Source organism: Streptococcus sanguinis, from assembly GCF_050225395.1.
GTDB lineage: Bacteria > Bacillota > Bacilli > Lactobacillales > Streptococcaceae > Streptococcus.
Map to the genome: position 1 here is coordinate 519044 of NZ_CP071431.1, position 113860 is coordinate 632903.

The following is a 113860-nucleotide window of genomic DNA, read 5'->3' on the forward strand; positions in this document are numbered from 1 at the left end:
AGAAGATAGTCGATGATGAGGTGCATTACCAAGCTATCAGCAATAAGTTTATCTATGCTACTGACGCGGTTAAGGCGGCTTATCTAGAGGCTTATGCACAGGCTAAGGCAGTCTTGGCGGATCCAGGTGCCAGCCAGGAAGATGTCAAAGAAGCTATCGCCAATCTCAGAGCAGCCAAGAGAAAACTTGATGGCAGAAAGCCAAGAGTAGTAAAACCGAAAAAACCTAAACAAGTCTAATTGGTTTTCAAGTCAGTTAAAATCCCTTAAGTTGAAACTTGAGGGATTTTTCGATAAGTATTTTACATTGGCTCTATTTTCTGCTATAATCTTTTTTAGAAAGAATTCTCATTGTCTACTTTTTAGCGAGTTCGGGATAGTGTGAGCCGGATAGGGAAGCAGTGCAGATGGCGCTTTCGGATATAATTTCAAAAGTAATGAAGTAATAAATTAGGGTGGAACCGCGTCTTGACGCCCCTAGGTTGAAGAGCCTAGGAGTGTCGGATGTGGTTCTTTTGCGTACTGAATCTATTGTTCGAAAGAAAGGAGATTCGTGGAGAACCTTTATCTTGTAAAAGACGAGACCCAATTAGCAGCTTTTCGAGATTTCGTCGCAAAGAATTCCGCAAAGTTGCAGGATTATCTAACATTTTTAAAAGACGAGTTTGCGGTTTATGACTTGCCGCAAGCCATCATTTGGTCCGATTTTGATTCTGCTACGCAGTTCATTCGGGAAATTCCTGTACCAGCCTATACAAATGATAGGCGGATGGTTATGACTCCCGAATTGACGGTTTGGAAAGATTTATATCTTCTTCAGTTGGAGAATTACGAGACCTCTCACCAAACTCGAGCAATAGAAAGCCACTATAAGTCTTTGTCAGGAAATTCCCTCTTGCAGATTGTCGGCCATGAGTTGGCTCATTGGTCAGAGCATTTTTTAGATGACTTTGATGGATACGGTGCCTATATCTGGTTTGAAGAAGGTATGGCTGAGTATATTAGTCGCAAGTATTTCTTCACAGATGAGGAATTTCGAGTGGAAAAAGCTTGTAATCAGTCTCTCGTAAAGCTCTTTCAGAAAAAGCACGGTTGGCACTCATTGAATGATTTCGGCACTTCGACTTATCAAGGGAATTATGCTAGTATTTTTTACGAATACTGGCGTAGTTTTTTGACAGTTGACAAGTTAGTAGAAAATCTAGGCAGCGTTCAAGCGGTTTTTAATTCTTATCATCGTTGGGCAAATACAGATAAAACACTTCCCTTGTTGGATTGGTTCATAGAACAGAAAATAATAGACAAAGAGATATAAACAAACTAAAGGAGTAACAAATGTCTAAGAAGTTAACATTTCACCTCGCTAAAGTCAATTGCGAACCTAAAGGTTCGATTGGCTAACGACAACCGTTATGAGGCGGTTTGTCTAGGCGATGTACTAGCTTTTCAAAAGAGAAATAATCGTTCCCTTTTGAACGCTTCGCAAGAATCTCAAGAAACTAAAGGAGTAAAAAATGCCTAAAAAATTAACATTTCAAGAAATAATTTTGACTTTACAGCAGTTCTGGAATGATCAGGGTTGTATGCTCATGCAGGCTTATGATAATGAGAAGGGGGCGGGAACGATGAGTCCCTATACCTTCCTGCGAGCTATTGGGCCAGAGCCTTGGAACGCGGCCTATGTCGAGCCGTCTCGCCGGCCAGCAGATGGCCGTTATGGGGAAAATCCTAATCGTCTTTATCAGCACCACCAATTTCAAGTGGTTATGAAGCCTTCTCCAAGCAATATCCAAGAACTGTACTTGCAGTCTTTGGAGCTCTTGGGTATCAATCCGCTGGAGCACGATATCCGCTTTGTCGAGGATAACTGGGAAAATCCGTCAACTGGCTCGGCTGGTCTGGGCTGGGAAGTTTGGCTGGATGGTATGGAAATCACTCAGTTCACTTACTTCCAGCAGGTCGGAGGTCTACCAACTCATCCGGTGACTGCTGAGGTGACTTATGGTCTGGAGCGTCTGGCTTCTTATATCCAAGAAGTGGACTCTGTCTATGACATTGAGTGGGCTGATGGCGTTAAGTACGGCGAAATTTTCACTCATCCTGAGTATGAACATTCCAAGTACAGCTTTGAGGTCAGCAATCAAGACTTGCTCTTGGGGAATTTTGAGAAGTTTGAAGCGGAAGCTAAGCGCTGTCTGGACGAGCATCTGGTACACCCGGCCTATGACTATGTTCTCAAATGCTCGCATACCTTTAACCTCTTGGATGCGCGTGGAGCCGTATCTGTGACAGAGCGGGCTGGTTATATCGCCCGTATTCGGAATTTAGCACGTGTTGTGGCCAAGACCTTTGTTGCTGAGCGCAAGCGTCTAGGCTACCCACTTTTGGATGCAGAGACTCGCGAGAAACTCTTGGCAGAGGAGGGAGAATAATCATGGTAAAAAATTTATTAGTTGAACTAGGCTTGGAGGAAATGCCAGCCTATGTCGTGACACCGAGCATGAAGCAGCTGCGCGACAAGATGGGAGCCTTCCTGACAGACCATCGTTTGACCTTTGAGAAAATTGAAATGTTCTCAACGCCTCGCCGTCTGGCGGTGCGCGTGGTTGGCTTGGCGGACAAGCAGTCTGATCTGACAGAAGATTTCAAAGGCCCTTCTAAGAAAATTGCTCTGGACGCAGATGGGAACTTCACCAAGGCTGCCGAAGGCTTTGTCCGTGGCAAGGGCTTGACGGTTGAGGACATTACTTTCCGTGAAATCAAGGGGGAGGAATACGTCTATGTGACCAAGGAAGAAATCGGTCGCCCTGTAGAGGAAATCATCCCAGCAGTGACGGAAGTTCTGCAAGCTTTGACCTTCCCTGTCAGCATGCACTGGGCCAACAACACCTTTGAATACATCCGTCCGGTCCACACCTTAACTGTACTCTTAGACGAACAAGCCTTTGACTTGGATTTCTTGGACATCAAGAGCGGCCGTACTAGCCGTGGACATCGCTTCTTGGGCAAAGAGACGGAGATTTCTTCAGCGGATTCCTATGAAGATGACCTACGGGCTCAGTTTGTCATTGCCAGTCCTCTTGAGCGGGGAGATATGATTGTCGAGCAGATTCGAGCACTGGAAGAGGAGCACGGGGTTTCTATCGAGATCGACGAAGACCTGCTTAATGAAGTGTTGAATCTGGTAGAATATCCAACTGCTTTCCTAGGTAATTTTGATGCCAAATATTTAGAGGTGCCTGAGGAAGTGCTGGTAACTTCCATGAAAGAGCACCAACGTTACTTTATTGTGCGCGATGCTGAAGGCAAGCTTTTGCCACACTTTATCTCTGTCCGCAACGGAAATGCAGAGCACTTAGAAAATGTCATCAAAGGAAATGAGAAAGTCTTGGTGGCTCGTCTGGAAGATGGGGAATTCTTCTGGCGGGAAGACCAAAAACTGGCTATTGCTGACTTGGTTGAAAAACTGAGCAATGTGACCTTCCACGAAAAGATTGGCTCTCTGGCAGAGCACATGGAGCGGACTGGCAAGATTGCTGCTCTCTTGGCGCAAGAAGCAGGATTGGATGCTGATGAGACAGCTGACTTGGCTCGTGCAGCGGCTATTTATAAGTTTGATTTGCTGACTGGCATGGTTGGTGAGTTTGATGAGCTGCAAGGTATCATGGGCGAGAAGTATGCTCTTCTGGCTGGTGAGAATGCTGCGGTGGCAGCTGCTATTCGGGAGCACTATATGCCGACATCAGCCGATGGCGAATTACCTGACACCAAGGTCGGAGCGGTCTTGGCTCTGGCTGATAAGCTGGACACCATTCTGTCCTTCTTCTCTGTTGGCTTGATTCCGAGCGGTTCCAATGACCCGTATGCACTACGCCGTGCGACTCAGGGTGTTGTGCGTATCTTGGACAAGTTTGGCTGGAACATTGACTTGGCTCATCTTCTTGGTCGACTTTACGAACTCAAGTTTGATAGCTTAAGCTATGACAATCAAGAGGCAGTGCTGGACTTCTTCCGTGCCCGCGTTGAGAAGATGATGGATCGCAGCATTCCGAAAGACATCGTGACGGCTGTTCTTCAAGACACTAATTTCGTCGTACGCGATTTGGTAGAAACAGCTGCGCTTCTAGCAGAAAAAGCTCAGGAAGACAACTTTAAGTCGGCAGTGGAAAGCCTGTCGCGGGTCTTCAATCTTGCTGAGAAAGCCCAAGGGCAGACAGCTATCAATTCAGCACTCTTTGAAAATCAAGAGGAAAAAGACTTGGCAGCTGCCATTGAAGCAGTGGAGCTGACATCTGACTTGGCTGCCAATCTGGACCAACTCTTTGCCCTCAGTCCAGTTATCGATGCTTTCTTTGACCATACCATGGTTATGGCAGAAGATGAGGCTGTGCGTAACAACCGCCTAGCTCTCCTAGCTTCTTTGACGGCCAAGGCTGGACAGCTGGCGCAGTTTAATCAGATTAATACCAAATAAAAGGTAAGAGAGGTAGAATCATGGATCCTAAAAAAATTGAACGTATCAATGAACTGGCTAAGAAGAAAAAAACAGAAGGTCTAACTGCTGAGGAAAAAGTGGAACAAGCCAAGCTTCGTGAAGAGTATATCGAAGGCTACCGTCGCTCTGTTCGCCATCACATCGAAGGCATCAAGATTGTTGATGAGGATGGCAATGATGTGACACCTGAGAAGTTGCGTCAAGTTCAGCGCGAGAAAGGCCTTCACGGCCGTAGTCTGGATGACCCAGAGTCTTAAAGTAATATAAAAAAATCCCTCGCTAGGAAGCTAGAAAGTTCCTGTCGAGGGATTCTTTTATTCTTGTTTATGTTTTTTCAAAATGCGGAGAGCTACATAGATGCAGCTAGCGATGATTGCTACATCCAGCCAGAAAATCCAAGGCTCCGTGATACGGAAAAAGAAATAAGCAGCGATGGCAATAATGAGGGATAGAATCCCTAAATCCATTTTTTCTTTGAGATTGAGTCTCATAGGTCTTCTTCCTCCTTTTTTTGTGCTTGGCGAATCTTTCCTTTGGCAATGAAATGCATGATCAGTCCAAATCCAAGGCCTGCGGCTAATCCAGTTACAATAAGTTTAGGTTGAAGCAAAACTTGTAGGATATCTTTCTTTTCCATGACAGCTATCATGATGCTAAAGAGAGGGTAAAAGAGCAGCCAATAGGAGAAGCCTGCTTTGAGGCCAGCATGCTTCATGGCTTTTTCTTCTTTTTCATCCTGAAGTCCTAGCTCTAGGCCATCAATTCCTTTGCGCCGTGCTTGAATGACTATATAGACACAGAAGCCGAGGATAAGGATTTCCAGCAGGATTGGATAGGCAAGAGCGATAATTTGGGGCCAGCGAAAGGCTAGGGGAAAGGCGATGGCATTGCCAAAAATCAGAATAAAGAAAAGCCAAATGAAGCCTATATTTCCTAAGTGCTCAGCCTGTTGGCGTTTTTGCTCGTCCAGAGGTCCAGTAATACCGTAAAATCGTTTGATCATCTTGTCTGAGAATGTTTCTTTTTTCATGTTTGAGTCCTTTCTAGCTTGAGTCAAGGGATTATTCGCTCTGTTCAGTATGACGTTTGCGTGATTTGAAGTAAAAGCTGATAAAAACACCTAAAATGCTAGCGACCAAGGCTGTTTTCAGGATTCGATCAGCTTGTAAAAAGAGAGTGAAAAAGTCTTGCTTGAGAGTGACTGCTTCTATAAGGCTAAAGATAGGATGGAAAGTCAATCCAACGAAGAGAGCAATCTTAAGACCAGGATATTGAAGCTTGCGCTTTTCTTTTTCACTCATGAGTTCCAAATCCAAATCTGCCAGGTGCTTTTTCTCAGACCTGAAGTAAATGACACTAGCTATTATAAAGGTAAGAAGCTCTATTATAATAGGATAAATTCGTGCATCTAAGCCTGGATAGATATCGGCTAGCATGAAAGCTAGGAAATTACCAACTTGCAAAATCAAGAAAAGCCAGATAAAGCCTATATTTCCTAAATGCTCAGCCTGTTGGCGCTTCTGCTCATCCAAAGGTCCAGTAATACCGTAAAATCGTTTGATCATCTTGTCTGAGAATGTTTCTTTTTTCATGTTTGAGTCCTTTCTTTAGGTATGAAATTTGCTACAGGGAAGAATTCTTAGTCCTCTGAATCTTCATCTGTCAGCTGGGGATCCCAAAAGAGGGCGTTGAGGTCAGTATCCAGCGCTCTAGCCAGATTGATACAGAGCTCGAGGGTGGGGTTGTATTTGTTATTTTCAATCATATTGATAGTTTGCCGCGATACCCCGATAGACTTGGCCAACTCTAGCTGAGACATCTTTTTTTCTTTTCGAAATTCTTTGACACGATTCATTACACCCTTCCTTTCTAATACTATAACTGATAACTTTCAACAAGTTTGTCAGTTATATTTGACTTTTATTTTATGCTAGTATAATACTTTTTGGAAAAAGTGTCAAGTATATCTGACAAAAAATTTTAAAAAGGATTTCATCCGCTTACTTTTTCTTTTAAATTTTTTTTTGCTTTTGAATGTGATATAATAAGTAAGATATGACAAACGAATTTCATCACATTACGGTTCTTCTTCATGAAACGGTTGACCAGCTGGCGGTTAAGCCTGACGGCATCTATGTTGATGCGACCCTTGGGGGTGCTGGTCACAGCGAATATCTTTTGAGCCAGCTCGGAGATGAGGGGCATCTTTATGCTTTTGATCAGGACCAGACGGCTATTGACAATGCTAAAAAGCGTTTGGCTCCTTATGTAGAGCGGGGGATGGTGACCTTTATCAAGGACAATTTCCGCCACCTCAAGAGCCGTTTGCAAGAAGCCGGTGTGGAAGAAATTGATGGGATTTGTTATGACTTAGGCGTTTCCAGTCCTCAGCTGGATCAGCGTGAGCGTGGTTTTTCCTATAAACAGGATGCGCCTTTAGATATGCGCATGAACCGCGAGGCAGCCTTGACAGCTTTTGAGGTTGTCAATCATTATAGTTATCAGGATTTAGTACGAATCTTTTTTAAATACGGCGAAGACAAGTTTTCTAAGCAGATTGCTCGCAAGATTGAGCAGGCTAGAAGTGTCAAGCCTATTGAAACAACGACAGAACTGGCTGAAATTATCAAGTCAGCCAAGCCAGCTAAGGAGCTGAAGAAGAAAGGGCACCCAGCCAAGCAGATTTTTCAGGCCATTCGGATTGAGGTCAATGATGAATTGGGCGCAGCGGATGAGTCTATTCAGCGGGCCATTGATCTGCTGGCGGTAGACGGCCGGATTGCAGTCATTACCTTTCATTCGCTGGAAGACCGCCTGACCAAGCAGCTTTTCAAGGAGGCATCAACAGTGGATGTTCCTAAAGGCTTGCCCTTTATCCCTGATGAACTGCAGCCTAAGCTGGAGCTGGTCAGCCGCAAACCAATTTTACCAAGCAAAGAAGAATTAGAAAGCAATAATCGGGCTCATTCCGCCAAGCTGCGCGTGGCCCGTAAGATACACAAGTGAGGAAGAAATGTCAGAAAAAAGACCAAACCCGCTTCAAGATCAGATGAGAAAATTTTCCCGAGTTGAGAAGGCTTTTTACGGCTCTATCGTTTTGACTGCCATTATTTTAGCGGTCAGCATCGTCTTTATGCAGACCAAGCTATTGCAGGTGGACCGGGATTTGACGGAAGTTAATACACAGATTGAAGCGGAGCAGACAGAGCTAGCCGACATCAAGCAGGAAGTCAATGAACTGACCCGCTATGAAAGGCTGTCCCAGCTAGCCAGCTCTCAGGATATGAAACTCCAGAAGGGAAATCGTAAAACAGTGAGTTCAACGGATGAAGAATAGAATTTTTGAAAAAATTAAAAAATACGCCCTGAAAAATAGGCAAACCCCTGAATACAATCGGCGGCAAGTGGGAAAGAGCATGAGTATCTTAGCTATCTTTCTCTTTTTCGTTTTCTTGATTAATTTTGCCATCATTATCGGGACAGACCAGAAGTTCGGTGTTAATCTGTCAAAGGGAGCAGAAGTAGTCCATCAAAAGACGGTCACAGTCGCTGCCCGGCGTGGAACGATTTATGACCGAAATGGTGTTCCCATTGCAGAGGATGCTACGACTTATAATGTCTATGCCATTATTGACAAGAGCTACAAGTCAGCTACCGGCAAGATTCTCTATGTAGAAGAATCCCAGTACGATAAGGTGGCAGAGATTTTCAATCAATATCTAGAGCTGGATAAGGACTACGTCAAAACCCAGCTGTCGCAGAAAAATCTCAAGCAAGTTTCTTTTGGGGCACAGGGCAATGGCATTACCTACAGTAATATGAACGCCATGCGGGAAGCCTTTGAAGCTGCTGGTATTGAAGGGATTGACTTTACTACCAGTCCTAACCGCAGTTATAGTAACGGTGTGTTTGCCTCCCAGTTTATCGGTCTGGCCCAGCTGCAGGAGGATAAGGAAGGCAATAAGACGCTGAAAGGGACTTCTGGCATGGAGCAGGCTCTGGATAGGATTCTTGCTGGTCAGAATGGGATTGTGACCTACGAAAAAGACCGGAATGGCAATGTTGTGCCTGGGTCAGAAAAGGTCTCTGTACAGGCAGAGGACGGCAAGGACGTCTATACAACGCTGTCGGCTGATTTGCAAACATACCTAGAAACGCGGATGAACGCCTTTCAGGAAAAAGTCAAAGGTAAGTTTGTCAATGCGACCTTGGTCAGTGCTAAGACAGGCGAAATCCTAGCCACATCTCAACGGCCTACCTATAATGCAGATACCAAGGAAGGCTTGAATGAGAAAAATCTAGGCAACTGGAACACCATGCTCTATCAAGGCCAGTATGAGCCTGGATCTACTATGAAGGTTATGACCCTGGCTTCAGCGATTGATAATGGCAGCTTTAATCCTAACGATACCTATGACAGCAGAGAGTACAAGGTCATGGATGCGACCATTCGGGACTGGAACGTCAACATGGGGATTTCAGAAGGGGAAACCCTGACCTTTGCCCAAGGATTTACCTATTCCAGTAACGTTGGTATGACCATTCTGGAGCAGAAGATGGGCAATGACAAGTGGCTGGACTACTTGAGTAAGTTTAAGTTTGGTCTGCCGACCCGCTTTGGGATGGGCAATGAAACCTATGGCTCCCTGCCAGGTGATAACTATGTTACGATTGCCATGAGTTCTTTCGGTCAAGGGATTGGTGTGACCCAGGTGCAGATGTTGCGTGCTTTCTCATCTGTAGCCAATGACGGTGTCATGGTTGAGCCTAAGTTTATCAATGCTATCCATGATCCTAAAACCAATACAGCTCGTAAGACTACGACGGAAATTATCGGAAATCCTGTCTCAGAAAAAGCAGCTCAAACCACTCGGGATTATATGGTTCAGGTCGGAACAGACGCCTACCACGGAACCCTGAATGTCGGTGGAGAACCCGTCATTCAAGTGGCTGGTCAGAATGTCGCTGTCAAATCGGGGACCGCTCAGATCGCTTCTGAAAACGGTTATCTAGAGGGTGAGAACGACTATATCTATTCAGTTGTTGCCATGACGCCGGCAGAAAATCCGGAATTTATCATGTATGTGACAGTTCAGCAGCCTGAGGAAAAATTCCAGCCTATATTCTGGCAGGAAGTGGTCAATCCGGTCTTGGAAGAAGCAGTCGCTCTTAAAGACAGTCTTAATCTGACGACAGAGACGACTCCAGCTCTTGAAACAGTCACTGAAGAAACCAGCTATAAAATGCCATCACTGGAAGATTTGACCAAGCAACTAGGTCTGAAACATCAAATCAGTCCTGGCGGTCTGGCAGATGAATTGCGCCGCAACCTCGTCCAACCAATTGTACTGGGAACAGGTGGCAAGATTAAAAAAGTATCTGTCAAAGAGGGCAAAAATCTCAAGGCCAATCAGCAGATTTTGATCTTGTCAGATGATTTAGACAGTCTGCCCGATATGTACGGCTGGACCAAGGCCAATGTTGAACGTTTTGCGAAGTGGCAGGGCATTGAAGTCACTTTCAAAGGAGAGGGCTCCAAGGTCGTCAAGCTGAGCGAGAAGACCAATACTTCGCTGAAAAATCTCAAGAAAATAACAATTACAATGGGAGACTAATATGCTTATTGCTCTTATTGCAGGAATCGTAACTTTTATCCTAACTATCATCGGCATTCCTGCCTTTATTCGTTTTTACCATAAGGCTCGTATCACAGGCCAACAGATGCACGAAGATGTTAAGCAGCATCAGGCCAAGGCCGGAACACCAACCATGGGGGGTACTGTCTTTCTCTTGACATCTGTTCTGGCCAGCTTTGTTATCGGTCTGTTTTCGCATCAGCTGTCCAACGGCCTCATCATGATTCTTTTTATCTTGGTCCTGTATGGCGTTGTCGGCTTTTTGGATGATTTCCTTAAGGTGTTTCGTAAGATCAACGAAGGTCTAAATCCCAAGCAGAAATTGTTTCTGCAGCTGGTTGGTGGAGTTGTCTTTTACTTCTTCTATAATCAGCACGGTGCAGGTGACCAGCTGAATATCTTCACCGTTCCTGTCCAGATAGGCTTCCTCTATGTCTTTTTCGTCCTTTTTTGGCTGATTGGCTTCTCCAATGCTGTCAATCTGACGGATGGAATTGATGGTTTGGCTAGCATTTCTGTGGTCATTAGCTTGGTGGCCTATGCTGTAATTGCTGTTGAGCAGAAGCGTTTTGATATTTTGATTGTCATCATTAGCATGATTGGTGGCTTGCTAGGCTTCTTTGTCTTCAATCACAAGCCCGCTAAAATCTTCATGGGAGATGTGGGAAGCTTGGCTTTGGGAGGTATGTTGGCTGCTATCTCCATTTCCCTTCACCAAGAGTGGACCCTGCTCTTGATTGGTATCGTCTATGTATTTGAAACAACCTCTGTCATGATGCAGGTGACCTACTTCAAGCTGACCGGCGGCAAGCGGATTTTCCGGATGACCCCGGTTCATCACCACTTTGAGCTTGGTGGCCTAACTGGCCACGGCAAGGAGTGGAGCGAGTGGAAAGTCGATTTCTTCTTCTGGGGAATCGGTATCGTGGGCAGTCTTTTGACCCTAGCTATCCTATATCTATAGCAAAAAGCGAGTCTCTGACTCGCTTTTCTGCTTCTTAGATTTGAGGGTAAGCAGGATGGGCAATTTTTTGGTATAATAGTTAGGATAATAGAATAGAGGACAAGATGAAATTTACAGAATTTAAGTTTAAAGATTATATTCAGGAAGCGCTCAGGGATTTGAACTTCGTTGAAGCGACTCCGGTCCAAGAGAAGCTGATTCCAGTGGTATTGTCAGGTCGAGATTTGGTTGGCGAGTCTAAGACAGGCTCTGGTAAGACCCACACGTTTTTGCTGCCGATTTTTCAAATGCTGGATGAGGAAGCAGACAGCGTGCAGGCTGTTATTACAGCCCCAAGTCGGGAGCTGGCAGCGCAGATTTATCAAGCCGCTCGTCAGTTGGCTAGTTTTTCTGAAAGAGAGATTCGGGTGGCCAACTATGTCGGTGGGACAGACAAGGCTCGTCAGATTGGAAAGTTAGAGTCCAGTCAGCCTCATATCGTCATCGGAACGCCTGGTCGGATTTATGACTTGGTAGAGTCAGGCGATTTGGCTATTCACAAGGCCAAGACCTTTGTCGTTGACGAGGCAGATATGACACTGGACATGGGCTTTTTGGCGACGGTTGATAAGATTGCAGGCCGGTTGCCTAAAGACCTGCAGTTTCTCGTTTTCTCAGCGACCATTCCGCAGAAGCTCCAGCCTTTTTTGAAAAAATACCTGTCTAATCCAGTCATTGAGCAGATTAAGACCAAGACGGTCATTGCGGACACCATTGAAAACTGGCTCTTGTCAACCAAGGGACGAGACAAGAATGCTCAGATTTATCAAATCAGTCAGCTTCTGCAGCCTTATCTGGCTATGATTTTCGTCAATACCAAGACGAGGGCAGATGAACTGCACAGCTATCTGACAGCTCAGGGGCTTAAAGTTGCTAAAATTCATGGAGATATTGCTCCGAGGGAGCGCAAGCGTATCATGAATCAGGTCAAGAATCTGGATTTTGAGTACATTGTCGCTACTGACTTGGCAGCGCGGGGGATTGATATCGAAGGTGTCAGCCATGTTATCAACGATGCCATTCCTCAGGACTTGTCTTTCTTTGTCCATCGGGTAGGCCGGACCGGCCGTAATGGTCTTCTCGGCACAGCCATTACTCTCTACCAGCCGAGTGACGACTCAGATATTCGGGAGTTGGAAAAGATGGGGATTAAGTTCATTCCCAAGATGATAAAGGATGACGAGTTCCAGGATACCTACGACCGAGACCGTCGGGCCAATCGGGAAAAGAGCCGGGAGAAGCTGGATACGGAAATGCTGGGGTTGGTCAAGAAGAAAAAGAAAAAAATCAAACCAGGCTACAAGAAAAAAATCCAGTGGGCTGTTAACGAAAAGCGCCGCAAGACCAAGCGAGCAGAGAATCGTGCACGTGGCCGGGCAGAGCGTAAGGCTAAGCGCCAAACCTTTTAGTGATATACTTTTCTTATCGCTGTGATAAGAAAAATATATTAGTCTTTGTGAGATAGATATGATAGACTAGTGAAACTAGTCTATTTTTATATTGGGCTTAGTGTGGCTTATTTGATATTTAGGAACACGAGATTTGCACTAGCTACTCATGTTTTGACTGCTAAAAGACATTAAAAGCGGAGCAAATTCTTTGTTTTGTTCTAGAATTGTGTTAAAATATTTCATTATCAAGAAAAGGAAGTAATGATGGTAGTTACAACTTATCTTCTGACAACTGGTTGGTATGAGGAGTTCCTCAAGATTATTCCAGATGGTAAATTATTTAGTTTAAGGGCTGTTTTTGAGGCTATTCCCGGCATTTTGCAAAATCTGCCAATCACCCTTCTCTTGACAGCGGGTGGTGCAGTCTTTGGTATTCTGCTTGCCATGGTTTTTGCTATCGTCAAGATTAATCGAGTCAAAGTCCTGTATCCGATTCAGGCTTTCTTTGTCAGTTTTCTGAGAGGAACGCCGCTGCTTGTCCAGCTCATGCTGACCTATTTTGGGATTCCTTTATTGCTCAAGGCCATCAATCAGAAGTATGGCACAAGTTTTAATATCAACGAGATTCCAGCGTCTGTCTTTGCGATTGTTGCCTTTGCTTTCAACGAAGCGGCTTATGCCAGTGAGACCATCCGGGCAGCAATTTTGTCCGTAGATCCGGGAGAAATTGAGGCTGCACGCAGCTTAGGAATGACCAACAAGCAGGTTTATATGCGTGTCATTATCCCCAATGCAGCAGTAGTGGCGACACCTAGTCTGATTAATTCCCTGATTGGCTTAACCAAGGGAACTTCTCTGGCCTTTAGTGCCGGTGTAGTGGAAATTTTTGCCAAGGCGCAGGCTATCGCGGGGGCGGACTACCGTTACTTTGAGCGTTTTATTTCGGTTTCGCTGATTTATTGGGCAGTCAATATTCTCATTGAGCAACTTGGCCGCTGGATCGAAAAGATGATGGATATCAAACAGCCGGATAAATTTGAATCGCTTCAGCAAGCAGAAGGAGAAGGAATCTGATGATTAATATTTCACATTTAAGTAAGACTTTTTCAGGTCAAAAGGTTCTGGATGATCTCAGTTTGGACATTCAAAAAGGCGAAGTGGTAGCTTTAATTGGCTCTTCAGGTGCTGGGAAGTCAACCTTCCTCCGCAGCCTCAACTATCTGGAACAGCCTGATAGCGGAAAGATTACTATTGACGGCTTCAAAGTGGATTTTTCAAGAATTTCCAAAGATGAGATTTTGCTACTGCGCCGCAAGCTAGCCATGGTCTTTCAGCAGTTTAACCTCTTTTCCCGCCGGACGGCTCTGGAAAATGTCAAGGAAGGTTTGCTGGTAGTTAAGAAACTATCAGACCAAGAAGCGACTAAGATAGCCAAGGAAGAATTAGCAAAAGTTGGCTTGTCAGACCGAGAAAATCACTATCCTAGACATTTGTCAGGCGGTCAGAAGCAGCGGGTTGCCTTAGCAAGGGCTTTGGCTATGAATCCAGATGTTCTTTTGCTAGACGAGCCGACCTCAGCCTTGGATCCCGAGTTGGTCGGAGAAGTAGAGAAATCAATCGCTGATGCAGCCAAGTCTGGCCAAACCATGATTCTGGTCAGTCATGATATGTCCTTTGTCGCTCAGGTTGCGGATAGAGTACTCTTTTTGGACAAGGGGAAAATCATAGAGTCTGGGACACCGGATGAGATTATCCATCATCCAAAGGAAGAAAGAACCAAGGAATTTTTTGCTAGTTACAAACGGACCTATATTTGATATAATAGAGACAGTGAAGGCTCAGTTGGCTAGACCAGCTGAGTTTGTTTTCAGTGTCAGCATGCAGTGGAGCAGGCTTTCTTGTCTAGTGGGTGTTTTTGCTGACAGCTAGATTTGGAGTTGTTCCCTTTCTTTGCACTATGAGGCTGATTGACCTTTGAGGAGTTGACATGTTAGATCAAATATTTGCACTTTATATCGAGAGCCTGCTTTATACAGCAGTCGGTGTAGGGATCATTGCGGGTTTATGGATTGGGCTGCGGATGATTCGCCGCAAGGACAAGACAGCCAAGGAGCGGCAGAGTCATCTGTATGATGTCCTTCTGATTGTCATTATGACGATTCCAGTCCTGTCTTTTGCGACGTTGGGCCTGCTCATTGTCCTAAAAGCTTAAATGCTTGTAAAACTGTAGAAAAGTTGTTAGAATAATTCTAGTTACAACAAGGAGAAAGAAGAGTTATGTACGATACAATTATTATTGGAGCTGGACCTGCCGGCATGACAGCTGCCCTCTATGCAGCCCGCAGCAACCTAAAAGTTGCCCTGCTGGAGCGTGGTATTCCTGGTGGTCAGATGAATAATACTGCTGACATTGAAAACTATCCAGGCTATGCCAATATCAGCGGTCCTGAGCTAGCAGAGAAAATGTTTGAACCTCTGGAGAACCTGGGTGTTGAACATTTATTTGGCCTAGTAGAAAAAATTGAAGACCGAGGTGATTTTAAGGAAATCATCACAGAAGATGAGCGTTTTGAAACTAAAACAGTCATCATTGCTTCTGGTGCCAATCATCGTCATCTGGGGGTTCCTGGTGAGGAAGACTACAACAGCCGCGGCGTTTCCTACTGTGCGGTCTGTGATGGTGCCTTCTTCCGCGATGAAGACCTGCTGGTTGTCGGTGGAGGCGACTCAGCGGTAGAGGAAGCTATTTTCCTGACGCGCTTTGCAAAAAGTGTGACCATTGTTCACCGTCGCGATGAGCTGCGTGCACAAAAAGTGCTGCAGGATCGCGCCTTTACCAACGAAAAGATTCGCTTTGTCTGGGATTCTGTAGTGGAAAGTATCCATGGTGATGAACGTAAGGTGACTGGTGTAACTTTCAAGAATGTCAAGACAGGTGAGGTTAGTCAGGCAGAGTTTGGCGGTATCTTTATCTATGTTGGCTTAGATCCAGTTAGCGAATTTGCTGCGGACTTGGGCATCACTGGTGAGGCTGGCTGGATTCTGACGGATCATCAAATGAAAACGTCAGTAGCAGGCATTTACGCTGTTGGTGATGTTCGCCAGAAAGACCTGCGCCAGATTACGACGGCTGTTGGCGATGGTGCCATTGCCAGTCAGGAAGCCTACAAATATCTTACAGAGCAAGCATAAAAATATAAGCTAAGCAAGTGTGTCTATTCAAGTGAGTTGACTGGATTTGCTTAGCTTTTTTGGAATTATGATATAATAAAAGGTATCTAGCATAAAGGAGCAAGAAGATGTACCCAGATGATAGTTTAACTCTGCACACTGATTTGTACCAAATCAACATGATGCAGGTTTATTTCAAGCAAAATATTCACAACAAGCGTGCAGTTTTTGAAGTTTTTTTCCGTAAGAATCCTTTTAAAAACGGCTACGCAGTCTTTGCTGGCTTGGAAAGAATTATTTCCTATCTCAATAATCTGACATTCAGCCAGAGCGATTTAGATTATTTGCAAACCTTGGGCTATCACGGAGAGTTTCTGGATTATTTGCGGAATCTCAAGATGAGCCTGACCGTAAGGTCTGTTCAGGAAGGCGATTTGGTTTTTGCCAATGAACCAATCGTGCAGGTGGAAGGTCCACTAGCTCAGTGTCAGCTGGTTGAGACGGCTCTGCTCAATATCGTTAATTTTCAGACGCTTATTGCCACCAAGGCAGCCCGTATACGTTCTGTCATCGAGGATGAGCCCCTGATGGAGTTCGGTACGCGCCGGGCTCAGGAAATGGACGCTGCTATTTGGGGGACCAGGGCTGCGGTGATTGGCGGAGCCAACGGGACCAGTAATGTCCGGGCTGGCAAGCTCTTTGATATTCCAGTCTTGGGAACGCATGCTCATGCTCTCGTTCAAGTCTATGGTAATGATTATGAAGCCTTTAAAGCTTACGCTGAGACTCATCATAACTGTGTTTTCTTAGTAGATACCTATGATACATTGCGTCTAGGTGTTCCGGCAGCCATTCGGGTGGCTCGTGAGCTAGGAGACAAGATTAAGTTTCTGGGTGTCCGTATTGATTCGGGAGACCTTGCCTATATTTCTAAGAAAGTTCGGCAGCAATTAGATGAAGCTGGCTTTCTTGATGCTAAGATTTATGCTTCCAATGATCTGGATGAAAATACCATTCTCAACTTGAAAATGCAAAAGGCCAAGATAGATGTCTGGGGCGTGGGAACTAAGCTCATTACAGCCTACGACCAGCCGGCTTTAGGAGCAGTTTATAAGATTGTTGCTATTGCAGATGAGAATGGAGAATTGCGCAATACCATCAAGCTGTCCAATAATGCTGAAAAAGTTTCTACTCCAGGTAAGAAGCAGGTGTGGCGCATTACCAGTCGCGAAAAAGGGAAGTCCGAGGGAGACTACATTACCTATGATGGCCTTGATGTCAATGGTTTGGAAGAGCTGGAAATGTTCCATCCGACCTATACCTACATCAATAAAAAAGTCAAAAATTTTGATGCTGTACCGCTTTTGGTCTATATTTTCCAAGAAGGAAATTTAGTCTATAATCAGCCGACCTTAACTGAGATTCAAGCCTATGCCCGTGAGGAATTTGATAAACTTTGGGACGAGTACAAACGAGTTCTCAATCCACAGGATTATCCAGTTGACCTGGCTAGAGATATTTGGCAGGATAAGATGGACTTGATTGACCAGATGCGCAAGAAAGCCTACCAGACAGGAGCAGAAAAATGAGTCTACAAGAGGAAATCATCGCTCAACTGGGCGTCAAACCAATCATTGACCCGGAGGAAGAAATCCGCAAGTCGGTGGACTTTCTCAAGGCCTATTTGAGAAAGCACCCTTTTTTGAAAAGTTATGTCCTGGGTATTTCTGGTGGTCAGGATTCAACCTTGGCTGGCCGCTTGGCTCAGCTGGCTGTAGAGGAAATGCGGGCTGAGACTGGCGATGATGGCTATCGCTTTATCGCTGTTCGTTTGCCTTACGGTGTTCAAGCGGATGAAGATGATGCGCAAAAGGCTCTGGCTTTTATCCAGCCTGATGTCAGTCTAACAGTCAATATCAAGGAATCTGCTGATGCTATGACAAGGGCTGTAGAGGCAACGGGTGCCAAAGTCTCTGATTTTAACAAGGGCAATATCAAGGCCCGCAGCCGTATGATTGCCCAGTATGCTTTGGCTGGTTCATACAGTGGGGCTGTCATTGGGACGGATCATGCGGCAGAAAATGTCACCGCCTTTTTCACCAAGTTTGGGGATGGCGGAGCAGATATCTTACCACTTTACCGTCTCAATAAGCGTCAAGGTAAGCGGCTTTTAGCTGTCTTAGGAGCAGATCCGGTCCTCTATGAAAAGGTACCGACAGCTGACTTGGAAGAAGAAAAACCTGGGATTGCGGATGAAGTCGCTCTGGGCGTGACCTATAATGAAATTGACGACTACCTCGAAGGCAAGTCCGTTTCAGCCCAAGCCCAAGAAACTATCGAGTCTTGGTGGCATAAAGGCCAGCACAAACGCCATTTGCCGATTACAGTTTTTGATGAATTTTGGAAGTGAAAATCTCTATCGAATCTTTTTAGTCCGAGCTAAGAAACGAGGCAGCTATGAAAAAGATAGGTACACAGTCCATTGAAACCAAACGTCTTTTACTAAGACCTTTTCTGGAATCGGATGCTCAAGCTATGTATGACAACTGGGCTTCTCGTCCAGATAATTTGTTGCACGTGACCTGGGATGCTCACGAGAGTCCTGAAATCACCAAACGATCCATTGCTCGCTGGGTTGAGAATTATCAAAACATGGATTTTTACAAGTGGGCCATCTGCCTGAAGGAAAATCCTGAACAAGTGCTTGGTGATATCAGTGTGGTTTATAGAGATGATACGGTCAATGCTTGCGAGGTCGGTTATATTTTAAGTAAAGACTACTGGGGGCAGGGGCTGATGACAGAAGCTTTGAAAGCTGTTTTGAACTACCTCTTGCAAGACGCAGGATTCAATCGTGTCACAGCAAGATTTGTAACAGCCAATCCAGCTTCGGGGCGTGTTATGGCCAAAGCTGGAATGAGCTACGAAGGCACTTTCCGTCAGGCTGTATTTCATAAAGGACAAGTCAAAGATTTTTCCGTCTATGGAATCCTAAGATCCGATTTATAAAAAGGCTAGGACTCTTTTGTCTAGCCTTTTTGCTTGCACTCCTTTTTTAAAGTTCTATAATAGATGTATAATGACAAGGAGGATTCTATGAATTCGTTAGAACATGATTTTACAGATAAGTTGTATGCTGCTTATGAGGCCAATCCCAAGTTTGCAGCGATGGAAAATGCTATCAGTCACAATGGTCTTTTGGCTTCCTTAGAGAAGCGAAGCGCTGCTGTGGAAAATACACCTATCTTTTCACTGGATCTCACTAAGGACAAGGTCAGTGACCAGAAAGCTTCAGGACGCTGTTGGATGTTTGCAGCTCTTAATACCTTCCGCCACAAGATGATTGCTGGTTTCCAACTGGAGGATTTTGAGCTATCTCAAGCCCATACCTTCTTTTGGGATAAATATGAAAAATCCAACTGGTTCTTGGAGCAGGTGATTGCGACAGCTGACCAAGGATTGACCAGCCGCAAGGTTAAGTTTCTCTTAGACACGCCTCAACAGGATGGCGGTCAATGGGATATGGTTGTTTCTCTTTTTGAGAAATACGGCGTCGTGCCTAAGTCTGTTTATCCAGAGTCAATTTCTTCTAGCAACAGCCGTGAGCTCAATCAGATTCTCAATAAGCTCCTGCGTCAGGATGCGCAGATTTTGCGAGAATTAGCAGCGAAAGGGGCAGAATCAGCTGAACTTCAGGCTAAGAAAGAAGAACTTCTCCAGGAAGTCTTTAACTTCCTAGCTATGAATTTAGGCTTGCCGCCTCGCCAGTTTGACTTTTCTTATCGAGATAAGGACAATCATTTCCACAGTGAGAGCGGATTGACACCTCTGACTTTCTATCAAAAATATGTCGATCTTAAGCTAGATGACTATGTCTCTATCATCAATGCACCGACTGCAGACAAGCCTTATGGTCGGTCCTATACGGTTGAGATGTTGGGCAATGTCGTTGGCAGCAAGCCAGTCCGTTATTTGAATGTTGAAATGGATCGACTAAAAGAGCTGGCAATTGCGCAAATGAAGGCTGGCGAGACCGTTTGGTTTGGCTCAGATGTTGCTCAGTCTAGCAATCGTAAGGCCGGTGTTATGGCTGAGGGGATGCACGATTTCACTGCTAGCATGGATATTCGACTAACTCAGGATAAGGCTGGCCGCTTGGACTATAGCGAAAGCCTCATGACCCACGCCATGGTCTTGACAGGAGTGGACTTGGATGAAAATGGCAAGGCTAAGAAATGGAAGGTCGAAAACTCCTGGGGCGAAAAGGTTGGTAACAAGGGCTATTTCGTAGCCTCTGACGCTTGGATGGACGAGTATACCTATCAAATCGTGGTACGAAAGGAGTTTCTGACAGCAGCAGAATTAGCTGCTTATAAAGCAGAGCCTCTTGTCCTAGCTCCGTGGGATCCCATGGGTGCTTTGGCAAAGTAAGCTTTGATGAGAGAATAAGAAAAGAGTAAGAATTTTTCATTCTTACTCTTTTAGTTTGTATTTTAATCTTCGTCACTCTAGTCATCTCCACCGTTACCGGAAGAGGAGTCATTGTGGCTAGAAGAGTTATTGTTTGAATCACCAGAATGCTCACTGGAAGCTGATGTGTCAGAGCTAGCTTCTGTACTGTAACTGCTATAGCTAGAATAGTTATAGTACTGCTGGTTATTGTAGTAACGGTTATAGCCAGTACCACTGTTGAGGTAGACATAGGAGCCACTGCGGTAGAGACCATCTGGCATTTCCCAATCTTCTGAGGCAGAGCCATCTTGAGCTAGATAAAGCATCATTTCGCGGTAGACATCTGTCGCAACCTTAACTCCATCATCAAGGATTGGTGTCAGACGGTTTGAGTAGCCGGTCCAAACAGCCATTGAATACTTAGGCGTGTAACCAACGAAGAGCTCGTCTGGTGTGACAATGCTAGAGTAGTAATAAGGCTTGGTCAGCTTAGCTAATTCATCGTCAGCATAGTTGGAGGTTCCAGTCTTACCAGCCTGATAAACCCCAGAAATAGCAGCGTTTGTACCTGTACCAGACTGCAAGACTGTTTTCATCATATCGGTCATCATGTAGGCTGTCGTTTCCTTCATAGCCTTGGAACCATTGTTGGAGAAGGTCTTCTCCGTTCCGTCACTGAAGACGACGCGATTGACATACTGAGGTTTGTAGTAAGTACCGCCATTGGCAAAAGCAGCATAGGCAGCAGCCATTTTTTCACTGCTGGCTCCGTACTCGTTGCCGGATTTGCTGGTGTTACTTGAAAAGGCATTAACATAAAACATTTCAGGATAGTTAATCCCAATACGATTTAGGAACTTGAGAGACTCATCCAGACCAACGGCTTCCAGCGTTTTCACGGCAGGAACGTTCCGGGATTCCTGAATAGCGTATTGAATCGTCATCCCGCCGTAGTATTTCTTATCCCAGTTATAGACTGGTGTGCTGGAATACGGGAAGTTATATGGAGCATCCGTGATAGGAGCAGCAGTTGAAGTATAGACTTCATTTTCAAGAGCTGGAGCATAATCGGTGATTGGCTTCATTGTTGAACCGAAGTCGCGGTTGGTTTCAACAGCTTGGTTGGTACCAAAGGATACGTTGGTAGATTGGTTACGAGAACCGAGCTGGGCAATGACTTTACCAGTTTGCACATCCATAACAGTGGACGCAACCTGCATTTCGTCATCTGGATAAGCTACATAGTCTCCTGTGTTGTAAATATCCCAGAGTTTCTTTTGGGCATCAGTGTTGACATTTGTATAGACTTCCATACCAGTTGTCAGGACATTGTAGCCAGTTTCTTCTTCTACTTGCTCAATTACTTCCTTAAGATAATTGTCCATGTAAGCAGGATAGCTAGTGGAAGCTTTCAAGCTTTGAAGTCCGTCGGTTACAGGGGTATTCTTGGCTTGCTCATACTGCTCATCTGTGATGTACTTGAGATCATGCATCTCACGAAGTACCAGATTACGACGGTTGGTCGCAGCCTCTGGGTGAGTGTAAGGGTCATATTGGTTAGGTGCCTGAGGCATACCTGCCAGTAGAGCTGTTTGGTGTAAGCTCAAGTCTTTTAGGTCCTTGCCATAGTAGCTTCGGGCTGCTGTCTGCATACCGTAGTTACTGTTAGACATGTAGACTTTGTTGACATAATAGGTCAAGATTTGCTGCTTGGTTGCTTTACGCTCAAGCTGAGCGGCCAGCCAAGCTTCTTGGATTTTACGTGAAAGGGTCGCGTCCGAAGAAGAGGTTGAGAAATAGGAAAGCTTAATCAATTGCTGGGTCAGAGTTGATCCCCCTTGGCGACCTCCGCGGATGTTGCTAACAAGGGCACCTGCAATCCGAATAAAGTCTACCCCACGGTGGTTGAAGAAGCGATGGTCTTCGATGGCGACAATGGCGTTAACCAAATCCGTAGGTATTTCACTTGTTTCAGCATTGACCCGCTTTTCAGCGCCTAGGTCCGCAATCAAATTGTTATTGCTGTCAAAAATTTTACTGGATGTGGTCGCGATCAGGTCTTTTTCAGAAAGCTTAGGAGCCTTGACCGCATAGTAGGTAAATACCAAACAGCCAATCACGAATCCAATCATAAGCAGGGTTATAAGTGCACTTGCAAGATATTTCAAAGCCTGCATAAGAGTTTGTTTATTCATTTATAATACCACCTAGTAGTTTTTGTTCGATAATTTCAAGATAAGGGATGCTGGGAAGCTGCTGCATTTCAATCGGATAACCATGCTCTTGAATGTAGGTCAAAGGCATGGACTTCCCTCCCTTGTCAATCTTGTAAAACTCAATTAAATAAGAAGCTGGAAGCAGGTAAGTCTCCCTTAAGCTGGAAAAATGCAGTAAGACAAAGCAGATGCCCTTTTGCTCAAGGACAGCCTCCATGTGCTCAATCTGATGCGAATGAAAATTTTTCATGGGCATCGATTTTTTCTGTCGGGTTTCCTTGGCTTCAAAGTCAATATAATGGCCCTTATAGACGCCAGAATAGTCTGTTGTGGAAGCTTGCCGAAAGTAAGCCTCAACAATCTTGGCTCGGCTACGGTGCGGATAATCAACCTTGACAATCTGAATGGGGGTAGGCTTTTTATGGATGACAGCGAGTCCTCTACTTAGATAGTAGCTGTTGGATTCGTTGATCATCTTTTCAAAAGACATCCCACGATTGGCAAAGTTAATCATGCCGGGAACAGGCCTGTTGATACTGCTTTTTGCCTTTAGCTTATGCGGATAGTTGACCATAAAACTCCTTATTGGTACAATAGCATCACTCTATTATACCACAAAAAACTTTTTTAAGGGAGAATAAATGACTAGTCTACTAATAACAGGCTACAAAGCCTTTGAAATCGGCATTTCGACGGAAAAAGATATGAGAATAAATATCATAAAAGAAGCCGCTAAGAGGGACTTAATCCGTTTTTTGGAAGATGGAGTAGATTGGCTGGTTTTTATGGGCAATCTGGGCTTCGAGTCTTGGGTTTTGGATTTAGCTAATGAATTGAAAAAAGACTATGAATTTCAGACGGCAACCATCTTTCTCTTTGAGAATCAAGGTGAAAATTGGAACGAAGCCGCAAAATTAGCTGCTTTTAAGCAGACCGATTTCGTCAAGTATGCTTATCCGACCTACCAAAATCCTAGTCAGTTTCGTGATTACAATCAATTCGTCATTCAAAATACAGACGGAGCCTACCTCTTTTATGATGAAGAACAGGAGACAAAACTGAAATATCTTTACCAAGAAATGAAAAAACAAGAACAATATTTTATCAAAAAATTAACATTTGATGACTTGAATGAAGTGGCCGAAAATTTTTCGGGAAATTAGATGATAAATCTTGATTTTTATTAGGCATTTTGTTTATAATTGAATATGATAAACTAGATTGGAGAGAGAAGATGGCAAGTATTATTTTTACAGCAAAAGATATTTTTGATCAGGATTTTAAGCGCGAAGTACGCGGCTATAGTAAGTCCGAAGTGGATGAGTTTTTGGATGATATTATCAAGGATTATGAGACTTACGCAGCCTTGGTAAAGGAGCTGCGTGAGGAAAATCGCCGTCTCAAGGAAGAGTTAGCTGCGAAGCCGGTTGAAAAAGCACCGGTTCAGCCGACTCAGCCTGTCCAATCAACACAAGCGACTCAGTCAACTGCAGAAAGCTTCCCTCAGATGACTTCTGCGACTAATTTTGATATCTTGAAGCGCTTGAACCGTCTTGAAAAGGAAGTATTCGGAAAACAAATTCTGGATCGTGAATAATGGTTCTTATAGAACAGTGCAATTTTTGGATAATCGCGTGGAAATTTTAGATTTTCATGAGGAAAGTCCATGCTAGCACTGGCTGTGATGCCGGTAGTGTTTGTGCTAGGCGAAGAAATAAGCCTAGGGACGGATTTTTCCGTTACGGCGACTGAAAGGGCTAAGTCTTTGGATATGTCTGATTAGGTCTGAAAGTGCCACAGTGACGTAGTTCTTCTGGAAACAGAAGAAGTGGAACGCGGTAAACCCCTCAAGCTAGCAACCCAAACTTTGGTCGGGGCATGGAGTGCGTGGAAGCGAACATAGCACTCTGACTGGAAACAGTAGACAGATGATTATCGAAGGAAATGGTACCTAGTCATTTCCGGAACAAAACATGGCTTACAGAAAATTGCATATAGGCTGAGGCTGGGACGTCAAGTCCTGTCCTCTTTAAATTTTATAATAGAATAGCAAGAGAGTGGCTGAGCGCTCTATTCTCTGCCAAGTTCAACTAGCTGTTGCTTCATTTGTCTGATGGACATTTCAAGTGCTGAGCTGGCTGATAAATGGCAGCGAAACCTTCTCAGCCCAAAATTTAAAAAGGGAGAGTGAGGAAAATCGATGTGACGAAATCACGATTTTTGTCTCACTCCCTTTGTTTGTATAGATTGGAATCCATTTAAAAAGCCAAGATGAAAGAAAAATTTAATTTAATTGCGACCGCAGCGGCAGGGCTAGAAGCTGTCGTCGGCCGTGAAATCAGAGAGCTGGGACTTGATTGTCAGGTCGAAAATGGCCGGGTTCGCTTCGAGGGTGATGTCAGTACCATTATTCAAACCAATCTCTGGCTGCGCGCGGCCGATCGGATTAAGATTGTAGTTGGCAGTTTTCCAGCTAAGACTTTTGAAGAGCTCTTTCAGGGAGTTTTTGCTCTGGATTGGGAGAATTATATACCGCTAGGAGCTAAATTTCCTATTGCCAAGGCTAAATGCGTCAAGTCAAAACTTCACAATGAGCCTAGTGTTCAGGCTATTTCTAAAAAGGCAGTTGTCAAGAAGCTGCAGAAGCATTATGCACGTCCAGAAGGGGTGCCCCTGCAGGAAAATGGAGCTGAGTTTAGGATAGAGGTTTCTATCTTAAAAGATGTTGTGACAGTCATGATTGATACGACAGGATCTAGCCTCTTCAAACGTGGCTATCGGGCAGATAAGGGCGGTGCACCGATCAAGGAAAATATGGCAGCAGCCATTTTACTCCTGTCCAATTGGTATCCAGATAAGCCTTTGATTGATCCGACTTGCGGCTCTGGTACTTTTTGTATCGAGGCAGCCATGATAGGGATGAAGATGGCACCAGGACTTCATCGTTCCTTTGCCTTTGAAGACTGGAATTGGGTGGATAAAGACCTGGTAGCTCAGGCTCGCTCGACTGCACTCAGTCAGATTGATCAGACCATCCAGCTGGATATTTCTGGATCGGATATCGATGGCCGTATGATAGAGCTAGCTCGAAAAAACGCTGAGCAAGCAGGAGTAGCAGAGCAGATTCACTTTAAGCAGATGCGACTGCAGGATTTGCATACAGATAAGATTAATGGTGTGATTATCTCTAATCCGCCGTACGGGGAGCGCCTCCTAGATGATGAGGCTGTGACTCGTCTTTATCAGGAGATGGGAGAAACCTTTGCTCCGCTCAAAACCTGGAGCAAGTTTATCCTGACTAGCGATGAAGCTTTTGAAAGCAAATATGGCTGCCAGGCCGATAAAAAACGCAAACTTTATAATGGTACTTTAAAAGTTGATTTATATCAGTATTTTGGCCAACGGGTCAAACGTCAGTTAGATTAGAAAGGATTTGCCGTGACGAAAGAAGAAAACTACTCACCGGAAGAAGAAAAGAAAGAGTCGGTCCTTGATTTTGAAGAGGCTAAGGAAATGACAGTCGGTCAAGCTACTCGTAAAAAAGAGGAGCTGGAAGCCGGTGTGAATGAAAGCGACAATGTGCTGGATAAGTACATCAAGCAGCACCGTCAGGAAATCGAAGCTGGAAAATTTGAAACCCAGAAAATCAGAAAGCTGCAGGAGCAGGAAGCGGCTCAAGCTGAGCAAGCCACTTCTGATTTGACCGATTTCATCAAAGAAAGACGGCAAGAGGTTGAAAGTGAGCAGGAGATTCCAGCAGCTCAGTTGACAGCCACTGAGACAGCAAGTGAGCCAGAAGCAGCTCCAAACCCCTTAGGTTCTCGCAGTCAACGCTCAGAGCAGGAAGATGCGGTTCCTGCCGCTCCCGTTCAAAAGACATCTTACGGTCCTATTCCAGAACCGCTTGATGAGAAGGAATTACAGGTTTCTAAGACGCCTTTCTACAAGAAAAAAGCTTTCCTTTATCCAGTCTTAGGACTTTTAGGGATTGCTGTAGCGGGCACAGGGCTTTACTTTGCTCTGGGGCATAATTGGGGACACAAGACCGTTACAAGCTCCAGTTCTTCAACATCGCAGTCCAGTAAAAAGAGCTCGTCTTCCTCTAGCTCTGATAATATTGCCAAGGATTTGAAGTCCTTTAATGATGAGTATGCTGCATTTTTCACAGATAGCAATCAGACAGCTGTCAAAAACAGTAAATTCGGCGACTTGGAAAAATTAAAAACCTTACTTGAAAAGCTAAAAGGCAGCAAAGACTATGATGCAGCCAAGAGCAAGTATGATTCCCTAGTGAAACAAATTTCAGCTATTCAAAGTGTCAATTCGCAGTTTGACGGCGGAGCGATCACTGACGGCGTCTTGAACAAGGAAGCCAAGGCCAATACAAATGCGACCTTCTCAGATGTATCAAGTGGCAATGCTAAGCTCGATGAAGTTCTAAAGGCAGCAATTGCCCAAGGACGTAGCCAACAGGTACCAACACCAGCTCCTGCTACTGAACAGGGAGGCACTGGTGCGGGTACAAGCGGCGGTTCAAGCTCGTCTGCTTCTGGTTCAGGGGCTCCCAGCTCATACTCTGGCTATGGTCTTCCTAGCAACGGAGTAAATCTGCAGAGAGATCTCAGTCGTGTCCCTTATAACCAAGCAGCTATTGATGACGTCAACAATCCAGCTTGGACATTCAACCCTGGCGTTCTGGAGAAAATTTTGCAAACTTCTCGTGAGCGTGGCTATATTTCTGGTGATAACTATATCCTGGAACGCGTCAATATTATTAAAGGAAACGGCTACTATAACCTCTTCAAGCCAGACGGTACCTACCTCTTCAGTATCAACTGTAAGACTGGCTACTTCGTCGGAAATGGTCCGGGTCATGCTGACTCGCTTGATTTCTAGTCATCTGAGAATATTTCTTCAGAAGCTGACTTTCTAGTTTGTTAATGAATTTCATTATACATGCACAAAAAAAGTTCTCGATTTCGAGAACTTTTTATTGTATTAAATCACATGGCGTTCAAAGGCATCATCTGAGATTCCTTGGCTAAGAATAAGTTTGGCCCATTCTTTGGCTGAGAAGAGGCTGTGATCCTTGTAGTTTCCACAGGATTCAATGGTTGTTCCAGGGACATCTTCCCAACTAGTTGACTCAGCGATTTCTTCCAGACAGGATTTGATGACCTGAGCAATCTGGCTGGAGCTGTGTTGGCCCCACATAATCATATGAAAACCGGTGCGACAGCCAAAAGGTGAGCAATCAATCATACCATCAATGCGCTTGCGAATCAGCATGGCCAGCAAATGCTCGATGGTATGCAGGCCGGCAGTTGGAATGGAATCTTCATTAGGCTGAACCAGACGGATATCAAAATTGGAAATGATGTCTCCTTTGGGACCAGTTTCCTCTCCGATGAGGCGGACATAAGGCGCTTTGACAATGGTATGATCCAGCTCAAAGCTTTCAACGACAACTTCTTTAGACATGGTTTCTCCTTTACAATGTAGCGAGTGCGAGAAGGTTTTTCTAGTGATATCAAGCCATAGGTTTGTCTTGTTAGTGAAGAAAAAGCCTGTCTCATATGCATCTTTTCTTCTCTGATTATAGCATAAAAATTTTTTATTTGGGAATAAAGTTTAGGTCTTAGGGGAATGAAAAGTTTGAATAATCTTGTTTATGGTTTGAAAAAGTTTTGGTGCTCAGCCTTCTACAAACTTTGATGATTTTGTCTCTAAAAAATGGACAAAAGCTTTCTTGAATTTCAAAAAATAGGTTTGTGAATTTTTTAGATTTGTGATAGAATAGTATGGAATTTTGAATTCAACAATTAAATAGATTTGGAGTAAAAACATGGACCTATTTCCTATAATTATGTCTGTTTTTGCTGCCATCATTGGTTTAGTGATTGGATATGTAAGTGTCTCGGCTAAGATGAAATCATCTAAAGAAGCTGCAGAGCTTACTCTTTTAAATGCTGAACAAGAAGCAACCAATTTACGCGGACAAGCTGAACGCGAAGCTGATTTGATTGTCAAAGAAGCCAAGCGAGAAACAAGTTCGCTTAAAAAAGAAGCACTTTTGGAGGCAAAAGAAGAAGCCAGAAAATATCGTGAACAAGTTGATGCAGAATTTAAGTCTGAACGTCAAGAGTTAAAACAAATCGAAAGCCGCTTGACAGAGCGTGCTTCTACCCTTGACCGCAAAGACGATAATTTAAGCAACAAAGAAAAGGCTTTGGAGCAAAAAGAACAAAGTCTCTCAGATAAATCTAAACACATTGATGCGCGTGAAGAACAAGTAGCGGAACTTGAAAAGCAGAAGGCAGCAGAGCTGGAGCGAGTTGCTTCGTTATCGCAGACAGAAGCGCGTGATATTATTTTGACGCAGACCGAGGACAAGCTTTCTAAAGAGATTGCGACTAGGATTCGGGATGCGGAGCAAGATATCAAAGAGCGGTCTGACAAGGTTGCGAAGAATATCTTGGTCCAAGCTATGCAGCGTATTGCCGGTGATTATGTCGCTGAGCAAACCAACTCAACGGTGCATCTGCCAGATGACAGTATGAAGGGCCGGATTATTGGCCGTGAAGGTCGCAATATTCGGACTTTTGAAAGTCTGACTGGTATTGATGTCATCATTGATGATACGCCTGAAGTGGTTACTCTCTCAGGTTTTGATCCGATTCGCCGCGAGATTGCTCGTATGACTATGGAAGCACTCTTGAAAGATGGTCGCATTCATCCAGCCCGCATTGAGGAGTTGGTTGAGAAGAACCGTCTGGAAATTGACAATCGCATCCGTGAGTACGGAGAAGCCGCAGCTTATGAAATCGGAGCACCTAACCTGCATCCTGATCTGATGAAAATCATGGGTCGTTTGCAGTTCCGTACTTCTTATGGCCAGAACGTCCTGCGTCACTCTATTGAAGTTGCCAAGCTTTCCGGCATCATTGCTGCTGAGTTGGGTGAAAATGCCAATTTAGCCCGCCGTGCTGGATTTCTCCATGATATTGGTAAGTCTATTGACCGTGAGGTTGAAGGCAGCCACGTGGAAATCGGAACAGAACTGGCTCGTAAGTACAAGGAGCATCCAGTTGTTGTTAATACGATTGCCAGCCACCACGGAGATGTGGAAGCAGAAAGTGTCATTGCTGTTATCGTAGCTGCAGCAGACGCTCTCAGTGCTGCTCGTCCAGGTGCTCGCAGTGAATCTCTGGAAAGCTATATCAAGCGTCTCCAAGATTTGGAAGAAATCGCTAATAGCTTCAAGGGTGTCAAGAACAGCTTTGCTTTACAAGCCGGTCGTGAAATCCGGATTATGGTTCAGCCGGACAAGATTAAGGATGACAAGATTACGATTTTGGCTCACGATGTTCGTGAAAAGATCGAAAATAACTTAGAATATCCAGGCAATATCAAGGTAACAGTTATCCGTGAGATGCGAGCCGTTGACTACGCAAAATAAAGAAGAAATGCAGTCTGGTAACAGATTGCTTTTTTCTTGAATGTTCTGCTGGCCTATTTGGTTTTCCGTATGATTGCTTGCTTATTTTTTCTATTTTCTCAAAACTCTAGACACATACATTTCTTCCTATCCTCTTGAAATATCAGCCTAATTTTGTTACACTAGATAGAAAGACTGTGAAGGAGACATGATGACGGAACGAGGCTTACTAATCGTCTTTTCTGGTCCCTCTGGTGTAGGAAAAGGGACTGTTAGACGAGAAATTTTTGAAAGCACTGATAACCAATTCCAGTACTCGGTATCCATGACGACTCGTCCTCAGCGTCCAGGTGAAGTGGATGGAGTTGACTATTTCTTCCGCACTCGCGAGGAGTTTGAAGAGCTGATTCGTCAGGGACAGATGCTGGAGTACGCAGAGTATGTAGGAAACTACTACGGGACGCCTCTGACTTATGTCAATGAAACGTTGGATAAAGGTATTGATGTCTTCTTAGAGATTGAGGTTCAGGGAGCTTTGCAAGTCAAGAAAAAAGTTCCAGATGCCGTCTTTATTTTTTTGACTCCTCCAGACTTAGAAGAACTCAAAGACCGCTTGGTCGGCCGTGGGACAGACAGTGCTGAGATTATCGCCCAGCGCATTGAAAAGGCCAAAGAAGAAATTGCCCTCATGCGCGAGTATGATTATGCCATTGTCAATGATCAGGTTCCGCTGGCTGCCGACCGAGTCAAGCGCGTGATTGAAGCAGAGCATTTCCGAGTAGACCGTGTTATCGGCCGTTATCAGGACATGCTTCCAAAAAATGAAACGATTATTCGATAGAAAGTTAGAAATTAGGTAGAAAATTATGATGTTAAAACCGTCTATTGACACTTTGCTGGACAAGGTTCCGTCAAAATATTCCTTGGTTATTTTAGAAGCTAAGCGTGCGCATGAGCTTGAAGCTGGAGCTCCCGCTACGCAGGAATTCAAGTCTGTCAAATCCACTCTTCGTGCTTTGGAAGAAATTGAATCCGGCAATGTCGTTATCCATCCAGATCCAGAAGGCAAGCGCGAGGCAGTTCGCCGTCGGGCAGAAGAAGAGCGCCTTCGTAAAGAAGAAGAAGAACGCAAGATTAAAGAGCAAATCGCTAAAGAAAAAGAAGAAGGTGAGAAGATTTAAGGTTGGGGATGCTCAATCTTATTTTTTCTGTAATGATGTTTAGGAAAGTGGGGTGAGAATGTGAAGCTAGCAAAGATTATTGTGGATGTTCCTCTGATGCAGACGGACAAGCCCTATAGTTATGCTATTCCAGAAGAGTTTGCAGGAATGCTGACAGCTGGCATGCGAGTCCATGTCCCTTTTGGGCAGGGAAATCGCCTGATTCAGGGGATAGTGGTCGGCTTTGATGAGACGGGAGGCCAAGAAGAGCTGAAGGAAATTGCGGAAGTCCTTGATTTCAGTCCCGTGCTGAATCAGGAACAGCTCTGGCTGGCGGATGAGCTGCGTAAGTCAGTCTTTTCCTATAAGATTACCCTTTTAAAAGCCATGCTGCCTAGTCTTCTCAACTCCAGCTATGATAAACTACTCTATCCGACGGAGCTGCTGAATGATGAGGAACGTTCAGCTATCTTTGGTCAGGAGGACAGCCTTCGCTTTTCTGATTTGGACAAGAAAAGCCAGGCCAAGCTGATGCGACTGACCCAAACTGGCCGCATTCGGCTGGAGTATCAGGCGACGGACAAGAAGCATATTAAGACTGAGAAATGGTATCAGGTCAATCATACCGCTCTGCAAAATCATGACCTTCCCCGACAAGCTAAGAAAAAACAAGCATTAAAAGAAGTCTTGCTGGAGCAGCAGGACAGCCAGCTTTTGGCTGATTTGCGAGAAAACTTTTCGCGCGATATTATTAATTACTTTATCAAAGAAAACCTAATTAGCATTGAGGATAGAGAAATCAGCCGTTCTGCTGCTTATTTCCAAAAGGAGCGGCAGCAGCAAAGCCTGACCTTAAATGATGAACAAGCTGCAGCGGTTGCGGCAATCACTCAGAAAATTGGTCAGAGTCATTCTCAGCCAGTCCTCTTAGAAGGGGTCACGGGCAGTGGGAAGACCGAAGTTTACCTACAGGTCATCGCAGAGGCACTGGCCCAAGGCAAGACCGCTATCATGCTGGTTCCAGAGATCTCTCTGACTCCGCAGGTTACTGACCGCTTTATTTCTAGATTTGGCGACCAAGTTGCTATTTTGCATTCAGGCCTGTCTGACGGTGAGAAATATGATGAATGGCGCAAGGTGGAGCGAGGAGCTGCCCAGGTTGTTGTCGGCGCGCGTTCAGCTATTTTTGCTCCGCTGACAAATATTGGAGCCATTATCATTGATGAAGAGCATGAATCCTCTTATAAGCAGGATTCCAATCCTCGCTATCATGCCAGAGAGGTGGCTCTCCTGCGAGCTCAGTACAATCAAGCTGTTTTAGTGCTGGGTTCGGCAACTCCGAGCTTGGAGAGCCGTGCCCGAGCAAGCCGTGGAGTCTATGATTTTCAGCTGCTCAGCAAGCGCGCAAATCCGCTGGCGCAGATTCCTCAAGTGGAAGTGGTGGATTTTCGGGATTACATCGGGCAGCATGAAGCCAGTAATTTCACCCCGGTTCTGCTAAAGGCTATTCAAGATCGTCTGGATAAGGGAGAGCAGACGGTTCTTATGCTCAACAGGCGGGGGTATTCCAGCTTTGTTATGTGTCGGGAATGCGGGACCGTTGATAGCTGTCCTAACTGTGATATTTCTCTGACCCTGCATATGGACACCAAGACCATGAACTGCCACTACTGTGGTTTTACTAAGAATATTCCTCAGAGTTGTCCTAACTGTGCCAGCCGCAGCATTCGCTATTATGGGACTGGGACGCAGAAAGCTTATGATGAGTTGGTTCAGCTCTTTCCTCAGGCTCGCATTTTGAGGATGGATGTAGATACAACCCGTAAGAAGGGCAGTCATGAAGCTATTTTAGAAAGCTTTGGTCAAGGGGAGGCAGATATTCTCTTAGGCACCCAGATGATTGCTAAGGGGCTGGATTTTCCAAACGTGACGCTGGTTGGTGTACTCAATGCGGATACTGCTCTCAATCTGCCGGACTTTCGCTCTTCAGAACGAACCTTCCAGCTGCTGACTCAGGTGGCAGGCCGTGCTGGTCGGGCTGAAAAGGCTGGTCAGGTCTTTATCCAGTCCTATAATCCTCATCATTATGCCATTGAGTTTGCCAAGCAGCAGGATTACGAGGGCTTTTATGCTTATGAAATGGGAATCCGCCGGCAGCTAGGTTATCCGCCATATTACTTTACGGTCGGCCTGACTCTGTCACACAAGGATGAAGAGACAGCAGTGCGAAAAGCTTATGAAGTTATGGATATTCTGCGGAGCGGTCTGTCAGAAAAAGTGCAAATCCTGGGTCCAACGCCGAAGCCGATTGCCCGCACCCACAATCTCTATCATTATCAGATTCTACTCAAATATCGCTTTGAGGACAAGCTGCAGGCGACGCTAAATCAAGTCTTGGACTGGACGCAGAATCGGGACAATAAAGATTTACGCCTGACAATTGATAATGAGCCACAAAATTTTATGTGAAGCATTTTAGCCGAGATTAAGGTTGTTGTAGACGACTTCTGATATAATAAGGGAAGGAACAAAGAAGGAATCAATAGTTGAAAATGATGAAAATAATATTTATGGGAACACCGGACTTCTCAGCGACTGTCCTAAAAGGGCTGCTGGACAGCGGTCAATATGAAGTGTTAGCAGTGGTAACGCAGCCGGATCGTGCCGTCGGTCGAAAAAGAGAGATTCGCATGACTCCAGTAAAAGAGTTAGCCTTGGAATACAAGCTTCCGGTTTATCAACCGGAAAAGCTAGCTCAAAGCTCAGATTTAGAGGAGTTGATGAACTTAGAAGCAGATGGTATTGTCACAGCTGCTTTTGGGCAGTTTTTGCCTAGCCGCTTGCTGGACAGTGTTGACTTTGCGGTGAATGTTCATGCCTCTTTGCTGCCTAAATACCGAGGTGGTGCACCCATTCACTATGCTCTGATCAATGGCGATGAGCAAGCGGGTGTTACGATTATGGAAATGGTCAAGGAGATGGATGCTGGAGATATGATAGCCAGTAAGGCGACGCCGATTGAAGAGACTGACAATGTCGGAACTCTCTTTGAAAAATTGGCGCTTATCGGTCGAGATCTGTTATTGGATGTTCTGCCAGCTTATAGGGCTGGGCAGATTATCCCTCAGCCGCAGGATCCTAGTCAGGTCACTTTCTCTCCGAATATCAGCCCAGAAGAAGAGAGGATAGACTGGAGCAAAACAAACCGCCAAATTTTCAATCAAATTCGTGGCATGTATCCTTGGCCAGTAGCTCATACCTTGCTGCAGGGGCAACGCTTTAAGATTTACGAAGCAGATATGATGGCTGGTAGCGGTCAGCCGGGACAGATATTGTCTATTAGTAAAAAAGAACTGGTGGTTGCAGCTGGTAAGGGAGCCCTCTCGCTGAAGACGGTTCAGCCTGCTGGTAAGCCCAAGATGGCTATCGTTGATTTTTTGAATGGACTGGGCCGCAGCCTGTCCCTAGGAGATACTTTTGGAAAGTAAGCAAAAAACGGCCCGTTGGCAGGCCTTGGAAATTTTGGAAGAAGTTTTTGAAGAAGGAGCCTATTCCAATATCGCCTTAAACCGGGCTTTGAGTCAAAGTCCGCTGAGTCAAGCAGATAAAGGTCTGGTAACAGAGCTGGTTTACGGCACAGTTGCTCGGAAAATCACTCTGGAATGGTATCTTTCCCATCTGATTGAGGATAGGGATAAATTAGATAACTGGCTCTACATTCTGCTTATGCTCAGTCTGTACCAGATGCTCTATCTGGACAAAATCCCTCAGCATGCAGCTGTTCATGAGGCTATTGAGATTGCGAAAATACGTAAACGAGGCAGCGAAAAATTTGCCAATGCCTTGTTACGTAGGATTGAGCGTGAGGGTGTGGCTGATTTTGAAACAATCAAGCGCAAAAACAAGCGCTATTCGATCCAGTATTCTTTGCCGGTCTGGCTGGTCAAAGACCTGATAGAAGAGTTTGGCGAAGAAAGAGCTCTAGCTATCTTTGCCAGTCTCTTTGTTCGCAGCAAGGCCAGCATTCGCGTGACGGATATGTCGCGCAAGGCAGAGCTTCGCCAGCTTTTAGGGGCTGAGGACTCGCTCTTATCTCCGTCAGCCTTGGTTAAAAGACAGGGGCATTTTGCTGGGCATCAGCTCTTTGAAAGCGGAGCGATTACGATTCAGGATGAGTCTAGCCAGCTTGTGGCTCCAACTCTGGACATCGAAGGAGAGGAGGAGATTTTGGATGCTTGCAGTGCACCGGGCGGCAAGACTGTCCACATGGCTTCCTATCTGACGAACGGTCACATTACAGCCTTAGATCTCTACGATCATAAGTTAGAGCTCGTAGAAGAAAATGCAGAAAGACTGGGCTTGGCTGATAAAATCACTACGAAAAAGCTAGACGCGACCAAGGTGTTTGAGACATTTGGCCCAGATGCTTTCGATAAAATCCTGGTGGACGCTCCTTGCTCAGGTATTGGCTTAATTCGCCGCAAACCAGATATAAAATATAATAAAGAAAATGCAGATTTTGAGAATTTACAAAAAATTCAGCTGGATATACTAGACAGCGTTTGTCAAAGTCTACGTAAAGGTGGTATAATAGCTTATAGTACTTGCACGATTATGGCCAAAGAGAATTTTGAGGTTGTTGAGAAATTTCTGGCCAGTCATCCGAATTTTGAGCAAGTCTTATTAGACCATGAAAGAAAAGATATCGTCAAAGACGGCTGTATCTTGATTACGCCGGAATTATATGAAAGCGACGGATTTTTTATCAGTCAATTTAGGAAGATATCGGAATAAGAGGAGGAAACTGACAGTATGGAAATTTCATTATTAACAGATGTTGGTCAAAAGCGTACAAATAACCAAGATTATGCCAATCTTTTTGTGAATCGGGCGGGCAAGACCCTTATCATCTTGGCAGATGGTATGGGCGGTCACAGAGCTGGAAACATTGCCAGCGAAATGGCTGTGACAGACTTAGGAGCTGCCTGGGTTGATACACAGATTGATTCGGTGAATCAGGTGCGTGAATGGTTTGCGGAGAACTTGGAAGAGGAAAATCAGCGCATTCATCAATTTGGTCAAGATGAAGAATACAAGGGCATGGGAACGACTTTGGAAGCCTTGGCTATTATTGATAATCAAGCCATCTATGCCCATATCGGTGATTCTCGCATCGGCCTGATTCGTGGTGATGAATACCGCCAGCTGACTAATGATCACTCGCTTGTTAATGCTTTGTTGAAAGCTGGGCAGATTACTCCAGAAGAAGCAGAGCGTCATCCGCAGAAGAATATCATTACCCAGTCTATTGGTCAAAAAGACGAAGTGCAGCCTGACTATGGCATGATTACCTTGGAAGATGGTGACTATCTTCTGCTCAACAGTGACGGTCTGACCAATATGATTTCAGACAGTGAAATTTGTGACATTGTCACCAGCGACATCAGCCTGTCTGAAAAAACAGAAACCTTAATTCGCTTTGCCAACAATGCTGGAGGACTGGATAACATCACAGTTGCTCTGGTTCGCTTTGACAAGGAGGATAAGGCATGATTCAAATCGGCAAAATCTTTGCCGGGCGATATAAAATCATCAAGCAGATTGGCCGCGGAGGCATGGCAGATGTCTATTTGGCCAAGGACTTGATTTTGGATGGTGAGGAAGTTGCGGTAAAGGTTCTTAGGACCAATTACCAGACAGATCCTATCGCTGTCGCGCGTTTCCAGCGGGAAGCCAAGGCGATGGCTGACTTGGACCATCCGCACATCGTTCGGATTACTGATATTGGGGAAGAAGATGGCCAGCAGTATCTGGCTATGGAATACGTGGCAGGTCTTGACCTCAAGCGCTATATCAAAGAGAATTCTCCGATTTCAAATGAAGAAGCAGTCAGAATCATGGGACAAATCTTGCTGGCAATGCGCTTAGCGCATACACGCGGCATTGTCCATCGTGACCTGAAACCACAAAATGTCCTCTTAACCCCGGATGGCAATGCCAAGGTAACAGACTTTGGGATTGCGGTGGCCTTTGCAGAGACAAGTCTGACTCAGACTAACTCAATGCTAGGCTCGGTTCATTATCTATCACCTGAGCAGGCACGTGGTTCTAAAGCAACTGTTCAGAGTGACATTTATGCGATGGGGATTATTTTTTATGAGATGCTGACAGGTCATATCCCTTATGATGGGGATAGTGCCGTTACGATTGCTCTGCAGCATTTTCAAAAGCCGTTGCCATCCATCATTTCTGAAAATCCTAATGTGCCTCAGGCCTTGGAAAATGTTGTCATTAAGGCAACAGCCAAAAAACTGACGGATCGTTATCAGTCAGTTGCTGAGATGTATGTTGACTTGTCCAGCAGCTTATCCTATGAGCGCCGCAATGAAAAGAAATTGATCTTTGATGATGTTGCGAAAGCAGACACCAAGACCTTGCCAAAAATCTCACCTGTACCGCAGCCAGCAGTTCCACCTGTTAAGCCAACTCCAGCTAAAACGGAAGCGGATGAAGTTAAGGAAGAGACAGCTGATGCGGTTAAGAAAGTTCCAAAGAAACGTCGTTTGAGAACGCGTTACAAGGTACTTTTCTTTGCAGTCCTATTGGTTTTGGCGGCTTTTGTTGTCCTTCTTTATAATAGCCCGTCTAATACTAGCGTGCCAGATGTTTCTGGTCAGACTGTGGCAGAGGCTCGCTCCGCTATCGAAGCTAAGAAGCTGGTTGTCGGAGACGAAAAGGAAGAATACAGCGACAATGTCGAATCTGGCAAAGTCATTAAAACTGATCCACAGGCCAATAGTCAGCGCCGCGAAGGCAGCAAGATTGACCTGATTATTTCCAAGGGACCCAAGACCTTTGTAATGGAAGATTATGTCGGTCAAGCAAAATCAGCCGTGGTTGAAAATCTGAAAACAAACTATAATGTTTCTGAGAAATTGATTGAGATTGTTGAGGAAGAATCGGACGAGTACGAGCCAGGTCAGGTGATTCGTCAGTCTCCGGCAGCTGGTTCGACCTATGATTTGACTTCTAATCATAAGATTAAGCTGACAGTGGCGAAAGAAGTGACTAGTGTGTCCATGCCTGACTTTGGCAGCATGCAGTACACCTACGCCAATGCACGGTCTTACTTGATCCAAATGGGAATTTCTTCTTCCCGAATTGAGCGAGTTGTTGACCGTTCGGTCACTTCGACTCAGGCAGACTTGGTAACTTCCCAGTCACCAGCAGCAGGTCAGACAATCGATCTCAAGTCTAATGAAAAAATCACTCTTTACGTGACAGAAGCAACAACACCATCGTCATCTAGTTCGTCATCATCATCGTCTAGCAGTAGCTCAAAGAGCAGCTCATCGTCTGAAGATAGTGGACATGGAACAAGTTCTAGCTCATCTGATAGTTGATTAATAAACCGTCCATTTTAAGTTTTTTAGCTTAAAACGGATGGTTTTTCTTTTTTGCTGGACAAATTTCCCTATTTCATGCCTTGGACGGAGGTTTTTTGGTTTAATTTTGTTAAAATAGGAAGGTAGAGAAAGGAAACGGCTATGTGGAAGGTTCAATTATTTGTCTTTGTTGAAACAGTCTTATTATCCATGGCATTGGTGACCATGTTGGCAGCTGATTTTTCACGAGTTGTCATTATCTTGGTCCTTTTTTTGCTGCTGCTCTATTATTACTTCGGCAAGCAAAAAGGGAATTTTCTGCTGGTTGCTTCCATGATTATGCTGTTTTTCATTATCATGCTCAATCCCTACGTCATTGCTGCCCTTTTATTCGCGCTGGTTTATGGAATGATTGTGGCCTACCCATACATTTATAAGGAAAATCAAGAAACCCATCTCGTTTACGAAGAAGATGTGGAAATTCAGAGTGAGAAGAATCGCTGGTTGGGGGACCTGCAGCATTTTTCTAAGGATAGCTGTCAATTCCACGACATCAATCTCTTGCGCATTGTTGGGAAAGACACCATTCATTTGGAAGACGTGATTTTGGTCAACCATGATAATGTCATTGTCATTCGAAAGGGGTTTGGTGATACCAAGATTATTGTGCCGCTGGATGTGGAAATTCAGCTGCAAATCAATACTCTTTACGGGGAACTGAACTTTCTGCATCATCCATCCCGCAAGCTGCGCAATGAAACCATTTCGCTGACGACACCAGACTATAAACGGGCCAATAAGACAGTGAAGATTGTCCTCGTCAGCTTCTTAGGAAATGTGGAGGTTGTCAGAAAGTGAAGAAATCAAATTATTTTCTCATTCTCCTCTATACTTTCTTTGTCTTATTTATCATCTTTCACTATATTTTCAATATTTTTGATTTTACTTGGCAGGAGCTCTTTGATGATTTGGAGTTGTTGCAGTCATTTGTTTTCTTTGTTGTGATTATTGGTTTATCACTGACCATTCTGATTGTGATAGCAGCCCGCTTGATACAATATCTGTCGGTAGCCCATGTGCAAAAAAATCTTCGGCGTTTGCTGGATGGACGGAGGCTGGAGCCGACAGATCAGCCTGAACTGGATAGCTCTCTGCATCAGCTTGAGAGAAGGCTGCACCGTCTGACAGAAAATCTCCAAAAGTCTGAGAACCAAACCCTGCAGACGGAAGAGAAAATTATCGAAAAAGAACGGCGGCGGATTGCGCGCGATTTGCACGATACTGTCAGTCAGGAATTATTTGCAGCCAATATGATTCTTTCAGGAGTGGCTGGAAATGTAGAACGGCTTGATGGAGAAAAGCTGCAAAAACAGCTCAAGGGGATTGCCGATATTCTTGACACAGCCCAGAAGGATTTGCGGATTCTTCTGCTCCATCTACGGCCTACAGAGTTGGAAAATAAGACTCTGGTAGAAGGCATGGATGTGATTATCAAGGAGCTGACTGATAAAAGCGACATTGATGTTCACTTCAATCATCAGGTTGGGCATCTACCCAAACAGATGGAGGAGCATGTTTTCAGAATCATGCAGGAAATTATTAACAACACATTGCGCCATGCCCAGGCCAGTCGGCTGGATATTTACCTCTATCAGGCACCTAATGAACTTAAAATCAAGGTGTCTGATAATGGCGTCGGTTTTGATCCGTTGGCTCAGGATGAACTCAGCTACGGCTTGAAAAATATGGAAGACCGTGTACGGGATATGGCGGGTACCTTTAAGCTTTTGACAGCCCCCAGAAAAGGTCTTTCTATTGAAATAACGATACCTTTACTAGAAGGAGAAAATCATGAAGATATTGTTAGTGGATGATCACCAAATGGTCAGATTGGGATTGAAAAGTTACCTGGAACTGCAAGAGGATATAGCAGAGGTATCCGAAGCAGTCAATGGCAAAGAAGGTGTGGAGAAGGCTTTGGCAAGTCGTCCGGATGTGATTATCATGGATATTGTCATGCCTGAGATGAATGGGATTGAAGCGACACTGGCCATTTTAAAAGAGTGGCCAGAAGCAAAAATTCTGATTTTGACTTCTTATCTGGATAATGAAAAAATCTATCCAGTTCTGGATGCAGGGGCCCACGGATATATGCTTAAGACTTCCAGCGCTGAAGAAATTCTGCGTGCCGTTAAAAAAGTGGCCAAGGGAGAATTTGCCATTGAAACAGAGGTCAGCAAGAAGGTGGAATATCATCGCAACCATATCGAGCTTCACGAGGATTTGACAGCTCGCGAGCGTGATATTTTGGGGCTTTTAGCCAAGGGTTATGAAAATCAACGGATTGCGGATGAGCTTTTCATTTCCCTCAAAACGGTTAAGACTCATGTCTCCAATATCCTGTCCAAATTGGAGGTGAGCGACCGCACGCAAGCAGTTGTTTATGCTTTTCAGCACCATCTTGTCCCACAAGAAGACTTTTAATGGTATAATAGAAAAGATTAAGATTGGACAAGGGGAGATATGGACGCGAAATTAAAGTATAAGGCAAAAAAGATAAAAATTGTCTTTTTCGATATAGATGATACCCTGCGAGTCAAGGATACAGGTTTTATCCCAGATTCTATCCAGACAGTTTTCAAGCAGTTGAAAGACAAAGGGATTTTGACGGGTATTGCGTCTGGTCGAGGAATGTTTGGTGTCGTGCCGGAGCTGAGAGCTTTGCAACCAGACTTTTTCGTTACGCTGAATGGAGCTTATGTCGAAGACAGCAAAGGGAAGGTGATTTCTCAGACGGTTATCCCGTCCGATAGAGTGACATCCTATATTGCTTGGGCTCAGGAGGAAGGAATTGATTATGGTCTGGTTGGTAGCCATGGAGCAGCCTTGTCCAATCGAAATTCTCTGATTTCAGAGGCTATTGATGTGGTTTATCCAGATTTGCCTGTTGATCCAGACTTTCATTTAGACAAGGATATTTATCAGCTTTGGACCTTTGAAGATAGAGGAGATAGCCTGCAGCTGCCAGAGGCGTTAGCGGAGCATCTGCGTTTGGTTCGCTGGCATCCTCATTCGTCAGATGTCGTGCCGACAGAAGGTTCCAAGGCAGCCGGAGTTTCCAAGGTTGTCGAGCATCTGGGCTTGAAACCTGAAAATGTCATGGTTTTTGGCGACGGGCTCAATGATCTGGAATTGTTTGACTATGCCGGAATTGGCATTGCCATGGGTGTTTCCCATGAAGAACTGCGAAAAAGAGCAGATTATATTACAAAAACAGTAGAAGAAGACGGTATTTTTGCCGCTTTAGAGGAGTTAGGTATGGTAGAAAAAGAATTACATTTTCCACAAGTAGAACTTGCAGCAGCAGAAGGTCCAAAAGCGACTATCAGGACTAATCATGGTGACATGAAAGTTCAGCTTTTTCCGGAACAGGCACCAAAAACAGTAGCCAACTTTATTGCTCTTGCTAAAGACGGATACTATGACGGTGTGATTTTCCATCGTATTATTCAGGACTTTATGATTCAGGGTGGTGATCCTACTGGTACCGGTATGGGCGGTCAGTCTATCTATGGTGAGAAATTTGAAGATGAGTTTTCACCTGAGCTTTACAATATTCGTGGGGCTCTTTCCATGGCAAATGCTGGGCCAAATACTAACGGCAGTCAATTTTTCATTGTTCAAAATAAAAATCTTCCTTATTCAGCTAAGGAATTGAGCCGCGGCGGCTGGCCTGAAGCTATCGCTGAAGTCTATGCCAGTCAGGGAGGAACACCGCATTTGGATCGGCGCCACACTGTCTTTGGTCAGCTGGCTGATGAAGCGTCCTACCAAGTTTTGGACAAGATTGCAGCTGTTGAGACGGGGGCTATGGATAAGCCGGTGGAAGATGTTGTGATTGAGACAATTGAGGTAGAAGACTGATGAAAATCGGTGATAAATTAAAAGGCAAAATCACAGGGATTCAGCCTTATGGAGCTTTTGTTGAGCTGGAAAATGGTACGATTGGTCTGATTCATATCTCAGAAATTCGTCCGGGTTATATTGAAAATATCCATGATAGTGTAAAGATTGGCCAGCAGGTATTAGTACAGGTTGTGGACTATGATGAATTTTCTGGGAAGTCCAGTCTGTCCATGCGGACCCTGGAAGAAGAAAAGCACCGCCTCCCTAGACGCCACCGCTTTTCAAACGACCGCTGTAAAATTGGTTTTGAGCCTTTAGGAAGACAGCTGCCTATCTGGATCAAAGAGGCAAAAAAATTCTTAAAAGAAGAAAAAGTTTAAAAAATATCCTGTTCGATAAGAGAACAGGATATTTTGCTTGGATAGAATTGCTATTCAATTCATAGTTGAGTACTAAGTTGAAATGGACATGTTTTCAAAAAATACTAAGCATCAAATTCGTAGAGAGCGGTAGACAGGTAACGTTCGCCGTTATCAGGAGCCAGAGCAAGGACTTTCTTGCCAGCTCCTAGTTTTTTCGCTACTTCAATAGCTGCGAAAATAGCAGCAGCAGATGAAATCCCCACTAAGAAGCCTTCCTGACCGCCAATATAGCGTCCGAATTCCAGTGCTTGATCAGAAGTTACGCGGACAATACCGTTGTAGGCTTCTGTATCTAAGGTCTCTGGAATGAATCCAGCTGAAAGTCCTTGGATTTTGTGAGGGCCTGGCTTCTCACCAGAAAGGATAGCAGATTCGTCTGCTTCGACTGCGTAGATTTGGATGTCCGGATTAACTTTTTTGAGAGCGTGAGATACACCGGAAATAGTTCCGCCAGTTCCGACACCGCCTACAAAGGCATCCAGTCCGGTTTCACCGAAAGCAGCGATAATTTCTGCTCCTGTAGTTCGTTCGTGAACCTCTGGATTGGCCGGGTTGTTAAACTGCAGTGGCAGCCAGCCATTTCGTTCTTGTGCGATTTCTTGTGCTTTTGCAATAGCGCCTTTCATTCCTTCGCTACCTGGAGTCAAGACTAACTCAGCACCATAAGCTTGGATAATTTTGCGGCGCTCCACACTCATGGTCTCTGGCATAACAATGACAACCTTGTAGCCTTTGGCTGCTCCGACCCATGAAAGACCAATACCAGTATTTCCGCTGGTTGCTTCAACGATAGTATCGCCAGGCTTGATAAGGCCATCGCGTTCAGCCGCCTCAATCATGCTGAGAGCAATACGGTCTTTGACAGAAGAACCAGGATTGAAAGCCTCTAACTTCACATACACCTCTGCAGCTCCTTCTGGAACCAAGTTGTTCAATTTGACAATGGGGGTTTGCCCAATTAGTTCTGTAATGTTTTGATAAATACGTGACATAGAATACATACCTCAATATAATTTAATAGAATTAGTATAAAATGAAACAAGCGCTTTGTAAAATATAAAAAAGCTATGAGAGCCATAGCTTTTCTTTATGTCAAAACATCAAGGGGACTTCTACTTGGCGCAGTCCTTGATCCATCATCTCCAATTTGCCCTTAAAAAACTCAGTCAGTTTGTCTTTAAGCAGTTCTCTTTCACCTTTGTCAACGAAAAGAAGAGTGGAGACAGTATCTGTAAATTCAGTATCGTATTCAGCAAGATTTTCCGCCTTGAGAAAATTTGCAAAATCCTGATACTGGCTGTAAGACAGTTTTAGGCGTAGGCCAGCCTGTTCTTTTATTTCAACCAGCCCAATCTCCTTAATAGCAAAAGCAACACTGCCGGCATAAGCTCGAATCAGACCGCCGGCTCCTAGTTTAATACCGCCAAAATAGCGAGTAACCACCACGCAAAGATTGGTCAATTCATGCTTTTCTAAGACTCCCAGCATGGGAACTCCGGCTGTTCCGCTGGGTTCTCCATCATCGCTGGTCCGCTTAATATCGCTCTTTTCTCCAATGATAAAAGCAGAGCAGTTATGAGTAGCCTTGTAATGTTCTTTTTTTATAGCAGCGATAAAAGCGCGAGCCTCTTCCTCAGAGTAAACTCGTTTTACATGGCAGATAAAGCGGGATTTTTTAATTTCCTCTTGAACCATACCATCTTCTTTAATTGTCTTAAATTCCATAACTATATTTTACAAAAAAAGACGAATTTTGCCAAAAAATTACGAATAAATAAGTATGTTAGAGTTACAAGATTGTTTAGGACGGATATTTGCAGAAAATCAGTTAGAGCCTAGCTTGCGAGCACAAGCAAAAGAAATTCCCAGTATCCGAGAAGAAAAAGGCAAGCTCCACTGTGGACGCTGCAACAGCTTGATTGAACGAGAAAATCAGCTACCTGTTGGAGCTTATTATTGTAGAGAATGCTTAATATTGGGCCGGGTACGGAGTGACCAAAAACTTTACTATTTTCCTCAAGAGGATTTTCCTAAAAAACAGGTGCTTAAATGGCAGGGGCAACTGACAGAGTTTCAGGGGAAGGTCTCCAAAGGCTTACTGGATGCGCTAGAGAAAAGACAGAATACGTTAGTGCATGCTGTTACTGGCGCTGGAAAAACAGAAATGATTTACCAAGTGCTTGCAAGAGTTATTGATAGAGGAGGGTCTGTTTGCTTGGCCAGTCCGCGGATTGATGTTTGTTTAGAACTTTATCGGCGCCTAAAAGAAGACTTTTCTTGTGAAATAGCCCTTCTGCATGGGGAGTCAGAAGCTTATTTTCGCAGCTCCTTGGTAATTGCGACCACCCACCAGCTCTTAAAATTTTATCGGGCTTTTGATTTGTTGATTGTGGACGAGGTAGACGCTTTTCCTTATGTGGATAATCCCATGCTGTATCACGCTGTAGAGCGTTCTGTGAAAGAGGATGCTACAACTATTTTTCTGACAGCCACTTCCACAGATGAACTGGATAAAAGAGTTCAAAAAGATGAGCTGAAACGCCTGAGTCTTCCCAGAAGATTTCATGGTAATCCCTTGACTATCCCTCAGAAAGTTTGGTTATCTGATTTTCAAAAATATCTTCAGAAGAAGAAAATAACACCTAAGCTTTTAAAATATATAGAAAAACAGAGGCAGACTCAATTTCCTCTCTTGATATTTGCTGCAGAAATTCAAAGAGGAGAGGATGTTGCACAGGCTTTGCAGATTGCTCTGCCAGATGAAAAGTTGGCTTTTGTCGCCTCCACAACAGAAAATCGTCTAGAGATTGTCGAGCAGTTTCGTCGCAAGGAGATTACTATTTTGGTGACAACGACTATCTTAGAGCGTGGAGTAACCTTTCCTGGTGTAGATGTTTTTGTCTTGGAAGCCAATCATCGCTTGTTCAGCCGTAGTGCTCTGGTTCAGATTTCAGGCCGAGTTGGCCGTAGTATGAATAGACCGACTGGACAGTTGCTATTTTTTCATGATGGGACTACCCTTGCTATGGAAAAGGCAATTCGAGAAATGAGGGATATGAATAAGGAGGCGGGATTATGACAGAGTGTCTTTTATGTAAGGAGCAAATTAAGGAGAAAGGTAGTTTTTTACGGCTTTTTCTATTAAAAAAAGAAGGACCAAGCTGCTGCTCTACTTGTTATCAAAATTTTGAACACATATCTGAAGAGCATTGCCCATGCTGTTTTCGCAACGGGCAATCAGATTTATGTACAGATTGCCAAAAATGGGAGGAAGAGGGGAATCTAGTCCAGCACCAGTCAATATTTACCTATAATGAAGCAATGAAGAATTATTTCAGTCAATACAAGTTTCAGGGAGACTATGCATTGCGTTTTGTATTTGCAAAAGCAACTAAAAAAGCAATCAAATTGTTTAGGGAGCATGCTATTGTTCCGATTCCAGTCAGCAACGAAAAATTTCAAGTTCGAGGATTCAATCAAGTGCAGGGGATTTTAGATGCTGCAAACTTGTCATATAGAAATATCTTAGAGAAAAAAGACACCCTAGCACAGTCGAGTAAGACACGTGAGGAGCGTCTGCAGACGCAGCAGGTTTTTAAAATTAAGAAAGGAGTTGATTTGCCAGATAAAATTTTGCTGGTTGATGATATCTATACGACTGGAAAAACCTTGCAATTAGCCAAGCAAATCTTGCTGGAAGCAGGAGTGAAAGAAATTTTGACATTTTCAATAGCAAGATAAGAAAAAATTTGCAAAAAAGGAATGAAAGCGTTATAATGATATTATAAATAAAACATTTATGTTTAGAAAGAAGGTACTTATATGCTTAAATATAGTATCCGTGGTGAAAACCTAGAAGTAACAGATGCTCTCCGTGACTACGTAGTTTCTAAACTTGAGAAGATTGAGAAGTATTTCCAAGCAGAGCAAGAACTTGATGCGCGTGTGAACCTCAAGGTTTACCGTGAAAAGACTGCGAAAGTGGAAGTGACAATTCCGCTAGGCTCCATCACTCTTCGTGCAGAAGATATCTCTCAGGACATGTATGGATCAATTGATTTGGTCACAGATAAGATTGAGCGCCAAATCCGCAAAAATAAGACCAAGATTGAAAGAAAGAATCGCAATAAGGTTGCTACAAGCCAGCTTTTCACAGATTCCTTTGCTGAGGAAGCAGAAGAAGTTCCGTCAAAGGTTGTTCGTTCAAAACACATAGATTTGAAGCCAATGGACTTGGAAGAAGCGATTCTGCAGATGGATTTATTGGGCCATGATTTCTTTATCTATTCCGATGCAGAGGACAGTAGCACAAATGTTATATATCGTCGTGAGGATGGAGATATTGGCCTGTTAGAAGTCAAATAAATGAGAACAGAAGGTTGAGAGCATGTTTCTCAACCTTTTTAGCTTATAGAAAGTCATACATTCAGGTGACATAAACCAGGTTCCTGCTCACAAAGAAATTAACTTTATACTTAGAACTGAAAAATAAACTTTTAAAAAAACAAAAAAAGATTAAAAAAGGTATTGACAGGATGGAGGTATAGGTGATATACTAATATAGTTGTCGCGAAAGACAAAGCCCTTTGAAAACTGAACAAGACGAACCAAGTGCAGGGTGACATAGAGATATGTAACCTGTCAAAAAACGAAAATAAATCTGTCAGTGGACAGTAATGAGTGCGAACTCAAACTTTTTAATGAGAGTTTGATCCTGGCTCAGGACGAACGCTGGCGGCGTGCCTAATACATGCAAGTAGAACGCTGAAGAGAGGAGCTTGCTCTTCTTGGATGAGTTGCGAACGGGTGAGTAACGCGTAGGTAACCTGCCTGGTAGCGGGGGATAACTATTGGAAACGATAGCTAATACCGCATGAAATTCATTGTCGCATGATAATTAATTGAAAGATGCAACTGCATCACTACCAGATGGACCTGCGTTGTATTAGCTAGTTGGTGAGGTAACGGCTCACCAAGGCGACGATACATAGCCGACCTGAGAGGGTGATCGGCCACACTGGGACTGAGACACGGCCCAGACTCCTACGGGAGGCAGCAGTAGGGAATCTTCGGCAATGGGGGGAACCCTGACCGAGCAACGCCGCGTGAGTGAAGAAGGTTTTCGGATCGTAAAGCTCTGTTGTAAGAGAAGAACGGGTGTGAGAGTGGAAAGTTCACACTGTGACGGTATCTTACCAGAAAGGGACGGCTAACTACGTGCCAGCAGCCGCGGTAATACGTAGGTCCCGAGCGTTGTCCGGATTTATTGGGCGTAAAGCGAGCGCAGGCGGTTAGATAAGTCTGAAGTTAAAGGCTGTGGCTTAACCATAGTATGCTTTGGAAACTGTTTAACTTGAGTGCAGAAGGGGAGAGTGGAATTCCATGTGTAGCGGTGAAATGCGTAGATATATGGAGGAACACCGGTGGCGAAAGCGGCTCTCTGGTCTGTAACTGACGCTGAGGCTCGAAAGCGTGGGGAGCAAACAGGATTAGATACCCTGGTAGTCCACGCCGTAAACGATGAGTGCTAGGTGTTAGGCCCTTTCCGGGGCTTAGTGCCGCAGCTAACGCATTAAGCACTCCGCCTGGGGAGTACGACCGCAAGGTTGAAACTCAAAGGAATTGACGGGGGCCCGCACAAGCGGTGGAGCATGTGGTTTAATTCGAAGCAACGCGAAGAACCTTACCAGGTCTTGACATCCCGATGCCCGCTCTAGAGATAGAGTTTTACTTCGGTACATCGGTGACAGGTGGTGCATGGTTGTCGTCAGCTCGTGTCGTGAGATGTTGGGTTAAGTCCCGCAACGAGCGCAACCCCTATTGTTAGTTGCCATCATTCAGTTGGGCACTCTAGCGAGACTGCCGGTAATAAACCGGAGGAAGGTGGGGATGACGTCAAATCATCATGCCCCTTATGACCTGGGCTACACACGTGCTACAATGGCTGGTACAACGAGTCGCAAGCCGGTGACGGCAAGCTAATCTCTGAAAGCCAGTCTCAGTTCGGATTGTAGGCTGCAACTCGCCTACATGAAGTCGGAATCGCTAGTAATCGCGGATCAGCACGCCGCGGTGAATACGTTCCCGGGCCTTGTACACACCGCCCGTCACACCACGAGAGTTTGTAACACCCGAAGTCGGTGAGGTAACCGTAAGGAGCCAGCCGCCTAAGGTGGGATAGATGATTGGGGTGAAGTCGTAACAAGGTAGCCGTATCGGAAGGTGCGGCTGGATCACCTCCTTTCTAAGGAGTCCGTAAGGACACACGGAATGCACTTGAGTCTTGTTTAGTTTTGAGAGGGCTATGTGGGGCCTTAGCTCAGCTGGGAGAGCGCCTGCTTTGCACGCAGGAGGTCAGCGGTTCGATCCCGCTAGGCTCCATTATCTAGTTTGACTAGATAAAGAACTTGTCCATTGAAAATTGAATACCGATATCAAATAGTAACAAGAAAATAAACCGAAAACGCTGTGAATATTAATGAGTTTAAGACTGAAAGGTCAAAAATAAGGTTAAGTTAGTAAGGGCGCACGGTGGATGCCTTGGCACTAGGAGCCGATGAAGGACGTGACAAACGACGAAATGCCTCGGGGAGCTGTAAGTAAGCACTTGATCCGGGGATGTCCGAATGGGGGAACCCAACAGGTTGATGCCTGTTACCCATTTCTGTTAAGGGAATGAGGAGGAAGACGCAGTGAACTGAAACATCTAAGTAGCTGCAGGAAGAGAAAGCAAAAGCGATTGCCTTAGTAGCGGCGAGCGAAGAGGCAGGAGGGCAAACCGAAGAGTTTACTCTTCGGGGTTGTAGGACTGCAATGTGGACTCAGAATTTATAGAAGAATGACTTGGGAAAGTCAGCCAAAGAGAGTAAGAGCCTCGTATTTTAAATAGATTCTGTACCTAGCAGTATCCTGAGTACGGCGGGACACGTGAAATCCCGTCGGAATCTGGGAGGACCATCTCCCAACCCTAAATACTCCCTAGTGACCGATAGTGAACCAGTACCGTGAGGGAAAGGTGAAAAGCACCCCGGGAGGGGAGTGAAATAGAACCTGAAACCGTGTGCCTACAACAAGTTCGAGCCCGTTAATGGGTGAGAGCGTGCCTTTTGTAGAATGAACCGGCGAGTTACGTTATGATGCGAGGTTAAGTTGAAGAGACGGAGCCGTAGGGAAACCGAGTCTGAATAGGGCGCTTTAGTATCATGATGTAGACCCGAAACCATGTGACCTACCCATGAGCAGGTTGAAGGTGCGGTAAAACGCACTGGAGGACCGAACCAGGGCACGTTGAAAAGTGCTTGGATGACTTGTGGGTAGCGGAGAAATTCCAAACGAACTTGGAGATAGCTGGTTCTCTCCGAAATAGCTTTAGGGCTAGCGTCGACATGAAGATTCTTGGAGGTAGAGCACTGTTTGGGTGAGGGGTCCATCCCGGATTACCAATCTCAGATAAACTCCGAATGCCAATGAATTATGGTCGGCAGTCAGACTGCGAGTGCTAAGATCCGTAGTCGAAAGGGAAACAGCCCAGACCACCAGCTAAGGTCCCAAAATAATTGTTAAGTGGAAAAGGATGTGGGGTTGCACAGACAACTAGGATGTTAGCTTAGAAGCAGCTATTCATTCAAAGAGTGCGTAATAGCTCACTAGTCGAGTGACCCTGCGCCGAAAATGTACCGGGGCTAAAACAATTTACCGAAGCTGTGGATACCTTTTATAGGTATGGTAGGAGAGCGTTCTATGTGTGGAGAAGGTGTACCGTGAGGAGCGCTGGAACGCATAGAAGTGAGAATGCCGGTATGAGTAGCGCAAGACAGGTGAGAATCCTGTCCACCGTAAGACTAAGGTTTCCAGGGGAAGGCTCGTCCGCCCTGGGTTAGTCGGGACCTAAGGAGAGACCGAAAGGTGTATCCGATGGCCAACAGGTTGAGATTCCTGTACTAGAGTATGAAGTGATGGAGGGACGCAGTAGGCTAACTCGTGCGTACGAATGGATGTACGTCTAAGCAGTGAGGCGTGGTATGAGTCAAATGCTTATACCTGTAACGTTGAGCTGTGATGGGGAGCGAAGTTTAGTAGCGAGTGAGTGATGTCACACTGCCAAGAAAAGCTTCTAGCGTTGTATCATACTCTACCCGTACCGCAAACCGACACAGGTAGTCGAGGCGAGTAGCCTCAGGTGAGCGAGAGAACTCTCGTTAAGGAACTCGGCAAAATGACCCCGTAACTTCGGGAGAAGGGGTGCTGACTTTTGTCAGCCGCAGTGAATAGGCCCAAGCAACTGTTTATCAAAAACACAGCTCTCTGCTAAATCGTAAGATGATGTATAGGGGGTGACGCCTGCCCGGTGCTGGAAGGTTAAGAGGAGTGCTTAGCGGTAACGCGAAGGTATGAATTGAAGCCCCAGTAAACGGCGGCCGTAACTATAACGGTCCTAAGGTAGCGAAATTCCTTGTCGGGTAAGTTCCGACCCGCACGAAAGGCGTAATGATTTGGGCACTGTCTCAACGAGAGACTCGGTGAAATTTTAGTACCTGTGAAGATGCAGGTTACCCGCGACAGGACGGAAAGACCCCATGGAGCTTTACTGCAGTTTGATATTGAGTGTCTGTGCCACATGTACAGGATAGGTAGGAGCCTATGAAATCGGGACGCCAGTTTCGATGGAGGCGTTGTTGGGATACTACCCTTGTGTTATGGCCACTCTAACCCGGTAGGTTTATCATCTACGGAGACAGTGTCTGACGGGCAGTTTGACTGGGGCGGTCGCCTCCTAAAAGGTAACGGAGGCGCCCAAAGGTTCCCTCAGACTGGTTGGAAATCAGTCGCAGAGTGTAAAGGTATAAGGGAGCTTGACTGCGAGAGCTACAACTCGAGCAGGGACGAAAGTCGGGCTTAGTGATCCGGTGGTTCCGCATGGAAGGGCCATCGCTCAACGGATAAAAGCTACCCTGGGGATAACAGGCTTATCTCCCCCAAGAGTTCACATCGACGGGGAGGTTTGGCACCTCGATGTCGGCTCGTCGCATCCTGGGGCTGTAGTCGGTCCCAAGGGTTGGGCTGTTCGCCCATTAAAGCGGCACGCGAGCTGGGTTCAGAACGTCGTGAGACAGTTCGGTCCCTATCCGTCGCGGGCGTAGGAAATTTGAGAGGATCTGCTCCTAGTACGAGAGGACCAGAGTGGACTTACCGCTGGTGTACCAGTTGTTCTGCCAAGAGCATCGCTGGGTAGCTATGTAGGGAAGGGATAAACGCTGAAAGCATCTAAGTGTGAAACCCACCTCAAGATGAGATTTCCCATAACGCAAGTTAGTAAGAGCCCTGAGAGAAGATCAGGTTGATAGGTTAGAAGTGGAAGTGTGGTGACACATGGAGCGGACTAATACTAATCGCTCGAGGACTTATCCTAGAATAAGAAATTCATCAGAGTGCAGCGAATGGTTTAGAGAAATGTTAGATTTGATATTGTATTCAATTTTGAGTTGACAAGGCTTGTCTGAGAGGACAGAGCAGTTAATTCAATAGTTAAGTGACGATAGCCTAGGAGATACACCTGTACCCATGCCGAACACAGCAGTTAAGCCCTAGAACGCCGGAAGTAGTTGGGGGTTGCCCCCTGTGAGATATGGTAGTCGCTTAGCGAAGGGAGTTTAGCTCAGCTGGGAGAGCATCTGCCTTACAAGCAGAGGGTCAGCGGTTCGATCCCGTTAACTCCCATATTCTGAAAAGAATAGGTCCCGTAGTGTAGCGGTTATCACGTCGCCCTGTCACGGCGAAGATCGCGGGTTCGATTCCCGTCGGGACCGTTGAAGTCGAGAAGATTTCAATAAAAGTAAGAGACTCGTTAGCTCAGTTGGTAGAGCATTTGACTTTTAATCAAAGGGTCACTGGTTCGAGCCCAGTACGGGTCATAAGAGCGGGTTTGGCGGAATTGGCAGACGCACCAGATTTAGGATCTGGCGCTTTAGGGCGTGGGGGTTCAAGTCCCTTAACCCGCATATAAGATAATAATGAGCCGGCTTAGCTCAGTTGGTAGAGCATCTGATTTGTAATCAGAGGGTCGCGTGTTCAAGTCATGTAGCCGGCATTTTTAAATAGGATGCGAACGTAGTTCAGTGGTAGAACATCACCTTGCCAAGGTGGGGGTCGCGGGTTCGAATCCCGTCGTTCGCTTGAGGCGGCCGGGGTGGCGGAACTGGCAGACGCACAGGACTTAAAATCCTGCGATTGGTAACGATCGTACCGGTTCGATTCCGGTCCTCGGCATAGACTTGTAAGAGGTAGTAGAAGAAGATGAGCACCCTTAGCTCAACTGGATAGAGTACCTGACTACGAATCAGGCGGTTAGAGGTTCGACTCCTCTAGGGTGCATTAAATTGTTTGATTTTTTCTTAAGTTTTGCTATAATGAATATAATATGAATAGTGAGCACCCTTAGCTCAACTGGATAGAGTACCTGACTACGAATCAGGCGGTTAGAGGTTCGACTCCTCTAGGGTGCATTTGGAAGCGAAGTCTTAGGGCTCCGTTTTTAGATTGTTTAAGCACCGGGAAGTAGCTCAGCTTGGTAGAGTACTTGGTTTGGGACCAAGGTGTCGCAGGTTCGAATCCTGTCTTCCCGACTAGATAACATAGAAGATAGATGTACTAATCTATCTTTTTGTTTTTAAGAAAACTGTATTTACAGTATTTATGACTTAGCTTACATAGGATTTAATTAGCGATAGAATCTTTTAGAACTTCTGGTCTTGTCTTCTTTATATAATCCTATTTGAAAGCAAGGGATTTGATTACTTAACCAGGTTTAGTTTGATTTTAAAGTCTAGTGTTCCAGAAGTTTAGTTTGTATCAAGCTGCTCAAATGTACTTTCCACTTGAGATGAGTAATATTAAAGATAAAAACCTCTGATAGCGGTGAATAGTTGCCTTCAGAGGTTTTTTATATGTGTTGAGTATGATTTACTACATCAAAGAGTATTCGTCAGATAGCATAATGGTTTCTTTGCCCTTGTTATCAACGATGTAGACTTTTCTAGGAAAGAAAGGGTCAAATTGATAGTTTAAGTCAAATGAAATAATGGTGTTGAAATTTTTTTGTGAGAATCGTAGGGATACTTTTCCTTGTCGGTTGATGATTTCGAACTTGAGGACTGGGCGAAGTTCAAAGACACCTTTGAGATTGTTATCAATGATGTACCAGAATGAATCGACAATTTCTTCAGGGAGGCTCGTCATGATGCCAAAGCTGGCATATCGGCCGAGAGTATTTGTAAATGCCATGGGAGACTCCTTTCTTACAGTCTGGATTTTCTTATATGATACCCGAAAATGCTTGAGATTGCAAGAATTTGACCTCTGGTGAGACCGAATTAGACAAAAGAAAAAGAGCTTACGCTCTTTGACAACTTTATCGATTCTTTAGTTCAACATAACGTTTGTACCAAATATTGACATAAGCATCTGAAAATGGACCTCTTCCGTTGTTAATCCAATCAACTAGGATTTTGACATTTTCTTTGAGAATGAAATCCAAATCATCAGAATAGTGCATCTGTTTTTTGTGGCGTTCATATTCTTCTACATCCAACAGGCGTTTTTCACCATCAGCAAAGACTTTGACGTCTAAATCATAGTCAATGTATTTTAGAGCTTCATTATCCAGATAGTAAGGGCTGGCTAGGTTGCAGTAGTATGAAGTTCCATTGTCTCGAATCATGGCAATGATATTAAACCAATATTTTTTATGAAAATAGACAATGGCAGGTTCACGTGTTACCCAACGTCGGCCATCACTTTCTGTTACCAGTGTGTGGTCATTAACGCCAATAATAGCGTTTTCTGTTGTCTTTAGTACCATGGTATCTCGCCAGGTGCGGTGAAGATTCCCATCATGCTTATAACTTTGAATTGTAATAAAGTCGCCTTCTTTTGGAAGTTTCATAACTTACCAACTTTCTACAATTTATAAGTTTATCTTCTTTATTGTAACATATTTTCATAGAAATGCATAAGTTTTCATAGAAAATCTTAAAGATATTCTCTCATGGCGCTGGCGATGTCGGAGAAATCATAGCCTTTGCGAGCTAGAGCTTGGGTCAGACGCTGTTTTAAGTCATAGCCGTCGTACTTTTTTGAGTACTTGCGGTATTGCTTGTCTAGCTCTTTATAGAGCAACTCTTGCTGGTTTTCTTGGTCTTCTTCGATTTCCAAATGCTGGTAGGCAGTTTTGGCTTGGTTATAGGAAAAACCTTTGTTTATCAAGGATTGAAGGATTTTATCTTGCAAGGCCTTGCTGGGCAGTTTTCCTTGGTGTTTTTTGAGCAGTTTTTGGGCAACCTTGTCTGTTAGTTCAGTGAAATCAAACCGGCCCAATTCTTCTTCTATGATAGTACTTGAGATCCCTTTTTGACTGAGTTTTTGTTTGAGAACAAAAGCGCCTTTGTCACCGGTGAGAAGGTTGGATTGGATAAAAGAATTAGCATATTTTCTATCATTAATCCAATTATCCTTTTTTAGATTGTCCAAGACCTGGCTGATGATTTCAGCTTGGATGTCGTGCTGCGTTAAGTAGTCTTTGACTTCCTTGGCAGTTCTTTGCTTGAAAGAAAGATGATAGAGGGCTAGATTTTTTCCGTAAGAAAATTGGGCATAGTCTTGAATTTCTGATAGTTCCTGCTCTGTGATTTCCATTCCTTTGGACAGCATGAAGCGAACAATGGTGTCTTCTGTAATATAGAGTTTTTCACTGTCGTCCAGCTCCAAGAGGAAGAGTCTTTTTTTCTTTTCGATTTTTGTGATTTTCATAGGGGATTTTGGTAAAGTCCTTTCTTTATCCAAATGCTTCAAAGGCAGCAATCAAGCGTAGTTTGTCTGTATCAACATCCTTCCTGCCATAGTAGTCAAGAAAGAGCTCTGCATATTGAGGGTCAGATAAATTATAAGTAAGAGACCAGATGGCCCAGTAAAGATCAATGTGGCGATCGCTAAGGCCGGCGAGGCCAACGTCAATAAAGCAGGAGAAAGTTGCTGCGTCTTTCAGAATGAAATTAGGCAAGCAGGCATCTCCGTGGATCAAGGCGTCCGCCGTCAGTAGCTGTCCCTGTTCTTGGATAAGCTGGTAAGCTTCCTCTCGGTTTTGGATATGAAATTGAGGCAGTAAGGCTTTTTGATAAAAGCAGCCTTTCCGAAAATTTTCCTCTGCTTGCTCTTTATAGTGCTGGAGACGATGTTTGATTGGGAAATGCTGGGGTTGGATGCTGTGAAGTTTTTTGAGCGCGGCAGCCATCGTTTGGCAAAGTTCTTCTGGCTGTTGGAGAAAGGCTAGGGCGTCCTTACCCTTGGCTTCTTTAGTCAGCAGGTAGTCTTTATCTGCCGCTAGGTAGTGGATGACAGGTACACCGAGTCCTTGCTTTTCAAACCATTTGGCAAGTGTGGCTTCTTGGGCTAACTGGTCTTTTTGGTCGATTTTCAAATAATAGCCCGTATCGGTATAGAAAACACTGGCTGCAGAATGTGAGGAGCTGTCGTAAAAGTTGGCTCCCTCTAGATAAGTTCGTATTTGCTCAGGGAATTGGGCTAGTGAAAGGGATATTTTTTCTGCTTTCATACTTTTATTGTAACATATTCTCAACTAATGCGAGGCAGCGTGGTATAATAGAAGCATGAATGTGAAAGTGAAGCAAAGAATCCCTTTGAAAATTAAGAAAATGGGGATTAATGGGGAAGGGATTGGATTTTATAAGAAAACGCTGGTCTTTGTGCCAGGGGCTTTGAAGGGTGAGGAAGTCTACTGTCAGGTGACCAGGGTTCAGCGTAATTTTATCGAGGCCAAGCTCTTGACCATCAACAAGCGGTCAAAATTTCGGGTGGAAGCACCTTGTGAGATTTATGATAGCTGTGGGGGCTGTCAAATCATGCACCTCCATTATGACAAGCAGTTGGAGTTTAAGGAAGATTTGCTGCGTCAGGCCTTGAAAAAATTTGCGCCAGCTGGCTATGAGAACTATGAGATTCGTCCGACCATTGGTATGCAGGAGCCGCTCTATTATCGGGCCAAGTTGCAGTTTCAGACTCGGAAATTTAAGGATGAGGTTAAGGCGGGGCTCTATGCCCAGAATTCCCACTATCTGGTCTCGCTGAAAAACTGTCTGGTTCAGGATAAGGTAACGCAAAAGATTATCAATAAGGTGGCTCGGCTTTTAGGCAAGTACAGGCTGCCTATCTATGATGAACGCAAGAACTCTGGGGTACGCACGGTCATGATTCGCAGAGCCAGAAAGACGGGTCAGGTGCAGATGATTTTTGTGACGGGGCGTAAGTTGGACTTTTCTCCAGTCGTTCGAGACCTAGTGGCGGAATTTCCAGAGCTGGAGACAGTGGCGGTCAATTATCATACGAGCAAGTCCAGTGAGATTTATGGGGATAAGACAGAGATTATCTGGGGTGAGGAGGCTATCCAAGAAGGAGTGCTGGACTATGAGTTCTCCCTGTCGCCTCGGGCTTTCTATCAGCTCAATCCTGAGCAGACAGAGGTGCTCTACGGGGAGGCGGTTAAGGCGCTGGATGTAACGGAAGAAGACCATTTGATTGATGCCTATTGCGGGGTTGGGACCATCGGCTTTGCCTTTGCTAAAAGGGTCAAGTCTTTGCGGGGCATGGACATCATCCCTGAGGCCATTGAAGACGCCAAGCGCAATGCCAAGCGGATGGGCTTTACCAATACGCTCTACGAGGCTGGAACGGCAGAGGAGATTATTCCTCGCTGGTATGCTGAGGGCTATCGGGCGAATGCCTTGATTGTCGATCCGCCACGAATAGGTCTGGACGATAAGCTGCTGGAGACAATTGTCCGCTATGCACCTGAGAAGATGGTCTACGTTTCCTGCAATGTCTCAACTCTGGCTCGCGATTTGGTCAAGCTCTGTCAGGTCTACGATGTTCACTATATCCAGTCAGTTGATATGTTTCCGCATACCGCTCGGACCGAGGCAGTGGTGAAATTGTCTAAGAAAGATAGCACTCGTATGGGTTCAGAAAGGACTCACAAAGGTTGACAAAATAGCTTTAAAAAAGGACTTAGTTTTCTGTGATACGGAGCTAAGTCTTTTCTTTTGGCAAAATTGCAATAATCGGAAGCGTAAGCTAGGAAGATTAGTCTCCACCTAATCAATTAGTCACAAAAAGAGAACACTCGTCAAGTGTTCTCTAATGATAATCAGTTATATTAGAATAAGCCAAAGACTAGGACTGCAAGGACGGCACCAATGATTGGTCCGACAACAGGAATCCAAGCATAGCTCCAATCGCCATTTCCTTTGTTTGGAATCGGAAGGAGACTGTGCATAATGCGAGGTCCTAAGTCACGAGCAGGGTTGAGGGCATAGCCAGTTGTTCCACCAAGTGAGAGACCAATTCCGACAATCAGTGTTCCAACTGCAAAAGTGCCAATGCCTGCTTGCAGTTTATAAAGTCCAAGAGCGAAGATAGTCAGTACAAGAACAAAGGTTCCAAGGATCTCGCTAATCAGGTTAGAGAAGGTATCTTTGATAGCCGGGCCTGTGCTGAATGTACCCAGGACGTTAGCCGGATTTTCTTCAGCCAAATAGTGAGGTTTGAACTGTAGGAAGACGAGGAACTGTCCGACCATAGCACCTGCAAACTGAGCGAGGATATACGGAAGAACAGATGCCCAAGGCAAATCACCTTTCATAGCTACTCCGATAGTTAGGGCAGGATTCAGATGGGCTGGGCCAAGGTTGCCAGATACAAAAGCAGCGATGGCAACGGCAATCCCCCATCCCATGGTAATCACAATCCAGCCTGAATTGTGGCTCTTAGTTTTGGGAAGAACTACACCTGCAACTACACCATTTCCCAAAAGGAGCAAGAGCAGTGTTCCTAAAAATTCGCCAAATATTTCTTTCATCATTTATGTTACTCCATTTAAAAGAAGGGGTGGCAGATAGTTCTTGGTCTACCGCCTCTTCTCGTATTTTCTATTTTTTTAATTCTTCTAAATCGTTATTTGCAAGGGCAGCTTGAACGTCTTTTCGATAAGCTGCTTTTTCTTCTTCTGTCCAGTCGTAGAATCGTCCCATTTCATCCAGAACAGGCTCAACAATAGCGTCTAAACCATCTCGCATAAAGAGCATGTGGTTTGTCCGGCGAAGCAAGAAGTCAACTGGGCTGAGTGCTAATTCGTTACGCATTGCATAATGCAGTGACAAGGTATCGGCTAAGCTAAGACCTGGTGCTTGTTCGATGCTGTGTGCGAGGGCAAAGACTTTAGGAGCATTCGAACCGTAAAGGTTTGCAAGATAGAAGGCTTCTTTGCTGTCTAAGCCGCGTGATACACCAAGTTGAGCAAAAGCTTCGATTTCGGAATCCACATTTGCTGGATTGAGCTCTCCGCCTGAAACAGGATAGGTCTTCGAGTTGATGAGCTTGAAGCTGCGGTCGAATTCTGCTTTGAGGATTTCAAGGACATGCTCCATGGCTCCCTCAGCCATCTTACGGAAGTCCGTAATCTTACCGCCAGCAAGGGTCAAAAGGCCATTGTTATCACGTTCTAAGCTGGAACCGCGGGACACAGCAGATGGATCCAAGTGTTTTTCAGAAGTGCTACTTTCGAGTTGCGTAACAGCCGCTTCAACATCCTCACGGGATTTTTCTTTGGCTAGATAGCTTTCAACAGTCGCAATAAGAGCGTTAAAGCTTTCGTCGCTGATAGTACCATTGTCTCCGCCGTTGTAGTCAGAAGCGCTGTTTCCTGCAATCAGAGGACGCAGACCTGCCCAGCTGCTTTCGATGTCGTCAATTGTGATCTTTGCTTCTGGGAAGCGATTATTGACAATGCCCAAGAGGTAATCCACATCTTCTTGTGTTACTTTTGGATGCTCTAGGTCGCCAGTGTAGTCAGTGTCAGTCGTGCCAAAGTAGGTTTTATTTTCACGTGGAAGAACAAAGACCATCCGGCCGTCTCCCAAGCCTGTGTCAAAGTAGACTGGCTGAGAAACCTTGATCTTGCTAGAGTCAACTACCAAGTGAACACCCTTGGTTGGACGCATTTGTGAGTATTGCTCACCGTCATTTGATAGATTGCGCACCTTATCGCTCCAAGGTCCAGTTGTGTTGATGACCAAGCGAGCCTTGATTTCGAAGGCTTCATCCGTCAAGAGGTCACGCGCAACAACGCCTGTAATCTTTCCAGATTCATCAAAGAGGAAGCCTTCTGCCTTGACATGGTTGGCAATCAGGGCACCGTCTTGATTGGCGCGTTTGATATTTTCAATCACGAGGCGCGCGTCGTTGTTGCGGAAGTCAAGATAGACACCGCCGCCGACCAGGCCTTCCTTCTTGAGTTCAGGTTCCCGTTCTAAGACTTCTTCCTTGCTCAAGACCTTGTTGGCAGCAGGAGTGTTGTTAACACCAGCCAAGAGGTCATAGAGGTCCATAGCTACTTTGAGACGGAAGAGGCTGAAAGTAGCGCCATCTTCTTCGTAGACAGGAAGCAGCATAGGATCTGGTTTTGGAATATGGGGGGCAATTTGCTGAACCACAGCACGCTCAGAAACTGTATCTGAGACCACCTCTACGTCGAATTGCTTGAGGTAACGAAGGCCACCATGGACCAATTTGGTAGAACGGCTAGAAGTCCCTTCTGCAAAGTCTTGCATTTCAATCAGACCGGTCTCCAGGCCACTAGCTGCCGCTTGCAAGGCTACCCCAGCACCGGTAATCCCACCACCAATAATCAGGAGGTCCAAGGTGCGTTCCTGCATTTTTTTAATCGATAATTCACGTGTTTTCTTTGAAAATTCCATAATTACACACTTTCTAACTTAGTCGTTTCATGCTTCTACTGACTTGATTATCAAAATATGAATCAGTATCAGTCGTCAATTTCTGCAAAGACTTGGGTTGCCTTAACGGCTTTTTTCCATCCTTTGTAGAGTTGTTCCTTGCGGGATTCATTCATAGATGGTTCAAAGAGTTCTCCAGTTTCATTGAGAGTGCGGAGTTCGTCCAAGTCTTTCCAGTAGCCTACTGACAGTCCTGCCAAGAAGGCTGCACCGAGAGCAGTTGTTTCTAAGTTTTTAGCACGGGCAATATCGATTCCCAAAATGTCAGCCTGGAACTGCATGAGGAAGTTGTTCATAGCAGCACCGCCGTCGACTTTGAGGACTTGAATAGCAGTCTTGGCATCCACCTGCATGGTATCAATGATGTCGCGTACTTGGTAAGCGATGGATTGCAGGGTAGCCTTGATAAAGTCTTCCTTGCTGGTTCCGCGGGTCAAGCCAAAGACAGAACCACGTGCATTTTGATCCCAGTAGGGAGCGCCCAGGCCTGTAAAGGCAGGTACGACATAGACTTCGTCATTGTTGTGAGAATTGAGAGCATATTTTTCAGATTCTGGTGAATTTTCAACCATCCGAAGACCGTCGCGCAGCCATTGAATGGCACTTCCGGCAATGAAGATAGAACCTTCTAAAGCATAGTAAACCTTGCCGTTGATACCGTAGCCAATGGTTGTCAAGAGGTTATTTTCAGACAGCTGCATCTCTTCACCAGTGTTCATGATGATGAAAGAACCAGTTCCATAAGTATTCTTAACCATACCAGGCTCAAAAGCTAACTGTCCAAAGAGAGCGGCCTGTTGGTCACCAGCCATACCAGAGATTGGAACTTCTCCGCCGTAGAAATGGAATGGAGCAGTCTTGCCATAGATTTCTGAGTTAGATCGAACTTCTGGAAGCATAGCCTTTGGAATGTTAAGGATTTCCAAAATCTCATCATCCCATTTAAGATCCTTGATGTTATAGAGCATTGTACGGGCTGCATTTGAGTAGTCGGTCACATGAGCCGCGCCGTCAGTCAATTTCCAAACCAGCCAGGTATCAATGGTACCAAAGAGCAATTCGCCCTTTTCAGCTCTTTCTTGCGCTCCCTCAACATGGTCCAAAATCCAGCGAACCTTGGTAGCAGAGAAGTAAGCATCAATAATCAAACCAGTTTTTTCATGGAATTTTTCTACATAGCCTTGGCTTTTAAGCTGTTCAGCCAGAGGAGCTGTCTGACGAGACTGCCAAACGATAGCATTGTAGATAGGAAGACCTGTATTCTTATCCCATACGACAGTTGTCTCACGCTGGTTGGTGATCCCGATGGCTTCGATTTGGTTGGGTTTGACTCCACTTTCGATGAAAGCACCGGCGATAACGGACTGCACTGAGTTCCAAATCTCATTGGCATTGTGCTCAACCCACCCAGCTTGAGGGAAAATCTGAGTAAATTCTTTTTGACTGGAGCTAACTTTTTCTCCTTTTTTGTTAAAGATGATGGCGCGGGAACTAGTAGTTCCTTGGTCGATGGCCATGATGTATTTTTCTTGTGACATGAACTGTCCTCCTGGTAAAAATCTTGAGGATGTTTCCTCTACAGTAACTAGTATATAAAATAAAACGCTTTCTTTTTTATCAACTTTTTTTAAATTTTTAAAAAAATTGAGGAGATTGTGCGAAAATCACAAAGAAACCTGGATTTCTCCAAGTTTCTTAATGAAATATCATGTGACGGATTTGTGCTAAATCTTCCAAATCCAGGTCATTTTTTAAATAATAGATAGGAACCTGCTGGGCCTGATGAATAGGATTGTTGGTGATGATGAGGTCATAATTTCTGGTAAGGTCGTAGGATTCAATCGTAATAAAGCGATTGTACTCTAAGTACCGCCTTAAAATGGCAGTCATCCTGGAAACAACGATAAAGCTATCTATCAAGTCCATGCCTATCTTGATGACTTGACCGTCGTTTTCAGCAATGTATTCCATCAGCTGGAGCCATTCCCACAAAACTTTTTTATCCAGAGATGTTCCCTGCTGGAAAATAGGCAGTTTGCTAAAAATAGTGTCTGCCACTTGTCGATAATCGTATTCGCTCCATAAGTAAGGATGGCGCAATTCTAGATTATGCTTGTATTTATCTTGCAAGAGATAGCCTCGGAAAAGAAAGACGCGGGCGCAGAGCTGGCTGAGTTCGTAGGTCACTTGGTCTTCGATGTAGTCACCTAGCAAGTCCTGGCCCTTCATCTCTTGAATCAGTTGCGTAATCAGACTGGCAATTTCACCGCCAAAGCCCAGTATATACTCCATGGTGTGTAAGGGTAAAATCCGATGGGAAAGCAGAAATGAAAAGAAAATCATCATTTCCCCATCTTCCTGACTCAGCGTAATGTGCTGTCCGGCAAAGAAATCATTAGTCCGGCGATGCAAGCGTTGGTAGAAGATATTTTCAAAATAGCCCTGCATTTTCTGCTCAATGTTTTGGAATTGACAGGCATTGACTCTTAGGCGCTGTTGGGTAATATGTGCCCAAAGAGCCAAGTCCAATCGCTGCCCTTGAGAGAGTTGGGTTCCGCAGAGTTCTTCTAAGACGGCAACTTCCTGCCTTCTTTCTGATTTTTGAAGTTCCTTTTCCCAATCTTGGCTGGACCAGACTTTGCGAAAGAGGCAGAAATAAAAATAGCGGATCTGGTGCTCAGGCCCTTTTAAGCGGCCATTTTGGATAGATAGCTCAAACTCTGATAAAATCTGATTTAGACCGGATATGTGACGGCCGAGTGTTGCTTCACTGATCATCAGCTCCTGAGCTAATTGATGAGCTAAAAACTGCTGATGATAGAGCAAATAGTTCAAGATCTGAAATTTAATAGCATTGCCCAAGAAAAGTCTGCGAATGTCCCGACCTTTGGTATCAGGTCCGACGGATAGTCTGAGCGTTTCGTCTTGAAGATGAATTGTTAAGTCTACCTTTTCTTCAATAGCTTTATCGTTGATCAGGCTAATGTACTTGGTCAAGGTTGCTTTTGAGAAGCCTGTTTCAGACATAACGTCCTTCAAACTGGATGTAGAATGTTGCTGTAAATAAGACAGGACAATAAACTGCCCCGCTTCACTCTTTTCCATTAAGTCTGCAAGATACATACGAAAACCCTCTCAATTCACTAATCTTAGCTTATCACAAAAGGGAAAAAAGACGAAGCAATGTGCTTTATTTTTTCTTATCGTTGCCTGAGGCAATAATGGAAGGCAGAAGTCTATCATCATGTCTATCTTAATTCGCTATTCTATTTCTTTTGAACAAGCGTAAGAGGAGCAGATACTCATGCTTTTTTGCTTTGGGTCTGATAGATTTTTTATGGTATAATTGTAGAAAAATAACGATGAGGGAGCAGCTATGGATAATGTGATTGATTTGTCTATCCCAGTGGCAGAAGTGATTGAGAAGCAGCCTGAAGTTTTGGATGTTTTGGTCGAGTTGGGCTTTACGCCTCTGGCCAATCCCGTTATGCGCAATACAGTCGGGCGCGTGGTTTCTATCAAAAAAGGTGCTGGTATGAATGGCATTGACCTTAATAAAATCAAGCAAACTCTGGAATTAAATGGCTATGAAGTGGTGGGGATTTAGGAATGGCTACTGAACGCATTGAAGTCCTCAAGTCAATCTTGCTGGATTTACATAACGGAGCTTCGGCAGAGTCCGTTCAGGAGCTTTTCAACGAGCATTTTGCTGGTGTGTCCGCTATCGAGATCAGCCTGATGGAGCATGAGCTAATGAACTCGGATACGGGAGTGACCTTTGAAGATGTCATGTCTCTCTGCAATGTCCATGCCAACCTCTTTAAAGGTGCCATTCAGAATGTGGAGGTGGCTGATACCGACCATCCAGGCCATCCAGTTCAGGTCTTCAAGCAGGAAAATCTAGCGCTTCGGGCTGCCCTCATGCGGGTTCGCAGGCTCCTATCTACCTATGAAAGCACTGAAGATGAGGACCTTCTTCCTGAAATCCGCAAAGGACTCCAGCGCCAGCTGGGTTTGGTGGGGCAGTTTGATATCCACTATCAGCGCAAGGAAGAGCTCATGTTTCCCATCATGGAGAGCTACGGCCACGATTCGCCTCCCAAGGTCATGTGGGGGGTAGATGACCAGATTCGAGACCTCTTCCAAGAGGCTAAGATTGCTGCAGAGCAGCTGCCGGATACTTCGATTGAAGAAGTCAAGGACAAGTTTGAGACTTTTGCTGCTGAGTTTGAAGCTATGATTTTCAAGGAAGAGTCCATTTTGCTGATGATACTCCTCGAGTCCTTTACTCAGGATGACTGGCTCAAGATTGCTGAGGAGAGCGATGCTTATGGCTATGCCATTATCAAGCCAGCGGAAAAATGGATTCCTGCGCGTCACTCATTTTCGGAGGAGGAAGCTGGGGATGCTGCTGATGAGGGAAGCGAAGCGCCAGCCAGCACAGAACAGGCTAGTGATGGCAGATTTCAGCAGGTCATTGATACGCCGGATGGTCAGGTCATCATTTCCTTTAAGCCCAAGGAAAAGAAGGAGCAAGCCTTTAATCGGGACTCCCAGCAGCTTTTTGGTCATGGTTATCTGTCGGTGGCGGAGGCTAATCTGATTTTGGACCATCTGCCCATGGAGATTACCTTTGTGAATAAGGACGATATTTTCCAGTATTATAATGACAACGTGCCGGCGGACGAGATGATTTTCAAGCGGACGCCGTCCCAGATAGGGCGCAATGTCGAGCTCTGTCACCCGCCCAAGTTTTTGGATAAGGTACGGCGGATTTTCAAGGCTCTGCGCCAGGGAGAGCGGGACAAGTTTGAGATGTGGTTCAAGTCGGAATCGCGGGGCAAGTTTGTCCATGTGACCTATGCGGCGGTGCGGGATGAATCTGGTGAATTTCAGGGGGTGCTGGAGTATGTACAGGACATTCAGCCTTTCCGTGATATTGACAGTAATTTTTACCGAGATTTGGACTAGGTATTTGCAGTTAGAAAGTGAGAAACATGAGTTACGAACAGGAATTTTTACAGGAGTTTGAAGCTTGGGTCAAGACCCAGGTCATGATTAATGAGATGGCCCTCAAGGAGAGTCAGGCAGTCTACGAGGCAGACCAAGATGAGCGGGCTAAGGAAGCGGCCATTCGCTATGAAAGTCGTCTAGATGCCTACCAGTTCCTTTTGGGGAAATTCGCCAACTATCAGGCGGGCAAAGGATTTCACGACCTGCCAGACGGACTTTTGGGTGAGAGAAATTATTGATTTTTGGCTGGAAAGGTGATAGAATAGGTTCATCAGAGGTGTTTTGAGTCAAGCATTTTACAGAAAGTGGCAGTGCTGAGAAGTCCACAAATGTGTCAAGACTGGTTGCTGATGAATGAAAATGAAATATTATTGTCTTTTTGTTTTAAAGACTAAAGTTGCGGGCATCTGCCCGAAATTGGGTGGTACCGCGGATAAACACATTCGTCCCTGTCATGGATATGGCAGGGGCGATTTTTTATAGAAAGCGAGGGAGGAAGATGGAGCAAGCACGATTACCAGATCGATTAGAAACGGAACGGCTAGTGTTGCGAGTCCGCACCGTGTCTGATGCATTGGATATCTTTGACTATGCCAGTCGGCCAGAAGTCTCCTACCCAGCAGGTTTTCCACCTGTCAAGACCTTGGAAGATGAGATTTATTACCTAGAACATATCCTTCCTGAGCGTAATGAAAAGGATAATCTCCCAGCAGGCTATGGAATTATCGTTAAAGGAACCGATACAATCATTGGTTCTGTCGATTTCCCCCGTCGCTACGAAGACGATGTACTGGAGATTGGCTATATCTTGCACCCAGACTATTGGGGTCGAGGCTATGTGCCTGAAGCAGCGCGTGCCTTGATTGACCTAGGCTTTAAAGAATTGGGTCTTCACAAGATTGAGCTGACTTGTTTTGGCTACAATATCCAAAGTCAACGAGTTGCAGAGAAACTTGGTTTCACTCTTGAAGCTCGTATCCGAGACCGCAAAGATATTCAAGGCAATCGCTGTGATGATTTGAGATATGGGTTGCTGAGGAGTGAGTGGGAGGAAAATGATGGAATTCTTAAAAAATATAGATAAAGATAGTGTAACATTTTGGATTGCTTTAGCGGCATTAGTAAGCCCAGGGATTGTTGAGTTAATCAGAGGTTTTTTTGACAGAAGTCGTCAAAAAAAAGAGATGGAGTTAAAACGAAAACAAAAATGTATTGCAAATGTGATTACTTATTTAGAGAGTGTGAATGATTATTTGGAAATAATTGATATAAATTTTCCTTCGGAGATTGATGACGAGAAAGAGAAAAAGAAAATTATATCCAAAAATAAGTCATTCAGACTAAAAAGTATTGTTCTCGCTAATTTCTATGAACAGAATATGTGGAAACAGGATATCTTTGAATCTAACAGTTTAGATCTATATTTTTCTAAACTTATAGATGGCAAAGTATCCTCTCCAATGATAAATACTATTGAAATTATTCAATCTTTTATAGATAGTACTTCTGATACAGACAATTATATAGAATTAAAGACTTTAATAGATATACTTCCTCGCATCTTATCCGATTATTCTTTTAAAGAGGATACTAATTTTATATCTCGACAAACCAAAGATTATATAAAAAATAAGAGGATAACTTATCAAAATGAAAAAGAGACAAGTTCTGACTATACAATAAAGTCAAAAGAGAGTGTTTCTGAATATTATAAAAGAGTATTTAATAAACTAGAAGAAATTGATAAATTTGATCTAAACAAGTTATCCGGTGTTTCAGGTAGAGTATCTTTTTCAGATAACGTATCCTGGAGAGAGAAAGAAAAGATTAGATTTAAAAATGGTAAAGAAATTGTTTTGAATGTTGGGATAAAAAAATCAGAGGCTCAAACACTTATTAATGGAATTCTATTACAACAAGTAATACAAAATAAGCAAACGTAATAGATTGTACAAATTTTTTATTAACTAGAAAGGACACACACATGTCTAAAGAACTTTCACCTAAATACAATCCAGCCGAGGTTGAGGCTGGTCGTTATCAAAAATGGCTTGATGCTGATGTTTTCAAGCCTTCTGGAGATCAAAAGGCTAAGCCTTATTCGATCGTGATTCCACCACCAAACGTTACTGGGAAACTCCACCTTGGTCATGCTTGGGATACGACTCTGCAGGATATTATCATTCGTCAAAAACGCATGCAAGGCTTTGATACGCTTTGGCTTCCGGGGATGGACCACGCTGGGATTGCGACTCAGGCTAAGGTCGAGGAGCGCTTGCGGGAGCAAGGCATTTCCCGCTATGACCTGGGTCGTGAGAAATTTCTCGATAAGGTCTGGGAATGGAAAGACGAATATGCGACGACCATCAAGGAACAATGGGGCAAGATGGGGATCTCTGTAGACTACTCTCGTGAGCGTTTCACCCTTGATGAAGGTCTGTCAAAAGCCGTCCGCAAGGTCTTTGTCGAGCTTTACAAGAAAGGCTGGATCTACCGTGGTGAGTTTATCATCAACTGGGACCCAGCAGCTCGCACAGCCTTGTCTGATATCGAGGTTATTCACAAGGACGTTGAAGGTGCCTTCTACCACATGAACTACATGCTGGAAGATGGTTCACGCGCCCTTGAAGTTGCGACCACGCGTCCTGAGACGATGTTTGGAGATGTGGCCGTTGCGGTCAATCCAGAAGACCCACGCTACAAGGACTTGATTGGCCAAAACGTTATTCTGCCAATCGCTAATAAACTAATCCCAATCGTTGCGGACGAACACGCAGATCCTGAGTTTGGTACAGGTGTCGTAAAAATCACGCCTGCTCACGATCCAAATGACTTCTTGGTTGGTCAACGCCATAACTTGCCACAAGTCAACGTCATGAACGATGACGGAACCATGAATGACTTGGCCTTTGAATTTGCAGGGTTAGACCGTTTCGAAGCCCGCAAAGCGGTTGTCAATAAACTGGAAGAAATCGGTGCTCTGGTTAAAATCAAAAAACGTGTCCACAGTGTTGGTCACTCAGAGCGGACAGGAGTTATGGTTGAGCCGCGTTTGTCTACGCAATGGTTCGTCAAGATGGACCAATTGGCGAAGAATGCTATTGCCAACCAAGACACAGAGGACAAGGTAGAATTTTACCCACCTCGTTTCAATGATACCTTCCTCCAATGGATGGAAAATGTCCACGACTGGGTTATCTCTCGGCAGCTCTGGTGGGGGCACCAAATACCTGCTTGGTACAATGGAAATGGCGAAATTTATGTGGGCGAAGAAGCGCCAGAAGGTGACGGATGGACGCAAGACGAAGACGTCTTGGATACTTGGTTCAGTTCAGCCCTTTGGCCCTTCTCAACCATGGGCTGGCCGGATGTCGACTCAGAGGACTTCAAACGTTACTTCCCAACTTCAACCTTGGTAACAGGTTACGACATCATCTTCTTCTGGGTGTCTCGTATGATCTTCCAATCATTGGAATTCACTGGCCGTCAGCCATTCCAAAACGTTCTTATCCACGGTCTTATCCGTGACGAGCAAGGACGTAAGATGTCTAAATCTCTCGGTAATGGGATTGATCCAATGGATGTCATCGAGAAATACGGTGCCGATGCCCTGCGTTGGTTCCTATCAAACGGCTCTGCCCCTGGACAAGACGTCCGCTTCTCTTACGAGAAAATGGATGCTTCTTGGAACTTCATTAACAAAATCTGGAACATTTCCCGCTATATCCTCATGAACAATGAAGGCTTGACGCTGGATGCGGCGCGTGAGGATGTCGCTCAGGTGGCGGCTGGTCAGGCAGGTAATGTCACTGACCGCTGGATTCTCCACAACCTCAATGAAACCATTGGCAAGGTCACTGAGAACTTCGATAAGTTTGAATTTGGTGTAGCTGGACACATTCTCTACAACTTCATTTGGGATGAATTTGCCGACTGGTATGTGGAGCTGACTAAGGAAGTGCTTTACAGCGATAATGAAGACGAGAAAGTCATCACTCGCTCTGTCCTCCTTTACACGCTGGACCAAATCCTGCGTCTGCTTCACCCAATCATGCCTTTCGTGACCGAGGAAATCTTTGGTCAAATCTCAGAAGGCACCATTGTGACAGCGGCTTATCCAGTAGTTCGTCCAGAGTTTGAAAATGCCGAGGCAGCAGCTGGCGTGGAAGCCCTCAAGGATCTGATCCGTTCGGTGCGCAATAGCAGAGCTGAGGTCAATGTGGCGCCAAGCAAGCCGATTACCATCTTGATTAAGACGACAGACAGTGCGCTGCAAACCTTCTTCAAGGATAATATCAACTATATCAAGCGCTTCACCAATCCTGAGCATTTGGAAATCGCAGCAGACCTTGCTGTTCCAGAGCTGGTCATGTCCAGTATCATCACAGGCGCAGAAATCTACTTGCCGCTGGCAGACCTCCTCAATATTGAGGAAGAACTGGCTCGTCTCGAAAAAGAACTAGCCAAGTGGCAGAAAGAACTGGATATGGTCGGCAAGAAACTCTCTAACGAGCGTTTCGTAGCCAACGCCAAACCAGAAGTCGTCCAAAAAGAACGCGACAAACAAGCCGACTACCAAGCCAAGTACGACGCGACCGTAGCGCGGATCGATGAGATGAAGAAGTTGGTGAAATAAAACAAGAAATACTTAGTAGACAGTTTATGCCTTTGGTCTGCTTTTTTACGTAGTTTATGCTAAACTGATGGTAAGAGTTCAAAAAGGAGATAATACATGAAACTAATAATAGATAATATAGGGAACGTTAAACATGCAGAAATTGAAATAAAAGGAATTACAATTATTGCTGGATATAATGGTACCGGAAAGAGTACAATTAGCCGTTCTTTATTTTCGATATTTAGTGCTAACTATGATGTAATTAATAAAATTTCAAGTGATCGAACTAAATCAATTAATAATATTTTATCAAATTATTTGTCAGATATTGAGTTAAACGGGGAAGCTTTTTCTGAAAGAGATCAATTTAGAAGAATAGCACCAAGACATATTGTTAGAGAGTTAATAAAAATAATTTCAGACAATTTATTACTTATTCTTGATGAAAATTTTGGTGAACTTCATAAAAATAATCTTAAACAAAGTATTAATGAATCAATTGATGAATTTAATAATAAATATGTTAAATTTTCCGTTTCAAGTCTTGATGCCATAGATTTGGAAGCTATTTCTAATAGCATTGAAGGAGTGTTGTCTCAGTCGGACCAATCTATTTTTAATCAAATTTTAACAAAGCATTTAAATGATGAATTTCATAATCAAATAAATAATATATATGACCCAGTAATGGGAACAATCTCGCTACAAGTAAAAGAAGAGCAAATAAATGTCGAAGTTAACCAAAATGTAGCTTCTTCAGATAAATTAGTTAATTTTAGAACAGATGTAGTTTATATTGATGATGCGGCAGCTATAGTTGATAATATATATTCGGATAGCTTTTGGTTTAGAATTAATTCAAAATTGAATCATAATACTCACTTAATAGAACAAATTGAAGATGAAAGTTATGATACATATACCTTACGAGCTAGGGCAACAGATAGATTAGACATAGTATTTAGAAATATTAACGATATATTGGGAACCGATTTTGTTAATACTTCAGAAGATGAGGAAGATGAGAAAAAACTTAATCTTATTAATTATTCTTCAGGCATGAAATCATTTTACTTAATTAAATCTCTTTTGGAAAAAGGAGTAATTAGAGAAAATGGAACACTGATATTAGATGAACCTGAAGTTCATTTACATCCAGAATGGCAATTAAAATTTGCTGAAATTATCGTATTACTCCAGAAGGAATTTGGATTGCATATTCTTATTAACACTCATAGTCCCTATCTTTTGAATGCTATTGAAGTTTATTCGAAAATTCATAAACTTATGTCAGATACAAAATACTATTTAGCGAGAATTGATAAATCAAATATTCCTATTATCGAAGATATTAAACACGAAACAAATCAAATTTATGATTTATTAACAGTACCTTTTGAAAAGCTTGACAAGCTCGAGGAATTTTTGGAGGGGAATAATGATTAGTTGTTTTATGAATGGTCATGTCATCAAAACTAGCTGCAAAAAAACACTGAGAGATTGTTCGAAAGATGACCACGGGAACGCTTTATCGAATATTGTTGACGATGTGGTTGATTTTGATAATGTAAAAAAATTTTATTGTGACAAACATTTAAATGCATCATATACAATTTTAAAATCAGTTGATACTTATTTGGAAGGAAATAATAATCAAATATTTTTGATAGAATTTAAGAATGCTAAGATTGATCAAAAACAGAAGCATGGGCTAAATTTAAAATTGAAAGATAGTCTTTTGATTTTGACAGACTCATTTGGATTTAATTTGAAAGATTTTCAAAAACGATTGAATTATATTGTAGTATATAGCGAAGAGAAGAATGATGTTTCGTCGCAATATCTTGAATTTGCTACAGAAAATGATATCCCAGCGAGCTTTAAGAATAGGAATTTAAAGAAAAAAATTTCAAAAAGAACCACTAAACAATTTTTTACGTTTTGGGGTTTAAGTAAATATGAACATAGTCTAGTTAATGAGGTATATACTTTAAACGAACATGAGTTTTTAGATTACTATAATTTAAAAATAAACCATGTAAAAAGAAATGTAAGTTCGTATTCGTTTTCTTGATCTATAATTTTCTTCACACTGAAAATTTTTAAAAGACTTTATTCAGTCTAACATTAGTTATTGCCCATTATCTCATTAGCTAATTACTTTTAGAAAGTAGGTAACTACATGACAAATTCTGTAAGTTCGAACCGACCTGAGAAGTACAACATTGCAGCTTTCTTCTCAGGTGTTGGGGGAATTGAGTTGAGGTTTGAACTGACCAACATGTTCAGAGCGATGTATGCCAATGAGTTTGATAAGTATGTGTGTCAAACTTACCAATTAAACTAACCAGATACCTATTTGGATGGTCGTGATATTCATGCTGTTCAGCAAGAAGGCATTTCCAACTAGGCATTTGGAGATTATTATGAAAGGCTCTACTTTAATAAAAACTCCCTCAACCAAGCTCAGTTTCATCTGAGCTTGGTTTTTCTATTCACCCTCCCTCACAATCCGTCACCGACTTAATACTTTCTTTTAAGCCTTAAAAATGATAAAATAAGACAAACAAACTATAGGAGAACATAATGACTAAAGCAAATTTTGGTGTTGTTGGTATGGCTGTTATGGGCCGTAACCTTGCCCTAAATATCGAATCTCGTGGCTATACAGTTGCCATCTATAACCGCTCAGCAAATAAGACAGAGGACGTCGTTGCTTCTCATCCTGAGAAAAACTTTGTGCCAAGCTATGATGTGGAGTCTTTTGTAAACTCTATTGAAAAACCACGTCGGATTATGCTGATGGTTCAAGCTGGTCCTGGTACAGATGCGACTATTCAGGCCTTACTTCCTCACTTGGATAAGGGTGATATCCTGATTGACGGTGGGAATACTTTCTACAAGGATACTATTCGCCGTAATGAAGAGTTGGCTAACTCTGGTATCAACTTCATCGGTACAGGTGTTTCCGGTGGTGAAAAGGGTGCATTGGAAGGGCCATCTATTATGCCGGGTGGTCAAAAAGAAGCTTATGAGTTGGTAGCGGATGTCTTGGAAGAAATCTCTGCCAAAGCTCCTGAAGACGGTGCGCCGTGTGTGACCTATATCGGTCCTGATGGCGCTGGTCACTATGTAAAAATGGTCCATAACGGGATTGAATATGGAGATATGCAGCTTATCGCTGAGAGTTATGACTTGATGCAGCACTTGCTGGGACTTTCGGCTAGTGAAATGGCGGACATCTTCACAGAGTGGAATAAAGGCGAGCTAGACAGCTATCTGATTGAGATTACAGCGGATATCTTGACACGCAAGGACGATGAAGGTCAAGCTGGCCCAATCGTTGACTACATTCTGGATGCGGCTGGTAATAAAGGAACTGGTAAGTGGACCAGTCAATCTTCTCTGGATTTAGGTGTGCCACTGCCATTGATTACTGAGTCAGTCTTTGCGCGTTACATTTCTACCTATAAAGATGAGCGTGTGGCTGCTAGCAAGGTATTACCAAAACCAGCTGCATTCACCTTTGAAGGAGACAAGGCAGAGCTGATTGAAAAGATCCGCCAAGCTCTTTACTTCTCAAAAATCATGTCTTATGCCCAAGGTTTTGCTCAGTTGCGTGTAGCTTCTAAGGAAAACAACTGGAACCTGCCATTCGGTGAGATTGCTTCTATCTGGCGTGCTGGCTGTATTATCCGTGCTCGCTTCTTGCAAAAGATTACAGATGCTTATGGACGTGATGCTGACCTTGCAAACCTACTCTTAGATGAATACTTCATGGATATTACGGCTAAGTATCAGCAGGCAGTTCGTGATGTTGTCAGCTTGGCTGTGCAAGCAGGTGTACCAGTACCAACCTTCTCCAGTGCCATTGCTTACTTTGATAGCTACCGTGCCGAAAATCTGCCAGCGAATCTGATTCAGGCGCAGCGTGATTACTTTGGTGCTCATACATACAACCGTAAAGACAAAGAAGGTACCTACCACTATTCTTGGTACGACGAAAAATAGGATAGGCCTATGGCAAAGCGAATTTTACTAGTAGAAAATGAAAAAAATCTTGCCCGATTTGTGAGTTTGGAACTGCAAAAGGAAAGCTTTCTTGTAGATTTAGCTGAGACTGGTCAAGAGGGACTGGCTCTGGCTAAAGATGTGGATTATGACTTGCTCTTGCTCAATTATGATCTTCAAGATATGACTGCCAGCGATTTTGCTAAGCAGCTGAGCTTGATTAAGCCAGCGTCCGTCATTATCGTTTTGGCTAGTCGCGAAGAGATCGCGGAGCAGCAGGAGGCAATCCAGCATTTTGCCGTTTCCTACGTGGTCAAGCCTTTCATTATCAGTGACTTAGTGGAGCGTGTCTCCGTCATTTTCCGCGGGCGCGACTTTATCGACCAGCACTGCAGCCTCTTGAAAATTCCGACCTCTTACCGCAATCTGCGAGTGGATATTAAAAATCATACGGTTTACCGCGGTGAGGAAGTCATTGCGCTGACGCGGCGGGAGTACGATCTGCTTGTGACCCTGATGGGCAGCAATAAGGTCATGAGCCGTGAGCAGCTGCTGGAGCGTGTCTGGAAGTACGAGAGTGCAACCGAGACCAATGTTGTAGATGTTTATATTCGTTATTTGCGCAGTAAAATTGATGTGGAAGGGCAGCCAAGCTATATCAAAACCGTTCGCGGTGTTGGTTATGCCATGCAAGAATAAAAAATCAAAACTCTGTTCTCCTTGAGAGACGGAGTTTTTTTGCGCTTGTTACAGTATTGATAGGAGAAATAATGCGGACTTTCTGGTTATTCTATGCAATCGTTTTCGTTGAAATATAGCAAAAATGTAACTCTTGAAGAGAAAATACAGTATTTTAGGTGCAAAAAAAGAGAAAATTTTTTTATAAAAGCCTTTACAAAATAAAAAATCGTGCTATAATAGATGTATCGATATGCAAACGATTTCACAAAAAGGAGTGGTTTGCAAAAAATATAAGGAGGTCTGAATGATGAAAGATTCATTCAAGAACATTTTTAGCTTTGAATTTTGGCAAAAATTCGGTAAAGCTTTGATGGTGGTCGTTGCTGTTATGCCGGCAGCAGGACTGATGATTAGTATCGGTAAGTCTATCCCGATGATTAATCCAAATCTAGGTGTTTTAGTCACTACCGGTGGTGTTTTAGAGCAGATTGGTTGGGGGGTTATCGGTAACCTGCATATCCTCTTTGCTTTGGCTATTGGTGGAAGCTGGGCAAAAGAACGCGCAGGCGGTGCCTTCGCAGCAGGTCTGTCCTTTATCCTGATTAACCGTATTACTGGTGTTATGTTTGGCGTTACCAGCGATATGCTCTCAGATAAGGCAGCTGTAGTTAAAACAATGTTTGGTGCATCTATTAAGGTTTCTGATTATTTCATCAGCGTTCTAGAGTCACCAGCTCTGAACATGGGTGTCTTTGTCGGAATTATCGCTGGTTTTGTCGGAGCGACAGCTTATAACAAATACTATAATTTCCGTAAATTGCCAGATGCCTTGTCATTCTTCAATGGTAAGCGTTTTGTACCTTTCGTTGTTATCTTGCGCTCAGTAATCGTAGCAATTGTTTTGTCATTCGTATGGCCAGTTGTTCAATCAGGTATCAACAGCTTTGGTATTTGGATTGCTAACTCACAAGATACTGCACCAGTTTTGGCACCATTCATCTATGGTACTTTGGAACGTCTCTTGCTTCCATTTGGTTTGCACCACATGTTGACCATCCCAATGAACTACACAGAACTAGGTGGTGTTTATCACGTTATTACTGGTTCTGGTGCGGGAACAACTGTAGCTGGTCAAGATCCACTGTGGTTGGCTTGGGTAACTGACTTGGTTGGTACGAAATCAGCTGATCCTTCTACTTACCAACACTTGCTTGATACAGTTCATCCAGCTCGCTTTAAAGTTGGTCAGATGATTGGTTCATTCGGTATCCTTATGGGGGTAGCGGCAGCTATCTATCACAACGTGGATACTGACAAGAAGCACAAATACAAAGGTATGATGATTGCGACTGCTTTGGCAACCTTCTTGACAGGGGTTACTGAACCAATCGAGTACATGTTCATGTTTGTTGCAACACCACTGTATATCATTTATGCATTTGTACAAGGTGCTGCGTTTGCAATGGCTGACATCGTTAACCTTCGTGTGCACTCATTCGGTTCTATCGAATTCTTGACCCGTACTCCTATGGCCATCAATGCTGGCTTGGGAATGGATATCATCAACTTCATCTGGGTAACTATCCTCTTTGGTGTTGTGATGTACCTCATTTCTAACTTCATGATCAAGAAGTTCAACTATGCAACTCCAGGACGTAACGGTAACTATGAAACAGCAGATGGTTCAGATGAAGCTTCTTCATCAGAGTCAACTGGTGGTAAAGTTGCTGAAGCATCTCAAGCAGTAAATGTTATCAACCTTCTGGGCGGTCGCGCTAATATCGTAGATGTAGATGCATGTATGACTCGTCTGCGTGTGACTGTCAAAGATGCTGAAAAAGTTGGAACAGAAGAGCAGTGGAAAGCTGAAGGCGCTATGGGCTTGGTTATGAAAGGCCAAGGTGTTCAAGCTATCTACGGACCAAAAGCTGACGTTCTCAAATCTGATATTCAAGACTTGTTGGATTCTGGTGAAGTGATTCCTGAAACACTTCCTAGCCAAAAAGCAGAATCAGCAGCTGCCGAAGTTACTTACAAAGGTGTGACTGAGGAAGTTGAAACTGTTGCAGACGGTCAAGTCATTGACTTGGCAGATGTTAAAGATCCAGTATTCTCACAAAAAATGATGGGTGATGGATTTGCAGTTGAGCCAGAAAATGGTAAGATTTATTCACCAGTTGCTGGTACAGTAACCAGCGTCTTCCCTAGCAAGCATGCTATTGGTCTTGTGACAGATAACGGCCTAGAAGTCTTGGTACACATTGGTTTGGAAACTGTTAGCCTTGAAGGTAAGCCATTCGAAGTTCATGTTTCAGAAGGACAAAAAGTTGCAGCTGGAGATCTACTTGTAACGGCTGACTTGGAAGCAATCAAGGAAGCAGGACGTGAAACTTCAACAATCGTAGTCTTCACAAATGCAGCAGCTATCAAGTCTGTGACAGTAGAAAAACTTGGTCAATCATCTGCTAAGACAGTTGTTGCTAAGGTTGAATTGTAATATAGAAAAGAGAAATCATGGCAAAATTCCTGACATTAAATACTCATAGTTGGATGGAAGAAGAGCAAGAAACCAAGCTTAATCAGCTTGCAGAACGCATTCTTCAAGAAAAATATGATGTCATTTGCCTGCAGGAAGTCAATCAATTAACGGAGTCTGAACAGGTTGTTCAGGCTCCTTTCTATCAGGCGGTTGAGGGCGCAATTGAGATCCATCAAGACCATTTTGCTCTATGTCTGGTAGAAAAATTGGCTGAAGCAGGATTGGACTATCATTGGTCTTGGGCCTATAATCATATTGGGTTTGATATTTATAACGAAGGAGTAGCAATCTTGTCCAGAAAACCACTGACTCCTAGAGAAGTTCTGGTATCAGAGGTTAATGATCCTAGGGATTATCATACTCGTAAGGTCTTGCTAGCTGAGACTGAGGTAGAAGGTCAATTGCTGACAATTACCTCCTGTCATCTGTCTTGGTGGGACAAAGGTTTTCAGGGGGAATGGGCTAAGCTTGAAGCAGAGCTGCTAAAAGTAGAAAGTCCTCTGGTCCTCATGGGTGACTTCAACAATCCAGTCGGCCAGCAAGGCTACCAGACTATCTTAGCCAGTCCGCTGAAGCTGCAGGATAGTCATGCCGTTGCGAGAGAAGCTATCGGAGAGGCGACAGTAGAAGGTACTATTGCAGGCTGGGATGATAATAAGCATGCTCTGAAGATAGATTATGTTTTCACTAGTAAAGGGATGGACGTTGAGCGTTCCGCTGTTGTCTTTGACGGGAAAGAAACCCCTGTTGTCAGTGACCACTTTGGTTTAGAAGTGCAAGTGACTTTATAATAGTAAAAAAATGAGGCAAGACTGAGAATGCAACAGATTTGCCTCTCTTTTTCTTTTTGATAAACATATTTTTAGGGCAAAATGGTGAAATATTACACCCCAAACGGCTGTCTTTTGTTATTCTTGAAAACGTGTTATAATGAAGTATTAGGATTCTAGGAGGAAATGGTATGCGTTGTCCGAAATGTGGTGGGAATAAATCAAGTGTGGTTGATAGCAGACAGGCAGAAGATGGGAATACAATCCGTCGCCGCCGTGAGTGTGAGGAATGTCAACACCGCTTTACGACATACGAGCGCGTCGAAGAGAGAACCCTAGTGGTTGTCAAAAAGGACGGGACGCGTGAGCAATTTTCTCGGGATAAGATTTTTAACGGTATTATTCGCTCCGCTCAAAAGCGGCCAGTATCTAGTGACGAAATAGAGGAGATTGTCAACCGAATTGAGCAAAAGGTCCGCAGTCAGAGCGACAATGAAATCAATAGTGAGTATATTGGATCCTTAGTCATGGATGAACTGGCAGAGCTGGATGAAATCACCTACGTTCGTTTCGCCAGTGTTTACCGGAGTTTCAAGGATGTGGGCGAGCTGGAAAGCCTGCTCAAGCAGATTACCAAGGGGTCCAAGAAGAAAAAGGACAAATAAATGAAACCAAACCATCAGTTTTCTTTCTTGCGCAATAATGCAGTCAGCCCAGATATTGCTGTCTTGACCAAGCTCTATTTGCCGATTTTAGGGAGAGAAGCGATAGCACTTTATCTTTATCTGCTGTCTTTTGGGGATAATGGGCAAAAGCAGCACCTCTTCAGTCAGATTCTCAATCATTTAGATTTTGGACTTAATATTTTAGAAGAAAGTTTTGAGAGTTTAGCGGCGATTAAGCTAGTAGATCTTTATCAAACAGATGACCACTATCTGGTTCAACTCCACCCGACCTTAACGGCGGAGGAATTTTTCAGCCATAATGTGTACAGTCGGCTCTTGGAAAAGAAAATCGGAGAAGTTGCTGCAGAAGCCCTGCGACCAGAAAATCCTAGCGGAGAGAAATTGGTCAAGCCTTTTATGCAGGTGTTTGGTATGGAAGCTGAGCAAGCAAGGGCAGTGCGAAAAGCCAATGATTTTGACTTGGAGTATTTCAAGCAACGGATGGCTCAGGACAATCTTCGCTTTGCCAATGAAAAGGAAGATTTATTAGAATTGTTTGCAATTGCTGAGCAGAAGAAGTGGACTTGGTATGAGACCTACGTTTTGGCTAGAGAAACTGCTGTTTCTCAGGTTATTTCGACCAAGCGGATGAAGCAAAAGTTAGCTCAGAAGCCAGCAGAAGGTCAGTTTTCTAAGCAAGAGCAGTCTATTATCCAAGAAGCGAAACGAACATCGCCAATGGTTTTCCTGGCAGAAATCAAAAAAACCCGTCAGGCTGCTATTACGAGGACAGAGAGAAAGCTTTTGCTAGATTTAGCTGAATTAGGCCTTTTGGACGAGGTTATCAACGTAATCTTGCTCTTGACCTTTAATAAGGTGGATTCAGCCAATCTCAATGAAAAGTATGCCCTCAAGGTAGCCAATGATTTTTCTTATCAAAAGGTGACGACAGCTGAGGAAGCAGTCTTGAGAATCCGTGAGCGCAACCAGCAGCCCCAGAACCGTCCAGCTAAATCTGGACAAGGCTCTACCAAAAGCAACGTACCTGACTGGAGTCAGCCAGATTATAAAAATGAAACGAGCGCAGAGAAGCAGGCCGAGCTAGAAGAGCAGAAACGTCGGCTCTTAGCCAAACTTGAAGGAGGAGGCGAATAAATGGAGAAAATAGGACAGAATATGCCTCATATGAATAGGGTGCGGCAGTTTGACTATCAGGAGCTGGTTAAGCAGATTATGGCCGATCCAGATGTGGCAGCCTTTATCCAGCAGGAAAAGCTGACCCAAGCTGAGATTCAGCGCAGTGTCTCCAAGTTTAACCAGTATATTACGGAGCGTAACCGCTTTTTGCTGGGGGATGAGACCTATATTGCCAAGGGTTATAAGCCAATCTTGGTGAAGAATGAAGGCTATGCGGATGTTGCCTATGAAGAGACGCCAGAGTTGATTGAGCAGGAGAGACAGGAGGCCATTAGAAGCCGTCTCAATCTCATCAGTCTACCAGCCAGTCTCAAGGAGGCTAGTCTGGCTCAGGTGGATCTGGACGATGTTGGCCGCTACAAGGCTTTTGAACTTTTGACCAACTTCGTTGCTGAGTTTCCGAATTATCAGAAGGCTGTTTATCTCTACGGGGATTTTGGAGTCGGAAAAAGCTACATGATGGCTGCTCTGGCGCATGATTTGTCAGAAAAACGCAGTGTTTCAACGACACTCCTTCACTATCCAAGCTTTGTTTTGGATGTTAAGAATGCGATCAGTTCCGGCTTGGTCAAGGAGAAGATCGACCAAGTCAAGACAGCTCAAGTGCTGATTTTGGACGATATTGGTGCAGAGCAGTCCAGTCCTTGGATGCGCGATGAGATTTTGCAGGTCATTCTCCAGCACCGTATGCAGGAAAATCTGCCAACTTTCTTTACTTCTAACTTTAGTTTTGCGGATTTAGAGCGTCACTTTGCCAGCTCTAAGAATGGCGATGAGACTTGGCAGGCCAAGCGGGTTATGGAGCGGATTAAGTTTCTGGCTCAGGAGGTACGCCTAGAAGGAGAGAACCGCCGATGAATGAAACAATTAACTTGATGAATGCTCACACGTCTGTTCGCCGCTTTTCGGAGGAGCAGATTTCGGATAAGGAATTACGTGCCATCATTAATGCGGGTCGGGCTGCGTCCAGCTGGAAGAATTTTCAGTCCTATTCGATCATTGTAGTGCGAAGCAAAGAGAAAAAAGAAGCCCTCTTTGACTTGGTGCCCCAAGAAGCCATTCGGCAGTCTTCGGCCTTCCTGCTTTTTGTTGGCGACCTCAATCGTGCTCAAAAGGGCGTTCACATGCATACGGAAGACTTTTATCCTGAGGGGCCGGAGAATCTCCTGATTAGCTCAGTAGATGCTGCTTTAGCTGGACAAAATACCCTGTTAGCAGCTGAAAGTTTGGGTTATGGCGGAGTAATCATTGGACTGGTTCGATATGCTGCCAGTCAAATAGCAGAGCTTTTTAAGCTACCGGACTACACTTATCCAGTCTTTGGGATTGCTCTGGGAACTCCCAACCAGAACCATGCAGTCAAACCGCGGCTGCCTTATGAAGCAGTGGTCTTTGAGGAAGAATATCGTGAGCAGGATCGTTTCACTATTCAAGCTTATGACCGAGTACAGACTGAATATGCAGGCGAGCGGGCTAAGGAAACCTGGAGTCAGCGCCTAGCTGCTCAATTTGGTCAGGAGCCTAATCAAGCTATCGATCAACTATTCAAAGAAAAGAAATTAGAAAAATAGGGCGGAGTTTGGCTCTGTCCTAAAGAATGAAAGAGGAAAAACATGGCCTTACCAACTATTGCCATTGTCGGCCGTCCCAATGTCGGCAAGTCAACGCTCTTCAATCGGATTGCCGGTGAGCGGATTTCCATTGTGGAAGATGTCGAAGGGGTGACCCGCGATCGAATCTATGCGACAGCAAGCTGGCTCAACCGTAAATTTAGCATTATTGATACGGGCGGAATTGACGATGTTGACGCGCCTTTTATGGAGCAAATCAAACACCAAGCTGAGATCGCCATGGACGAAGCAGATGTTATCGTTTTTGTCGTGTCTGGCAAGGAAGGTATTACAGATGCGGACGAGTATGTGGCTCGCATGCTCTACAAGACCCATAAGCCGATTATTTTAGCGGTCAATAAGGTGGATAATCCTGAAATGCGCAATGAGATTTTTGATTTCTATGCGCTGGGCTTGGGTGATCCATTCCCAGTTTCCTCAGTCCATGGGATTGGTACAGGAGATGTTCTTGATGCAATCGTTGAAAATTTGCCAAATGAAGAAGTGGTCAAAAATCCTGATATGATTAAGTTTAGTCTGATTGGCCGTCCTAATGTCGGCAAGTCTAGCTTGATCAATGCCATCTTGGGGGAAGACCGAGTCATTGCTAGTCCAGTGGCTGGTACAACGCGTGACGCTATTGATACGGTCTTTACCGACAGTGAAGGTCAGGAATTTACCATGATTGACACGGCTGGTATGCGCAAGTCAGGCAAGGTCTATGAAAATACGGAGAAATACTCTGTCATGCGGGCCATGCGGGCTATTGACCGCTCAGATGTCGTTTTGATGGTGCTGAATGCTGAAGAAGGAATTCGTGAGTACGACAAGCGAATTGCTGGCTTTGCCCATGAAGCAGGAAAAGGTATTGTTATCGTTGTTAATAAGTGGGACACACTGGAAAAAGACAACCATACCATGAAAGACTGGGAAGAAGATATCCGAGACCAGTTCCAGTATTTGTCTTATGCGCCAATTATCTTTGTTTCTGCCCTGACCAAGCAGCGTCTCCATAAGCTGCCGGACATGATTAAGCAGATTAGTCAAAGCCAAAACACGCGTATTCCGTCAGCAGTGCTTAATGACGTTATCATGGATGCTATCGCGATTAATCCGACACCGACTGACAAGGGCAAGCGTCTCAAGATTTTTTATGCGACTCAGGTAGTGACCAAACCGCCAACTTTTGTCATCTTTGTCAATGAAGAAGAACTCATGCACTTCTCTTATCTGCGTTTCTTGGAAAATCAAATCCGCAAGGCTTTTGTCTTTGAAGGGACCCCAATTCACTTGATTGCAAGGAAGCGGAAGTAGAGTTTGAAAACAGCAATTTGACAAACATACGTTTATATGTAAAAATGAAAGTAAGCATAAGAGCTTGCTTTTCTTTTTTTATGTCGAAAGTATGGTATAATGGTGAGATAAATGTAAGGTGGTAATTATGGCAAAATTAATTCCTGGTAAGATTCGGACAGAAGGAATAAACTTAGCCGAAGCTGGAAAAATTGAAATTATAGAAGCCAAGGATTCTTTTTTATACACTCGGATTGATGAACAAAATTTACGGTATAGTTTAAATGATGATGCTATTTTTTGTTCCTGCGATTTTTTTAAAAAGAAAAAATACTGTGCTCATTTAGCTGGTTTAGAATATTTTCTAAAAAATGATATAGATGGTAAGACTTTTTTGGAAAATATGGAGAAAAAAGAAACTTCACAGCAGGAAACACAAAAATTAGTATCTTTCGGAAGTTTATTTCTAGATAAAATCTTTTCTGAAAAATCTAAAGAGGATATTCGATATGAATTATCTGCTTTTGGTCAAGAAGATGATTACCTTGGACATATTCTTTGGACTCTGAGAATTTCGCGTTTGCCAGATGAACGTTCTTATGTCATTCGAGATATTTTATCTTTTTTGAGGACCATGGTAAAAAAAGGATATTATCAAATTGGAAAAAGCTATTATGAATCAATTAGCTTTGAAGAATTTGATGAGGCTAGTCAGGAACTCCTCATTTTTTTACAGGGGTTAGTAAAGGATTGCCAAGGAAAAGAATCCAATTTAATTTTTCCAAATACAGGACGTAATTTATTTTTTCCTGCAAGTCTATTTGAAGAAGGCGTCAATCTATTAATGAATCTCACTTCATTCCAGTTGGAATGTGGCTTCTATAGTTATAGAGAAGTTATGTTTCAGGATTTTCATGAGGATGCTGGGATTTATCAGTTTAAGGTTGAAGAAAATGCCGATTACTTTGAATTAACGGTTTCAGAAAAGAACTATAAAATGTTATATGATGGTCAGTATATTTTATCTGGCAATACCCTTTACCAATTAAATCATAAACAAATCATTTTAATAAAAGCATTAAGAGATTTACCTATAGCCCAAGACGGGGAAAAGCATTTGCAGTTTGATGGGGCTGATAAAGCTAAACTAGCAAGCAGTTTGTCCATGTTTAGTGAAGTAGGTCGAGTTGTAGCACCGAAATCACTAATGATACACGAATTTACGCCTCACTTTAGTTTTGACATAGCGGAAAATCGGGAAATCGTTTTAACACTCCTTTTTGAATTTGAGGATAGAAAGATAAGGAGTAGAGAAGAACTAGAAAAATTACCTTATGCTAGTGATTTTAATCATGAGCAAGACATTTTTAAAACGATGCTATCTAATGGTTTTTCTGACAATTTTGTCAGTCGACGGTTACCTCTGAAATCGGAGGAGATTTATCATTTCTTTTCTGAAGTTATTCCGTCATTTAGAAAATTGGGTAAGGTTTGGTTATCTGATCAATTGCAGGAGATAGGAGCTTCTACAAAGCCAGATGTTTCAGTTCAACTTAATGGTGGTCTTTTAGATATTAGTTTTGATTTTGCTGGCATTGCGCAGTCAGAGATTGACGCAGTTCTTGATTCGCTCTTTAAGGAGCAGGACTTCTTTATCAGTAAGTCTGGGCAAGTCTTGATTTTCGATGAAGAGACCAAGGAGATGAGTCGGACTTTGCAGCAGCTGCGGAGTAAGCGGACTAAAAATGGCTTCATTCAGACCAGCAGTCTGGCAGCTTATCAACTGGCAGAGTTTTTTAAGGGCAAGGATAGGGTACAGTTTTCAAAAGATGTACAGCAGCTGGCCTTTGACCTGACTCACCCTGAGGAATTCCCTCTTCCCCAGCTGCAAGTCAAGGCTGACCTTCGGGATTACCAAGAGACGGGTGTCAAGTGGCTATCCATGCTTGATAAGTATGGCTTCGGTGGCATCTTGGCTGACGATATGGGGCTAGGAAAGACCCTGCAGACGATTTCTTTTCTGAGTTCGTGTATAGATGATTCTAAGAAAGTCTTAATCTTGGCGCCATCCAGCCTGATTTACAACTGGAGCGATGAGTTTGCTAAATTTGCTCCGCATTTGGATGTGGCAGTGGTGTATGGTCTGAAAAATGTTCGTGATGAGCTGATTGCGGAGAAACATCAGATTACCATTACTAGCTATGCTTCTTTCAGGCAGGATGTGGAAGAATACAAGGATAACCACTTCCAGTATCTGATTTTGGATGAGGCTCAGGTGATGAAGAATGACCAGACCAAGATTGCCCAGTATTTGCGGGATTTTGAAGTGGAGCATACCTATGCCCTTTCTGGGACGCCGATTGAGAATAATCTGGGAGAACTTTGGTCTATTTTCCAGATTGTCATGCCAGGACTTTTGCCGAGCAAAAAGGAATTTTTAAAACTGCCGGCTGAGAAAGTCGCTCGCTATATCAAACCATTTGTCATGCGGCGCAAGAAAGAAGATGTGTTGCAGGAATTGCCTGATTTGATTGAAGTTGCTTATCGCAATGAATTGGCAGATAGTCAGAAGACTATCTATCTGGCTCTGCTCAAACAAATGCAGGACAGAATTATCCATGCGACAGAAGATGAAATCAACCGCAGCAAGATAGAGATTCTGTCAGGTCTTATGCGCCTCCGTCAGATCTGTGATACTCCGAAGCTGTTTATGGAAGATTACGAGGGCGAGAGCGGTAAGCTGGAAAGTTTGCGGGAATTACTTGAACAGATACAAGATGGTAATCGTCGTGTCCTCATATTTTCACAATTTCGTGGTATGCTGGATATTATCGAGAGTGAGCTGGACAAGATGGGCATGGAGTCCTTTAAGATTACAGGCTCTACTCCAGCCAAGGAGCGTCAGGACATGACAACTGCCTTCAATGACGGCCAGCGTTCAGCCTTTCTGATCTCCCTCAAGGCTGGAGGTGTCGGTCTCAATCTGACTGGTGCTGACACAGTTATCTTGGTTGACCTCTGGTGGAATCCAGCGGTTGAAGCCCAGGCCATAGGCCGTGCCCACCGTATCGGTCAGGAGCGCAATGTCGAAGTCTATCGGATGATTACGCGGGGTACGATTGAGGAGAAGATACAGGAGCTGCAGGAGAGCAAGCGCAATCTGGTTTCGACTATTCTGGACGGAGCAGAAGCCAAATCCAGTCTCTCTGTGGAGGAAATTCGAGAAATTCTGGGAATTTCGGCAGAATAGCTTGAAAAATAGCCTGAATAGTTTATAATAATGAAGGGTTGAAAGGAAAAAGATATGACTGATAAACAATTTCCTCTGGTGTCAGATGATGAAATCATGCTGACGGAAATGCCGCATATGAATCTTTATGATGAACTGGATCTCATTAGCAATATTACCGGAGACTATACTGACCGTAATTATTTGGAATGGATGCCGATTGTGGATTCCAGCAGGCATGCTCCCATCGCTGCCAGTCAGGCTATCAGAAGACCGCTGCAAAAGCAGTCTGCTTTCAAAGATTTTAAAAAGCCGATTGATAAGAAAGATCCGGCCATTCGTTATGCTGAGCAGGCACGCGAGGAAGCTCGGGCTGATTTGAAAAAGAAGCGTTCAGCGCCTTATCTGACCAGCGACCTTCCGACTAAGGTCCGCAGCAGAAAGCTTCCGACAGCTTCTAATGCGGAAAGACCGAAGCCAACTGCCCCTTTTCAGAAGAATACATCAGGGGAATTTACGAAGTTTGGCGATAGGCTTCAGCAGGATAACTATATTTTGGCGGATATTCAGCCTGAGTATAGCCCTCAGCCGCAGGAGCCGGAAGAAAAGCCTAAGAAGAACAATTATGATTTTTTAAAAACCAGTCAGATCTATAATCAGGATAGAGCTAAGGAGGAGCAGTTGAAGCATTCCAAGGCTCAAGAGCTGAACTTGACAGGCTTGGACAGCGATTAAAGCTGGCTTGCTCGAGTCTTTTCTGGCTGCAATTTTCTGATGTTTATAAGGAAAATTGCTAGTTGATTATGTAAATGTAAAATCTATCTGCATATAACATCCGTCATCGGTTGAAGAAAATCGATGCTAGAAGCTGGGACTTACTGATTGGTCCGGCTTCTTTGGTGTTTTAGTGGTGCCTAAAAGCTTGTAAAGAAAGAAAGTCCCTGCGGGCTGATGAGGGTCTGCGGAGATTTTCCTCTTTTGACTTGCTTTTATGGCCTTGTATCTTAAGGAGTAATCATGACGAAAACCTATCATTTTATCGGGATTAAGGGCTCTGGTATGAGCGCTTTGGCTTTGATGCTGCACCAGATGGGCCATAAGGTTCAGGGCAGTGATGTTGATAAATATTATTTCACTCAGCGCGGTCTGGAGCAGGCTGGCATTTCCATCCTGCCTTTTGATGAAAAGAATATCCAGCCGGACTATGAAATCATTGCCGGCAATGCCTTTCGTCCAGATAACAATGTAGAAATTGCCTATGCAGACGCAAACGGTATTGGCTATAAACGCTACCATGAGTTTTTAGGTGGCTTCATGCGTGACTTTGTCAGCTTGGGAGTGGCTGGTGCCCACGGGAAGACCTCTACAACGGGTATTCTCTCCCATGTTCTCTCCAATATCACGGATACTAGCTATCTGATTGGGGATGGCACAGGCCGCGGTTCTGTCAATGCCAAGTACTTTGTCTTTGAGTCGGACGAGTACGAGCGTCATTTCATGCCCTATCATCCGGAATATTCGATCATTACCAATATCGACTTTGACCATCCGGATTATTTCACGAGCCTGGAAGATGTCTTTAACGCTTTCAATGACTATGCCAAGCAGATTACCAAAGGACTCTTCATTTATGGAGAAGATGAGCAGCTGCGCCGGATTACGTCCAAGGCTCCGATTTACTACTATGGATTCAAGGAAGAAGGCAATGACTTTGTCGCTCACGACCTCTTGCGCTCCACCAGCGGTTCAGGATTTAAAGTTTCTTTCCGCGGTCAGGAACTGGGTGAGTTCCAAATTCCAAGCTTTGGCCGCCACAACATTATGAATGCGACAGCAGTCATCGGCCTCTTGTATACAGCAGGTCTTGATCTGAATCTAGTTCGGGAACACCTCAAGACCTTTGGCGGAGTTAAGCGCCGCTTTACAGAGAAAATTGTCAACGAAACAGTTATCATTGATGACTTTGCTCACCATCCAACAGAAATTATCGCAACTCTGGATGCAGCTCGTCAGAAGTATCCAAGCAAGGAAATCGTGGCAATCTTCCAACCGCATACCTTCACTCGGACCATTGCTCTTTTGGACGAATTTGCGGATGCCCTTAATCAGGCTGACTCAGTCTACCTAGCTCAGATTTACGGATCTGCGCGTGAGGTGGACAATGGTGATGTTAAGGTCGAAGATTTGGCTGAAAAGATTGTGAAGCGGGCCAAGGTCATTGACGTGGATAATGTTTCTCCGCTTCTTGACCACGATAATGCCGTTTATGTCTTTATGGGAGCTGGAGACATCCAGACCTATGAATATTCCTTTGAACGTCTCCTGTCCAATCTTACCAGCAACGTTCAGTAGGAGGAGACTTGATGGAAGCACCGATTCGAATCAGGCAGGCCGACTTGAGCGACTGGGAGGAAATTCTTGCAATCGAGCAGCTGAATTTTCCAGCAGCAGAAGCAGCCAGTTCAGAAGTTCTCAAAGAGCGGATTGAGCAGATTGCTGATACTTTTTTGCTAGCAGAGTTGCATGGTCAGCTGGCGGGCTATATTGTTGGACCAGCTGTTCAGGAGCGATATCTGACAGATGATCTCTTTAGCAAGGTGGGTGCTAATCCTCCAGAAGGTGGCTTCATTGCCGTCCAAAGTCTGTCCGTCCATCCTGATTTTCAGAGGCAGGGGGTCGGAACCTTGTTGCTTGCAGCTCTCAAGGAGACAGCTGTTCAGCAAAATCGAAAGGGCATTAGCCTAACCTGTCATGATGAGCTGATACCTTATTTTGAGATGAATGGTTTCGTCCACGAAGGGATTTCTGACTCAACTCACGGTGGAGCTATCTGGTCTGATATGGTGTGGGAAAATCCCAATTTTAAGGAGAAGTGATGATTATCCGTCAAGCTCAAATGGCTGACTTAGATGCCATTAATGCTATCGAATTGGAAAATTTCAGTCCAGAAGAGGCTGTTAGCCGAGAAAGTCTAGCAGCACATATCCAAACCCTATCTTCGACTTTTTTGGTAGCGGAAAAGGATGGTAAGATTTTGGGCTATCTGGAGGGACCTGTCCGTCCAGAACGTTATTTAAAGGATATTTCTTTTACAGAGGAGATTGAAGATTATGGTCATCTGGACGGTGGCTTTATCTCTCTGACCAGCCTTTCTATCTCGAAAGATGCTCAGGGGATGGGGGTCGGCCGCAAGCTACTGCAAGCTATGAAAGAGATTGCTATAGCAGATGAACGCCACGGCATCAATCTGACCTGCCACGACTATCTCACCGCTTACTACGAGAAGCATGCCTTTGTAAATGAAGGTTTGTCACAATCAACTTACGCAGGTGCTACTTGGTTTGATATGGTCTGGGAAAATCCTAGTCTCAAACTGCAAAAAAACCAATAATAAGCTAGAAAATCCTACTCTTATTGCATTTATCTGACTTTTAAGATATAATGTTAGGGATTATGATGAAGGAGGTCAAATTTTTGACTGAAAAATCACAAGACAAAGAGAAGAATCTGAGCTTTAAAGAGCAGATTTTGAAAGACTTAGCTGGAGAAAAGGAAGAACAAACTCCCTCTTCAACTAGCCAATCAGAAGCGGACTCTGCTTCTGCAAAAGAAACAGCAGCTGCGGATGACTTTGAAGCTAGACCGGCTTCGGTAGATGTTTCCTACAAGGTTGCAGAGAATGAAAAGGCTCACCCTCAGGTCTATGGCCGAGTGGATGAGGAAGATAAGAAGCCCAATGAGGTTCTATCTCGGGCTAATCGGGCCAACAATACGGTCAAGAAAAAACGTCAAAACACCTTAGCTCGCAGGATTATGACGACTGTTCTGCTGATTGTCCTGCTGGGACTTGTGGTCACAGGAGTTGTCGGCTATACTTATGTATCTTCAGCTCTTAAACCTGTTGATGCAAACGCAATAGAGTATGTAACGGTTGAAGTACCAGAAGGCTCTAGCTCTAAACAGATTGGGGAAATCCTCGAGAAAAAGGGGCTGATTAAAAATGCCCAAGTTTTTAGTCTCTATTCTAAGATTAAAAGCTTTAACAATTACCAGTCTGGCTATTACAATCTCCAGAAGAGTATGGACCTAGATACCATTGCTCGGCAGCTTCAGGAAGGTGGAACAGATACACCGCAACCACCAGTTGTTGGTAAGGTTACTATTCCTGAAGGCTATACACTGGAGCAGATTGCAGAGGCTGTGACGGTTAATGCAGCTGCAACTTCTAAAAAGACTAGTAAGACACCTTTTAGCAAGGACGATTTCCTAGCTAAGGTGCAGGATGAAGCTTTCATTTCCAAGATGGCGGCTAAATATCCACAGTTGCTGGGTACATTGCCAAGCAAGGACAGCGGAGTCAAGTATCGCTTAGAAGGTTACCTCTTCCCTGCCACTTATAACTATGGTGAGGATGCGGATCTGGAAAGCTTGATTGACCAGATGTTGGGCGCAATGAATAGCAATCTGTCTTCTTACTACTCTACTATCGAAGCGAAGAACCTAACGGTTAATGAAGTTCTGACACTTGCTTCTCTGGTAGAAAAAGAAGGTTCAACAGACCAGGACCGCAAAGATATTGCCAGCGTATTTTATAATCGTCTCAATCAAGCGATGCCGCTTCAGAGTAATATCGCTATCCTCTATGCTCAAGGCAAGCTAGGAAAGAAAACGACTTTGAAAGAGGACGCTGAAATTGATACCAATATCGACTCGCCTTTCAATGTCTATAAAAAAGAAGGGCTAATGCCTGGGCCAGTTGATAGTCCTAGCCTATCTGCTCTGGAAGCTACCATTAATCCAAGTAAGACGGACTACCTCTACTTTGTGGCAAATGTTGAAACAGGCGCTGTTTACTTCGCCAATACTTATGAGGAACACGCTAAAAATGTTGAGGAGCATGTCAACAGCAAGCTCACTCAATCCAGCAGCACTGATTAAATTGCTGTTATTGCAGACGAGAGAAAGCTAGGCAGCTAGTTCTAGCTTTCTCAGTCCTGCTATATAAAAAAGGGACTGATACAGACTTGTCTCAGCCTCTTGTTTTAGTTTTAAAATAAAAGAAAATAAAAGAAAAGAGAAAAAATGGCTGAAAAAACTTATCCTATGACCCTAGAGGAAAAGGAAAAACTAGAAAAAGAATTAGAAGAATTGAAATTGGTTCGTCGTCCAGAAGTGGTAGAACGTATCAAGATTGCCCGCTCCTACGGCGATTTGTCAGAAAATAGTGAATACGAAGCTGCTAAGGACGAACAGGCTTTTGTGGAAGGTCAGATTTCTAGTCTGGAAACCAAGATCCGTTATGCTGAGATTGTAAACAGTGACGCTGTAGCCAAGGATGAAGTAGCTATCGGAAAAACAGTTACCATCCAAGAAGTAGGCGAAAGCGAAGAGGAAGTCTACATTATCGTTGGTTCTGCTGGTGCAGATGCTTTTGCAGGCAAGGTATCCAATGAAAGCCCGATTGGTCAAGCTTTGATTGGCAAAAAGACAGGTGATACTGCAACAGTCGAAACACCGGTTGGCAGCTACGACGTTAAAATTCTCAAGGTTGAAAAAACCGTTTAATAAATACCAAAAGGAACTGGCTAGAAGACTGGTTCTTTTTTCGTTTCTTTTAAGACAGAGAGTGTAGGCTAGATAAGAAGAGCAGGGGAAAAATAGAGAAAAGACAGATGGTTATGCTATAATGAGAATAAGCTAGAAAAGTAGGAGAACTGTATGCAAGAGCAAGATATTTATGGGAAATATGGGGCCTACCTGCCCAAGATTTTAGAGGATCTTAGTCAGCGTATTCAAGAGGCTAATGATCGAGTCAAGCAGGAAACAGGGCAGAAGCTTTTTGAGCATTTTAATGCACGGATCAAGCAGGCAGCCAGTATGGAAGAGAAATGCCAACGCAAGAATCTGCCTAGGGTGCCAGAGTCTGCCCTGAAAGAAATTCGTGATGCGATTGGGATTCGGATTGTTTGCGGTTTTATTGAGGACATCTATCAGACTATTGAGGTGCTTCGTCAGCTGGAGGGCTGTGAGATTGTTCTGGAAAAGGACTATATCCGAGCTGCCAAGCCTAATGGGTATCGCTCCTACCACTTGATATTAGAGGTGGAGACTCCTTATGAGGACTGTCATGGTCAAAACCCCGGCCGCTATTTTGTAGAAATCCAGCTTCGGACCATTGCTATGGATTCTTGGGCCAGCTTAGAGCATCAGATGAAGTACAAGCGCGAGATAAAAGACAGCAAGCGGATTGTCCGCGAGCTGAAACGCTGTGCAGATGAGCTGGCTTCTTGTGATGTGACCATGCAGACCATCCGCAATTTGATTCGAGAAAGTGAGTGAGATGATGAAGATTTTATTAGCTGAAGATGAGCAGCAGCTGTCCCGTGTCTTGGAAACGGCGATGACCCATGAAGGCTATCAGGTTGATACAGCCTTTGATGGGCAAGAAGCTGTGGACTTGGCCAAGGAAAATGCCTATGATTTGATGATTCTTGATATCATGATGCCAGTCAAGACAGGCATTGAAGCGCTGAAAGAAATCCGCCAAACCGGCAATACTACCCATGTCATCATGCTGACAGCTATGTCGGAGGTAGATGACAAGGTCACAGGGCTGGATGCCGGTGCAGATGATTATCTGACCAAGCCTTTCTCTCTGAAAGAGCTTCTGGCTCGCCTGCGGTCCATGTCCAGACGGGTAGCGACGTTCACACCCAATTTGCTGCAGATTGGCCAAACCAGTCTCAATGTCGGAGAGCATGAACTCATTAGCTCCAACTCTATTCGACTAGCCGGTAAGGAATCTAAAATGATGGAATTTCTCATGCTCAATGCCCAGAAGAGTCTTTCCACTCAGGAAATCTTCCGTCATGTTTGGTCCAAAGAGGAGGATAAGGATTTGGACGAGGGCTTCGTCTGGATTTATATTTCCTATTTGCGCCAGAAGCTGAAGGCTATTCATGCTGATCTTGCTATCTTGGGTGAGGAAGGCGGCAGTTTCACTCTGGTACCGCTGGAAGGAGATGGCCATGTTTCGGAAGCTTAAAATTCGGTTCATTCTGCTGGCTTCGGCGGCTATTGTCTGTATTTTGCTGACCATGATTGCTGTCTTAAACTCTGTTCGCTTTCTGCAGACCAACGGAGAAATCCAAGCCGTTCTCAATATTCTATCTGCCAATAATGGAGATTTTCCCAGTGTAGAAGAAACGGCAGAGAGCTTGCAAAACGACCGTATCACCATTGATACCATCTACCAATACCGCTATTTCAGTGTGGTCTATAAGGAAGACAAAACACTTTACTCCACCAACTTAGACCATCTTTCCAATCTATCTAAGGAGCAGGCGCTCAGCTATGCAAATAAGGTGATTAAGAACAGCCGCAGCAGTGGGGTTTTTAAGGTAGGCAGTCAATTTTATTCCTACCAGATAACGCAGGATTCCAAGAGTAAGCGCTATTTACTGGTGGTCTTAGATTCGACCAATTACCTCGAAAGCCGCAATGACTTTTTCTGGCTGTCTATCCAGTTGTGCTTCTATAGCTTTATTTTCTTTGTCTTGGTCGTGTCTGGATTTTCCAACTTTGCCATCCGTCCCTATATCAAAAACTATGAAAACCAAAAGCGTTTTATCACTAATGCGGGCCATGAACTGAAGACGCCATTGGCCATCATCTCAGCCAATACGGAGCTGCAAGAGCTGATGACTGGCGAAAATGAATGGACAGAAAGCACCAAGGACCAGGTCAAGCGCCTCAGTAATCTAATCAATCAAATGGTCGTTCTGGCCCGTTTGGAAGAGCAGCCAGATGTTACTTTGGTAGATGTGAATTTCTCAGAAGTTGTCAAAAAAGTGGCTGGGAACTTCAAGTCTGTCATCGAGAAGGCAGGCAAGAAGTACGAGATCAAGCTGCAGGAAGATATCCATGTCAAGGCAACTGAAGATGAACTCTATGAATTGGTTAGTATCCTGATTGACAATGCCTGCAAGTATTGTGACGAAGATGGACAAATTTTTGTCACTCTGACCAAGGCCAAGCGTGGGAAACGAGCCCGTTTGACGGTAGCCAATAGTTACGCGGACGGTAAAAATGTTGATTACAGTCGATTCTTTGACCGTTTTTATCGCGAAGACGAATCGCACAATCAGAAGCAGCCTGGCTACGGGATTGGCCTATCCATGGCAGAAAGTCTGGTTCGGATTTTTAAGGGCAGGATTTGGGTTTCTTACAAGAAGGGTTTGATTGGCTTTACCGTTTTACTATGATAGCGTCACCTCGTTCATCAGTTATTGCTTTCTTTGCTGAGCTTTTTGTATCGGTTACGCCGATTCTTACTCGAGATTAAAAAAATTCTTCTAGTGTTTGCTAGAAGAATTTTTCTTTATCTTGACCATTGCTTACCAGCATTGCGGTTCTTTTTCTTTTTGTTCTTTTGCTCAATAGCCGGCTGAGTTTTTGGAGTAACATCTTTAGCCCGACTCGCTTTTTTCAAGCCTTTAGGAGGATTTTTTTCAAATTCCTCTGCTACCTGTTTTCTCAAGCGAGGTCGAATGATGTAGTTGATGATAAATTGCTGGATGATTTGGATAAATCCACCGACTACCCAGTAGAGAGTGACTGCGGCAGGAGAGAGGAATGAGAAACCAACAATCATGATAGGACTCATATAAGAAGCCTGTTTCATGCTGTTTCTTTGAGTTTCATCTTCAATGCCATGCAGAGAGAGCACTGACTGGATATAGTAGAGGATACCGACAATGGCAGTCAAAGCCCAGTCGCTTTTGGCCAGGTCTTTAATCCAGAGGAAGGAACTGCCTGCAACTCCTTGAGTATACTGGGCTGCAAAGAAGAGGGCTGAGAAGAAAGGCATTTGGATGAGCAGAGGCAGACAGCCAATACCGCCAAACATGCTGAGTCCATTTTCTTTTTGAGCAGCCATCAGTTCTTGCTGAGCCTGCATTTTCTCTTCCTGAGTCTCAGCATTTTTGATTCGCTCTTGGATTGGGGCAAAAATCGGTTTAAAGTAGTTCATCTTTTCAGACTGAAGCGTTGCCTTCCAAGACTGATAGATTCCCAGCGGCAGAATGATAATCCGCACGATGAGCGTAACAATGATAATCGCCAGACCATAACCCAGACCTGAATTCTTGGCAAAGAATTGGATACCATCCGCCATAGGCTGACCAATCACGTCCCAGATCAGACCAGAAGGATTACCGGCCTTGTCGCGGCCTACACAGCCAGACAGGAAAAGAAGCGCAGCCAGTCCCATACCGGAGAATAAAAAGCGTTTGAAATGTTTCACGAGTTCATATCCTTTGTTTCTAAAAAATAATACCTATCTATTCTACTGTTTTTTTGCAAAATATACAATAGTTCTGCAGACCTAATTTGAAATTTTGAAGTCAGGATAGGAGTCAAAATTAGCCATGGTCACATCCAAATAGCTGACCTTAGAAAAAGGTGTCGGTCCCTTGCGGATTTCTTGGATAAATTTGGCCATCAGAGCTGGGTCATCAGCTTGAGCCAGAATGCCAACAGTGCCATCGTCGTTGTTCCAGACCCGGCCGGTAATACCTCCGATTTCCAGCGCTAGAGAATAAACTCCCCAGCGGAATCCGACCCCTTGTACTCGTCCTTGGACTATCATTTTTACTTTCTGCATGGCGTCCTCCTTTAGTGAGCGGACCGAGGGGATTTAAGCCCTCAGTATGAGTGCAAGTCTGCTAAATTGTGGTATAATGTTCTTATGAATATTATAACCTCAAAAGCCAATAATGTGGTAAAAAAAGCTAAAAAACTTCATCACAAAAAATACCGCAAGGATTCTTATTTGATCGAGGGCTGGCATTTATTTGAGGAAGCTATCAGCAGCGGGGCAGAGCTGATTCGGATTTTTGCTTTAGCGGAATACGCAGAGCGATTAGCTGATTTTTCTCAAATGATTTTTGTCAGTCCAGAGATTTTAGCAGATTTGGCTGATAGTAAGACGCCGCAGGGGATTGTCGCGGAAGTGGCTTTTGAAAGGGAAAAAATACCGGCGGAGTTAAGTGGACGTTATCTTTTCTTGGAGGACGTTCAGGATCCAGGTAATGTCGGTACCATCATTCGGACAGCAGATGCAGCTGGCTTTGACGGGGTTTTCATCTCTAGCTCGTCAGCAGATATCTATAACCTAAAAACGCTGCGCTCTATGCAGGGGAGTCATTTTCACCTGCCCGTTTATCGGATGGATACGGCTGATTTTATTAGGCTGGCTCGTTCTTCCCGCCTGCCAATTCTAGCGTCAACCTTGTCGTTTGCGTCTATTGACTATAGAGAGGTGGGTAGCAAAGAGAGCTTTGCTCTAGTTATGGGCAATGAAGGGCAGGGAATTAGTCCAGAAATGACGGCAGCAGCTGATATTCTGATTCATATTTCCATGAGGGGGCAGGCAGAAAGTCTTAATGTTGCTGTCGCTGCTGGTATTTTAATCTTTCATTTAAGCTAAAAATCAGAAAAAGAGATATAATAGTTGGCAAGGGAGGTGATTCTATGCCTTACAAACAGGACGAGGAATTTATGGCCTATGTTGGGCACCTGATTGAAAAGCCCAGTGTTCAGCGCCTGAAAGAAATTCCCCATCATATTCATTCCAATAGACTTGAACATTCCATCAATGTAAGTTATACTAGTTACAGATTGCCAAAAAATTTGGTTGGAATGCTCGCAGTACGGCACGCGGTGCCCTGCTTCATGACTTATTCTACTATGACTGGCGTGTGACCAAGTTTAAGAAGAGTCATGCTTGGGTTCATCCGAGGCTGGCAGTTCGCAATGCTCGTAAGATTACTAAGCTTAATAAAGTCGAAGAGGACATTATCGTCAAGCATATGTGGGGGGCGACCATTGCTCCGCCGCGCTATAAGGAGTCTTATATTGTGACGATGGTGGACAAGTATTGGGCCGTCAAAGAAGCGACGGCACCTTGGAGACGCAAGGGCAGTAATCGCAAGCTCTTTCATCGAAAGATGCTGAAACCGTAAATGTTTTATTATAAAAGGAGTAACTATGAATCATTCTATTATTCAAGATCAATCAGATATTAATTCTTTCTATGCTAAGATTTATTCTATCGTTGGTGTCGGTATCGGAATCTCAGCAATCGTGTCCCTCTTGATGCTATTTGTCTTTCAAGATGCTATTTATACTATTTTGACAAGATCTGTCTGGATCTATTATGCAGCTATTGCAGTTGAGTTTATCCTTGTGTTGGTAGCATCTGGAACTGCTCGGAGCAATAGCCCAGCGGCGTTGCCTATGTTTTTAGCATATTCAGCCATCAATGGTTTTACCTTAAGTATTATCATGGCGCTGTATCTTCAGTCAGAGGTTCTCTTAGCCTTTCTGACAACAACCGTTATGTTCTTTGCTATGGGCTTCATCGGCAAGGTGACCAAGAAGGATCTTTCTGGAATGGGCAGAGCTTGTATGGCCGGTTTGATTGGTATTATCGCTGCTAGCTTCCTTAATATCTTCTTGAGAAGCAGTGGCTTGGACTTTATTGTCAGTATCGTTGGTGTCCTTGTTTTCTCAGGGCTCATCGCTTGGGACAATCAGAAAATCCGCTATGTATATGAGCAGACCAATGGCAATCCAGGGAATGGCTGGGCAATTTCGCTGGCTCTGCACCTGTACCTGGACTTCATTAATCTCTTCCTCAGCTTGCTGCGTATTTTTGGAAGAAACAAATAATTAGGATAAATAAGACTAAAGCATTGGGCGCTTGCCCAGTGCTTTTTGTTTCTCCTATGGATTTATGGTATAATGAAGCCAGCAAATAGAAAGCGAGAATAGTATGAAAACTCCTTTTGTCAGTCATGAAAAGCTAGCTGAGATTACGGCTCAGTTTCCAACCCCTTTCCATCTTTATGATGAGAAGGGAATTCGGGAAAGAGCGCGTGCCCTGCATGAGGCCTTTTCTTGGAATCCAGGTTTTAAAGAATATTTTGCCGTCAAGGCCACTCCCAATCCTGCTATTTTAAAAATCCTCAAAGAAGAAGGTTGTGGGGTGGATTGTGCCAGCTATGTTGAGCTGCTCATGAGCCAAAAGCTGGGCTTTGCTGGACAGGATATCATGTTTTCGTCCAATAACACACCAGCTGAGGAATTTCAGTTTGCGCGTGACTTGGGAGCGACTATCAATCTGGATGCCTATGAAGATGTGGCTTTTCTAAAGGAAGCCGCGGGTATTCCAAAGATTATTTCCTGCCGTTACAACCCTGGTGGTGTCTTTGAGCTGGGAACCAGCATTATGGATAATCCAGAAGAAGCCAAGTTTGGTATGACCAAGGACCAGCTGATTCAGGCTTTCAAAGAGCTCAAGGAGTTGGGAGCTGAGAAATTTGGGATTCATGCCTTCTTGGCCTCAAATACTGTCAGCAATGACTACTATCCTGAACTGGCCCGTCAGCTTTTTGAGCTGGCTGTAGAAGTGGTGGCTGAGACAGGAGTTGAGTTGGACTTTATCAATCTATCTGGCGGTGTCGGCATTAATTATCAGCCTGAAGGTGAGGAAAATGACATTGCGGTCATCGGTCAGGGAGTTCGTCAGGCATATGAAGCTATTCTGACACCGGCTGGTCTAGGACAGGTCAAGATTTATACGGAGCTGGGTCGTTTCATGCTGGCACCTTATGGCCTGCTGGTCACCAAGGTTACCCATAAGAAGAAGACCTACCGAACCTATCTGGGGGTGGATGCCTCTGCGGTCAATCTACTGCGTCCGGCCATGTACGGTTCTTATCACCACATTACCAATATGGATCGACCCGAGGGAGAGACAGAGATTGTGGATGTTGTCGGCAGTCTCTGTGAGAATAACGATAAATTCGCCATTAATCGCCCGCTGCCTGTCAGCCAAATCGGTGATACTTTGGTGATTCACGATACGGGTGCTCATAGTTTTTCTATGGGTTATCAGTATAATGCCAAGCTCCGCTCCAGCGAAATTCTCTTGGAACAAGATGACAATGTTCGCATGATTCGTCGGGCTGAAAAACCAGAAGATTATTTTGCGACACTGTATGGCTTTGATTTTGAAAAATAGAGAAAATTTGATATAATGAAGAGCAATGTAAAAATGGAAATAGAGGAGTTCTCGATATGAATTTAGTTTTAGCAATTTTCTTGATTATGGCAGCATTTGCTGGAGGCGTGATCTTGGGTATGTATCTGCTTCGTCGTCAAGTAGAGAAGGAATTTGCAGAAAATCCGCGTCTGAATGTGGAAGCAGTTCGGACCTTGCTTAGCGCTAGCGGCCAACGGCCAAATGAAGCGAAAGTGCAGCAAGTCTACCGTCAAATTATCAGCCAGCAGAAAGCTGCGCTTGCTAAGAGCAAAAAGAAAAAATAACTTTCTAGTGGCTGGTTGTTAATACCAGTAGAGAAAATCTATAAAAAAATGGGGATTTGGAATCGGCTTCCAGTCCCTTGTTTTAGAAAGAAGACCTTATGGATAATCGACCAATCGGTTTTTTAGACTCAGGAGTGGGCGGTTTGACTGTAGTCCGTGAGCTCATGCGGCAGCTCCCCCACGAAGAGGTCATTTATATTGGAGATTCGGCGCGGGCTCCTTACGGTCCAAGGCCTGCTGAGCAGATTCGCGCTTATACCTGGCAATTGGTCAACTTCCTCCTGACCAAGGATGTTAAGATGATAGTCATTGCCTGCAATACAGCGACTGCTGTTGTCTGGGAAGAAGTGAAGGAAAAGCTGGATATTCCAGTACTGGGCGTGATTCTGCCGGGGGCTAGCGCGGCTATTAAGTCAACTGCCAGCGGCCGCATCGGTGTTATTGGAACGCCAATGACTGTTTCTTCAGATATTTATCGTCAGAAGATTGAAGCGCTCTCGCCGGAGATGCAGGTGGACAGTTTGGCCTGCCCTAAGTTTGTGCCTTTGGTAGAGTCCAATGAACTTCATTCCAGTCTTACCAAAAAAGTGGTCTATGAAACCCTGCAGCCTTTAGCTGGTCGGGTAGATACCCTTGTCTTGGGCTGTACCCACTATCCCTTGCTCCGGCCTATTATTCAAAATAGGATGGGACCAAATGTGAAGCTGATTGACAGCGGGGCAGAGTGCGTACGGGATATTTCTGTCCTGCTCAATTACTTTGAAATCAACCGCAGCCGGGAAAAACAGGAGCTCAACCACCAATTTTACACAACTGCCAATGCTAAAAGCTTTTCGGAGATTGCAGAAAGCTGGCTGGGCCTGAAAGTGAATGTGGAGCATGTAAGCTTATGACAAATAAAATTTATGAATACATTGACGAGAACAATTGGTATATCGGAGAATGGACCCGCTTTCGCAAGGCAGGCTATCATTTCAATGATATCCCTTACAGGCTCTTGGAGCATATTGATGCAGAGTTGTGTGAGCTGATTGAGCGAGATTTGGATGAAGAGTACAACGCTTTTACCACAGTTGTGGTCAAATACGGCTCGCCTATGTCCTATATCCAGTTTGTCCTCAATATGATTAACGACCGTCAGAAGCGGGATTTTAAGGCGACCAGTCATAAGGGAGCTATTCTGATTACAGAAAAGGACTTGCTGCGCAAGGTCTTCTTCCTGTCCAAGGATGGGGTTAAGATGACCGACTTTTTTGGTCAGGGGCAGGAGTCCGAGATGGCTGTCGGAGATACCATCTTGATTGCGACTCGCAACGAAGGAAAGACAGCAGAGTTTCGCAAACTCTTTGATAAGCTGGGTTATAAGGTTGAAAATCTCAATGATTATCCTGATTTGCCAGATGTGGAAGAGACTGGAACCACCTTTGAGGAAAATGCGCGGCTCAAAGCGGAGACGATCAGTAAACTGACCGGTAAAATGGTGCTAGCTGACGACTCAGGTCTGCAGGTCGATGTTTTAGGCGGCTTGCCTGGCGTCTGGTCGGCTCGCTTTGCTGGAGTAGGCGCGACAGATGATGAAAACAACATCAAGCTCCTGCATGAATTGGCTATGGTGTTTGATGTTAAGGATCGCTCTGCCCATTTTCATACGACCCTAGTGGTGGCTAGTCCTGACAGGGAGTCTTTGGTAGTTGAAGCGGATTGGCCGGGCTACATTGCCCATGAGCCAAAAGGGGAAAATGGTTTTGGCTATGATCCCTTGTTCTTAGTGGGAGAAACAGGAAAAACGTCTGCCGAGCTGACGATGGAAGAAAAAAATGCCCAATCCCATCGGGCTCAGGCAGTTAAGAAATTAGTGGAGGTATTTCCAGCATGGCAAAGCAAACCATTATAGTCATGAGTGATTCTCATGGCGACCGTGCTATTGTAGAAGAAATTAGGAATCATTATATTGGAAAGGTAGATGCGATTTTCCATAACGGAGACTCTGAGCTTCCTTCTGATGATGAGGTGTGGCAAGGGATTCAGGTTGTTGCAGGGAATATGGACTTTTACGACGGCTATCCAGAACGCTTGGTGACGGATTTGGCGGGGACCATTATTGCCCAGACTCACGGGCATCTTTTCCATATCAACTTTTCTTTTCAAAAGCTGGATTTGTGGGTGCAAGAGGTTAATGCAGACATCTGCCTCTACGGCCATCTGCATATCCCAGATGCTCGAATGGAGGGCAAAACGCTCTTTCTGAATCCAGGCTCCATTAGCCAGCCACGTGGCCTGATCAACGAACGCCTCTACGCTAAGGTAGAGATTGATGATGACCGCTTTAAAGTTGATTTCTATACACGAAATCATGAACTCTATCCAAGCTTGTCCAAGGAGTTTAGCCGATGATTGCTAAGGAATTTGAAGACTATCTGCTGCAACATGAAGAAACTTTTTTGACGCCTGGGGAAAATCTGGCGGTTATGATTGACACCCACAATGTGGATCATGCAATCCTACTGCTAAGCCAGATGACTTACTCACGTGTACCAGTCGTGACAGCAGATAAAAAGTTTGTTGGCACGATTTCCTTGACAGACATCATGTCTTATCGTATGCGCCATGATTTGCCAGAAGAGGAATTCATGATGACAGACATCGTCCACATGACCAAAATGGACGACTTGACAGTTGGACCAGATTATACTGTATCAGATGTGCTTCATAAGCTGGTCGACGAGTCATTCCTGCCGGTTGTGGGCGAGGATCAGCATTTTTACGGAATTATTACTAGAAAGTCCATTTTGAAAGCTGTCAATTCTTTGTTGCACGGCTTTAGCAAGAAGTACGAAATTCGCAAAAAATGAAAGAATACATTAGACCGTTTTTAAATCAAAAAAACATCTCAGAAAATTCTAAAATTGCCTATTCTTATGATTTGGAGCAGTTTATCGAGGAAGTGCATGGCCGGATTACCGAGACCAATCTGCGGATTTATCAGGCCTCTATCAAGGATTTTAAGGCAGCTGTTCAGAAGCGGAAGCTCTCAGCAGTCAATCAATTTCTCTACTTTCTTTATCAGCAGCAGCTTATTGAGGAGTTTCACCGCTTGGTCCTGCCCAAGGTCTCCATATCGAAGGAGCAGGAAAATGAACTATTAGACCTGTCTGCTTTTTGGCAGGAATCAAGCGTTCCCAGGGGGCGTCTGATGGCTCTTCTTATTTTGGAAATGGGCTTGCTGCCCAGCGAGATTCTGCAGGTCAGAGTGGCAGATGTTAATCTTGACTTTCAGGTTTTGAAGATTGAAAAGGCCGGTCAGAAGCGGGTCATCAAGATTCCTGAGAGCCTGACGGGTGAGCTGGAGGACTATCTGACGGGGACGTATTTATTTGAGAAAAACGGCAAATCCTATTCTCGTCAATGGGGCTTCCGTCAGCTAGAGGCCTTCTTGATTGAGCAGGGACAAGCCAGTCTATCTGCCCAAAGCCTGCGTGAGCAGTTTATTTTGCGCCAGCGGGAGAAAGGGATTGGCCTCTATGATATTGCCCAAGATTTGGGCTTGAAAACCATGATTACACTAGAAAAATATAGATAAAAATGGATATCAAACTAAAAGATTTTGAAGGCCCGCTGGACCTACTGCTCCACCTTGTATCTAAGTACCAGGTGGATATTTATGATGTGCCCATTACGGAGGTCATCGAGCAGTATCTGGCTTATGTGGCCACCTTGCAGGCCATGAAGCTGGAAGTGACGGGCGAGTATATGGTCATGGCAAGCCAGCTCATGCTGATTAAGAGTCGCAAGCTTTTGCCTAAGGTAGCGGATAATGCTGAGCTGGAAGATGATTTGGAGCAAGACCTCTTGAGCCAGATTGAGGAATATCGCAGGTTTAAGCTCTTGGGTGAGAAAATGTCGCTCCAGCACGAGGACCGGGCTCTTTATTATTCTAAGCCCAAGCTGGAGCTGGTTTATGAAGACGCTGAGCTCCTACATGACAAGTCAACGATTGATCTGTTTTTGGCTTTTTCCAAAGTTATCGCCAAGAAGCAAGAGGAGTTTTCTAAGAGCCACACAACCATTGTGCGAGACGAGTACAAGATCGAGGACATGATGGAAGTGGTGCGCCAGCGCTGTGCTGGTAAGAACCGTCTGGCTCTGCAGGAGATTTTCGCAGAGACCAAGGACATGAATGAAGTTATTACTCTCTTTCTGGCGACATTGGAATTGGTCAAGGTGCAGGAAGTGCAAGTCATTCAGGAAGAAAATTTTGGAAATATTTATTTAGTAGGAAGAGGAAATGAGTAAGTTAGCAGAGATTGAAGCCCTGCTTTTTGTGGCGGGAGAAGATGGACTCAAGGTTCATCAATTGGCAGAAATCTTATCTTTGCCGCCGACCGGGGTTATTCAGAGTTTGGAGAAGTTGGCTGAGCAATATGAAGCCAATCCAGACTCTAGCCTGACCCTGCTGGAAACTTCAAAGACATACAAGCTGGTCACAAAGCCAGAGTTTGCTGAGATTCTGCGGGCCTATTCACGGGCTCCAATCAATCAAAGTCTGTCGCGGGCAGCGCTGGAGACCTTGTCTATCATTGCCTATAAGCAGCCGATTACAAGGGTAGAAATAGATGACATCCGCGGGGTTAATTCCAGCGGTGCTTTGGCCAAGCTCTTGGCTTTTGAACTGGTTCGAGAGGATGGGAAAAAGGAAGTTATTGGCCGGCCAAATCTCTATGTGACAACGGATTATTTCTTAGACTATATGGGGATCAATCACCTAGATGAGCTGCCGATTGTCGAAGAAACAGAGCTAGTTGCTGAAGAAAGCCAGCTCTTTATTGAAAGGACAGATATCGATGAGAATCAATAAATACATCGCTCATGCTGGGATAGCCAGCCGCCGTAAGGCAGAAGAGCTAATCAGGCAAGGGAAGGTCAGTATAAACGGCCAAGTGGTACGTGAGCTGGCGACGAACATCAAGTCTGGCGACCGTGTGGAAGTAGAAGGCCAACCTATCTACAACGAAGAGAAGGTTTATTACCTTCTCAATAAGCCACGCGGGGTCATTTCCTCTGTCAGTGATGACAAGGGACGTAAGACGGTCGTAGAGCTCTTGCCTCAGGTCAAGGAGCGGATTTATCCGGTTGGTCGTTTGGACTGGGATACTTCTGGCATTCTCATTCTGACCAATGACGGGGACTTTACCGACGAGATGATTCATCCCCGCAATGAGATTGACAAGGTCTATGTGGCGCGTGTCAAAGGATTGGCCAATAAAGAAGTTCTTCGTCCTCTGACTCGAGGTATTGAGATAGAGGGGCGCAAAACCAAGCCAGCAGTTTATGAGATTATCAAGGTTGATCCGGCGAAAAATCGCTCGGTCGTTCAGCTGACCATCCACGAAGGCCGTAACCATCAGGTCAAGAAGATGTTCCAGGCGGTCGGATTGCAAGTAGATAAGCTGTCACGGACTCGCTTTGGTCATTTGGACCTAACTGGCCTTAAGCCTGGTGAGTATAGAAAACTCAGCAAGAAAGAAGTCAGCCAGCTACATACACTAGCTGTAACCAAGACCAAGAAATGATAAAGAAACTGCTTATTGCTCCTGTCCGCTTTTATCAACGCTTCATATCGCCTGCTTTCCCTCCATCTTGCCGCTTTCGGCCAACCTGCTCTAACTATATGATAGAGGCTATCCAGAAGCATGGAGCTAAAGGTGTCCTAATGGGCTTGGCGCGCATTCTCCGCTGTCATCCCTGGTCTCAGCCAGGAGAGGATTCTGTACCAGACCATTTCAGCCTGAGAAGAAATAATTCAAGAAAAAATTCACACTAGATAAGTATCTAGTGTGAATTTTATATATATCTATATTCTCTGAATATTTCCTATCTTCTAGACCAAGTCTTAGGCAGGAAGAGCAGGAGAATCGGGTAGATTTCCAAGCGACCGCCAATCATAGCAAAGGCCAGCAGCAGTTTGGAAAAAGGACTAAAGATAGAAAAATTATCTGTCGTCCCAATCATAGGACCGATATTATTGAAGCAGGATAGAACACCACTGACAACTGTCATGAGATTGTTATTATCCAGGCTGACGATGAAAATCAGCGCTAGCACGATCAAAACATAGGTTGCTAAATATTTGAGGACCTTGTGCTGGGTATCCTTATCTAAGACAGCACCATTAACATGCATGGTTAGGACCCGATTGGGTGATAGGGTAGAGAGGATTTGATTTTTGGCAATGCGGGAAATAATAATCCCCCGAATAACCTTGAATCCCCCAGCGGTTGATCCAGCCGAACCCCCGATACACATGAGTAGGAGCAGGATGACCTGAGAAAAGAGTGGCCACTTGACCGTATCACCATAGCCAAATCCAGTTGTTGTGATAACATTAGAGACCTGGAAGAAGGAAATCTCCACGCTCTTGGCAAAGCCTTGATAGAGGTGGAAGACATTAAAGGCAATCAAGGCAGTGGAAAGAAAGACAATCCAGAGATAGCCCCTAAGTTCCTCATCGCCAAAGCAGGCCTTAAACTTGCGAATCAGCAAGTAATAGTAGAGATTAAAGTTGACCCCGAAAGCCAAGACCCCAAAGCTGACCAGGTAAGTAATCAGTGAGCTGTTGTAGTGGGCAATACCGTCATTGTATACGGTGAATCCTCCTGTACCAGCAGTTCCCATGGCAATGACGAGGCTGTCAAAGAGCGGCATACCCGCTAGGAAATAAAGCAGCGCAAAGATAGCAAAGAGAGCCAGATAGATGATATAGAGGATTTGGGCCGTACTCTTGAGCTTGGACACAACCTTGCCAAAGACTGGGCCCGGAACTTCTGCTTTCATGACCTCCAAGTGGCCATTTTTAGCATTGTCCATAATAGCTAGGGCAAAGACCAGCACTCCCATCCCTCCGATTAAGTGAGTAAAACTGCGCCAGAAGAGCAGCGAATGAGAGAGAACGCCGACATCGTTGAGAATAGTTGCTCCCGTAGTTGTAAAGCCGGAGCTGACCTCAAAGAAGGCATCAATGATGTCCGGTATCTGACCAGAGAAGACAAAGGGCAGGGCTCCGAAGAAGGACCAGAGAATCCAGCAAAGGGCTACAATCAGGACACCTTCCTTGGCGTAGATATGCAGGTCCTTGGGCTTGAAATAAGAGCCTATGCCACCTAAAACTAGTAGGATGGCCATGGTCGCCCCGATAGAGAAAAAGACCTTTAAAGGTTCACCGTAGATTAGAGCGACGATAATAGGTACAATCAGCAGAGCCGCCTCAATCAGCAGTAATTTTGCCAGCAGGTAGCGAATCATAGATCTATTCATGGGTCTACCTCGCTAACAGATCGTAAATCTGCGTGATATTTTGCAGCAGAGTGGTCACGACAATTTTATCTCCAACTTGCAGATTGTCATCGCCTGTAGGGAAGATAGCTTTACCTTGGCGAATAATGGCCGCAATCAGGACATCTTTCTTCAGATGAAGCTGAGATAGAGGAATACCAGTCATCTTGTTTTCTTCCTTGATTTGGAACTGTAGGGTCTCGATTTGGCCGTTGGCTACATGGTGCAGAGCTTCTAGGTTAGAGAATTGAGCATTGTAGCGACCGCGGATAAAATGCATAACCGTATCAACGGCGATACCTTTAGGAGTTACGATGCTGGCAAAGTCTTGGTTATCAATGATTTCCAACAAACTAGTACGGTTGACCTTGGTGATGTTTTTCTGCACACCTAGATTATTAAGGAACATGGAAGTAATGATATTTTCTTCGTCTACACCAGTCAGGGTAGCGATGGCATCAAAGTTATTGGCGCGTTCCTCCAGCAGGATATCCTTGGCAGTACCGTCTCCATGGACAACATAGAGCTCAGGAAATTTCTGACTGAAAAAGGTTGCCCGTTCATGGTTGGATTCAATGACTTTGAGCTCGATTTTACTATTCTTGAGAATATTGAGCAAGTAGTAGGCAATCTTTCCTGCCCCGATAATCATCAGGCTCTTAACCACTCTAGGTCGTACCATATTGTGGAATTGGACGATGTCCAGGCGGTTACCTGTGACATAAATCTTGTCGCCGGCATCCAAAGTGAAGTCACCGTCAGGGATCTCCAAGTGCCCTTTTCTCTCAATGGCACAGACGATGATATTTCCAAATTTCTTGCGGAACTGGGAAATACTCATCTGGCAGAGATTACTGTCTTCCTTGAGTTTGAACTCCATCAGTGCCACTCGGCCATTGGCAAAGTGCTCTACTGACAGGGCATTAGGAAAGTCAATGATATTAGCGATATAGCGAGCAGTTAGGAGCTCAGGATTGACCACCAGCGAGAAGCCTAGGATGTTCTTCTCCTTAAAGTAAGGGTTGGAATATTCAGGATTACGCACCCGAACGACGGTTTCCTTAGCGCCCATTCGTTTGGCCAGAACAGCTGAGACCATATTGACCTCATCATGCTCAGTCATAGAGATGAAGATGTCGCAGTGACTGACATCCGCTTGTTCTAAGATTTTGAAGTTGGCTCCATTGCCAGCAATACCAATAATGTCATAGCGCTTGGTAATCTGGTTGAGAACAGCCTCATCCTGCTCAATCAGGATAACATCATGATTTTCAGCCACTAAGGAGCGACAGAGGGCCGTCCCGACCTTCCCGCCGCCGACAACAATAATTTTCATAAGTTTAGATTCCTCCAAAGTATGTATCTATCATACTCTTTTTTCATTTAAATTTCATCTATAAAATACAGAATAGTCTAGTTATTTCCAGAATTCCGAATATTTTTTTACCAAAATGGTATCTTCCTGTGATATTTTTAAAAAAAGTACAACTTTTTGAGCATTTTTTATTGACTTGTAGGCTGAAAGTGTTATACTAAATGAGTACCTTCATTGGTTTACCTCAAACCTGTTGTGATGTAAGTTAATGAAGCCTTAACCACGCTGTTTGCTGAGCTTGACTCCGGGCAGTGTGGCTATTTTTTTATCTAAAGAAAAATACTAGGAAAATATTCTTATTATGAAAAATCATATTGTTCTTTTTGAACCTCAGATTCCGCAGAATACTGGCAATATTGCCCGTACTTGCGCCGCGACTAATTCGCCGCTTCATATCATCAAGCCCATGGGCTTTCCCATTGATGATCGCAAGATGAAGCGGGCGGGGCTGGACTATTGGGATAAGCTGGACATCACCTATTATGAGAGTTTAGACGATTTTATGGAGCAGATTGATGGCCACCTTTATCTGATTTCTAAGTTTGCGGAGAAGGTCTATTCTGAGGAAAATTTTGCTGCAAAAGGTTCGCACTATTTTATGTTTGGTCGTGAGGACAAGGGATTGCCAGAGGAATTTATGCGTCGTCATCCAGAAAAGGCCCTGCGTATTCCCATGAATGACCAGCATGTCCGCAGCCTCAATGTTTCAAATACAGTTTGCATGATTGTCTATGAAGCCCTGCGTCAGCAGAATTTTGCTGGCTTAGATTTGGTACACGAGTATGAAGCGGACAAGCTGAAGTAGCGGAATGAATGTATCTAAGCAGTAAATTTTCCTGATTGATAGAATACTACTGTTGAAATATTTTTAATTACATCAATCAAATTGCTTGCTCTGGCAGGCTTTTTTTGTTATGATAATGATGTCTTCAGGGCAGGGTGAGATTCCCGACCGGCGGTAATTTTTGGCTTGGAAATGTTTTTTCTCAATGCCAAATCAAGTCCGCGAGCGCAAGCTGATGTGGTGAGATTCCACAACCGACAGTATAGTCTGGATGGGAGAAGACGAGAGGCAGTGAAGCATTCTTGCCGTTTAATCTTTATTTAAGGGCTGAGCCTTATACTAAATAATCATTAGCTGACAAGCCTTTTTTCAGTGGCCTTTCCGGCTTCTCTAATTTTTATAAATTGGAGGAACCTGTGATGACAAATACTCGTAAGTTGGCGATTGTAGCAGTTTTATCTGCTCTATCATTTCTACTCATGCTTTATGAGATTCCCTTGATAACCGAGTTTCTAAAGTTGGATTTTTCAATTATTCCGATTTTACTGGCTTTGGTAGTCTTGGATTTAAAAAGCTCTCTGGCAGTGCTCATGATTCGCTCTGTCTTAAAGCTGGCTTTGAATAATAATGGCGTAGGCACTCTAATCGGTCTACCCATGAATATACTGGCTGTAGCAGTCTTTGTTTGTGCTTTTTCCCTCTTGTGGAAAAAAAGGAAGAGCTTGTTTGACTATATAAAGGCTTCTTTGGTAGCAACGCTTGGTCTAACTGTTACAATGATTGTTGTAAATGTTATTTATGCAGTTCCTCTCTTTGCAAGGTTTGCAGGTTTTGATATTTATAAAACATACGGTCTTTCCAAGTATCTGCTGACCATGATTGTCCCTTTTAACCTATTAGAAGGAGTGATCTGGGCTGCTGTCTTTTGGCTAATTTACAAACTCTTACAGCCTGTCCTAAAACGCTATGAAAAATAAACAATCTTATCTAACAAAGGGCTCTTTCGCCCTTTTACTTTTCGTCATGCTAGGCTACATGGTCAAGTTTTATCCTGAGCAGCTGACCAGCTTTGACACCCCGATTCAGACCTGGTTGCGGGGAGACTTGCCTGCAGCTTTGACGACTTTTTTCAAACTAGTGACCAGTGTGATTGATCCGATGGGGATTATCATCTGGGTTTCGGCTCTTGTCCTGTTTTTCCTTTATAAAAAATGGAAGCTGGAAGCTGCCTTGCTAGCGGGAAATCTGGTCTTACATGGGATTTTGATTAAGCTGATTAAACTCGTTTACCAAAGAAGCCGGCCCAGTCTTTCGCATTTGGTCAAAGAGGGTGGTTACTCTTTTCCGAGCGGGCATGCCATGGCGACAGCCGTTGTTGTTGGGACCTTGATTATCATTGCCCAGCAACGAATTCAAAACCAAAAAATCAAGCGATTGGTACAAGGTTTGCTCTTGCTCTTTATCTTCATGATTATGGCTTCCAGAGTCTATCTGGGAGTGCACTACCCGACAGATGTAATCGGAGGAGCCTTGATGGGCTTTGCCATTCTCAATATCGAATTTCCCTTTTATGACAAGCTGCGCTTTCAGTGGCGTTTCAAGGGAAAGCAGAAATAGCGTTTACTTTGATAAGAATAATCAATAAGAACAGAGTTACAGAGTCGAAAAATCATTTATGGCATAATTCTTGAGTTTTAGAATTAAAACTTAGTTTTGGATTTACAGTTATCATACACTGGTCGTTAAAAAATGAGTTATAATTGAATTATTGAAAAACACCAAATGAACATGGTAAGTAGTTCATTTGGTGTTTTTTGAGTTTTAAGCATTTTGAATAATATCTTGAATAGATAGCTTGCAAAGTGATTTGAATTTTTTAGAAAAGACTTCAGGAGATTCTGGAATTGCTTGTGTAATCCATGACTTTATAATTGATAGAGTATAATTAACAAGTAATTCTTCAGTAAACTCTTTAGATAAACCCATTTTACTAGACAGTTGAATGTTTTGGCTAATCCAAGTCTTATATTGGTTCTTTAAAAAAAGTTCCCAATTAGGATCAGCTGCAGTTGAATAAAGATATTTTAGCCAGATTCTATTCTCAAAAATTAATGGTATTATTTCAGAAGCAAGGAAGTCAATAAAAAGAGCATTATCGGATCCATTTGAACCTGGTACAAAATCTAGCATTTTTGACATTATTCGTTCGTCAATGTCGTGATGAATAGCTTCAATTATTTCGTTAGGAGAGTTGAAATGATTTTTATAGATTGTTTGTCTTGCTATGCCTGCTTCTTCTGCAATCTCAGAAAAAGAAAAGTTAGATTTATCAGGATATTTTTCAGAAAGTCGAAAGAAAGCAGTGATAATATTTTCTCGCGTATCTTTGGTCATCGCTGTTATTCTCCTTGTCAGTCTATATGTAGCCTAGTACTTCTATTGTTATTATTAAAAAATAATTTTAATCTAAGTATAATTAATTAGATTCAATATTAACAAAAAAATTACAGTTTGTAAAAAATTTTCTAAATTGCATTTGATTATTCTGTAAAAACGAGATATTTTGGCTACATTTTGTAAATTTTTGGTACTGGAAGCAGTATAATGAAAATGTTATTATGTAACTTATATCATGTAAATTCAATTTAGAGGGGGAAATTATGAATTCTGTATTTAAAAATGACTTTACTAATTATTTTACAATTTGCAAGCATAAAAAAGACCATGTGGATACTTTATCTTCTCAGATAATTATCCTAAATATTATTACTGATATAGAACTGACTCTTTTAATTTTAAAAGAAAATGTTTCTGTTTATTTCCCAGATTTTGAAAATGATAGTGAAATAATGACTCACTTATATGATAAAAAATATAGTGATATTACTTTGGAAAATGCGGGAACAGAAATTTTATTTGATAATATTCTAAGATTGAGTGAAAAAATTGGGATACCTTGTGAAGTGCTAAACGATGTGCTTTTTACCGAAATTAAAGTGGATAAAGAGCTTGTACATAAAGTTGAAAAAAATAATGTAATGGTTTCAAAAAGCAAACGATTGCCAAATACAAATGTATTTTATCTGAGAGGTTTTTTTGATACAAAAGAAATTCAACTTGATCACAAGGCTGAAGATCATGTCGAATCAATTATTTTAACTGAAATTTGCCGACAAGCCTGTTTATCTACGTCTGCAGAAGCTTTGAGTGGTGAGGAGCATTTTATTCCTACTGAAGAAACAAAAGTTTATCAAAGTTTTGTAACTCAAAAGACTCCTTTGATTATTCAAGTTATTTCGGATAAAACAGCAAAGCATAAAGGATATTGTGTCTATGCTCTTTATCAAAATGGAAAATGTTGTCTAAAAGGGTATATGACTGGAAGAATCTTTAGGAATAGAAAGAGTTTTGAACATATGAGACATAGTCATGAATAAATTAGAAAATATATCTGTAAAAAAACTGTTAGTTCAACTAATTATTCCCTCATTAGTTACAGCAATAGTAAGTGGGTCTTATAATTTAGTTGATGGCATATTCATTGGACAGACCTTAGGGCTTGAGGGGAATTCCGCTAATACATATACATTTATGATATACGCTTTGGTCTATGCTTTTTCAGCTCTAGCAAGCGAAGGAACAGCATCCTTGTTGACAATCTCACTTGGCAAAAAGGATTACAAAAATGCCCGATTAATTTTAGATTCCTCTATCCAAGTTTCTTTAATTTTATCAATTCTACAGTCGATACTTTTATGGTTTTCTTTAGAAGGTTTATTGATTATTTTTGGGGCACCACAAGAACTGTATCATTATGTTAAAGAATTTTGCCTTACATTTCTTATTGGAGCGCCTATATATTTTGTCTCACACACTCTTTTGTACTGTTTGCGGGCTCAAGGTAAGATTAAAGAAGTTTTACATATCAATGCTATTTCATTTCTTGTGAATGCAGGGACTGGTGCAGTTCTAATTCTTGTATTTCATACTGGTTTTTTTGGATCAGCTTTATCTACAGTTCTGGCTAATCTTGCTGCACTTATCTTGACATTCAGAGAGTACACTGGAAAATATAACGATTTAAAAATAGATTTGAAGAGCTTATTATTTATTGATAAAAAGCTTATCAATAAAATTATTGCAATGGGGTTGCCATTCTTTCTCACAACTGTCATATCTGTGATATTACTGATATTATATAATAGGGTTGCTTTTGATTATGCTGGTACTTATGGTCTTGCTGCTTTATCTATAACTTCTTCAATCTATCGCTATATTATTTCTTTGATGAATGCTATTACAAATGGAGTTCAGCCTGTAATTAGTTTTAATTATGGTGCAAAAAATTATAGTAGAATAAAGCAATCACTTAGTCTTTCACTAATAATCAGCACAATTTTTTCTCTGTGCTTGTTCCTTGTAATTCAAATTTTTGCAGTGCAAATAGCTACACTTTTTAATTCAAGCGATCCGAAATTTATAAAGTTTTCTAGTACAGCCTTAAGACTTGTTATGATTTCGTTACCTGTACAAGGAATCATCAATATCGGAACTAACTATTTTCAATATATTTCTTTCTCGCGGATATCTACTTTTTTAGTTATTCTGAGACAGATTATTTTTCAAATACCTTTAGCATTATTTTTACCAATTTTGTTTGGAATAACTGGCCTATGGTCCTCTTATTTTATTTCAGATTTTTTGATACTTGTGATTATAATGTTTTGGCTAAAATTTATGATGACTAAATTAAGAAAAATTATGGAGGCATAAAATGACCTATATAGAGATGTGTAATTCTTTTAAACGATATAAATCA

107 protein-coding genes, 11 tRNA genes, 3 rRNA genes, 1 other RNA gene, 2 pseudogenes and 1 riboswitch (2 of these 125 cut by a window edge) are annotated in these 113860 nt (G+C 43.8%); of the genes and pseudogenes, 102 read left to right on the plus strand and 22 right to left on the minus strand.

Annotation, left to right across the window (positions count from 1 at the left end; all coding sequences use genetic code 11):
- The 5 genes from J1C81_RS02615 to J1C81_RS02635 all read left to right on the plus strand — a co-directional run.
- Positions 1-239, plus strand: partial view of a S8 family serine peptidase gene (locus J1C81_RS02615; RefSeq protein ID WP_002916332.1) — the end only. Its footprint begins 4279 nt before the window's first position; 239 of the gene's 4518 nt are visible here — the last part of the coding sequence; its start codon lies beyond the left edge, outside the window; it ends in the stop codon at positions 237-239.
- Between the two features lie 313 nt (positions 240-552).
- On the plus strand, positions 553-1314 hold the full coding sequence (locus tag J1C81_RS02620; protein WP_002916331.1) for a hypothetical protein: 762 nt from the start codon (positions 553-555) through the stop codon (positions 1312-1314).
- Positions 1315-1513: 199 nt separating this feature from the next.
- On the plus strand, positions 1514-2431 hold the full coding sequence (gene glyQ / locus J1C81_RS02625) for a glycine--tRNA ligase subunit alpha (RefSeq protein WP_002916329.1): 918 nt from the start codon (positions 1514-1516) through the stop codon (positions 2429-2431).
- Between the two features lie 2 nt (positions 2432-2433).
- Positions 2434-4473, plus strand: a complete 2040-nt coding sequence (glyS, locus tag J1C81_RS02630) for a glycine--tRNA ligase subunit beta (protein ID WP_002916327.1) — start codon at positions 2434-2436, stop codon at positions 4471-4473.
- A gap of 20 nt (positions 4474-4493) precedes the next feature.
- Positions 4494-4751 (plus strand): DUF896 family protein, encoded by a 258-nt coding sequence (locus J1C81_RS02635; protein WP_002916326.1) that lies wholly within the window; start codon positions 4494-4496, stop codon positions 4749-4751.
- A 57-nt stretch (positions 4752-4808) separates the two neighbouring features.
- Here the strand turns inward: J1C81_RS02635 and J1C81_RS02640 are convergent, their stop codons facing one another.
- From J1C81_RS02640 to J1C81_RS02655, 4 genes are read right to left on the minus strand one after another with little or no spacing between them, the layout of a single operon-like run.
- Positions 4809-4985, minus strand: a complete 177-nt coding sequence (locus J1C81_RS02640; RefSeq protein WP_002901317.1) for a hypothetical protein — start codon at positions 4983-4985, stop codon at positions 4809-4811.
- Positions 4982-5524 carry a DUF3278 domain-containing protein gene (locus J1C81_RS02645; RefSeq protein ID WP_002916325.1) on the minus strand — a complete coding sequence of 181 codons (543 nt, stop codon included), beginning with the start codon at positions 5522-5524 and terminating at the stop codon, positions 4982-4984. Before J1C81_RS02645 ends, J1C81_RS02640 begins: the two co-directional genes overlap by 4 nt.
- Before the next feature lie 31 nt (positions 5525-5555).
- On the minus strand, positions 5556-6086 hold the full coding sequence (locus J1C81_RS02650; RefSeq protein ID WP_002916320.1) for a DUF3278 domain-containing protein: 531 nt from the start codon (positions 6084-6086) through the stop codon (positions 5556-5558).
- A gap of 47 nt (positions 6087-6133) precedes the next feature.
- Positions 6134-6349 carry a helix-turn-helix transcriptional regulator gene (locus J1C81_RS02655; protein ID WP_002916318.1) on the minus strand — a complete coding sequence of 72 codons (216 nt, stop codon included), beginning with the start codon at positions 6347-6349 and terminating at the stop codon, positions 6134-6136.
- 200 nt (positions 6350-6549) lie between these two features.
- On the opposite strand from J1C81_RS02655, the gene rsmH reads away from it, so the two are divergent.
- From rsmH to pepC, 13 genes are all read left to right on the plus strand, one after another.
- Positions 6550-7500: a 16S rRNA (cytosine(1402)-N(4))-methyltransferase RsmH gene (rsmH, locus tag J1C81_RS02660; protein ID WP_002916316.1), complete on the plus strand. Its 951-nt coding sequence runs from the start codon at positions 6550-6552 to the stop codon at positions 7498-7500.
- A 7-nt stretch (positions 7501-7507) separates the two neighbouring features.
- Positions 7508-7831 (plus strand): cell division protein FtsL, encoded by a 324-nt coding sequence (gene ftsL, locus J1C81_RS02665; protein WP_002893529.1) that lies wholly within the window; start codon positions 7508-7510, stop codon positions 7829-7831.
- Entirely contained in the window at positions 7821-10109 is a 2289-nt protein-coding gene (gene pbp2X / locus J1C81_RS02670) for a penicillin-binding protein PBP2X (RefSeq protein ID WP_002916314.1), read from the plus strand. The genes ftsL and pbp2X overlap by 11 nt, the downstream gene beginning before the upstream one ends.
- 1 nt (position 10110) lies before the next feature.
- Complete coding sequence (mraY, locus tag J1C81_RS02675) at positions 10111-11094, plus strand: phospho-N-acetylmuramoyl-pentapeptide-transferase (RefSeq protein ID WP_002911286.1); 984 nt, start codon at positions 10111-10113, stop codon at positions 11092-11094.
- Positions 11095-11198: 104 nt separating this feature from the next.
- A complete protein-coding gene (locus tag J1C81_RS02680; protein ID WP_002916311.1) occupies positions 11199-12542 on the plus strand; it encodes a DEAD/DEAH box helicase in 1344 nt (447 codons plus the stop codon).
- A 246-nt stretch (positions 12543-12788) separates the two neighbouring features.
- Positions 12789-13598, plus strand: coding sequence for an amino acid ABC transporter permease (locus tag J1C81_RS02685; RefSeq protein ID WP_032909874.1), 810 nt, complete (start codon positions 12789-12791; stop codon positions 13596-13598).
- Positions 13598-14341, plus strand: coding sequence for an amino acid ABC transporter ATP-binding protein (locus tag J1C81_RS02690; protein WP_002893523.1), 744 nt, complete (start codon positions 13598-13600; stop codon positions 14339-14341). The genes J1C81_RS02685 and J1C81_RS02690 overlap by 1 nt, the downstream gene beginning before the upstream one ends.
- 170 nt (positions 14342-14511) lie before the next feature.
- Complete coding sequence (locus J1C81_RS02695) at positions 14512-14736, plus strand: DUF4059 family protein (RefSeq protein ID WP_002893522.1); 225 nt, start codon at positions 14512-14514, stop codon at positions 14734-14736.
- Positions 14737-14801: 65 nt separating this feature from the next.
- Positions 14802-15716: a thioredoxin-disulfide reductase gene (trxB, locus tag J1C81_RS02700; RefSeq protein WP_002916307.1), complete on the plus strand. Its 915-nt coding sequence runs from the start codon at positions 14802-14804 to the stop codon at positions 15714-15716.
- 107 nt (positions 15717-15823) lie between these two features.
- A complete protein-coding gene (locus tag J1C81_RS02705) occupies positions 15824-17284 on the plus strand; it encodes a nicotinate phosphoribosyltransferase (RefSeq protein WP_002916306.1) in 1461 nt (486 codons plus the stop codon).
- Complete coding sequence (nadE, locus tag J1C81_RS02710) at positions 17281-18105, plus strand: ammonia-dependent NAD(+) synthetase (RefSeq protein WP_002916305.1); 825 nt, start codon at positions 17281-17283, stop codon at positions 18103-18105. The genes J1C81_RS02705 and nadE overlap by 4 nt, the downstream gene beginning before the upstream one ends.
- Before the next feature lie 47 nt (positions 18106-18152).
- Entirely contained in the window at positions 18153-18704 is a 552-nt protein-coding gene (locus J1C81_RS02715) for a GNAT family N-acetyltransferase (protein ID WP_002916304.1), read from the plus strand.
- 87 nt (positions 18705-18791) lie between these two features.
- Positions 18792-20126: an aminopeptidase C gene (gene pepC, locus J1C81_RS02720; RefSeq protein ID WP_032909873.1), complete on the plus strand. Its 1335-nt coding sequence runs from the start codon at positions 18792-18794 to the stop codon at positions 20124-20126.
- Positions 20127-20203: 77 nt separating this feature from the next.
- Here the strand turns inward: pepC and pbp1a are convergent, their stop codons facing one another.
- Positions 20204-22342 carry a penicillin-binding protein PBP1A gene (gene pbp1a / locus J1C81_RS02725; protein WP_002916302.1) on the minus strand — a complete coding sequence of 713 codons (2139 nt, stop codon included), beginning with the start codon at positions 22340-22342 and terminating at the stop codon, positions 20204-20206.
- Positions 22335-22937, minus strand: a complete 603-nt coding sequence (gene recU, locus J1C81_RS02730) for a Holliday junction resolvase RecU (protein ID WP_002911298.1) — start codon at positions 22935-22937, stop codon at positions 22335-22337. The genes pbp1a and recU overlap by 8 nt, the downstream gene beginning before the upstream one ends.
- Before the next feature lie 67 nt (positions 22938-23004).
- Between recU and J1C81_RS02735 the strand changes: the two genes are divergently transcribed.
- From J1C81_RS02735 to J1C81_RS02755, 5 genes are all read left to right on the plus strand, one after another.
- The gene (locus tag J1C81_RS02735; protein WP_002916296.1) at positions 23005-23526 is read left to right on the plus strand and encodes a DUF1273 domain-containing protein; all 522 of its coding nucleotides are present in this window, start codon (positions 23005-23007) and stop codon (positions 23524-23526) included.
- Positions 23527-23597: 71 nt separating this feature from the next.
- Positions 23598-23960, plus strand: a complete 363-nt coding sequence (gene gpsB, locus J1C81_RS02740; protein ID WP_023917285.1) for a cell division regulator GpsB — start codon at positions 23598-23600, stop codon at positions 23958-23960.
- A 21-nt stretch (positions 23961-23981) separates the two neighbouring features.
- An RNA gene (gene rnpB / locus J1C81_RS02745) (RNase P RNA component class B) lies at positions 23982-24349 on the plus strand.
- A 285-nt stretch (positions 24350-24634) separates the two neighbouring features.
- Positions 24635-25789, plus strand: a complete 1155-nt coding sequence (locus tag J1C81_RS02750) for a THUMP domain-containing class I SAM-dependent RNA methyltransferase (RefSeq protein ID WP_002916292.1) — start codon at positions 24635-24637, stop codon at positions 25787-25789.
- Between the two features lie 12 nt (positions 25790-25801).
- Positions 25802-27259 carry a cell division site-positioning protein MapZ family protein gene (locus J1C81_RS02755; protein ID WP_002916290.1) on the plus strand — a complete coding sequence of 486 codons (1458 nt, stop codon included), beginning with the start codon at positions 25802-25804 and terminating at the stop codon, positions 27257-27259.
- 102 nt (positions 27260-27361) lie between these two features.
- Here J1C81_RS02755 and J1C81_RS02760 read toward each other — a convergent pair whose 3' ends face one another.
- Positions 27362-27844 carry an S-ribosylhomocysteine lyase gene (locus J1C81_RS02760; RefSeq protein WP_002905191.1) on the minus strand — a complete coding sequence of 161 codons (483 nt, stop codon included), beginning with the start codon at positions 27842-27844 and terminating at the stop codon, positions 27362-27364.
- A gap of 364 nt (positions 27845-28208) precedes the next feature.
- Here J1C81_RS02760 and J1C81_RS02765 point away from each other — a divergent pair, with 364 nt between their 5' ends.
- The 13 genes from J1C81_RS02765 (at position 28209) to J1C81_RS02825 (ending at position 42632) form a co-directional block, all read left to right on the plus strand.
- Entirely contained in the window at positions 28209-29822 is a 1614-nt protein-coding gene (locus J1C81_RS02765) for a ribonuclease Y (RefSeq protein ID WP_002893506.1), read from the plus strand.
- 187 nt (positions 29823-30009) lie between these two features.
- Positions 30010-30642 (plus strand): guanylate kinase, encoded by a 633-nt coding sequence (gene gmk / locus J1C81_RS02770; protein ID WP_002893505.1) that lies wholly within the window; start codon positions 30010-30012, stop codon positions 30640-30642.
- 25 nt (positions 30643-30667) lie between these two features.
- Entirely contained in the window at positions 30668-30982 is a 315-nt protein-coding gene (gene rpoZ / locus J1C81_RS02775) for a DNA-directed RNA polymerase subunit omega (protein WP_002893503.1), read from the plus strand.
- 60 nt (positions 30983-31042) lie between these two features.
- Positions 31043-33430 (plus strand): primosomal protein N', encoded by a 2388-nt coding sequence (locus J1C81_RS02780; protein ID WP_002916287.1) that lies wholly within the window; start codon positions 31043-31045, stop codon positions 33428-33430.
- An 83-nt stretch (positions 33431-33513) separates the two neighbouring features.
- The gene (gene fmt / locus J1C81_RS02785) at positions 33514-34449 is read left to right on the plus strand and encodes a methionyl-tRNA formyltransferase (RefSeq protein WP_002905187.1); all 936 of its coding nucleotides are present in this window, start codon (positions 33514-33516) and stop codon (positions 34447-34449) included.
- The gene (gene rsmB, locus J1C81_RS02790; protein ID WP_002905186.1) at positions 34439-35755 is read left to right on the plus strand and encodes a 16S rRNA (cytosine(967)-C(5))-methyltransferase RsmB; all 1317 of its coding nucleotides are present in this window, start codon (positions 34439-34441) and stop codon (positions 35753-35755) included. Before fmt ends, rsmB begins: the two co-directional genes overlap by 11 nt.
- An 18-nt stretch (positions 35756-35773) precedes the next feature.
- The gene (locus J1C81_RS02795; RefSeq protein WP_002896965.1) at positions 35774-36514 is read left to right on the plus strand and encodes a Stp1/IreP family PP2C-type Ser/Thr phosphatase; all 741 of its coding nucleotides are present in this window, start codon (positions 35774-35776) and stop codon (positions 36512-36514) included.
- A complete protein-coding gene (gene pknB, locus J1C81_RS02800) occupies positions 36511-38364 on the plus strand; it encodes a Stk1 family PASTA domain-containing Ser/Thr kinase (protein WP_002916284.1) in 1854 nt (617 codons plus the stop codon). Before J1C81_RS02795 ends, pknB begins: the two co-directional genes overlap by 4 nt.
- Before the next feature lie 144 nt (positions 38365-38508).
- Entirely contained in the window at positions 38509-39204 is a 696-nt protein-coding gene (gene liaF / locus J1C81_RS02805; RefSeq protein ID WP_002893496.1) for a cell wall-active antibiotics response protein LiaF, read from the plus strand.
- Positions 39201-40220, plus strand: coding sequence for a sensor histidine kinase (locus J1C81_RS02810; RefSeq protein ID WP_002916275.1), 1020 nt, complete (start codon positions 39201-39203; stop codon positions 40218-40220). Before liaF ends, J1C81_RS02810 begins: the two co-directional genes overlap by 4 nt.
- Positions 40198-40830, plus strand: coding sequence for a response regulator transcription factor (locus J1C81_RS02815; protein ID WP_002893493.1), 633 nt, complete (start codon positions 40198-40200; stop codon positions 40828-40830). Before J1C81_RS02810 ends, J1C81_RS02815 begins: the two co-directional genes overlap by 23 nt.
- Positions 40831-40869: 39 nt before the next feature.
- Entirely contained in the window at positions 40870-42270 is a 1401-nt protein-coding gene (locus J1C81_RS02820) for a bifunctional Cof-type HAD-IIB family hydrolase/peptidylprolyl isomerase (protein WP_002916273.1), read from the plus strand.
- A complete protein-coding gene (locus tag J1C81_RS02825; protein ID WP_002901252.1) occupies positions 42270-42632 on the plus strand; it encodes a S1 RNA-binding domain-containing protein in 363 nt (120 codons plus the stop codon). Before J1C81_RS02820 ends, J1C81_RS02825 begins: the two co-directional genes overlap by 1 nt.
- 104 nt (positions 42633-42736) lie before the next feature.
- On the opposite strand, the gene cysK is transcribed toward J1C81_RS02825, so the two are convergent.
- The gene (gene cysK / locus J1C81_RS02830) at positions 42737-43666 is read right to left on the minus strand and encodes a cysteine synthase A (RefSeq protein ID WP_002893488.1); all 930 of its coding nucleotides are present in this window, start codon (positions 43664-43666) and stop codon (positions 42737-42739) included.
- A 100-nt stretch (positions 43667-43766) separates the two neighbouring features.
- Positions 43767-44399, minus strand: coding sequence for a YigZ family protein (locus tag J1C81_RS02835; protein ID WP_002893485.1), 633 nt, complete (start codon positions 44397-44399; stop codon positions 43767-43769).
- Between the two features lie 55 nt (positions 44400-44454).
- On the opposite strand from J1C81_RS02835, the gene J1C81_RS02840 reads away from it, so the two are divergent.
- The 17 genes from J1C81_RS02840 to J1C81_RS02920 all read left to right on the plus strand — a co-directional run bounded on the left by J1C81_RS02840 (position 44455) and on the right by J1C81_RS02920 (position 53296).
- The gene (locus J1C81_RS02840; RefSeq protein WP_002916271.1) at positions 44455-45753 is read left to right on the plus strand and encodes a DEAD/DEAH box helicase; all 1299 of its coding nucleotides are present in this window, start codon (positions 44455-44457) and stop codon (positions 45751-45753) included.
- Positions 45750-46415, plus strand: coding sequence for a ComF family protein (locus J1C81_RS02845; RefSeq protein ID WP_002916270.1), 666 nt, complete (start codon positions 45750-45752; stop codon positions 46413-46415). The genes J1C81_RS02840 and J1C81_RS02845 overlap by 4 nt, the downstream gene beginning before the upstream one ends.
- A gap of 81 nt (positions 46416-46496) precedes the next feature.
- Positions 46497-47039 (plus strand): ribosome hibernation-promoting factor, HPF/YfiA family, encoded by a 543-nt coding sequence (gene hpf / locus J1C81_RS02850; RefSeq protein WP_002903257.1) that lies wholly within the window; start codon positions 46497-46499, stop codon positions 47037-47039.
- Between the two features lie 331 nt (positions 47040-47370).
- A 16S ribosomal RNA gene (locus tag J1C81_RS02855) occupies positions 47371-48918 on the plus strand.
- Positions 48919-48982: 64 nt separating this feature from the next.
- Positions 48983-49055, plus strand: a tRNA-Ala gene (locus J1C81_RS02860).
- A gap of 127 nt (positions 49056-49182) precedes the next feature.
- Positions 49183-52083: ribosomal RNA gene (locus J1C81_RS02865) — 23S ribosomal RNA — on the plus strand.
- 116 nt (positions 52084-52199) lie between these two features.
- Positions 52200-52315 (plus strand): 5S ribosomal RNA (rrf, locus tag J1C81_RS02870).
- The 16S, 23S and 5S rRNA genes sit together here with 11 tRNA genes alongside, the layout of an rRNA operon.
- Positions 52316-52318: 3 nt before the next feature.
- Positions 52319-52391, plus strand: a tRNA-Val gene (locus J1C81_RS02875).
- A 16-nt stretch (positions 52392-52407) separates the two neighbouring features.
- Positions 52408-52480, plus strand: a tRNA-Asp gene (locus J1C81_RS02880).
- Between the two features lie 32 nt (positions 52481-52512).
- A tRNA-Lys gene (locus J1C81_RS02885) sits at positions 52513-52585 on the plus strand.
- A 5-nt stretch (positions 52586-52590) separates the two neighbouring features.
- A tRNA-Leu gene (locus tag J1C81_RS02890) sits at positions 52591-52672 on the plus strand.
- 16 nt (positions 52673-52688) lie between these two features.
- Positions 52689-52761 (plus strand) — tRNA-Thr (locus J1C81_RS02895).
- 14 nt (positions 52762-52775) lie between these two features.
- Positions 52776-52847: transfer RNA gene (locus J1C81_RS02900), tRNA-Gly, on the plus strand.
- 7 nt (positions 52848-52854) lie between these two features.
- Positions 52855-52940 (plus strand) — tRNA-Leu (locus J1C81_RS02905).
- A 31-nt stretch (positions 52941-52971) separates the two neighbouring features.
- Positions 52972-53045: transfer RNA gene (locus J1C81_RS02910), tRNA-Arg, on the plus strand.
- A gap of 57 nt (positions 53046-53102) precedes the next feature.
- Positions 53103-53176, plus strand: a tRNA-Arg gene (locus J1C81_RS02915).
- A 46-nt stretch (positions 53177-53222) separates the two neighbouring features.
- A tRNA-Pro gene (locus J1C81_RS02920) sits at positions 53223-53296 on the plus strand.
- 340 nt (positions 53297-53636) lie between these two features.
- Here J1C81_RS02920 and J1C81_RS02925 read toward each other — a convergent pair.
- The 4 genes from J1C81_RS02925 to J1C81_RS02940 all read right to left on the minus strand — a co-directional run bounded on the left by J1C81_RS02925 (position 53637) and on the right by J1C81_RS02940 (position 56280).
- Positions 53637-53954, minus strand: a complete 318-nt coding sequence (locus tag J1C81_RS02925) for a DUF960 domain-containing protein (protein ID WP_002914500.1) — start codon at positions 53952-53954, stop codon at positions 53637-53639.
- A gap of 127 nt (positions 53955-54081) precedes the next feature.
- The gene (gene ntdP / locus J1C81_RS02930; protein ID WP_002896978.1) at positions 54082-54615 is read right to left on the minus strand and encodes a nucleoside tri-diphosphate phosphatase; all 534 of its coding nucleotides are present in this window, start codon (positions 54613-54615) and stop codon (positions 54082-54084) included.
- An 86-nt stretch (positions 54616-54701) separates the two neighbouring features.
- Positions 54702-55478 (minus strand): recombination regulator RecX, encoded by a 777-nt coding sequence (recX, locus tag J1C81_RS02935; RefSeq protein WP_002914501.1) that lies wholly within the window; start codon positions 55476-55478, stop codon positions 54702-54704.
- Between the two features lie 25 nt (positions 55479-55503).
- Positions 55504-56280 carry an aminoglycoside 3'-phosphotransferase gene (locus tag J1C81_RS02940; RefSeq protein WP_002914502.1) on the minus strand — a complete coding sequence of 259 codons (777 nt, stop codon included), beginning with the start codon at positions 56278-56280 and terminating at the stop codon, positions 55504-55506.
- 55 nt (positions 56281-56335) lie between these two features.
- Here J1C81_RS02940 and rlmD point away from each other — a divergent pair, with 55 nt between their 5' ends.
- Complete coding sequence (gene rlmD / locus J1C81_RS02945) at positions 56336-57727, plus strand: 23S rRNA (uracil(1939)-C(5))-methyltransferase RlmD (RefSeq protein ID WP_002914503.1); 1392 nt, start codon at positions 56336-56338, stop codon at positions 57725-57727.
- Between the two features lie 170 nt (positions 57728-57897).
- Here the strand turns inward: rlmD and J1C81_RS02950 are convergent, their stop codons facing one another.
- The 4 genes from J1C81_RS02950 to J1C81_RS02965 form a co-directional block, all read right to left on the minus strand.
- Positions 57898-58602, minus strand: a complete 705-nt coding sequence (locus J1C81_RS02950) for an MIP/aquaporin family protein (RefSeq protein ID WP_002914504.1) — start codon at positions 58600-58602, stop codon at positions 57898-57900.
- 67 nt (positions 58603-58669) lie between these two features.
- Positions 58670-60496 carry a type 1 glycerol-3-phosphate oxidase gene (gene glpO / locus J1C81_RS02955; protein ID WP_002914505.1) on the minus strand — a complete coding sequence of 609 codons (1827 nt, stop codon included), beginning with the start codon at positions 60494-60496 and terminating at the stop codon, positions 58670-58672.
- 68 nt (positions 60497-60564) lie between these two features.
- The gene (gene glpK / locus J1C81_RS02960; protein ID WP_002914506.1) at positions 60565-62073 is read right to left on the minus strand and encodes a glycerol kinase GlpK; all 1509 of its coding nucleotides are present in this window, start codon (positions 62071-62073) and stop codon (positions 60565-60567) included.
- Positions 62074-62230: 157 nt separating this feature from the next.
- Positions 62231-63658 (minus strand): helix-turn-helix domain-containing protein, encoded by a 1428-nt coding sequence (locus J1C81_RS02965; protein ID WP_002914507.1) that lies wholly within the window; start codon positions 63656-63658, stop codon positions 62231-62233.
- A 253-nt stretch (positions 63659-63911) separates the two neighbouring features.
- Between J1C81_RS02965 and J1C81_RS02970 the strand changes: the two genes are divergently transcribed.
- The 28 genes and pseudogenes from J1C81_RS02970 (at position 63912) to J1C81_RS03105 (ending at position 94425) form a co-directional block, all read left to right on the plus strand.
- Complete coding sequence (locus J1C81_RS02970; RefSeq protein ID WP_002894544.1) at positions 63912-64142, plus strand: DUF1858 domain-containing protein; 231 nt, start codon at positions 63912-63914, stop codon at positions 64140-64142.
- A gap of 2 nt (positions 64143-64144) precedes the next feature.
- Entirely contained in the window at positions 64145-65506 is a 1362-nt protein-coding gene (locus J1C81_RS02975; protein WP_002909037.1) for a DUF438 domain-containing protein, read from the plus strand.
- Between the two features lie 26 nt (positions 65507-65532).
- On the plus strand, positions 65533-65787 hold the full coding sequence (locus tag J1C81_RS02980; RefSeq protein WP_002899692.1) for a DUF1912 family protein: 255 nt from the start codon (positions 65533-65535) through the stop codon (positions 65785-65787).
- Positions 65788-66047: 260 nt separating this feature from the next.
- Positions 66048-66632 carry a GNAT family N-acetyltransferase gene (locus J1C81_RS02985; protein ID WP_032909669.1) on the plus strand — a complete coding sequence of 195 codons (585 nt, stop codon included), beginning with the start codon at positions 66048-66050 and terminating at the stop codon, positions 66630-66632.
- Positions 66604-67491: a hypothetical protein gene (locus J1C81_RS02990; protein ID WP_002914509.1), complete on the plus strand. Its 888-nt coding sequence runs from the start codon at positions 66604-66606 to the stop codon at positions 67489-67491. Before J1C81_RS02985 ends, J1C81_RS02990 begins: the two co-directional genes overlap by 29 nt.
- 41 nt (positions 67492-67532) lie before the next feature.
- A complete protein-coding gene (locus J1C81_RS02995) occupies positions 67533-70184 on the plus strand; it encodes a valine--tRNA ligase (protein WP_002914510.1) in 2652 nt (883 codons plus the stop codon).
- Positions 70185-70280: 96 nt separating this feature from the next.
- Complete coding sequence (locus J1C81_RS03000) at positions 70281-71612, plus strand: AAA family ATPase (protein ID WP_002914512.1); 1332 nt, start codon at positions 70281-70283, stop codon at positions 71610-71612.
- Positions 71605-72240 carry a hypothetical protein gene (locus J1C81_RS03005; RefSeq protein ID WP_002914517.1) on the plus strand — a complete coding sequence of 212 codons (636 nt, stop codon included), beginning with the start codon at positions 71605-71607 and terminating at the stop codon, positions 72238-72240. The genes J1C81_RS03000 and J1C81_RS03005 overlap by 8 nt, the downstream gene beginning before the upstream one ends.
- A gap of 108 nt (positions 72241-72348) precedes the next feature.
- Positions 72349-72601 (plus strand): annotated as a pseudogene (locus tag J1C81_RS03010) (DNA cytosine methyltransferase); the annotation flags it as partial.
- A 151-nt stretch (positions 72602-72752) separates the two neighbouring features.
- Positions 72753-74177, plus strand: coding sequence for an NADP-dependent phosphogluconate dehydrogenase (gndA, locus tag J1C81_RS03015; protein WP_002905853.1), 1425 nt, complete (start codon positions 72753-72755; stop codon positions 74175-74177).
- Positions 74178-74186: 9 nt separating this feature from the next.
- A complete protein-coding gene (locus tag J1C81_RS03020; RefSeq protein ID WP_002914519.1) occupies positions 74187-74876 on the plus strand; it encodes a response regulator transcription factor in 690 nt (229 codons plus the stop codon).
- A 286-nt stretch (positions 74877-75162) separates the two neighbouring features.
- Positions 75163-77355 (plus strand): PTS transporter subunit IIBC, encoded by a 2193-nt coding sequence (locus J1C81_RS03025; protein ID WP_002914520.1) that lies wholly within the window; start codon positions 75163-75165, stop codon positions 77353-77355.
- A gap of 17 nt (positions 77356-77372) precedes the next feature.
- Positions 77373-78188, plus strand: coding sequence for an endonuclease/exonuclease/phosphatase family protein (locus tag J1C81_RS03030; RefSeq protein ID WP_002914521.1), 816 nt, complete (start codon positions 77373-77375; stop codon positions 78186-78188).
- Positions 78189-78358: 170 nt separating this feature from the next.
- Entirely contained in the window at positions 78359-78832 is a 474-nt protein-coding gene (nrdR, locus tag J1C81_RS03035; protein WP_002894570.1) for a transcriptional regulator NrdR, read from the plus strand.
- Entirely contained in the window at positions 78833-79987 is a 1155-nt protein-coding gene (locus J1C81_RS03040; RefSeq protein WP_002914522.1) for a DnaD domain protein, read from the plus strand.
- On the plus strand, positions 79988-80887 hold the full coding sequence (dnaI, locus tag J1C81_RS03045; protein WP_002913163.1) for a primosomal protein DnaI: 900 nt from the start codon (positions 79988-79990) through the stop codon (positions 80885-80887).
- Positions 80884-81600, plus strand: a complete 717-nt coding sequence (locus J1C81_RS03050) for an NADPH-dependent oxidoreductase (protein WP_002914523.1) — start codon at positions 80884-80886, stop codon at positions 81598-81600. Before dnaI ends, J1C81_RS03050 begins: the two co-directional genes overlap by 4 nt.
- 42 nt (positions 81601-81642) lie before the next feature.
- A complete protein-coding gene (gene der, locus J1C81_RS03055; protein WP_002914524.1) occupies positions 81643-82953 on the plus strand; it encodes a ribosome biogenesis GTPase Der in 1311 nt (436 codons plus the stop codon).
- Between the two features lie 127 nt (positions 82954-83080).
- Complete coding sequence (locus tag J1C81_RS03060) at positions 83081-86182, plus strand: DEAD/DEAH box helicase (protein WP_002914525.1); 3102 nt, start codon at positions 83081-83083, stop codon at positions 86180-86182.
- 54 nt (positions 86183-86236) lie between these two features.
- The gene (locus J1C81_RS03065; RefSeq protein WP_002914526.1) at positions 86237-86896 is read left to right on the plus strand and encodes a hypothetical protein; all 660 of its coding nucleotides are present in this window, start codon (positions 86237-86239) and stop codon (positions 86894-86896) included.
- A gap of 282 nt (positions 86897-87178) precedes the next feature.
- The gene (gene murC / locus J1C81_RS03070) at positions 87179-88513 is read left to right on the plus strand and encodes a UDP-N-acetylmuramate--L-alanine ligase (protein WP_002914528.1); all 1335 of its coding nucleotides are present in this window, start codon (positions 87179-87181) and stop codon (positions 88511-88513) included.
- A gap of 11 nt (positions 88514-88524) precedes the next feature.
- The gene (locus J1C81_RS03075; RefSeq protein WP_002914529.1) at positions 88525-89037 is read left to right on the plus strand and encodes a GNAT family N-acetyltransferase; all 513 of its coding nucleotides are present in this window, start codon (positions 88525-88527) and stop codon (positions 89035-89037) included.
- Positions 89037-89552 carry a GNAT family N-acetyltransferase gene (locus J1C81_RS03080; protein ID WP_002914532.1) on the plus strand — a complete coding sequence of 172 codons (516 nt, stop codon included), beginning with the start codon at positions 89037-89039 and terminating at the stop codon, positions 89550-89552. The genes J1C81_RS03075 and J1C81_RS03080 overlap by 1 nt, the downstream gene beginning before the upstream one ends.
- 50 nt (positions 89553-89602) lie before the next feature.
- Positions 89603-91099 carry an endolytic transglycosylase MltG gene (mltG, locus tag J1C81_RS03085; RefSeq protein ID WP_002914533.1) on the plus strand — a complete coding sequence of 499 codons (1497 nt, stop codon included), beginning with the start codon at positions 89603-89605 and terminating at the stop codon, positions 91097-91099.
- Positions 91100-91243: 144 nt separating this feature from the next.
- On the plus strand, positions 91244-91726 hold the full coding sequence (gene greA, locus J1C81_RS03090) for a transcription elongation factor GreA (protein ID WP_002894584.1): 483 nt from the start codon (positions 91244-91246) through the stop codon (positions 91724-91726).
- Positions 91727-91879: 153 nt separating this feature from the next.
- Complete coding sequence (locus tag J1C81_RS03095) at positions 91880-92500, plus strand: GTP pyrophosphokinase (RefSeq protein WP_002914534.1); 621 nt, start codon at positions 91880-91882, stop codon at positions 92498-92500.
- Positions 92501-92504: 4 nt separating this feature from the next.
- Positions 92505-93206 (plus strand): response regulator transcription factor, encoded by a 702-nt coding sequence (locus J1C81_RS03100; RefSeq protein ID WP_032909784.1) that lies wholly within the window; start codon positions 92505-92507, stop codon positions 93204-93206.
- On the plus strand, positions 93190-94425 hold the full coding sequence (locus J1C81_RS03105; protein WP_009659138.1) for a sensor histidine kinase: 1236 nt from the start codon (positions 93190-93192) through the stop codon (positions 94423-94425). The genes J1C81_RS03100 and J1C81_RS03105 overlap by 17 nt, the downstream gene beginning before the upstream one ends.
- A 116-nt stretch (positions 94426-94541) precedes the next feature.
- Here the strand turns inward: J1C81_RS03105 and yidC are convergent, their stop codons facing one another.
- A complete protein-coding gene (gene yidC, locus J1C81_RS03110; protein WP_002914539.1) occupies positions 94542-95465 on the minus strand; it encodes a membrane protein insertase YidC in 924 nt (307 codons plus the stop codon).
- Between the two features lie 81 nt (positions 95466-95546).
- A complete protein-coding gene (locus tag J1C81_RS03115; protein ID WP_002914540.1) occupies positions 95547-95825 on the minus strand; it encodes an acylphosphatase in 279 nt (92 codons plus the stop codon).
- A gap of 84 nt (positions 95826-95909) precedes the next feature.
- On the opposite strand from J1C81_RS03115, the gene J1C81_RS03120 reads away from it, so the two are divergent.
- The 14 genes and pseudogenes from J1C81_RS03120 (at position 95910) to yidD (ending at position 105374) form a co-directional block, all read left to right on the plus strand.
- Complete coding sequence (locus tag J1C81_RS03120; RefSeq protein WP_002914541.1) at positions 95910-96650, plus strand: TrmH family RNA methyltransferase; 741 nt, start codon at positions 95910-95912, stop codon at positions 96648-96650.
- Between the two features lie 44 nt (positions 96651-96694).
- Positions 96695-97185: pseudogene (locus J1C81_RS03125) on the plus strand (HD domain-containing protein).
- Positions 97186-97210: 25 nt separating this feature from the next.
- Positions 97211-97894 (plus strand): Bax inhibitor-1/YccA family protein, encoded by a 684-nt coding sequence (locus tag J1C81_RS03130; protein ID WP_002914543.1) that lies wholly within the window; start codon positions 97211-97213, stop codon positions 97892-97894.
- A 103-nt stretch (positions 97895-97997) separates the two neighbouring features.
- Positions 97998-99248: a diaminopimelate decarboxylase gene (locus J1C81_RS03135; RefSeq protein WP_002914544.1), complete on the plus strand. Its 1251-nt coding sequence runs from the start codon at positions 97998-98000 to the stop codon at positions 99246-99248.
- 56 nt (positions 99249-99304) lie between these two features.
- Positions 99305-99553 carry a YneF family protein gene (locus J1C81_RS03140; RefSeq protein WP_002894600.1) on the plus strand — a complete coding sequence of 83 codons (249 nt, stop codon included), beginning with the start codon at positions 99305-99307 and terminating at the stop codon, positions 99551-99553.
- A gap of 98 nt (positions 99554-99651) precedes the next feature.
- Entirely contained in the window at positions 99652-100446 is a 795-nt protein-coding gene (gene racE / locus J1C81_RS03145) for a glutamate racemase (RefSeq protein ID WP_002914546.1), read from the plus strand.
- Positions 100443-101447, plus strand: coding sequence for a nucleoside-triphosphate diphosphatase (locus J1C81_RS03150; RefSeq protein ID WP_002914547.1), 1005 nt, complete (start codon positions 100443-100445; stop codon positions 101445-101447). Before racE ends, J1C81_RS03150 begins: the two co-directional genes overlap by 4 nt.
- Entirely contained in the window at positions 101426-101947 is a 522-nt protein-coding gene (locus J1C81_RS03155; protein ID WP_002914548.1) for a metallophosphoesterase, read from the plus strand. The genes J1C81_RS03150 and J1C81_RS03155 overlap by 22 nt, the downstream gene beginning before the upstream one ends.
- On the plus strand, positions 101944-102405 hold the full coding sequence (gene cbpB, locus J1C81_RS03160; protein ID WP_002897025.1) for a cyclic-di-AMP-binding protein CbpB: 462 nt from the start codon (positions 101944-101946) through the stop codon (positions 102403-102405). Before J1C81_RS03155 ends, cbpB begins: the two co-directional genes overlap by 4 nt.
- Complete coding sequence (gene xerD / locus J1C81_RS03165; protein ID WP_002894607.1) at positions 102402-103133, plus strand: site-specific tyrosine recombinase XerD; 732 nt, start codon at positions 102402-102404, stop codon at positions 103131-103133. The genes cbpB and xerD overlap by 4 nt, the downstream gene beginning before the upstream one ends.
- Before the next feature lie 2 nt (positions 103134-103135).
- Positions 103136-103846, plus strand: coding sequence for a segregation/condensation protein A (locus J1C81_RS03170; protein ID WP_002894608.1), 711 nt, complete (start codon positions 103136-103138; stop codon positions 103844-103846).
- Positions 103839-104408, plus strand: a complete 570-nt coding sequence (gene scpB / locus J1C81_RS03175; protein ID WP_002894610.1) for an SMC-Scp complex subunit ScpB — start codon at positions 103839-103841, stop codon at positions 104406-104408. Before J1C81_RS03170 ends, scpB begins: the two co-directional genes overlap by 8 nt.
- Entirely contained in the window at positions 104395-105123 is a 729-nt protein-coding gene (locus J1C81_RS03180; protein WP_002914549.1) for a pseudouridine synthase, read from the plus strand. The genes scpB and J1C81_RS03180 overlap by 14 nt, the downstream gene beginning before the upstream one ends.
- A complete protein-coding gene (gene yidD, locus J1C81_RS03185; protein ID WP_080556956.1) occupies positions 105120-105374 on the plus strand; it encodes a membrane protein insertion efficiency factor YidD in 255 nt (84 codons plus the stop codon). Before J1C81_RS03180 ends, yidD begins: the two co-directional genes overlap by 4 nt.
- Before the next feature lie 50 nt (positions 105375-105424).
- Here the strand turns inward: yidD and J1C81_RS03190 are convergent, their stop codons facing one another.
- Both J1C81_RS03190 and trkA read right to left on the minus strand, forming a co-directional pair.
- Positions 105425-106864, minus strand: a complete 1440-nt coding sequence (locus J1C81_RS03190; protein WP_002914552.1) for a TrkH family potassium uptake protein — start codon at positions 106862-106864, stop codon at positions 105425-105427.
- A 4-nt stretch (positions 106865-106868) separates the two neighbouring features.
- A complete protein-coding gene (trkA, locus tag J1C81_RS03195; protein WP_002914553.1) occupies positions 106869-108218 on the minus strand; it encodes a Trk system potassium transporter TrkA in 1350 nt (449 codons plus the stop codon).
- A gap of 340 nt (positions 108219-108558) precedes the next feature.
- On the opposite strand from trkA, the gene J1C81_RS03200 reads away from it, so the two are divergent.
- The 3 genes from J1C81_RS03200 (at position 108559) to J1C81_RS03210 (ending at position 110658) form a co-directional block, all read left to right on the plus strand.
- On the plus strand, positions 108559-109062 hold the full coding sequence (locus J1C81_RS03200) for a tRNA (cytidine(34)-2'-O)-methyltransferase (RefSeq protein WP_002914554.1): 504 nt from the start codon (positions 108559-108561) through the stop codon (positions 109060-109062).
- A gap of 116 nt (positions 109063-109178) precedes the next feature.
- Positions 109179-109328: riboswitch (FMN riboswitch) on the plus strand.
- A 132-nt stretch (positions 109329-109460) separates the two neighbouring features.
- A complete protein-coding gene (locus J1C81_RS03205; protein ID WP_002914555.1) occupies positions 109461-110018 on the plus strand; it encodes an ECF transporter S component in 558 nt (185 codons plus the stop codon).
- The gene (locus J1C81_RS03210; RefSeq protein WP_002914556.1) at positions 110008-110658 is read left to right on the plus strand and encodes a phosphatase PAP2 family protein; all 651 of its coding nucleotides are present in this window, start codon (positions 110008-110010) and stop codon (positions 110656-110658) included. The genes J1C81_RS03205 and J1C81_RS03210 overlap by 11 nt, the downstream gene beginning before the upstream one ends.
- A gap of 204 nt (positions 110659-110862) precedes the next feature.
- Here the strand turns inward: J1C81_RS03210 and J1C81_RS03215 are convergent, their stop codons facing one another.
- A complete protein-coding gene (locus tag J1C81_RS03215; protein ID WP_002913242.1) occupies positions 110863-111435 on the minus strand; it encodes a TetR/AcrR family transcriptional regulator in 573 nt (190 codons plus the stop codon).
- 266 nt (positions 111436-111701) lie between these two features.
- On the opposite strand from J1C81_RS03215, the gene J1C81_RS03220 reads away from it, so the two are divergent.
- The 3 genes in view from J1C81_RS03220 to J1C81_RS03230 are tightly spaced (at most 1 nt apart) and all read left to right on the plus strand, a layout consistent with a single transcriptional unit that may run on beyond the window.
- Positions 111702-112478 (plus strand): AfsA-related hotdog domain-containing protein, encoded by a 777-nt coding sequence (locus J1C81_RS03220; RefSeq protein ID WP_002914557.1) that lies wholly within the window; start codon positions 111702-111704, stop codon positions 112476-112478.
- On the plus strand, positions 112471-113814 hold the full coding sequence (locus J1C81_RS03225) for an MATE family efflux transporter (protein ID WP_002905130.1): 1344 nt from the start codon (positions 112471-112473) through the stop codon (positions 113812-113814). Before J1C81_RS03220 ends, J1C81_RS03225 begins: the two co-directional genes overlap by 8 nt.
- A gap of 1 nt (position 113815) precedes the next feature.
- Positions 113816-113860: the beginning of an ABC transporter ATP-binding protein gene (locus tag J1C81_RS03230; RefSeq protein WP_002905129.1), read on the plus strand. Its footprint extends 657 nt past the window's final position; 45 of the gene's 702 nt are visible here — the first part of the coding sequence; it begins with the start codon at positions 113816-113818; the stop codon falls past the right edge of the window.

What these genes read in the sequence shown, in the direction of transcription:
- glyQ (WP_002916329.1), top strand. Translation starts at nt 1,514, where the DNA reads ATGCCTAAAAAATTAACATTTCAAGAAATAATTTTGACTTTACAGCAG.
- glyS (WP_002916327.1), top strand. Translation starts at nt 2,434, where the DNA reads ATGGTAAAAAATTTATTAGTTGAACTAGGCTTGGAGGAAATGCCAGCC.
- J1C81_RS02635 (WP_002916326.1), top strand. Translation starts at nt 4,494, where the DNA reads ATGGATCCTAAAAAAATTGAACGTATCAATGAACTGGCTAAGAAGAAA.
- J1C81_RS02640 (WP_002901317.1), bottom strand. Translation starts at nt 4,985, where the DNA reads ATGAGACTCAATCTCAAAGAAAAAATGGATTTAGGGATTCTATCCCTC.
- J1C81_RS02645 (WP_002916325.1), bottom strand. Translation starts at nt 5,524, where the DNA reads ATGAAAAAAGAAACATTCTCAGACAAGATGATCAAACGATTTTACGGT.
- J1C81_RS02650 (WP_002916320.1), bottom strand. Translation starts at nt 6,086, where the DNA reads ATGAAAAAAGAAACATTCTCAGACAAGATGATCAAACGATTTTACGGT.
- J1C81_RS02655 (WP_002916318.1), bottom strand. Translation starts at nt 6,349, where the DNA reads ATGAATCGTGTCAAAGAATTTCGAAAAGAAAAAAAGATGTCTCAGCTA.
- rsmH (WP_002916316.1), top strand. Translation starts at nt 6,550, where the DNA reads ATGACAAACGAATTTCATCACATTACGGTTCTTCTTCATGAAACGGTT.
- ftsL (WP_002893529.1), top strand. Translation starts at nt 7,508, where the DNA reads ATGTCAGAAAAAAGACCAAACCCGCTTCAAGATCAGATGAGAAAATTT.
- pbp2X (WP_002916314.1), top strand. Translation starts at nt 7,821, where the DNA reads ATGAAGAATAGAATTTTTGAAAAAATTAAAAAATACGCCCTGAAAAAT.
- mraY (WP_002911286.1), top strand. Translation starts at nt 10,111, where the DNA reads ATGCTTATTGCTCTTATTGCAGGAATCGTAACTTTTATCCTAACTATC.
- J1C81_RS02680 (WP_002916311.1), top strand. Translation starts at nt 11,199, where the DNA reads ATGAAATTTACAGAATTTAAGTTTAAAGATTATATTCAGGAAGCGCTC.
- J1C81_RS02685 (WP_032909874.1), top strand. Translation starts at nt 12,789, where the DNA reads ATGGTAGTTACAACTTATCTTCTGACAACTGGTTGGTATGAGGAGTTC.
- J1C81_RS02690 (WP_002893523.1), top strand. Translation starts at nt 13,598, where the DNA reads ATGATTAATATTTCACATTTAAGTAAGACTTTTTCAGGTCAAAAGGTT.
- J1C81_RS02695 (WP_002893522.1), top strand. Translation starts at nt 14,512, where the DNA reads ATGTTAGATCAAATATTTGCACTTTATATCGAGAGCCTGCTTTATACA.
- trxB (WP_002916307.1), top strand. Translation starts at nt 14,802, where the DNA reads ATGTACGATACAATTATTATTGGAGCTGGACCTGCCGGCATGACAGCT.
- J1C81_RS02705 (WP_002916306.1), top strand. Translation starts at nt 15,824, where the DNA reads ATGTACCCAGATGATAGTTTAACTCTGCACACTGATTTGTACCAAATC.
- nadE (WP_002916305.1), top strand. Translation starts at nt 17,281, where the DNA reads ATGAGTCTACAAGAGGAAATCATCGCTCAACTGGGCGTCAAACCAATC.
- J1C81_RS02715 (WP_002916304.1), top strand. Translation starts at nt 18,153, where the DNA reads ATGAAAAAGATAGGTACACAGTCCATTGAAACCAAACGTCTTTTACTA.
- pepC (WP_032909873.1), top strand. Translation starts at nt 18,792, where the DNA reads ATGAATTCGTTAGAACATGATTTTACAGATAAGTTGTATGCTGCTTAT.
- pbp1a (WP_002916302.1), bottom strand. Translation starts at nt 22,342, where the DNA reads ATGAATAAACAAACTCTTATGCAGGCTTTGAAATATCTTGCAAGTGCA.
- recU (WP_002911298.1), bottom strand. Translation starts at nt 22,937, where the DNA reads ATGGTCAACTATCCGCATAAGCTAAAGGCAAAAAGCAGTATCAACAGG.
- J1C81_RS02735 (WP_002916296.1), top strand. Translation starts at nt 23,005, where the DNA reads ATGACTAGTCTACTAATAACAGGCTACAAAGCCTTTGAAATCGGCATT.
- gpsB (WP_023917285.1), top strand. Translation starts at nt 23,598, where the DNA reads ATGGCAAGTATTATTTTTACAGCAAAAGATATTTTTGATCAGGATTTT.
- J1C81_RS02750 (WP_002916292.1), top strand. Translation starts at nt 24,635, where the DNA reads ATGAAAGAAAAATTTAATTTAATTGCGACCGCAGCGGCAGGGCTAGAA.
- J1C81_RS02760 (WP_002905191.1), bottom strand. Translation starts at nt 27,844, where the DNA reads ATGTCTAAAGAAGTTGTCGTTGAAAGCTTTGAGCTGGATCATACCATT.
- J1C81_RS02765 (WP_002893506.1), top strand. Translation starts at nt 28,209, where the DNA reads ATGGACCTATTTCCTATAATTATGTCTGTTTTTGCTGCCATCATTGGT.
- gmk (WP_002893505.1), top strand. Translation starts at nt 30,010, where the DNA reads ATGATGACGGAACGAGGCTTACTAATCGTCTTTTCTGGTCCCTCTGGT.
- rpoZ (WP_002893503.1), top strand. Translation starts at nt 30,668, where the DNA reads ATGATGTTAAAACCGTCTATTGACACTTTGCTGGACAAGGTTCCGTCA.
- fmt (WP_002905187.1), top strand. Translation starts at nt 33,514, where the DNA reads ATGATGAAAATAATATTTATGGGAACACCGGACTTCTCAGCGACTGTC.
- J1C81_RS02795 (WP_002896965.1), top strand. Translation starts at nt 35,774, where the DNA reads ATGGAAATTTCATTATTAACAGATGTTGGTCAAAAGCGTACAAATAAC.
- pknB (WP_002916284.1), top strand. Translation starts at nt 36,511, where the DNA reads ATGATTCAAATCGGCAAAATCTTTGCCGGGCGATATAAAATCATCAAG.
- liaF (WP_002893496.1), top strand. Translation starts at nt 38,509, where the DNA reads ATGTGGAAGGTTCAATTATTTGTCTTTGTTGAAACAGTCTTATTATCC.
- J1C81_RS02815 (WP_002893493.1), top strand. Translation starts at nt 40,198, where the DNA reads ATGAAGATATTGTTAGTGGATGATCACCAAATGGTCAGATTGGGATTG.
- J1C81_RS02820 (WP_002916273.1), top strand. Translation starts at nt 40,870, where the DNA reads ATGGACGCGAAATTAAAGTATAAGGCAAAAAAGATAAAAATTGTCTTT.
- J1C81_RS02825 (WP_002901252.1), top strand. Translation starts at nt 42,270, where the DNA reads ATGAAAATCGGTGATAAATTAAAAGGCAAAATCACAGGGATTCAGCCT.
- cysK (WP_002893488.1), bottom strand. Translation starts at nt 43,666, where the DNA reads ATGTCACGTATTTATCAAAACATTACAGAACTAATTGGGCAAACCCCC.
- J1C81_RS02835 (WP_002893485.1), bottom strand. Translation starts at nt 44,399, where the DNA reads ATGGAATTTAAGACAATTAAAGAAGATGGTATGGTTCAAGAGGAAATT.
- J1C81_RS02840 (WP_002916271.1), top strand. Translation starts at nt 44,455, where the DNA reads ATGTTAGAGTTACAAGATTGTTTAGGACGGATATTTGCAGAAAATCAG.
- J1C81_RS02845 (WP_002916270.1), top strand. Translation starts at nt 45,750, where the DNA reads ATGACAGAGTGTCTTTTATGTAAGGAGCAAATTAAGGAGAAAGGTAGT.
- hpf (WP_002903257.1), top strand. Translation starts at nt 46,497, where the DNA reads ATGCTTAAATATAGTATCCGTGGTGAAAACCTAGAAGTAACAGATGCT.
- J1C81_RS02925 (WP_002914500.1), bottom strand. Translation starts at nt 53,954, where the DNA reads ATGGCATTTACAAATACTCTCGGCCGATATGCCAGCTTTGGCATCATG.
- ntdP (WP_002896978.1), bottom strand. Translation starts at nt 54,615, where the DNA reads ATGAAACTTCCAAAAGAAGGCGACTTTATTACAATTCAAAGTTATAAG.
- recX (WP_002914501.1), bottom strand. Translation starts at nt 55,478, where the DNA reads ATGAAAATCACAAAAATCGAAAAGAAAAAAAGACTCTTCCTCTTGGAG.
- J1C81_RS02940 (WP_002914502.1), bottom strand. Translation starts at nt 56,280, where the DNA reads ATGAAAGCAGAAAAAATATCCCTTTCACTAGCCCAATTCCCTGAGCAA.
- rlmD (WP_002914503.1), top strand. Translation starts at nt 56,336, where the DNA reads ATGAATGTGAAAGTGAAGCAAAGAATCCCTTTGAAAATTAAGAAAATG.
- J1C81_RS02950 (WP_002914504.1), bottom strand. Translation starts at nt 58,602, where the DNA reads ATGATGAAAGAAATATTTGGCGAATTTTTAGGAACACTGCTCTTGCTC.
- glpO (WP_002914505.1), bottom strand. Translation starts at nt 60,496, where the DNA reads ATGGAATTTTCAAAGAAAACACGTGAATTATCGATTAAAAAAATGCAG.
- glpK (WP_002914506.1), bottom strand. Translation starts at nt 62,073, where the DNA reads ATGTCACAAGAAAAATACATCATGGCCATCGACCAAGGAACTACTAGT.
- J1C81_RS02965 (WP_002914507.1), bottom strand. Translation starts at nt 63,658, where the DNA reads ATGTATCTTGCAGACTTAATGGAAAAGAGTGAAGCGGGGCAGTTTATT.
- J1C81_RS02970 (WP_002894544.1), top strand. Translation starts at nt 63,912, where the DNA reads ATGGATAATGTGATTGATTTGTCTATCCCAGTGGCAGAAGTGATTGAG.
- J1C81_RS02975 (WP_002909037.1), top strand. Translation starts at nt 64,145, where the DNA reads ATGGCTACTGAACGCATTGAAGTCCTCAAGTCAATCTTGCTGGATTTA.
- J1C81_RS02980 (WP_002899692.1), top strand. Translation starts at nt 65,533, where the DNA reads ATGAGTTACGAACAGGAATTTTTACAGGAGTTTGAAGCTTGGGTCAAG.
- J1C81_RS02985 (WP_032909669.1), top strand. Translation starts at nt 66,048, where the DNA reads ATGGAGCAAGCACGATTACCAGATCGATTAGAAACGGAACGGCTAGTG.
- J1C81_RS02990 (WP_002914509.1), top strand. Translation starts at nt 66,604, where the DNA reads ATGATGGAATTCTTAAAAAATATAGATAAAGATAGTGTAACATTTTGG.
- J1C81_RS02995 (WP_002914510.1), top strand. Translation starts at nt 67,533, where the DNA reads ATGTCTAAAGAACTTTCACCTAAATACAATCCAGCCGAGGTTGAGGCT.
- J1C81_RS03000 (WP_002914512.1), top strand. Translation starts at nt 70,281, where the DNA reads ATGAAACTAATAATAGATAATATAGGGAACGTTAAACATGCAGAAATT.
- J1C81_RS03005 (WP_002914517.1), top strand. Translation starts at nt 71,605, where the DNA reads ATGATTAGTTGTTTTATGAATGGTCATGTCATCAAAACTAGCTGCAAA.
- gndA (WP_002905853.1), top strand. Translation starts at nt 72,753, where the DNA reads ATGACTAAAGCAAATTTTGGTGTTGTTGGTATGGCTGTTATGGGCCGT.
- J1C81_RS03020 (WP_002914519.1), top strand. Translation starts at nt 74,187, where the DNA reads ATGGCAAAGCGAATTTTACTAGTAGAAAATGAAAAAAATCTTGCCCGA.
- J1C81_RS03025 (WP_002914520.1), top strand. Translation starts at nt 75,163, where the DNA reads ATGATGAAAGATTCATTCAAGAACATTTTTAGCTTTGAATTTTGGCAA.
- J1C81_RS03030 (WP_002914521.1), top strand. Translation starts at nt 77,373, where the DNA reads ATGGCAAAATTCCTGACATTAAATACTCATAGTTGGATGGAAGAAGAG.
- nrdR (WP_002894570.1), top strand. Translation starts at nt 78,359, where the DNA reads ATGCGTTGTCCGAAATGTGGTGGGAATAAATCAAGTGTGGTTGATAGC.
- J1C81_RS03040 (WP_002914522.1), top strand. Translation starts at nt 78,833, where the DNA reads ATGAAACCAAACCATCAGTTTTCTTTCTTGCGCAATAATGCAGTCAGC.
- dnaI (WP_002913163.1), top strand. Translation starts at nt 79,988, where the DNA reads ATGGAGAAAATAGGACAGAATATGCCTCATATGAATAGGGTGCGGCAG.
- J1C81_RS03050 (WP_002914523.1), top strand. Translation starts at nt 80,884, where the DNA reads ATGAATGAAACAATTAACTTGATGAATGCTCACACGTCTGTTCGCCGC.
- der (WP_002914524.1), top strand. Translation starts at nt 81,643, where the DNA reads ATGGCCTTACCAACTATTGCCATTGTCGGCCGTCCCAATGTCGGCAAG.
- J1C81_RS03060 (WP_002914525.1), top strand. Translation starts at nt 83,081, where the DNA reads ATGGCAAAATTAATTCCTGGTAAGATTCGGACAGAAGGAATAAACTTA.
- J1C81_RS03065 (WP_002914526.1), top strand. Translation starts at nt 86,237, where the DNA reads ATGACTGATAAACAATTTCCTCTGGTGTCAGATGATGAAATCATGCTG.
- murC (WP_002914528.1), top strand. Translation starts at nt 87,179, where the DNA reads ATGACGAAAACCTATCATTTTATCGGGATTAAGGGCTCTGGTATGAGC.
- J1C81_RS03075 (WP_002914529.1), top strand. Translation starts at nt 88,525, where the DNA reads ATGGAAGCACCGATTCGAATCAGGCAGGCCGACTTGAGCGACTGGGAG.
- J1C81_RS03080 (WP_002914532.1), top strand. Translation starts at nt 89,037, where the DNA reads ATGATTATCCGTCAAGCTCAAATGGCTGACTTAGATGCCATTAATGCT.
- mltG (WP_002914533.1), top strand. Translation starts at nt 89,603, where the DNA reads ATGTTAGGGATTATGATGAAGGAGGTCAAATTTTTGACTGAAAAATCA.
- greA (WP_002894584.1), top strand. Translation starts at nt 91,244, where the DNA reads ATGGCTGAAAAAACTTATCCTATGACCCTAGAGGAAAAGGAAAAACTA.
- J1C81_RS03095 (WP_002914534.1), top strand. Translation starts at nt 91,880, where the DNA reads ATGCAAGAGCAAGATATTTATGGGAAATATGGGGCCTACCTGCCCAAG.
- J1C81_RS03100 (WP_032909784.1), top strand. Translation starts at nt 92,505, where the DNA reads ATGAAGATTTTATTAGCTGAAGATGAGCAGCAGCTGTCCCGTGTCTTG.
- J1C81_RS03105 (WP_009659138.1), top strand. Translation starts at nt 93,190, where the DNA reads ATGTTTCGGAAGCTTAAAATTCGGTTCATTCTGCTGGCTTCGGCGGCT.
- J1C81_RS03115 (WP_002914540.1), bottom strand. Translation starts at nt 95,825, where the DNA reads ATGCAGAAAGTAAAAATGATAGTCCAAGGACGAGTACAAGGGGTCGGA.
- J1C81_RS03120 (WP_002914541.1), top strand. Translation starts at nt 95,910, where the DNA reads ATGAATATTATAACCTCAAAAGCCAATAATGTGGTAAAAAAAGCTAAA.
- J1C81_RS03130 (WP_002914543.1), top strand. Translation starts at nt 97,211, where the DNA reads ATGAATCATTCTATTATTCAAGATCAATCAGATATTAATTCTTTCTAT.
- J1C81_RS03135 (WP_002914544.1), top strand. Translation starts at nt 97,998, where the DNA reads ATGAAAACTCCTTTTGTCAGTCATGAAAAGCTAGCTGAGATTACGGCT.
- J1C81_RS03140 (WP_002894600.1), top strand. Translation starts at nt 99,305, where the DNA reads ATGAATTTAGTTTTAGCAATTTTCTTGATTATGGCAGCATTTGCTGGA.
- racE (WP_002914546.1), top strand. Translation starts at nt 99,652, where the DNA reads ATGGATAATCGACCAATCGGTTTTTTAGACTCAGGAGTGGGCGGTTTG.
- J1C81_RS03150 (WP_002914547.1), top strand. Translation starts at nt 100,443, where the DNA reads ATGACAAATAAAATTTATGAATACATTGACGAGAACAATTGGTATATC.
- J1C81_RS03155 (WP_002914548.1), top strand. Translation starts at nt 101,426, where the DNA reads ATGGCAAAGCAAACCATTATAGTCATGAGTGATTCTCATGGCGACCGT.
- cbpB (WP_002897025.1), top strand. Translation starts at nt 101,944, where the DNA reads ATGATTGCTAAGGAATTTGAAGACTATCTGCTGCAACATGAAGAAACT.
- xerD (WP_002894607.1), top strand. Translation starts at nt 102,402, where the DNA reads ATGAAAGAATACATTAGACCGTTTTTAAATCAAAAAAACATCTCAGAA.
- J1C81_RS03170 (WP_002894608.1), top strand. Translation starts at nt 103,136, where the DNA reads ATGGATATCAAACTAAAAGATTTTGAAGGCCCGCTGGACCTACTGCTC.
- scpB (WP_002894610.1), top strand. Translation starts at nt 103,839, where the DNA reads ATGAGTAAGTTAGCAGAGATTGAAGCCCTGCTTTTTGTGGCGGGAGAA.
- J1C81_RS03180 (WP_002914549.1), top strand. Translation starts at nt 104,395, where the DNA reads ATGAGAATCAATAAATACATCGCTCATGCTGGGATAGCCAGCCGCCGT.
- yidD (WP_080556956.1), top strand. Translation starts at nt 105,120, where the DNA reads ATGATAAAGAAACTGCTTATTGCTCCTGTCCGCTTTTATCAACGCTTC.
- J1C81_RS03190 (WP_002914552.1), bottom strand. Translation starts at nt 106,864, where the DNA reads ATGAATAGATCTATGATTCGCTACCTGCTGGCAAAATTACTGCTGATT.
- trkA (WP_002914553.1), bottom strand. Translation starts at nt 108,218, where the DNA reads ATGAAAATTATTGTTGTCGGCGGCGGGAAGGTCGGGACGGCCCTCTGT.
- J1C81_RS03200 (WP_002914554.1), top strand. Translation starts at nt 108,559, where the DNA reads ATGAAAAATCATATTGTTCTTTTTGAACCTCAGATTCCGCAGAATACT.
- J1C81_RS03205 (WP_002914555.1), top strand. Translation starts at nt 109,461, where the DNA reads ATGACAAATACTCGTAAGTTGGCGATTGTAGCAGTTTTATCTGCTCTA.
- J1C81_RS03210 (WP_002914556.1), top strand. Translation starts at nt 110,008, where the DNA reads ATGAAAAATAAACAATCTTATCTAACAAAGGGCTCTTTCGCCCTTTTA.
- J1C81_RS03215 (WP_002913242.1), bottom strand. Translation starts at nt 111,435, where the DNA reads ATGACCAAAGATACGCGAGAAAATATTATCACTGCTTTCTTTCGACTT.
- J1C81_RS03220 (WP_002914557.1), top strand. Translation starts at nt 111,702, where the DNA reads ATGAATTCTGTATTTAAAAATGACTTTACTAATTATTTTACAATTTGC.
- J1C81_RS03225 (WP_002905130.1), top strand. Translation starts at nt 112,471, where the DNA reads ATGAATAAATTAGAAAATATATCTGTAAAAAAACTGTTAGTTCAACTA.